Annotated in this window: 116 protein-coding genes, 2 tRNA genes and 1 pseudogene (1 of these 119 running past the window's edge); 31 read left to right on the top strand and 88 right to left on the bottom strand. The window is 36.8% G+C overall.

Features of this window, described 5'->3' with window-relative positions:
• From ACFOWA_RS10260 to ACFOWA_RS10380, 25 genes and pseudogenes are all read right to left on the bottom strand, one after another.
• Positions 1–2,904: pseudogene (locus ACFOWA_RS10260) on the bottom strand (hypothetical protein); the annotation flags it as partial.
• A gap of 583 nt (positions 2,905–3,487) precedes the next feature.
• On the bottom strand, positions 3,488–4,858 hold the full coding sequence (locus ACFOWA_RS10265; RefSeq protein WP_378984795.1) for an NADH-quinone oxidoreductase subunit N: 1,371 nt from the start codon (positions 4,856–4,858) through the stop codon (positions 3,488–3,490).
• Between the two features lie 3 nt (positions 4,859–4,861).
• Entirely contained in the window at positions 4,862–6,343 is a 1,482-nt protein-coding gene (locus ACFOWA_RS10270; protein WP_378984796.1) for a complex I subunit 4 family protein, read from the bottom strand.
• A 20-nt stretch (positions 6,344–6,363) separates the two neighbouring features.
• On the bottom strand, positions 6,364–8,265 hold the full coding sequence (gene nuoL, locus ACFOWA_RS10275) for an NADH-quinone oxidoreductase subunit L (RefSeq protein ID WP_378984797.1): 1,902 nt from the start codon (positions 8,263–8,265) through the stop codon (positions 6,364–6,366).
• A 13-nt stretch (positions 8,266–8,278) separates the two neighbouring features.
• Positions 8,279–8,608, bottom strand: a complete 330-nt coding sequence (nuoK, locus tag ACFOWA_RS10280; protein ID WP_010601897.1) for an NADH-quinone oxidoreductase subunit NuoK — start codon at positions 8,606–8,608, stop codon at positions 8,279–8,281.
• On the bottom strand, positions 8,608–9,111 hold the full coding sequence (locus ACFOWA_RS10285; RefSeq protein ID WP_378984799.1) for an NADH-quinone oxidoreductase subunit J family protein: 504 nt from the start codon (positions 9,109–9,111) through the stop codon (positions 8,608–8,610). The genes nuoK and ACFOWA_RS10285 overlap by 1 nt, the downstream gene beginning before the upstream one ends.
• Positions 9,112–9,222: 111 nt before the next feature.
• Positions 9,223–9,726 carry a NuoI/complex I 23 kDa subunit family protein gene (locus ACFOWA_RS10290; protein WP_378961179.1) on the bottom strand — a complete coding sequence of 168 codons (504 nt, stop codon included), beginning with the start codon at positions 9,724–9,726 and terminating at the stop codon, positions 9,223–9,225.
• A gap of 2 nt (positions 9,727–9,728) precedes the next feature.
• Positions 9,729–10,766 (bottom strand): NADH-quinone oxidoreductase subunit NuoH, encoded by a 1,038-nt coding sequence (gene nuoH, locus ACFOWA_RS10295; protein WP_378984801.1) that lies wholly within the window; start codon positions 10,764–10,766, stop codon positions 9,729–9,731.
• Positions 10,766–11,776, bottom strand: a complete 1,011-nt coding sequence (locus ACFOWA_RS10300; protein ID WP_378984803.1) for a 2Fe-2S iron-sulfur cluster-binding protein — start codon at positions 11,774–11,776, stop codon at positions 10,766–10,768. Before ACFOWA_RS10300 ends, nuoH begins: the two co-directional genes overlap by 1 nt.
• 68 nt (positions 11,777–11,844) lie before the next feature.
• Positions 11,845–12,384: an ORF6N domain-containing protein gene (locus ACFOWA_RS10305; RefSeq protein ID WP_378984805.1), complete on the bottom strand. Its 540-nt coding sequence runs from the start codon at positions 12,382–12,384 to the stop codon at positions 11,845–11,847.
• A gap of 108 nt (positions 12,385–12,492) precedes the next feature.
• Positions 12,493–13,863: an NADH-quinone oxidoreductase subunit NuoF gene (nuoF, locus tag ACFOWA_RS10310; protein ID WP_378984807.1), complete on the bottom strand. Its 1,371-nt coding sequence runs from the start codon at positions 13,861–13,863 to the stop codon at positions 12,493–12,495.
• 75 nt (positions 13,864–13,938) lie between these two features.
• Positions 13,939–14,454, bottom strand: a complete 516-nt coding sequence (locus ACFOWA_RS10315) for an NADH-quinone oxidoreductase subunit NuoE family protein (protein WP_378984809.1) — start codon at positions 14,452–14,454, stop codon at positions 13,939–13,941.
• Positions 14,447–15,661, bottom strand: a complete 1,215-nt coding sequence (locus ACFOWA_RS10320; protein ID WP_378984811.1) for an NADH-quinone oxidoreductase subunit D — start codon at positions 15,659–15,661, stop codon at positions 14,447–14,449. The genes ACFOWA_RS10315 and ACFOWA_RS10320 overlap by 8 nt, the downstream gene beginning before the upstream one ends.
• A gap of 3 nt (positions 15,662–15,664) precedes the next feature.
• The gene (locus ACFOWA_RS10325; RefSeq protein ID WP_378984813.1) at positions 15,665–16,165 is read right to left on the bottom strand and encodes an NADH-quinone oxidoreductase subunit C; all 501 of its coding nucleotides are present in this window, start codon (positions 16,163–16,165) and stop codon (positions 15,665–15,667) included.
• Positions 16,165–16,707: an NADH-quinone oxidoreductase subunit B gene (locus ACFOWA_RS10330; protein WP_029282020.1), complete on the bottom strand. Its 543-nt coding sequence runs from the start codon at positions 16,705–16,707 to the stop codon at positions 16,165–16,167. Before ACFOWA_RS10330 ends, ACFOWA_RS10325 begins: the two co-directional genes overlap by 1 nt.
• 176 nt (positions 16,708–16,883) lie before the next feature.
• Positions 16,884–17,255: an NADH-quinone oxidoreductase subunit A gene (locus ACFOWA_RS10335; RefSeq protein ID WP_378984815.1), complete on the bottom strand. Its 372-nt coding sequence runs from the start codon at positions 17,253–17,255 to the stop codon at positions 16,884–16,886.
• Positions 17,256–17,338: 83 nt separating this feature from the next.
• Positions 17,339–19,060, bottom strand: coding sequence for a tetratricopeptide repeat protein (locus ACFOWA_RS10340; protein ID WP_378984817.1), 1,722 nt, complete (start codon positions 19,058–19,060; stop codon positions 17,339–17,341).
• A 105-nt stretch (positions 19,061–19,165) separates the two neighbouring features.
• Positions 19,166–20,056, bottom strand: a complete 891-nt coding sequence (locus ACFOWA_RS10345) for a PstS family phosphate ABC transporter substrate-binding protein (RefSeq protein WP_378984819.1) — start codon at positions 20,054–20,056, stop codon at positions 19,166–19,168.
• Positions 20,057–20,281: 225 nt separating this feature from the next.
• Positions 20,282–21,097 carry an energy transducer TonB gene (locus ACFOWA_RS10350; protein ID WP_378984821.1) on the bottom strand — a complete coding sequence of 272 codons (816 nt, stop codon included), beginning with the start codon at positions 21,095–21,097 and terminating at the stop codon, positions 20,282–20,284.
• A gap of 18 nt (positions 21,098–21,115) precedes the next feature.
• On the bottom strand, positions 21,116–21,622 hold the full coding sequence (locus ACFOWA_RS10355) for an ExbD/TolR family protein (protein ID WP_378984823.1): 507 nt from the start codon (positions 21,620–21,622) through the stop codon (positions 21,116–21,118).
• A gap of 3 nt (positions 21,623–21,625) precedes the next feature.
• Positions 21,626–22,243: a biopolymer transporter ExbD gene (locus ACFOWA_RS10360; protein WP_378984825.1), complete on the bottom strand. Its 618-nt coding sequence runs from the start codon at positions 22,241–22,243 to the stop codon at positions 21,626–21,628.
• 76 nt (positions 22,244–22,319) lie between these two features.
• Complete coding sequence (locus ACFOWA_RS10365) at positions 22,320–23,150, bottom strand: MotA/TolQ/ExbB proton channel family protein (protein WP_378984827.1); 831 nt, start codon at positions 23,148–23,150, stop codon at positions 22,320–22,322.
• A 295-nt stretch (positions 23,151–23,445) separates the two neighbouring features.
• On the bottom strand, positions 23,446–25,041 hold the full coding sequence (pckA, locus tag ACFOWA_RS10370) for a phosphoenolpyruvate carboxykinase (ATP) (protein WP_378984829.1): 1,596 nt from the start codon (positions 25,039–25,041) through the stop codon (positions 23,446–23,448).
• A gap of 178 nt (positions 25,042–25,219) precedes the next feature.
• Entirely contained in the window at positions 25,220–25,570 is a 351-nt protein-coding gene (locus tag ACFOWA_RS10375; RefSeq protein ID WP_378984831.1) for a translation initiation factor, read from the bottom strand.
• 27 nt (positions 25,571–25,597) lie between these two features.
• Positions 25,598–26,482 carry a diacylglycerol/lipid kinase family protein gene (locus tag ACFOWA_RS10380; RefSeq protein ID WP_378984833.1) on the bottom strand — a complete coding sequence of 295 codons (885 nt, stop codon included), beginning with the start codon at positions 26,480–26,482 and terminating at the stop codon, positions 25,598–25,600.
• Positions 26,483–26,706: 224 nt separating this feature from the next.
• On the opposite strand from ACFOWA_RS10380, the gene metK reads away from it, so the two are divergent.
• Complete coding sequence (gene metK / locus ACFOWA_RS10385) at positions 26,707–27,993, top strand: methionine adenosyltransferase (RefSeq protein ID WP_378984835.1); 1,287 nt, start codon at positions 26,707–26,709, stop codon at positions 27,991–27,993.
• A 124-nt stretch (positions 27,994–28,117) separates the two neighbouring features.
• Here the strand turns inward: metK and ACFOWA_RS10390 are convergent, their stop codons facing one another.
• Positions 28,118–28,648, bottom strand: coding sequence for a superoxide dismutase family protein (locus tag ACFOWA_RS10390; protein WP_378984837.1), 531 nt, complete (start codon positions 28,646–28,648; stop codon positions 28,118–28,120).
• A gap of 114 nt (positions 28,649–28,762) precedes the next feature.
• On the opposite strand from ACFOWA_RS10390, the gene ACFOWA_RS10395 reads away from it, so the two are divergent.
• Positions 28,763–29,107, top strand: coding sequence for a hypothetical protein (locus tag ACFOWA_RS10395; RefSeq protein ID WP_378984839.1), 345 nt, complete (start codon positions 28,763–28,765; stop codon positions 29,105–29,107).
• A gap of 232 nt (positions 29,108–29,339) precedes the next feature.
• Positions 29,340–29,723 (top strand): transmembrane 220 family protein, encoded by a 384-nt coding sequence (locus ACFOWA_RS10400; RefSeq protein ID WP_378984841.1) that lies wholly within the window; start codon positions 29,340–29,342, stop codon positions 29,721–29,723.
• A 2-nt stretch (positions 29,724–29,725) separates the two neighbouring features.
• Here the strand turns inward: ACFOWA_RS10400 and ACFOWA_RS10405 are convergent, their stop codons facing one another.
• Positions 29,726–29,890 (bottom strand): hypothetical protein, encoded by a 165-nt coding sequence (locus ACFOWA_RS10405; RefSeq protein ID WP_378984843.1) that lies wholly within the window; start codon positions 29,888–29,890, stop codon positions 29,726–29,728.
• Positions 29,891–30,178: 288 nt separating this feature from the next.
• Here ACFOWA_RS10405 and ACFOWA_RS10410 point away from each other — a divergent pair, with 288 nt between their 5' ends.
• Both ACFOWA_RS10410 and ACFOWA_RS10415 read left to right on the top strand, forming a co-directional pair.
• Positions 30,179–31,897, top strand: a complete 1,719-nt coding sequence (locus tag ACFOWA_RS10410; RefSeq protein WP_378984845.1) for an FAD/NAD(P)-binding protein — start codon at positions 30,179–30,181, stop codon at positions 31,895–31,897.
• 42 nt (positions 31,898–31,939) lie between these two features.
• The gene (locus tag ACFOWA_RS10415) at positions 31,940–32,515 is read left to right on the top strand and encodes a DUF1543 domain-containing protein (RefSeq protein ID WP_378984847.1); all 576 of its coding nucleotides are present in this window, start codon (positions 31,940–31,942) and stop codon (positions 32,513–32,515) included.
• A gap of 80 nt (positions 32,516–32,595) precedes the next feature.
• Here the strand turns inward: ACFOWA_RS10415 and ACFOWA_RS10420 are convergent, their stop codons facing one another.
• The 3 genes from ACFOWA_RS10420 to ACFOWA_RS10430 form a co-directional block, all read right to left on the bottom strand.
• Complete coding sequence (locus ACFOWA_RS10420; RefSeq protein WP_378984849.1) at positions 32,596–32,982, bottom strand: hypothetical protein; 387 nt, start codon at positions 32,980–32,982, stop codon at positions 32,596–32,598.
• Positions 32,983–33,701: 719 nt separating this feature from the next.
• Positions 33,702–34,085, bottom strand: a complete 384-nt coding sequence (locus ACFOWA_RS10425; protein WP_378984851.1) for a response regulator — start codon at positions 34,083–34,085, stop codon at positions 33,702–33,704.
• A gap of 5 nt (positions 34,086–34,090) precedes the next feature.
• Positions 34,091–37,315, bottom strand: coding sequence for a chemotaxis protein CheB (locus ACFOWA_RS10430; protein ID WP_378984853.1), 3,225 nt, complete (start codon positions 37,313–37,315; stop codon positions 34,091–34,093).
• A gap of 399 nt (positions 37,316–37,714) precedes the next feature.
• Here ACFOWA_RS10430 and ACFOWA_RS10435 point away from each other — a divergent pair, with 399 nt between their 5' ends.
• The 10 genes from ACFOWA_RS10435 (at position 37,715) to ACFOWA_RS10480 (ending at position 47,205) form a co-directional block, all read left to right on the top strand.
• Positions 37,715–38,104, top strand: coding sequence for a LytR/AlgR family response regulator transcription factor (locus ACFOWA_RS10435; protein ID WP_378984855.1), 390 nt, complete (start codon positions 37,715–37,717; stop codon positions 38,102–38,104).
• 534 nt (positions 38,105–38,638) lie between these two features.
• Positions 38,639–39,169 carry a hypothetical protein gene (locus tag ACFOWA_RS10440; protein WP_378984857.1) on the top strand — a complete coding sequence of 177 codons (531 nt, stop codon included), beginning with the start codon at positions 38,639–38,641 and terminating at the stop codon, positions 39,167–39,169.
• A gap of 1,603 nt (positions 39,170–40,772) precedes the next feature.
• A complete protein-coding gene (locus ACFOWA_RS10445) occupies positions 40,773–41,783 on the top strand; it encodes a hypothetical protein (RefSeq protein ID WP_378984859.1) in 1,011 nt (336 codons plus the stop codon).
• Between the two features lie 89 nt (positions 41,784–41,872).
• The gene (locus tag ACFOWA_RS10450; RefSeq protein ID WP_378984861.1) at positions 41,873–42,202 is read left to right on the top strand and encodes a helix-turn-helix domain-containing protein; all 330 of its coding nucleotides are present in this window, start codon (positions 41,873–41,875) and stop codon (positions 42,200–42,202) included.
• 411 nt (positions 42,203–42,613) lie between these two features.
• Positions 42,614–42,868, top strand: coding sequence for a helix-turn-helix domain-containing protein (locus tag ACFOWA_RS10455; protein ID WP_378984863.1), 255 nt, complete (start codon positions 42,614–42,616; stop codon positions 42,866–42,868).
• 330 nt (positions 42,869–43,198) lie between these two features.
• Positions 43,199–43,747, top strand: a complete 549-nt coding sequence (locus ACFOWA_RS10460) for a BfmA/BtgA family mobilization protein (RefSeq protein ID WP_378984865.1) — start codon at positions 43,199–43,201, stop codon at positions 43,745–43,747.
• A 3-nt stretch (positions 43,748–43,750) separates the two neighbouring features.
• Positions 43,751–44,728: a DUF5712 family protein gene (locus ACFOWA_RS10465; protein WP_378984867.1), complete on the top strand. Its 978-nt coding sequence runs from the start codon at positions 43,751–43,753 to the stop codon at positions 44,726–44,728.
• Between the two features lie 521 nt (positions 44,729–45,249).
• The gene (locus tag ACFOWA_RS10470; protein WP_378984869.1) at positions 45,250–45,813 is read left to right on the top strand and encodes a TetR/AcrR family transcriptional regulator; all 564 of its coding nucleotides are present in this window, start codon (positions 45,250–45,252) and stop codon (positions 45,811–45,813) included.
• Between the two features lie 6 nt (positions 45,814–45,819).
• Positions 45,820–46,410 (top strand): pentapeptide repeat-containing protein, encoded by a 591-nt coding sequence (locus tag ACFOWA_RS10475; protein ID WP_378984871.1) that lies wholly within the window; start codon positions 45,820–45,822, stop codon positions 46,408–46,410.
• 237 nt (positions 46,411–46,647) lie between these two features.
• On the top strand, positions 46,648–47,205 hold the full coding sequence (locus ACFOWA_RS10480; protein ID WP_378984873.1) for a recombinase family protein: 558 nt from the start codon (positions 46,648–46,650) through the stop codon (positions 47,203–47,205).
• A gap of 195 nt (positions 47,206–47,400) precedes the next feature.
• Here ACFOWA_RS10480 and ACFOWA_RS10485 read toward each other — a convergent pair whose 3' ends face one another.
• The 22 genes from ACFOWA_RS10485 to ACFOWA_RS10590 all read right to left on the bottom strand — a co-directional run bounded on the left by ACFOWA_RS10485 (position 47,401) and on the right by ACFOWA_RS10590 (position 65,179).
• Positions 47,401–47,577 carry a hypothetical protein gene (locus ACFOWA_RS10485; RefSeq protein ID WP_378984875.1) on the bottom strand — a complete coding sequence of 59 codons (177 nt, stop codon included), beginning with the start codon at positions 47,575–47,577 and terminating at the stop codon, positions 47,401–47,403.
• A 119-nt stretch (positions 47,578–47,696) separates the two neighbouring features.
• Positions 47,697–48,014, bottom strand: coding sequence for a hypothetical protein (locus ACFOWA_RS10490; protein WP_378984877.1), 318 nt, complete (start codon positions 48,012–48,014; stop codon positions 47,697–47,699).
• Between the two features lie 33 nt (positions 48,015–48,047).
• Positions 48,048–48,548 (bottom strand): ankyrin repeat domain-containing protein, encoded by a 501-nt coding sequence (locus ACFOWA_RS10495; protein WP_378984879.1) that lies wholly within the window; start codon positions 48,546–48,548, stop codon positions 48,048–48,050.
• A gap of 80 nt (positions 48,549–48,628) precedes the next feature.
• A complete protein-coding gene (locus ACFOWA_RS10500; protein ID WP_378984881.1) occupies positions 48,629–49,174 on the bottom strand; it encodes a hypothetical protein in 546 nt (181 codons plus the stop codon).
• 151 nt (positions 49,175–49,325) lie between these two features.
• Positions 49,326–49,679: an Imm70 family immunity protein gene (locus ACFOWA_RS10505; RefSeq protein WP_378984883.1), complete on the bottom strand. Its 354-nt coding sequence runs from the start codon at positions 49,677–49,679 to the stop codon at positions 49,326–49,328.
• Between the two features lie 670 nt (positions 49,680–50,349).
• Complete coding sequence (locus tag ACFOWA_RS10510; RefSeq protein ID WP_378984885.1) at positions 50,350–51,219, bottom strand: alpha/beta fold hydrolase; 870 nt, start codon at positions 51,217–51,219, stop codon at positions 50,350–50,352.
• Positions 51,220–51,380: 161 nt separating this feature from the next.
• Positions 51,381–51,791, bottom strand: coding sequence for a DUF1348 family protein (locus ACFOWA_RS10515; protein WP_378984887.1), 411 nt, complete (start codon positions 51,789–51,791; stop codon positions 51,381–51,383).
• A 40-nt stretch (positions 51,792–51,831) separates the two neighbouring features.
• A complete protein-coding gene (locus tag ACFOWA_RS10520) occupies positions 51,832–52,755 on the bottom strand; it encodes an alpha/beta fold hydrolase (protein WP_378984889.1) in 924 nt (307 codons plus the stop codon).
• 26 nt (positions 52,756–52,781) lie between these two features.
• Positions 52,782–53,630 (bottom strand): alpha/beta fold hydrolase, encoded by an 849-nt coding sequence (locus tag ACFOWA_RS10525; RefSeq protein ID WP_378984891.1) that lies wholly within the window; start codon positions 53,628–53,630, stop codon positions 52,782–52,784.
• Positions 53,631–53,655: 25 nt separating this feature from the next.
• Positions 53,656–54,174, bottom strand: coding sequence for a nuclear transport factor 2 family protein (locus ACFOWA_RS10530; protein WP_378984893.1), 519 nt, complete (start codon positions 54,172–54,174; stop codon positions 53,656–53,658).
• Positions 54,175–54,200: 26 nt separating this feature from the next.
• Positions 54,201–55,544, bottom strand: a complete 1,344-nt coding sequence (locus ACFOWA_RS10535) for an amidohydrolase family protein (RefSeq protein ID WP_378984895.1) — start codon at positions 55,542–55,544, stop codon at positions 54,201–54,203.
• A gap of 123 nt (positions 55,545–55,667) precedes the next feature.
• A complete protein-coding gene (locus ACFOWA_RS10540) occupies positions 55,668–56,606 on the bottom strand; it encodes a helix-turn-helix domain-containing protein (RefSeq protein WP_378984897.1) in 939 nt (312 codons plus the stop codon).
• Positions 56,607–56,692: 86 nt separating this feature from the next.
• Positions 56,693–58,111 (bottom strand): aldehyde dehydrogenase family protein, encoded by a 1,419-nt coding sequence (locus ACFOWA_RS10545; protein ID WP_378984899.1) that lies wholly within the window; start codon positions 58,109–58,111, stop codon positions 56,693–56,695.
• A gap of 31 nt (positions 58,112–58,142) precedes the next feature.
• Entirely contained in the window at positions 58,143–58,766 is a 624-nt protein-coding gene (locus tag ACFOWA_RS10550; RefSeq protein ID WP_378984901.1) for a hypothetical protein, read from the bottom strand.
• A 134-nt stretch (positions 58,767–58,900) separates the two neighbouring features.
• Complete coding sequence (locus ACFOWA_RS10555) at positions 58,901–59,707, bottom strand: helix-turn-helix domain-containing protein (RefSeq protein ID WP_378984903.1); 807 nt, start codon at positions 59,705–59,707, stop codon at positions 58,901–58,903.
• Positions 59,708–59,725: 18 nt separating this feature from the next.
• Positions 59,726–60,538, bottom strand: coding sequence for an oxidoreductase (locus ACFOWA_RS10560; RefSeq protein ID WP_378984905.1), 813 nt, complete (start codon positions 60,536–60,538; stop codon positions 59,726–59,728).
• A gap of 140 nt (positions 60,539–60,678) precedes the next feature.
• On the bottom strand, positions 60,679–61,221 hold the full coding sequence (locus tag ACFOWA_RS10565; RefSeq protein ID WP_378984907.1) for a carboxymuconolactone decarboxylase family protein: 543 nt from the start codon (positions 61,219–61,221) through the stop codon (positions 60,679–60,681).
• A 16-nt stretch (positions 61,222–61,237) separates the two neighbouring features.
• Positions 61,238–61,810 carry a DUF417 family protein gene (locus ACFOWA_RS10570; RefSeq protein WP_378984909.1) on the bottom strand — a complete coding sequence of 191 codons (573 nt, stop codon included), beginning with the start codon at positions 61,808–61,810 and terminating at the stop codon, positions 61,238–61,240.
• A gap of 139 nt (positions 61,811–61,949) precedes the next feature.
• A complete protein-coding gene (locus ACFOWA_RS10575) occupies positions 61,950–62,786 on the bottom strand; it encodes a helix-turn-helix domain-containing protein (RefSeq protein ID WP_378984911.1) in 837 nt (278 codons plus the stop codon).
• A gap of 65 nt (positions 62,787–62,851) precedes the next feature.
• A complete protein-coding gene (locus ACFOWA_RS10580; RefSeq protein ID WP_378984913.1) occupies positions 62,852–63,502 on the bottom strand; it encodes an HD domain-containing protein in 651 nt (216 codons plus the stop codon).
• Positions 63,503–63,599: 97 nt separating this feature from the next.
• Positions 63,600–64,448, bottom strand: a complete 849-nt coding sequence (locus ACFOWA_RS10585; protein WP_378984915.1) for an AraC family transcriptional regulator — start codon at positions 64,446–64,448, stop codon at positions 63,600–63,602.
• A gap of 350 nt (positions 64,449–64,798) precedes the next feature.
• Entirely contained in the window at positions 64,799–65,179 is a 381-nt protein-coding gene (locus ACFOWA_RS10590; RefSeq protein WP_378984917.1) for a helix-turn-helix domain-containing protein, read from the bottom strand.
• 123 nt (positions 65,180–65,302) lie between these two features.
• On the opposite strand from ACFOWA_RS10590, the gene ACFOWA_RS10595 reads away from it, so the two are divergent.
• The 3 genes from ACFOWA_RS10595 to ACFOWA_RS10605 are packed head-to-tail and all read left to right on the top strand — an operon-like array spanning position 65,303 to position 67,758.
• Positions 65,303–66,190, top strand: a complete 888-nt coding sequence (locus tag ACFOWA_RS10595) for a HEPN domain-containing protein (RefSeq protein ID WP_378984919.1) — start codon at positions 65,303–65,305, stop codon at positions 66,188–66,190.
• The gene (locus ACFOWA_RS10600) at positions 66,183–67,475 is read left to right on the top strand and encodes a hypothetical protein (protein WP_378984921.1); all 1,293 of its coding nucleotides are present in this window, start codon (positions 66,183–66,185) and stop codon (positions 67,473–67,475) included. Before ACFOWA_RS10595 ends, ACFOWA_RS10600 begins: the two co-directional genes overlap by 8 nt.
• Complete coding sequence (locus ACFOWA_RS10605) at positions 67,456–67,758, top strand: hypothetical protein (protein WP_378984923.1); 303 nt, start codon at positions 67,456–67,458, stop codon at positions 67,756–67,758. Before ACFOWA_RS10600 ends, ACFOWA_RS10605 begins: the two co-directional genes overlap by 20 nt.
• Before the next feature lie 583 nt (positions 67,759–68,341).
• Here the strand turns inward: ACFOWA_RS10605 and ACFOWA_RS10610 are convergent.
• The 7 genes from ACFOWA_RS10610 to prfA all read right to left on the bottom strand — a co-directional run bounded on the left by ACFOWA_RS10610 (position 68,342) and on the right by prfA (position 72,418).
• On the bottom strand, positions 68,342–68,569 hold the full coding sequence (locus ACFOWA_RS10610; RefSeq protein ID WP_378984925.1) for a hypothetical protein: 228 nt from the start codon (positions 68,567–68,569) through the stop codon (positions 68,342–68,344).
• 83 nt (positions 68,570–68,652) lie between these two features.
• Positions 68,653–68,991, bottom strand: coding sequence for a nucleotidyl transferase AbiEii/AbiGii toxin family protein (locus tag ACFOWA_RS10615; protein WP_378984927.1), 339 nt, complete (start codon positions 68,989–68,991; stop codon positions 68,653–68,655).
• An 11-nt stretch (positions 68,992–69,002) separates the two neighbouring features.
• Entirely contained in the window at positions 69,003–69,506 is a 504-nt protein-coding gene (locus ACFOWA_RS10620) for a DUF6922 domain-containing protein (protein WP_378984929.1), read from the bottom strand.
• Between the two features lie 70 nt (positions 69,507–69,576).
• The gene (locus ACFOWA_RS10625) at positions 69,577–70,788 is read right to left on the bottom strand and encodes a site-specific integrase (RefSeq protein WP_378984930.1); all 1,212 of its coding nucleotides are present in this window, start codon (positions 70,786–70,788) and stop codon (positions 69,577–69,579) included.
• A 245-nt stretch (positions 70,789–71,033) separates the two neighbouring features.
• Positions 71,034–71,106, bottom strand: a tRNA-Lys gene (locus tag ACFOWA_RS10630).
• 59 nt (positions 71,107–71,165) lie between these two features.
• Positions 71,166–71,239 (bottom strand) — tRNA-Asp (locus ACFOWA_RS10635).
• 105 nt (positions 71,240–71,344) lie between these two features.
• Positions 71,345–72,418, bottom strand: coding sequence for a peptide chain release factor 1 (gene prfA / locus ACFOWA_RS10640; protein WP_123207180.1), 1,074 nt, complete (start codon positions 72,416–72,418; stop codon positions 71,345–71,347).
• A 126-nt stretch (positions 72,419–72,544) separates the two neighbouring features.
• Between prfA and ACFOWA_RS10645 the strand changes: the two genes are divergently transcribed.
• On the top strand, positions 72,545–72,811 hold the full coding sequence (locus ACFOWA_RS10645) for a hypothetical protein (protein WP_378984932.1): 267 nt from the start codon (positions 72,545–72,547) through the stop codon (positions 72,809–72,811).
• A gap of 210 nt (positions 72,812–73,021) precedes the next feature.
• On the opposite strand, the gene ACFOWA_RS10650 is transcribed toward ACFOWA_RS10645, so the two are convergent.
• Complete coding sequence (locus tag ACFOWA_RS10650) at positions 73,022–73,765, bottom strand: UDP-2,3-diacylglucosamine diphosphatase (RefSeq protein ID WP_378984934.1); 744 nt, start codon at positions 73,763–73,765, stop codon at positions 73,022–73,024.
• A gap of 325 nt (positions 73,766–74,090) precedes the next feature.
• Between ACFOWA_RS10650 and ACFOWA_RS10655 the strand changes: the two genes are divergently transcribed.
• Positions 74,091–75,101, top strand: coding sequence for an NAD(P)/FAD-dependent oxidoreductase (locus ACFOWA_RS10655; RefSeq protein WP_378984936.1), 1,011 nt, complete (start codon positions 74,091–74,093; stop codon positions 75,099–75,101).
• Positions 75,102–75,162: 61 nt separating this feature from the next.
• The gene (locus ACFOWA_RS10660) at positions 75,163–75,456 is read left to right on the top strand and encodes a 2Fe-2S iron-sulfur cluster-binding protein (protein ID WP_208646879.1); all 294 of its coding nucleotides are present in this window, start codon (positions 75,163–75,165) and stop codon (positions 75,454–75,456) included.
• An 81-nt stretch (positions 75,457–75,537) separates the two neighbouring features.
• On the opposite strand, the gene ACFOWA_RS10665 is transcribed toward ACFOWA_RS10660, so the two are convergent.
• The 9 genes from ACFOWA_RS10665 to ACFOWA_RS10705 form a co-directional block, all read right to left on the bottom strand.
• Positions 75,538–75,660: a hypothetical protein gene (locus ACFOWA_RS10665; protein WP_378984938.1), complete on the bottom strand. Its 123-nt coding sequence runs from the start codon at positions 75,658–75,660 to the stop codon at positions 75,538–75,540.
• A 507-nt stretch (positions 75,661–76,167) separates the two neighbouring features.
• A complete protein-coding gene (locus ACFOWA_RS10670; protein WP_378984939.1) occupies positions 76,168–76,827 on the bottom strand; it encodes an MgtC/SapB family protein in 660 nt (219 codons plus the stop codon).
• A gap of 23 nt (positions 76,828–76,850) precedes the next feature.
• Complete coding sequence (locus ACFOWA_RS10675) at positions 76,851–77,876, bottom strand: PorP/SprF family type IX secretion system membrane protein (RefSeq protein ID WP_378984940.1); 1,026 nt, start codon at positions 77,874–77,876, stop codon at positions 76,851–76,853.
• Positions 77,873–82,141, bottom strand: a complete 4,269-nt coding sequence (locus tag ACFOWA_RS10680; RefSeq protein ID WP_378984942.1) for a PKD domain-containing protein — start codon at positions 82,139–82,141, stop codon at positions 77,873–77,875. Before ACFOWA_RS10680 ends, ACFOWA_RS10675 begins: the two co-directional genes overlap by 4 nt.
• A gap of 315 nt (positions 82,142–82,456) precedes the next feature.
• The gene (gene groL / locus ACFOWA_RS10685) at positions 82,457–84,094 is read right to left on the bottom strand and encodes a chaperonin GroEL (RefSeq protein WP_378984944.1); all 1,638 of its coding nucleotides are present in this window, start codon (positions 84,092–84,094) and stop codon (positions 82,457–82,459) included.
• Positions 84,095–84,250: 156 nt separating this feature from the next.
• Complete coding sequence (locus ACFOWA_RS10690) at positions 84,251–84,541, bottom strand: co-chaperone GroES (RefSeq protein ID WP_025141798.1); 291 nt, start codon at positions 84,539–84,541, stop codon at positions 84,251–84,253.
• 252 nt (positions 84,542–84,793) lie between these two features.
• Positions 84,794–86,437, bottom strand: coding sequence for a S41 family peptidase (locus ACFOWA_RS10695; protein ID WP_378984946.1), 1,644 nt, complete (start codon positions 86,435–86,437; stop codon positions 84,794–84,796).
• A gap of 169 nt (positions 86,438–86,606) precedes the next feature.
• On the bottom strand, positions 86,607–86,966 hold the full coding sequence (gene secG, locus ACFOWA_RS10700) for a preprotein translocase subunit SecG (RefSeq protein ID WP_123207003.1): 360 nt from the start codon (positions 86,964–86,966) through the stop codon (positions 86,607–86,609).
• 13 nt (positions 86,967–86,979) lie between these two features.
• Positions 86,980–88,020, bottom strand: coding sequence for a hypothetical protein (locus tag ACFOWA_RS10705; RefSeq protein WP_378984948.1), 1,041 nt, complete (start codon positions 88,018–88,020; stop codon positions 86,980–86,982).
• A 1,206-nt stretch (positions 88,021–89,226) separates the two neighbouring features.
• Between ACFOWA_RS10705 and ACFOWA_RS10710 the strand changes: the two genes are divergently transcribed.
• A complete protein-coding gene (locus ACFOWA_RS10710; protein WP_378984950.1) occupies positions 89,227–90,654 on the top strand; it encodes an L-serine ammonia-lyase in 1,428 nt (475 codons plus the stop codon).
• A 152-nt stretch (positions 90,655–90,806) separates the two neighbouring features.
• Here the strand turns inward: ACFOWA_RS10710 and ACFOWA_RS10715 are convergent, their stop codons facing one another.
• The 9 genes from ACFOWA_RS10715 to ACFOWA_RS10755 all read right to left on the bottom strand — a co-directional run bounded on the left by ACFOWA_RS10715 (position 90,807) and on the right by ACFOWA_RS10755 (position 97,246).
• Positions 90,807–92,036 carry a DEAD/DEAH box helicase gene (locus tag ACFOWA_RS10715; protein WP_378984952.1) on the bottom strand — a complete coding sequence of 410 codons (1,230 nt, stop codon included), beginning with the start codon at positions 92,034–92,036 and terminating at the stop codon, positions 90,807–90,809.
• 335 nt (positions 92,037–92,371) lie between these two features.
• The gene (locus ACFOWA_RS10720) at positions 92,372–92,800 is read right to left on the bottom strand and encodes an Hsp20/alpha crystallin family protein (protein ID WP_378984953.1); all 429 of its coding nucleotides are present in this window, start codon (positions 92,798–92,800) and stop codon (positions 92,372–92,374) included.
• A gap of 55 nt (positions 92,801–92,855) precedes the next feature.
• Entirely contained in the window at positions 92,856–93,245 is a 390-nt protein-coding gene (locus tag ACFOWA_RS10725; protein ID WP_378984955.1) for a hypothetical protein, read from the bottom strand.
• A 4-nt stretch (positions 93,246–93,249) separates the two neighbouring features.
• The gene (locus ACFOWA_RS10730) at positions 93,250–93,483 is read right to left on the bottom strand and encodes a hypothetical protein (RefSeq protein ID WP_378984956.1); all 234 of its coding nucleotides are present in this window, start codon (positions 93,481–93,483) and stop codon (positions 93,250–93,252) included.
• A gap of 3 nt (positions 93,484–93,486) precedes the next feature.
• Positions 93,487–93,756, bottom strand: coding sequence for a hypothetical protein (locus ACFOWA_RS10735; protein WP_378984957.1), 270 nt, complete (start codon positions 93,754–93,756; stop codon positions 93,487–93,489).
• A 278-nt stretch (positions 93,757–94,034) separates the two neighbouring features.
• Positions 94,035–94,382 (bottom strand): hypothetical protein, encoded by a 348-nt coding sequence (locus ACFOWA_RS10740; RefSeq protein WP_378984959.1) that lies wholly within the window; start codon positions 94,380–94,382, stop codon positions 94,035–94,037.
• Between the two features lie 11 nt (positions 94,383–94,393).
• On the bottom strand, positions 94,394–94,945 hold the full coding sequence (locus ACFOWA_RS10745; protein ID WP_378984961.1) for an RNA polymerase sigma factor: 552 nt from the start codon (positions 94,943–94,945) through the stop codon (positions 94,394–94,396).
• A gap of 521 nt (positions 94,946–95,466) precedes the next feature.
• Complete coding sequence (locus ACFOWA_RS10750; RefSeq protein ID WP_378984963.1) at positions 95,467–96,402, bottom strand: TolB family protein; 936 nt, start codon at positions 96,400–96,402, stop codon at positions 95,467–95,469.
• A gap of 85 nt (positions 96,403–96,487) precedes the next feature.
• Positions 96,488–97,246, bottom strand: coding sequence for a DUF4197 domain-containing protein (locus ACFOWA_RS10755; protein ID WP_378984965.1), 759 nt, complete (start codon positions 97,244–97,246; stop codon positions 96,488–96,490).
• A 354-nt stretch (positions 97,247–97,600) separates the two neighbouring features.
• Between ACFOWA_RS10755 and ACFOWA_RS10760 the strand changes: the two genes are divergently transcribed.
• A complete protein-coding gene (locus tag ACFOWA_RS10760; protein ID WP_378984967.1) occupies positions 97,601–98,179 on the top strand; it encodes an RNA polymerase sigma factor in 579 nt (192 codons plus the stop codon).
• A complete protein-coding gene (locus tag ACFOWA_RS10765) occupies positions 98,172–99,428 on the top strand; it encodes an energy transducer TonB (RefSeq protein ID WP_378984969.1) in 1,257 nt (418 codons plus the stop codon). Before ACFOWA_RS10760 ends, ACFOWA_RS10765 begins: the two co-directional genes overlap by 8 nt.
• 341 nt (positions 99,429–99,769) lie before the next feature.
• Here the strand turns inward: ACFOWA_RS10765 and ACFOWA_RS10770 are convergent, their stop codons facing one another.
• The 8 genes from ACFOWA_RS10770 to ACFOWA_RS10805 all read right to left on the bottom strand — a co-directional run bounded on the left by ACFOWA_RS10770 (position 99,770) and on the right by ACFOWA_RS10805 (position 107,862).
• Positions 99,770–100,780 carry an inorganic phosphate transporter gene (locus tag ACFOWA_RS10770; protein WP_378984971.1) on the bottom strand — a complete coding sequence of 337 codons (1,011 nt, stop codon included), beginning with the start codon at positions 100,778–100,780 and terminating at the stop codon, positions 99,770–99,772.
• A gap of 12 nt (positions 100,781–100,792) precedes the next feature.
• Entirely contained in the window at positions 100,793–101,434 is a 642-nt protein-coding gene (locus tag ACFOWA_RS10775) for a DUF47 domain-containing protein (protein WP_188414583.1), read from the bottom strand.
• Positions 101,435–102,205: 771 nt separating this feature from the next.
• Positions 102,206–103,231, bottom strand: a complete 1,026-nt coding sequence (locus ACFOWA_RS10780) for a sensor histidine kinase (RefSeq protein WP_378984973.1) — start codon at positions 103,229–103,231, stop codon at positions 102,206–102,208.
• 33 nt (positions 103,232–103,264) lie between these two features.
• The gene (locus ACFOWA_RS10785) at positions 103,265–104,029 is read right to left on the bottom strand and encodes a TIGR03915 family putative DNA repair protein (protein ID WP_378984975.1); all 765 of its coding nucleotides are present in this window, start codon (positions 104,027–104,029) and stop codon (positions 103,265–103,267) included.
• A 34-nt stretch (positions 104,030–104,063) separates the two neighbouring features.
• Complete coding sequence (locus ACFOWA_RS10790) at positions 104,064–105,323, bottom strand: putative DNA modification/repair radical SAM protein (RefSeq protein ID WP_378984977.1); 1,260 nt, start codon at positions 105,321–105,323, stop codon at positions 104,064–104,066.
• Between the two features lie 107 nt (positions 105,324–105,430).
• A complete protein-coding gene (locus ACFOWA_RS10795) occupies positions 105,431–106,075 on the bottom strand; it encodes an HD domain-containing protein (RefSeq protein WP_378986148.1) in 645 nt (214 codons plus the stop codon).
• A gap of 71 nt (positions 106,076–106,146) precedes the next feature.
• The gene (locus tag ACFOWA_RS10800; RefSeq protein WP_378984979.1) at positions 106,147–106,425 is read right to left on the bottom strand and encodes a helix-turn-helix domain-containing protein; all 279 of its coding nucleotides are present in this window, start codon (positions 106,423–106,425) and stop codon (positions 106,147–106,149) included.
• A 243-nt stretch (positions 106,426–106,668) separates the two neighbouring features.
• Positions 106,669–107,862 carry a THUMP domain-containing class I SAM-dependent RNA methyltransferase gene (locus ACFOWA_RS10805; RefSeq protein ID WP_378986150.1) on the bottom strand — a complete coding sequence of 398 codons (1,194 nt, stop codon included), beginning with the start codon at positions 107,860–107,862 and terminating at the stop codon, positions 106,669–106,671.
• Positions 107,863–107,934: 72 nt separating this feature from the next.
• On the opposite strand from ACFOWA_RS10805, the gene ACFOWA_RS10810 reads away from it, so the two are divergent.
• The 3 genes from ACFOWA_RS10810 to ACFOWA_RS10820 all read left to right on the top strand — a co-directional run bounded on the left by ACFOWA_RS10810 (position 107,935) and on the right by ACFOWA_RS10820 (position 111,210).
• Complete coding sequence (locus ACFOWA_RS10810) at positions 107,935–108,309, top strand: DUF3127 domain-containing protein (RefSeq protein ID WP_378984981.1); 375 nt, start codon at positions 107,935–107,937, stop codon at positions 108,307–108,309.
• Positions 108,310–108,517: 208 nt separating this feature from the next.
• The gene (locus ACFOWA_RS10815; protein WP_378984983.1) at positions 108,518–110,335 is read left to right on the top strand and encodes an ATP-binding protein; all 1,818 of its coding nucleotides are present in this window, start codon (positions 108,518–108,520) and stop codon (positions 110,333–110,335) included.
• Between the two features lie 179 nt (positions 110,336–110,514).
• Positions 110,515–111,210 (top strand): response regulator transcription factor, encoded by a 696-nt coding sequence (locus ACFOWA_RS10820; protein ID WP_378986152.1) that lies wholly within the window; start codon positions 110,515–110,517, stop codon positions 111,208–111,210.
• Positions 111,211–111,218: 8 nt separating this feature from the next.
• On the opposite strand, the gene ACFOWA_RS10825 is transcribed toward ACFOWA_RS10820, so the two are convergent.
• Together ACFOWA_RS10825 and mqnB are read right to left on the bottom strand one after the other, a co-directional pair.
• A complete protein-coding gene (locus tag ACFOWA_RS10825) occupies positions 111,219–112,046 on the bottom strand; it encodes a menaquinone biosynthesis family protein (protein WP_378984985.1) in 828 nt (275 codons plus the stop codon).
• Between the two features lie 40 nt (positions 112,047–112,086).
• Positions 112,087–112,713: a futalosine hydrolase gene (mqnB, locus tag ACFOWA_RS10830; protein WP_378984987.1), complete on the bottom strand. Its 627-nt coding sequence runs from the start codon at positions 112,711–112,713 to the stop codon at positions 112,087–112,089.
• An 88-nt stretch (positions 112,714–112,801) separates the two neighbouring features.
• On the opposite strand from mqnB, the gene ACFOWA_RS10835 reads away from it, so the two are divergent.
• From ACFOWA_RS10835 to ACFOWA_RS10850, 4 genes are all read left to right on the top strand, one after another.
• Positions 112,802–113,212: a 6-pyruvoyl trahydropterin synthase family protein gene (locus ACFOWA_RS10835; RefSeq protein WP_378984989.1), complete on the top strand. Its 411-nt coding sequence runs from the start codon at positions 112,802–112,804 to the stop codon at positions 113,210–113,212.
• A 5-nt stretch (positions 113,213–113,217) separates the two neighbouring features.
• Positions 113,218–113,850 (top strand): GTP cyclohydrolase I FolE, encoded by a 633-nt coding sequence (folE, locus tag ACFOWA_RS10840; RefSeq protein ID WP_378984991.1) that lies wholly within the window; start codon positions 113,218–113,220, stop codon positions 113,848–113,850.
• A gap of 82 nt (positions 113,851–113,932) precedes the next feature.
• On the top strand, positions 113,933–114,814 hold the full coding sequence (gene fabD / locus ACFOWA_RS10845) for an ACP S-malonyltransferase (protein ID WP_378984993.1): 882 nt from the start codon (positions 113,933–113,935) through the stop codon (positions 114,812–114,814).
• A 154-nt stretch (positions 114,815–114,968) separates the two neighbouring features.
• Positions 114,969–115,343 carry the beginning of a sensor histidine kinase gene (locus tag ACFOWA_RS10850; RefSeq protein ID WP_378984995.1) on the top strand. 3,354 nt of this gene lie beyond the right edge of the window, so only the first 375 of its 3,729 coding nucleotides appear in the window; the start codon lies at positions 114,969–114,971; its stop codon lies off the right edge, out of view.

Raw genomic sequence — 115,343 nt, forward strand, 5'->3', positions numbered from 1 at the left:
ATTATAAGTAAGTACATCATTTGGCTTAACCGTTGCAGGATTTCCTACAATCGTTTTCGTTGCCGTGATTTTGCATGGGGACTCTGTTAAAACAACAGGATCAGAGGGTGCAGAACAACTGCCATTACCACTAATCGCGACTGTATAACTACCTGCAGCTAATACTAAGTAATTTTGTGCAGTCGCACCGGCAATAACCACCCCATCTTTATACCATTGGTTAGCGATTGAAGCGGATGAGGTTAAAGTAGCCCCTGAAGCTGTACAAAACGTAGTTGGACCTGTTATTGTTGGCTTAGCTACATTTGGATTTACGGTTATTTGGAAAGTTTGAGGAGTTCCAGGGCATCCTATACCCGTACTTGGTATAACAGTAATGTTAGCTACTATTGGTGAATTACTAGTATTTATTGCGGTAAATGAAATATCTCCCGTACCAATAGCGGCTAAGCCAATTGCAGGATTATCATTTGTCCAATTATATATTGTAGTAACTGGAGTTGATGTTGTTGAATTTGTATATTCAAGCGATTGCGTTCCAGTAAATGGAATTGCCATAAGTTCACCATTACAAGCCGTTTGAGCAGAAACTCCATTTACAGTTGGCTTTGTAAGTACTTTTAAGGTTACCGTTTGTGCAGGCGATGTACAACTTGGCGTGGTTACTACAACTGAATATACCCCTGCCATTGCAGTAGTAACATTTGTTAAATTTTGCACTTTTCCTCTATGGGTTGATCCATCAGGATATGTCCATGTATAAAGCGTACCACCAATAGCGTTAATGTTTAATACCGCATTACCGCCCATACACACTGATTCGCTAACTGGATTATTATTTATAGTTGCTAGTATAATTTGAATAACACTTACATTTTGTGTAGTTTCTGTACCACATGCAGTCTCTCTAATTTTTATAGGATATGTACCTGTTGGCGTATTAGGGAAAATGTTCGAGGATTGCCAAGTACCTCCATTGTCGATGCTGTACTGTAACGTAGCGCCAACAATAACTGTACTAGCAGTAACGACTAAATCACCTTTTCCGCCAGGACCGCAAGCGAAACCACCACTATTTATAGCATCAAAATCTATGCTACTACTAGCCGTAAATGAAATAGTTGGTAACGTAATTAATATACAAGTTTCACCTTTAACCCTTAAACTCAAAGTATAATCGCCATAAGGCATATTGGTAAAACTTTGTGTAGTACCATTCGCATTAACATTACGTGTAGTCCCTACTGTTGAACCTGGGCCTGTTAGAACAACTAATTCAAAATCTGTAGGGTTAGTAAAAGTACCATTTACGGTAAAGTTAAATGAACCACAGGTCGCTGTTTTTGTTAGGCCCGTTATATTGGCATCATATCCATACGCGGATACATCCAGAATAAAATTATCATAACATCCTCCAGCATTATTGTTGTGTAATTTTATTTTATACTCGCCTGTTGGCCAATTTGTATTACCTGTAGTATACTCTAAAAAATAATCTTGATTATATGGGCCAGGAACTAATCTACCTGTTTTTCCTATTGGAACTGAGCTGGTTGAACCTATCACCTCGTAAGTCATACCCGTTACCTGCTGAGGAACTCCAGGCAATGTAATAAGCATTTGAGCTTGCGCACGTACGCATCTATTAGCGATACTATATTTAAATGCAGCTTTAGTATTACCTGCAGTAAGGTCTACAGTAAAATCTAAAGTTCCGCCCGGCCATATTTTTCCATCGTGATCAACAACATACCAATCTACCTTGGTGTTGGGCGTAAAATTTACATATATAGGTCCATCATTTTGATCATTTACTGTAACAACCTTAGTGTTTTCTGGATTTAAAGGGACGGTACCTCCATGATCAACAAAGTAAACCTTTGCAGCTACTGAAACTAGGCTTACCGTCATAATCCTTATTTCTGCCTGAGCCGAGCCACAAGTAGCAAATGGGATTACATCGGGCCCCTTTTGAAAGACAGGAAAAGTTTTACTTGTACCATCACAAATATTACGTACAGTGTACGTAAGTTGATCTCCTTGAGTAACTGACCCTATTGGAAGATTATAGTATCCAGCTGAATTGAATGTAGTGTAAGATTGTGCAGGAAATGTAACACCTGTTGTTACATTTTTGACCTCTACAGTATAAAATTGTCTGTCAGCAACTGGCAAAGACACATAATTGCCTGTATAGAAATCATATGCTTTAATTCTATAACCACCGGAAGCCGTACTTGTATTTTGTAGCACTAAGTAAGCATAATCTGAATTAAGACTGGCTGCAGGTGTAGTCGCATTAACGGTATAAGAACCAGTTGTGTTAATTATTGTTGCTGTAACACAATTATTATCCTTTACCCAAAACTTATAGGAACCAGCTGTAAGCCCTGAAAAAGCAGCTGAAGACTGGAAAGTAGCAGGTGCTGTATTTTGGCCTACTGGCGTAATGCCATAACTCAAATTGCCACTGCCCCCACTTGCAGCTACTGTCAGAGTCCCTGTTGTACCAGAACAATTCTTTACCGTAACCGGAGAAACGGAAGCTGTAATTGGAGTATAGGTTTCTGTGATCGTTACAGGTGCAGAAGTTATAATTGTTGCATCATCATTATTTCCCCTTGCCTTAACGGTATAAGTATCCGCCGGTAGGTCTGTAAAAACATTGCCTGAAGTCCAACCACTGCCACCAAGTGGCCTTATAACGGTTGTGCCTCGTAACAATTGATAACTAACAGGGCTGGCTAATCCACTAGTTGAAGCAGTAATACTGGCACTATTTGGACAAGTTGAATTGGTAACGTTCGTTGTAACACTCTGCGCACTCACAGAATTACATAAGATTGAGAAACAGCAGAAAGCAAAAAAAAAGGCTAGAATAGATCTGTATATGTTTTTTTTCATAAATAAGATTTAGAGGTAAATCCTATTATAAAAACATCATGCCAAGCAGATTTATCAGGCATATAACTTTTAGCCACAGCGCATTAAGAACGCGGAAAGATGCATTTAAAATTGTTAAAGCAATTTCATACCAATAGAAAAATTTTACTTTTAAAGTAGAAACGATCTGATCATAAATTATAACCTTAAGTTTCCATAGGGATTAAATTCCCCAAAAATTCACGATTTTTAAAATTTGTAGAACAAAAACTACAATTTAAGACGAAAATGAAATCAAATACAATCATTTGCATCCGCAAAAATTATAAAGTGTGGTATCTTAATAAGAAAAAGAAATTTATTTTACATGATGCACATATCCTAATAGAATTTCATAATTCAATCTTAAATTGAGATTTAAAAATCTAATTATAATTTAATTATCAAGAATTGTGATCCTTTTATGAGATATAATTTGACGTTGGTAAAATCAATTTAAGATGACCGCATACGTTTAGACATACAGTAAATTGTAACTGTTATAACTCATTGGTTATACACAATTTAAGCATGAACTGAGACTACATCAAATGAAGCTTAGTTACTATATTAGGTTTAAAATAATTGCAGGGTAAATACCTAAAATTAGCGTAATCGCTACTGAAACCAATAAAACAACCTTGTATTGCGAAGGTGTAGAAAGTTCTGTATCTGCACCATCTTTAAACCAAACGGCAACAATAACCTTAAAATAATAGTAGAAACCCACCAATGCATTTAAGATAGCAAAGCCAACCAAAATAGTGTGGTAATCGCCCATTACGTTAAGAAACATAAGGTATTTACCTATAAAACCCGCCGTTAGCGGAATACCTGCCAGTGATAACATGGCCACGGTTAGAGATAAAGCAACTAAAGGATTTTTCTTACCTAATCCATTGAAACTTTCAAAGCTATCGCTACCTGTTTTTTGTTTTACTAAAATTAATACTGCGAAAGCAATTATTGATGCAAAAGTATATGCCGCTGCATAAACCAAAACATTACTTTCAGAATTTTTTGTTAGCACAATAAGCGAAAACAACAAATAACCTGCATGTGAAATACTGGAATATGCCAACATACGTTTAAAGTTCTTTTGAAATAACGCAGTTACATTGCCAATAAATAAGGTTAAGCAAACAATAACCATTAATGGAATTACATAAAAATCATGAAGTGGTGCGAATGCTCCTGCAAATAACCTTAAAAAAGCAGCAAAACCAGCTGTTTTAACCACCGTACTCATAAAAGTAGTGATTAGTGTAGGTGAGCCTTCGTAAACATCTGGTGTCCAAAAATGGAAAGGTGCAGCACCAACTTTAAAGCATAAACCAATCATCATCAAGATTACGCCTGGATAAAATATTGGAGAAATTGCTTTACTATTATCTACCAAATAAGCTTGAATTTTATCTAAATCGAAAGAACCTGTAGCTCCATAAATTAAAGTGATACCAAACAATAAAAACCCTGTTGAGAAGGCACCCATTAAGAAATATTTTAATGAGGCTTCGTTTGATGCAAAATTCCTTTTGCGAATGCCTGCAAGTATATATAGACTGACCGACATAATTTCCAAGCCTACAAACAACATCGCCATATTTTTGTACGATACCATCATAATCATCCCTGCTAAGGCAAATAGAATTAAAGTATAGTATTCGGCTATATTATCACTTTTAACGTGGAAATAATTTTGTGTTAACAAGAAAATTAAAAGCGTTCCGATTATGCATACAGCTGAGAATGCCAAAGCAAAATTATCAGTTTGCATCATACCGAAATGAATAGCATTGCCATTCCAAGCAGTGAAAGTAAATCCTAATGCAGTAAGTAAGCCAACAACGGTAAGCGGCAATGCTTTATTTGCTTTAAACAAACCTGCATAAAGTACAATAAAAGCTGTTATACTAATGGTTATAATAATATTCATTGCTTATTTTACTGATGTTAATTTTTGATTTACCTGTTCTAATAAATGTTGTACAGATGCCTCTGTTAAGTGCAATAATGGTTTTGGGTAAACTCCCAAGATTATGATTAAAGCACAAATAATATAAAGAACTAATTTTTCAGTCCCTTGGATATCGGTGAATGTAATGGTTAATTCATTGGTTTTGCCCAGCATTACATTTTGATACATGCGCAACATGTAAACGGCTCCAAAAATGATAGTTAAGCCAGCAACTGCCGCAGCCCAAATACTGTAGTTATAAACGCCCATTAATAATAAAAACTCTCCAATAAAACCATTCGTTCCTGGTAAAGCAACTGTTCCTAAAACGATGATTAGGAATGTGATTGCCAATTGAGGCGCAACTTTAGCAATACCACCTAGTTCTTCAATTTTATTGGTTTTTAGACGAGAAAAGATAATATCTAAAACGAAAAATAAACCCACAACATTAATACCGTGACTTAACATTTGTACCATCGCTCCTTGCATACCTTGTAAACCAAGACTTCCAAGATTAAAGGATGCAAAAATGCCTGCTGCGATTAAACCAACGTGAGCGATAGAGGAATAAGCTACCAAACGTTTTGCATCTTTCTGGGTGAAAGCTATAATTGATGCATAAACAATTCCAATAATTGAAAGTACCATTGCCAAACAAGACCAATCTTGCACGCCAGTTGGTACAATTGGTAATAACCATCTAATTACACCATAAATACCCATTTTTAACATAATACCCGATAGCAACATCGTTCCTTGAGTTGGTGCAACGGTGTAAGTATCTGGCTGCCAAGTATGGAAGGGGAAAATTGGCATCTTAATCGCAAAAGCGATAAAGAAAGCCCAAAAAATCCATCCTTGTTGTGCGCTATCTAAATTTAAAGCATAAAACGCCTGAATATCAAAATTGTGAACAGGGTTTTGTAGGTACAAATAAATTATCCCCATCAACATAAACAATGAACCCGCAATCGTGTAAACGAAAAATTTCATATTGATGCGAACCCTATCTTTTCCACCCCAAAATGCGCAGATGAAATAAATTGGTATCAACGCACCCTCCCATCCGATGTAGAATAAGAAAGCGTCCATTGCTGTAAAAACCAATAATAAGCCTGTTTGCATAAATAAAATCAATGCATAAAAAGCAGCAGGATTTTTATAGTCGTGTTTGTAGCTTGAAAGAATGATAATCGGCACCAATAAGTTAGTAAGCAATACAACCAACATGCTAATTCCATCGATACCTGCATGGAAACGGATGCCTAATTCAGCTATCCAAGGCAAATTTGCCTCAAACTGAGTGCTTGCGTTTGGTATAAAGCTACAAGCAATAAACAAAGCCAAGCCTAAAGATGCAGCCGAAATTACGGTCGAAACCATTTTAGCAGACTTACCCGAAAATGCTGTAATTATAGCACCAACAAGCGGAAGAAATATAAGTAGTAAAAGTTGTTCCATTATTTAATTTTGAACCCTTTTTATATGTAATAAAATGTATATGCAAGCAAAGCGATGATACCAAATACCATCATAAATATATAGAAACCTACGTTTCCACTTTGTAACAAACGAACGCCTTTACTGGCCTCGTTTGTACTCCATCCTAATCCATTTACTATTCCATCGATAAATTTTGTATCAATAACCCTATAAAAGAATTTAGAAAAAGCATCCAATGGCTTTGTAATGATGAAATCGTAAATTTCATCTAAATAGAATTTATGGTAAGATAATTTTGCTAGTGCTGAACGTGGTGCCTCATCAGCAACCGGAACATGAGAACCTTTCACATATCTGATGTAAGCATAAAGCAAAGCGACTACAGCGGCAACAACTGAAACACCCATCAAGGTAAATTCAATTGAGTGACTTAAACCTAACTCATGCTGTGCAACACCTGCGCCAGTTAACCAATGTGCTAACCACTCGTTACCACCAAATACATGTGGTATATTAATGGCTCCTCCAATTGCAGCTAAAATAGCCAGAATTACTAAAGGTGTAGTCATTGATACTGGTGATTCGTGAACGTGACTTTCTTCGTGATGAGTACCTCTATACTTTCCTGAAAAAGTAAGGAACATCATTCTAAACATGTAAAATGCAGTTAAAAATGCAGTTAAGACACCAATGCCCCAAAGCACCGGACTATATTGAAATGCATGAGCTAAAATTTCATCTTTTGAGAAAAAACCTGAAAACGGTGGTAACCCTGCAATTGCAATAGTACCAATCATCATGGTTAAAAATGTTACCGGAAGTTTTTTTCTTAATCCACCCATGTGTCGCATATCCTGTTCATGGTGCATGGCATGAATAACCGAACCAGCGCCAAGGAATAACAAAGCTTTAAAGAATGCGTGGGTTAATACGTGGAAAAATGAGCCTGTATATGCGCCAACACCTAACCCTAAAAACATATAACCCAACTGAGATACTGTAGAATAAGCCAATACTTTTTTAATATCAGTTTGGGTTAAGGCAATAATTGCAGCTACCAAGGCTGTTGCTGCCCCTATAATTGCTATAATGTGTTGTGTTAATGGTGCAAGGTCGAACAATACGCTAGAGCGGGCAATCATATAAATACCTGCTGTAACCATTGTCGCTGCGTGAATTAAAGCAGAAACAGGTGTTGGTCCGGCCATAGCATCTGGTAACCAGGTAAATAATGGTAATTGTGCCGATTTACCACATGCACCAATAAATAATAATATGGTAATTAAAATTATTGTTTGGTTACCTGGCAACATATTAGCTGCCTGAGGAAATATTTTTGAAAACTCTAAACTTCCGAAAAAGTTGAACATTAAGAATACACCTAATAAAAAGCCCAAATCTCCAATACGATTCATTACAAAAGCTTTCTTAGCTGCTGAAGCATAAGCGCTATTGGTGTACCAAAAACCAATTAGCAAGTAAGAGCATAAACCTACACCCTCCCAGCCGATAAACATTACGATGTAGTTTGAACCCAATACCAGTAATAGCATGAAGAATACAAACAGGTTTAAATAAGAGAAAAACTTACCAAAACCTTCATCATTGTGCATGTAACCTGTAGAATAAAGGTGAATTAAAAACCCAATCCCGGTAATTATTAACAACATGATTGAACTTAATGGGTCAACCAGGAACGATAAAGGAATGTGTAATGTACCAGCACTAATCCAATCGAATAAAAATACTTCGTGAGATTTTTGTGTATCGCCTTGTAAACTAAAGAAAATAACTACGCTGATGATAAAGGAGGCAAAGATTACTCCGCTCCCGATGATACCAACAACTCCTTTAGATAAAGAATTTCTGCCCAGTCCGTTAATTACAAAACCTAAAAAAGGAAGTAACGGAACTAACCAAATCAATTGTTCTATTGTCATTCTTACTATATATTTACCACTTAAGGCGATTTAAAACATTAATATCTATCGATTTTGTATTTCTATATACCATTACGATTATTGCCAAACCAACTGCAACTTCTGCAGCTGCAAGTGCCATAATAAAGAATACAAAAACCTGTCCTGATGGGTCGTTACTATGAACCGAAAAAGCTGTTAAAAGCAAGTTTACTGCATTTAACATCAACTCAACCGACATAAAAATTACGATTGCATTTCTGCGGGTCAGTACACCAATAACACCAATTGTGAAGATAATTGCACATAAATAGATGTAGTGATTTAGCGGAACGCCTGCCATTTGTGTAGTTAAATTTTCCATTATGCCTCTACCTCATCTCTTTTAGATAATAAAACGGCTCCAACCATTGCTGCCAATAGTAATAGAGATGATAATTCGAATGGCAATAAGAACGGGCCAAAAAGCTCTTTACCTAAATTTTCTACCAAACCTAATCCCGGATTTTTCAAAATAAGGGGACTTGTAATTGTTGCTGCTTTAAAAGAACCAACTAGCGTTACTATTAAACAACAACCAGCAATTAAACCCACAATTTTTATTAATGGCGATTTAACTGGCTCAGTTTCCTTATTTAAGTTGAGGAGCATTAGCACAAATAAAAACAACACCATGATTGCACCCATGTAAACAATAAAGTTTACAACAGCTAAAAATTGAGCATTCAACAATACATAGTGCACGGTGAATGTAAAAAATGTAAGAATTAAGTACAATACGCTATGGATTGGATTTTTTGCAAAAATCACCATCAGCGAAAAGATGATACTTAATGTGGCTACGAAATAGAATACTTGTGTACTCATTAATTTATTATTTGTTTGTACACCTCGTCATTGCGAGGCACGAAGCAATCTCATTTTTATTGCCATTGCTTTAGGATTGCTTCGTTCCTCGCAATGACGTACTAGTAAAAATTATTTTTTCATTTCTAAAGGAGCCTCAACCAACTTATCCTTACCGTAAATAAAATCTTTACGTAAATAATCAGCTGGTACAATAGGTCCGTCTAAATAAATTGCCTCTTTCGGACAAGCCTCTTCACACAGTCCACAGAAAATGCAACGCAACATGTTAATTTCATAAGTTGCAGCATATTTTTCCTCACGATATAAGTGCTTTTCCTCATTTTTACGTTCTGCAGCAATCATGGTAATCGCCTCAGCTGGACAAGATAATGCACATAAACCGCAAGCAGTACAACGCTCCTTACCATTTTCATCACGTTTAAGAGAGTGCATACCTCTAAAGTTTGCAGAAAACTCACGCTCTACTTCAGGATATCTTATAGTTGCTTCTTTTTTAAATAAGTGACTGATGGTAATGCCCATCCCTTTCGCAATTGCAGGCAAATACATGCGCTCCATAAAGCTTAAAGGCTTTTGCTCCAGTACTTTTTTCTTGTTACTTAATGATTCCATAATTAAAACTTCTCAATAATTGCAATCACAACACCAGTTATAATAATATTAGCAATTGCCAAAGGTATTAAACCTTTCCAACCTAAATTCATTAATTGATCATAACGGAAACGAGGGATTGTCCAACGTACCCACATGAAGAAAAAGATGAAGAATACTATTTTTCCAAAGAAAATTGCTGTGCCAAATAATGGTGCCCAAGTTGGACCTAACCAAACTGCCATTGAATCCATCCCTGGGTAATTATAACCTCCAAAATATAATGTTGCCATTACAGCCGATGAAACAAACATGTTGATGTATTCAGCAAATAGATAGAAACCCAATTTCATGGAAGAATACTCTGTGTGATAACCACCAATTAATTCAGTTTCACATTCTGGCAAATCGAAAGGTGCACGATTGGTTTCTGCAAAAGAACAAACCATAAAGATTAAAAATCCTAATGGTTGATACCAAACATTCCAATTTAGGCCGTGTTGCTGTTCAACAATGGTTTTTAAACTTAATGTATTGGTCATTAAAAGCAAAGCGATGATGGATAACCCCATTGCAATTTCATAGCTGATGTTTTGAGATGCTGCACGAATTGCACTTAATAAAGAATATTTATTGTTTGATGCCCAACCACCAATCATTACTCCATAAACACCTAAAGATACTACTCCAAAGATATATAAAACACCAACGTTAATATCTGCAACCTGTAATGGAACCATTTTGCCGCCAATTTCCATTGGGCTACCCCAAGGTATAACAGCTGTACCTATACAAGCACAAAGTAATGCCAAACCAGGGCCAATAATGAATAACCATTTGTTTGATGAAGTCGGAATAATTTCCTCTTTCATAAACATTTTAACACCATCAGCTAAAGGCTGCAAAATACCAAAAGGACCTGCTCTATCCGGACCTAAGCGGTCTTGCAAATAGGCGGCTACTTTACGTTCTGCATAAGTAGAATACATGGCAACAACTAAACTGATACCGAAAATAACCGCTACCAGAATGAATTTTTCTATGATAAAACCTGTATCCATTAGTATTTTACTGTTTTATGTAACTCAATTTCATTTGCAGCTTGTAAAGCCTGATTTGGCTGAATTACATGCAAAGGTTTTAGTGTTTCGTAGTGGTTTGATGCAATAACCGAAGTATCATCTATGTGTGTTGGATGCTCTATAACCCAATCTGAAGTGGCTTTTTTATCGAAGCGACAAGTATTACAAATGAACTCTTCTACCTCACCAAACTGGTCTTTACGAGCGGTAACACGTAATACATCTTCTCCTTTGTACCAAAGTGTTACTTTACCATTGCACTTTTCATGGTCGCAATTGCGATGTGCATCAACCGGTTTTGTAAACCAAACACGGTTTTTAAAGCGGAAAGTTCTATCTGTTAAAGCACCAACCGGACAAACATCAATTACGTTTCCAGAGAAATCATTATCAACCGCTTGTTGTATGTATGTTGAAATTTCAGAGTGGTCGCCACGGTTTAATATACCATGAACGCGTTTATTTGTAATCTGGTCGGCTGTGAAAACACAACGATAACACAGAATACAACGATTCATGTGTAGTTGAATTTTATCACCTATATCAATACGATCGAAAGTACGGCGCTCAAACTCATAACGGGTTTTTTGCAATCCGTGTTCGTAACCTAAATTTTGTAAATCACACTCACCTGCCTGGTCACAAACAGGACAATCCAATGGGTGATTAATCAATAAAATTTCTACAACACCTGCACGAGCTTCCAAAACCTCGGGCGAAGTAATATTAAGCACTTCCATACCATCCATTACTGTTGTACGGCAAGATGCAACCAATTTTGGCATTGGGCGTGGGTCTTTTTCCGAACCTTTTGTTACCTTAACAATACAGGTACGGCATTTACCACCACTGCCTTCTAATTTAGAATAATAGCACATGGCTGGCGGAACAATATCACCTCCTATTTGCCTAGCAGCATTTAGAATAGTGGTTCCGTTGTCAACCTCTACAGTTATCCCATCTATCGTAACCTTAACTTTTTCACTCATGGTTAATGATAATCTTTATATATCTTATGCTTATTCTGTCAAATTCGAACAATTAAGCAATTATTTTATTACTTCTCTTTAGAGATTTTAAAACCAATTTCATTTCTTGGCTGAGCCTTCTGTTCCAATAGTTCATCAAAATATCTGAATATCACTTCAATATTCTTATCTTGATTATCTACTTTCTTCTTTATTTTCTCAACTTCCAATCTTATTTCCGTATTACTTAAAACCATCGTTCTAAGCTGTACAAACACATCGATAATTTTAATACTCATATCTATCGCCTGTTTACTTTTTAAAACATTTGATAGTTGCAAAATACCATGTTCGCTAAATGCGAACGGAAGATATTTTGAATATTTTCCTTGTTCTAAGATCACAAATTGTGATCTTAGAACCTCGTTTTCTTCTTTAGTTAACTCAAACATAAAGTTTTTTGGAAAACGCTCTGTATTTCGTCTAACCTGTTGTTTTAAATGTCTATTCTCAACACCAAAAAGTTCCGCCAAATCAGAATCTAACATCACCTTTACTCCCCTAAAAAGATATATTTTATTAATTATAATTTCATTGGGGATAACTGTTGGTGATATTTCTTCCTTCATTTACATAAACATCTTTACTTTAAGTTCACTTTCTAAGGTCGCAAAGTGCGACCTTAAGATTTATTTTATTTAGTCTTTTTCGTGCCTCCAACAATAAGGCCAATTTAGTTATTTCTCTTCCGTAACCGGAGGAGCTTTTTCAATCGGCACAGCATAATTTGCTATACCATAATTTTGCTGCTGGCTTTTAATTGGCTCTTTAATATGCCATTCAAACTCATCTCTAAAATGACGAATTGCACTTGCTACTGGCCAAGCTGCAGCATCACCTAACGGACAAATGGTATTCCCTTCTATTTTACGTTGAATATCCCAAAGCAAATCCACATCATCCATCGAACCATGACCGTGTTCAATTTTATGCAATACTTTTTCCATCCATCCCGTACCTTCACGGCATGGCGAACACTGTCCGCAACTTTCGTGGTGATAAAAACGAGAGAAATTCCAAGTATTGCGAACAATACATTGGTCTTCATCAAAAGCAATGAAACCACCAGAACCCATCATTGTACCGGTTGCAAATCCACCTTCTGATAAAGATTCGTAACTCATTAATCGAGCTTCGCCGTTAGCGTATTTCAAAGTTAAGTTAGCTGGCAAAATTGGTACAGATGAACCTCCTGCAACTGTTGCCTTTAAACGTTTTCCATTAGCAATACCACCGCAATATTCATCCGAATAGATAAATTCTTCAACTGGTAAGCCTAATTCAATTTCATAAACACCTGGTTTTACTAAATTACCCGATGCGGATATTAATTTTGTACCTGTACTTCTACCAATACCTATTTTTGCATATTCTTCGCCGCCATCGTTAATAATCGGTACCACGGCAGCAATTGATTCTACATTATTTACCACAGTTGGGCAACCGTACAAACCTGCAATTGCAGGAAAAGGTGGTTTAATTCTTGGGTTACCTCGCTTGCCTTCCAATGATTCTAACAAAGCGGTTTCTTCTCCACAAATGTAAGCACCACCACCTGGCTGAACGTATAACTCTAAATCGTAACCTGTGCCTAAAATGTTCTTACCTAACCATCCGGCAGCTTTGGCCTCGGCAATTGCTTTTTCCAGGATGCGAATTTGAGGCATCATCTCACCACGAACATAGATGTAGGAAACCTTAGCACCTAAAGCAAAACTCGAAACAATCATTCCTTCAATTAAAGCATGAGGAATGTGTGTCATTAAATAGCGGTCTTTAAAAGTTCCCGGCTCAGATTCATCAGCATTACACACTAAGTAACGTGCAACACCTTCTGGCTTCGCCAAAAAGCTCCACTTCATTCCGGTAGGGAAACCAGCACCGCCACGACCGCGTAAGCCCGATTTTTTTACTTCTTCAACAATCTCTTCAGGTGTTAAAGTTTTCAGGGCTTTTTCCACAGCACGATACCCACCTTTTTGGCGATAGACTTCAAGCGTGTTGATGCCTGGTACGTTTATATGCTCAAGTAATAATTTACGACTCATTTTATCAGTCAATTAGTCATTGGTCATTAGTTCATTAGTCGATAGCCGAAAGACTAAAGGTTCAAAACTTTTACCTTATGACTTCGTCTTTAAATCTTCAATCAATTTATCTACACTTTCTTCAGTGAGGTTTTCATAAAAAGTATATTCCGGGCTAATTTGTAAAACCGGACCGAAGCCACAAGCGGCTAAACACTCAACTCCTCTAAAGCTAAATAAACCATCTGCAGTAACTTCACCTTCTTTAACACCTAACTTAGTTTCTAAGTGGCTTAATATTTTTTCGGCGCCAACCAAACAACAAGGACCAGTTCTGCAAACCTCCAAAGCATACTTACCTTGTGGTTTTAAAAAGTACATAGTGTAAAATGTTGCTACCTCATATACTTCAATTGGTTGAATATTTAAATATTCAGCAACCTTATCCATTGCTGGTGTGCTTACCCAAAGATATTCTGCTTGCACCAAATGTAACAATGGCAGCAAAGCTGATTTGTGTTTACCTTCAGGGTAACGGCTTTTAACATCATCAAACTTGGCAAGCAATTCTGATGAAAACTGTACAGGTGTTTGTTCTTCTACTTTAAGCATCTAATTCTCCTGCAATAATATTCATACTACTCATGTTGATAATGGCATCGGATAATAACATACCCTCGCTCATTGGAGCAAACATTTGGTAATTTATAAAACTTGGTCTGCGGAAGTGTAAACGGTAAGGTGTACGACCTCCATCATTAATCAGATAGAAACCTAACTCACCATTTCCGCCTTCTACAGCGTGATAAACTTCTGCTTTTGGTGCATCAATTTCGCCCATCACAATTTTAAAGTGATAGATTAATGCCTCCATATTATTATAAACTTCTTGTTTTGGTGGAAGGTAAAAATCAGGAACATCAGCATGAAAAATGCCTTTTGGTTCTGTTTTTAATTTCACAACGGCTTGCTCAATAATTCGAACACTTTGCCACATTTCTTCGTTACGAACCAAGTATCTGTCGTAAATATCACCACTTGTACCTACGGGAATTTCAAAATCAAAATCCTGATAAGAAGAATATGGGTCGGCAACGCGAACATCGTAATCTACACCAGCTGCACGAAGAAGCGGGCCAGTCCAGCTGTACTCTAAAGCGGCCTCTTTGGTTACTTCTGCAACACCAGCAGTTCTATCAATAAAAATACGATTACGTGTTAAAAGGTTTTCAAACTCCTTTAAAGCAACCGGAAATTCTTTTAAAAATTTATTAATTTTTGCGAAGGCAATTTCATTGAAATCTCTTTCAAAACCACCGATACGACCAATATTTGTTGTTAAACGAGCACCACAAACCTCTTCAAAAATTTCGTAAATGTGTTCACGGAACTGGAAAAGATAAAGGAAAGTTGTGGTTGCACCAGTATCCTGACCAATAATCGTATTACAAATAATATGATCGGAAATGCGTGAAAGTTCCATAATGATTACGCGTAAATAATCTACACGTTTTGGCATTTGGATATTTAATAATTTTTCAACCGTCATGTGCCACCCCATATTGTTAATTGGCGATGAGCAATAGTTTAAACGGTCGGTTAATGGAGTAATTTGATAAAATGGACGATGCTCGGCAATCTTTTCGAAAGCACGATGAATGTACCCAATAGTAGAAACGCCGCTTACAATACGTTCGCCATCTAATTGCAAAACGTTTTGAAAAACGCCGTGGGTAGCAGGGTGTGTTGGACCTAAATTTAGGGTTACCAACTCACTTTGCGGGTCGTTATCTGTAAATACCGGATGGTTATGATTCATATTTTACCTTCCAAAAAATTCGTCTTTTTTATCAACTCTGTTTGGGTCTTCCAAAGGATATTGCTTTAACATTGGATGAACACCTAAATCATCCATATTTAAAATGCGGCGTAAATCTGGATGTCCTTCAAACCTAACTCCGAATAAATCATAGGTTTCGCGTTCCATCCAGTTTGCACCTTTCCAAACAGTTGTTGCTGTAGGGATAGTTGGATTTTGCTCTGAGATAAAAACCTTAATTCTGATTCTTACACGCTCTACCATGTTATTTAAATGGTAAACCACTGCAATACCATGGTGTTGCCCAGGATAATGTACAGCGGTAATGTCGGTTAAGAAATTGAATTTTAATTCGTCTTTAAGATACGAAAGTACATTTATGATAACATCTTTGTAAGTTACAAAAGTTAATAAACCGTAAGGCTCAGAAACCGCAGTAACTTTTTCACCAAACTTTTCAGTAAGCTTAACGTGGATGTTATTATTTAGAGTCGTTGCTTCCATTATTTAATGCCGTATTGACCTAAAAGTTCTTTATAATAATCAGAATTTCTTCTTCTTCCGGATTCGTTTCTTACCAAATCCTGAATGCGTTGGAAACCATCTAAAATAGCTTCTGGCCTTGGCGGGCAACCCGGAACGTAAACATCCACCGGAATAACTTCATCAATACCTTGCAAAACTGAATAGGTATCGAAAATACCACCACTACTTGCACATGCGCCAACAGCCATTACCCAACGTGGTTCAGCCATTTGGATATAAACCTGCTTAAGTACTGGAGCCATTTTTTTGGCAATAGTACCCATTACCATTAAAACATCGGCCTGACGAGGAGAAAAACTCAAACGTTCTGCACCAAAACGACCTAAATCGTAATGAGAACCCATGGTTGCCATAAACTCAATTCCGCAGCATGATGTTGCGAAAGGTAATGGCCATAATGAATTTGAACGAGCCAAACCAATTACTTTATCCATCGAAGTGGCAAAGAAACCAGAACCCTCTATACCGGGAGGCGCATCAACTATATTAATTTCACTCATGTTTATAAACAAAAAATGCTCATTCCTTTGCAGAATGAGCAACAAATTTACAATATTTTAAAGCCAATTAACTAGCTTAAGTCGATTTAGAACCTTTCTAAATAAATGAGGTTGGTTTTCGGTTTATAGCTACTACTAGCCAGTTTTCAAGTGAGAATTGCCTACTTGCAACTGACCTAATTCCAGTCTAAAACTTTTTTCTTCATTACATAAACAAAGCCTAATAGCAGCGTTCCCATAAAAATGAACATTTCTATCATTCCATCCATTTTTAAGGCTCTAAAATTTACTGCCCATGGATACATGAAGATCACCTCTATATCAAAAAGCACGAACAAAATAGCAACCACAAAATACTTAATTGAAAACGGTTGGCGAGCATTACCTACTGATTTAACACCAGCTTCGAACGTTTCCAACTTATCGCTCGTTTTACGCTTAGGCCCCAAAAAGTGTGTGGCAACCAAAGTGGTTACTACAAAACCTAAAGCCACAATTACTTGAAATATAATTGGTAAAAAATCTATCGAGGTGCTTGGCGCTTGCATAATATTTATTTTCTGAATGCAAAAGTAAAAGAAAAAGGCAGAGTAACAAAACTCTGCCTTTTCTAAATTATTTAACTATTTAATTATTTACCTTTTCCTTTTGGAGCTGGTGCAGCCAATTCTTTTAGTTTTGTTGCTGCAAAAGTTCCGCTTGGATATACAGCTACACTTTTATCAAAATATTCTTTCGCTTTAGTTTTATCTTTATAGAAATAGAAACCACCTAAAGTATCATAAGCTTCTGATAAACGTTTTGGGTATGTACCTGTTGTAGCGATCTCTGGCTTAGCAGTTACTTTAGTAATAAACTCCTCATAATAAGGAACCATCAATCCTTTTGGATCTTTGTCATCGTCCAATAAACTGTTAATACGAGCTCTTGTTAAATACGCATCATAAGTTTCTGGAGAAATCTGAGTTACTTTAGCAATTGCCGAATCTGCTTTAACTAAAATATCTTTAGATGGATTTTGTTTAGCACTATATTTTGCACCGTAATCAAAATAATTAGCCATTGCATTATAATAGTAATTATATAATGAGCCTTTTCCATTAGGATTAGCTTTTATAGCTTTTTCATAAACTTGAGCCGCTTTTGCATATTTCTTAGCATCGTATAAGCTTTTTGCAACTTCAGATAATGCATCAGCATTTGTAGAATCTTTCTCTACCGCTTTAGTGATATTGATTAATGCTAAACTATCCTGACCAGCTTTTAATTGCGCTTTACCTAAATATAGATAATCGAAAGTTAAAATTTTGCTTGTATCTTTTTGTTTTGCAAAATAATCAGTCATGTTAGTTAATGCTAACGGATAATTTTTGTTTTCGTAAGCAGACCAACCTTTTAATCTAGATACGATAATTGCTTTTGGATCGTTTGCCGGAACCTTAATAGATGATGCTACTTGCTCCAATGCTGGGAAATCCTTTGCATAAAACAAGAACTGCATGTAACGTAATTGAGATTCAGTAGATTTATCGGTTAAATCAAGGTATTTTTTGTAATATTCTACACCTTTAGCCGCTTTCTCTTTATCAGTACCAAAACTACTCCATTGCAAATATAATTCACCTAATTCACGGTAAGCTGGACCATAATTAGGGTCAGCTGCAATTACTTCTTGGAGTTCTTTCTCACCTTCAGCAAAAGCACGCGATTCTTTATACATTTTACCAACCTGAGTTTTTGCTCTTCTATTTGTTGGATCAATACTACTTACGGTAAAGTACGGTGTTAAAGCTTCAGAATTTTTCTTTTGCAAGGCATAAGCATCACCAATAGCGATAAATACATCTGCGTCTTTATCCTTTGAATCCAATTCATCAGCTTTAGTTAGATTCGTAATCGCATTAGCAAAATCTGGTTTTGAAACGTCATCACTTGGCTTATCTTGAGCTAAATATGCTTTACCAATAGCTAAATACGTTTTATAATCTTTTGAATTAACAGAAACTGCTTTATCAAAATTTGTTTTAGCAGAAGTTGGATTGTTTGATAACAAATCCGCCTCTCCTAAACCGGCGTAATTGGATGCATTTTTAGCATCAGCTGCTACTCCTTTATTAAAAACTACTCTAGCCGAATCAATATATCCAGTTTTAAGATATACCATTCCAAGATTGTAATAATTATCACCATTTGAAGCTTGAGAGTTCACTAAAGATTTAAGCATTGATGATGCTTTTTGGTATTGCTCAGCATCAATCGCTTTTTTCGCGTCAGTTAAACTTTGAGCAAAAACTGCAGAACCCATCAACACCAAACCTACATTTAAGGTTATTGCTTTCTTTAAAATTTTCATAGTTCTTTAATATGTTTTTAATGGTTGTAAAGCTTATGCAAGCTTAATCTGATTTTTGTTTTTAATTATTGATTGATTATTCAATCGTGGTTCAATTTACTAAAATTATTTATAATTAATCTGCCTAGGCATAAGCTTGTGAGGAGCTAATTCTGATTTAAGTACAATTAACTGACCTCGCTGGCTTCTTAACCATACTGCAAATCCTGTGCCTAAACCATCTCTACCCTCACAATCAATTATATTTATATTTCGTAAAAATGGATAAACGCCATTTATAAGATTGTCTTGAGTAGGTTTATAAAATTTATCGTCACCAATTTTACCTTTATAGTTCTTCAATCCTAAAGTCTTAATCTTATCCTTATTGGATACAAACACTGCATTCTTTTCTGATAACCAATTTACACCAACTACACCAATGAAATTCTTATCGTTAGCAATTAATTGGATAACTTCGTTAGCGTTGTTTTTAGCATATACATTACTCGGTGGAAATTGCTTAACGCCTGCCAATTCTTTCAGGTATTTAAATGTACTCGAATAAGCATTGTCAAACATTAATTTTTTTGAAGAGCTCTTTCCTTGAAGTACATCTATAACATCTTTAACGTTAACAACGCTATCAATATTATCGTTGTTTGTGATTAGGGCTATGCCATCAACTGCAAAACGGGATGTATTTATCTTAATGTTTCTTTGTGTATAGTACTTCTCTTCTTGCTTTGTTAATAATCTTGGTAATATAATTACTCTAACGCTATCATTTAAAAATGCAGGAATAATTTTCTCTTCGGGTTTGAACGTTGCTAGAAAATTTGCATCAGGATAATCGATTTTAAAAATATCCATTTCTCGCTGAACTAAAGGGCCAACAGTTTCATCAACCAGAATCTTCATTGTGCCGCTTGTGCGAGTTTCTTTTAATTCATCTTTTTTCTTTTGTTTACAAGAAAATAATGATAGTAAAGCAAGTAATATAAAAACGTTTTTCATCAATTAATCTCGTTTCCCAAGGCTTAGTAAACGTACAAAAGCGTAGATAATTAAAAACACACCAATTGCTATTTTATATGGCTGACCAATATTTAGCGGCAAGTTTTTCCAGAAGATGCATGCGAGGCCAATGCAACAGTAGAACACAAACATGACAAGGCCTAAAATGAGCAAAAACCGCTGTTTAGGCGATTTTTGCTTAAAAATATCAAAATTTAACATTTACTAGTTTAGAGTAAAATTAATGTTGATGTTGTATTTTACACGTACTGGTTTACCGTTTTGAATTCCAGGAACCCAACGAATACTATTTTTTAATACACGTTTTGCTTCCTCATCGGTTCCGCTACCTAAACCACGAGTAACCTGAATATCTGTAAGTTCACCATTACGCTCTACAACGAATGATAACCAAACTTTACCTTGTACGTTGTTTTCTTGAGCCATTGGAGGATATTTAATTGCTTTACCTAAATACTCGTAAAACTTTTTCATACCTCCTGGAAACTCTGGTTGTTTTTCGATACTAACAAAGTCATAAACTTTATTATCATCTACAGCAACAGCTTCGGTACGTTTTGGTCCTTCACCAACAGGTTCAGCGATAACAATATCAGCTGTAGGATCACCTTTTATATCTTTTTGACCAGGGTCTGCCTCTTTCAATTTTTCAACTGTAGGTGGCTCCTCGTTTACTTCAATATCCGGTTTTACAATCGGAGGTGGCATCTTTACCTGATCCACTTTTGGTGGTGGTGGTTCAACCGGTGGTGGTGGCGGTGTTTCCGGATTAACTGGAGGTGGTTGAGCTAGAACAACTTCTTGAGCTTTCTCCTGCTTGTCCTCAGGAATGGCACCTTTAATAAGGCTGTAAATTTTTGGTGAAAAAAACAATACTAAAAATACTGCAGAACCCCAAATTAGGGCTTTAGTAGTATTACCAGCGTTACCTTTACGCAATTGATACGCTCCGTAAGCTTTGTTTTTATCAGCAAAAACGACTTCCAGCCATTCCTTTCTAAAAATATCTAATTTCGACATAATTACTGATTTTATTAATTATAAAATACCTTGTTCTCTCATAAAATCTTTCTCACTATCAAGGATGTTGTCATCATCAATTTGACGAGATTTTACTTTCATAATTTCTAGTTCATCCATCATATCAACAAAATCTTTGAATGTTGAACCAGAAGTAGGTTTTACAAGAACGGTAAACTCTCCTGGTACTCCAGAAGCATTTGCTTTCTTTCTATTTTCCTCTATAGAAGCTTCAATTTGATTGAAAGATTCAATAGTAGGAGCACTTTTACCAGCCTCACCCATGTACCAAGCTATTTTATTATTTTTACCTAATAAAACAGTCATTGTTTTGGTAGCCTTTAGCGCCAATCTGTTTTCTGGCATTTTCTCATTTTTATCTGGCTTGGTGATATCCATTGCTTGCGGCGTAGATATCGACGTAGTTAAGATAAAAAATGTAACCAAAAGAAACATCAAATCCACCATTGGGGTCATATCGATCCGTGGTGTGGCTTTCTTCCCGCCTGTGTTTAATTCTGCCATTTCTTAATTCTTCTTTTTAGCTTCTGAGTTGGTAACTAACAAAAACTTGTTAACGTTCTGTTTCTGCAAAATATCAACAACCTTTTTAACTGTTGGATATTCCTCTTTAGCATCACCTTTAATGCTGATTCTCATATCAACATTGTTAAGTTCTTTTGTTGCCTTACGAGCATTTAACACCCATGCATTTAATTGATTGTCGGTAGAATCAGTTGGGATACCAGTTTGTACGCCCGGATTCATACGGTCGCCACCTGGCATATTAATAAACTGCTTCAAGCTACCAACAGGAACTCCGAATGTACCGATTACAGAAAATCTATTTTTTTCCTCTGGGGTGAAAGATATTTTATACTGCTCTCCCATTAATTCTAAAGTTCTTGCCCTTACTTTTTGTCCTGCTACTTCAAAGAAAACCTTTTTTTGCCCTATTGTTAAAATGGCATTATTTTCTACCGGTACCTTAAATTCATACGTAGATGAAGGTGTTGATACGGCTAGTGGTTCTGGTTGCCTTGCTGTAGCAGTTAAAATAAAGAAGGTAAGCAACAGCGCAGCAACATCGCACATGGCGGTCATGTCTGTTACGGTACTTGTTCTTTTAACTTTTATTCTAGGCATAATATTTACTAGTTTTTAATAATGATGATCTTTTTTCCGGTTTTCCATAAAGCCGGTAAAAATTATTTCAAAATTCTTATTTATGTGAACTAGCGTATGTTTGAACGATGCTAAATCCTGCTTCGTCAATTGCATAAGTTAATTTATCAATTTTAGAAGTTAAAATGTTGTACATGATAATTGCTAAAGTTGAAACTGCGATACCAGTCATTGTATTGATTAACGCCTCAGAAATACCTACTGCTAATGCTGATTGATCTGGAGCACCTGAATTTGCCAAACCGGCGAATGCACGAATCATACCTGTTACTGTACCTAATAAACCAATTAAAGTACCGATAGATACTAACGTTGCAATAATTGTTAAATTTTGCTCTAACATTGGCATTTCTAAAGCTGTTGCTTCTTCAACCTCTTTTTGGATAGCTACGATTGATTGCTCAACATCCATGTTTGGATCTGCCTCAACTTCGCTGTATTTTTTTAAGCCTGATTTTATAACCGCAGCTACAGAACCTTCTTGTTTATCGCATTCTGCTTTTGCAGCTTCGATATTACCAGAGTTTAATAATCCTTTTACTTTAATGATAAAAGTATCTAAACTAGTTTTACCGCTTGCTTTACCAATTACGATTAAACGCTCGATAGAGAATACAATTGTAGTTAATAACAATCCGATTAGAACAGCTACGATTGGACCACCTTTATATGCAGTACCTGGATAGTTGTTTGGTAATGGTAAATTGTTGCTATCTCCTCCGATAAAGTTGTCAGAAGCTCCTAACACGAATTTCCAGATAATAAATCCAATTACAATACAAATTGGAATAACGAATGTTGCAAATACATTTGAAGCACTTGAAGAGCTCTCTTTTTTAATAGTTGTTGGTTTTGGTGCGTTTGCCATTTTTTTTAATTTTTAGTTTTAGTTCTTGTTTTAAATTTTAGCTGTTTTTCTTTTGTACTACACACAACGTAAGTTTATTCGTTTTTGTTGCGAAAACAAATTTATAAATTGATTTTAAATTACAAATTAATAAATCAATAAACAATTAAATCGTTACTTAACTTTTTAGTTTACGGTATATACTTGGTAATATAACAAAAAAATTGCCTCAGCCCGAGGCAATTCTTTCACAATAAAAACTAAAAAAAAATCGAATTGCAAATTTTTTGGCTAAAAAATGCATTTTAAAGTGCATTTAACTCATTTTAACCTCTTCCAGAACAAAGTTTGGTTCATTTACTTGCTCAAACTGTTTAAAATTGTTTGCAAAAGCATCAGCCAGTTCGTAGGCTTTTAAAAAGTATTCTTCAGGGTTGCCCCATGTTTTTGAAGGGTCTAAAATTTCGTCAGGAACGTTAACACAATGTAAAGGCATCATTAATTTAAATACATGGTGCATTTTATAGTTATTATGGTCAAGATTTCCGTTTAGAGCTGCTGTAATCATTGCCCGGGTATAGCTCAATTTCATTCGTTTGCCAATACCGTATGGACCGCCGCTCCAACCTGTATTTACAAGCCATACATTAACATTCTGTTCTTTAATTTTTTTTCCAAGCAATTCTGCATATTTTGTAGGATGCAATGGTAAAAATGCCTTGCCAAAGCAGGCAGAAAATGTAAGTTGCGGTTCTGTAACACCAGCTTCAGTGCCTGCAACCTTTGCAGTGTAGCCGCTCAAAAAGTGAAACATTGCTTGCTCTGCATTTAATTTAGAGATAGGTGGCAATACGCCAAAAGCATCGGCGGTTAAGAAAAATATATTTTTCGGTGTTTTTGCAATCGATGGTATTACTGCATTATCAATATATTCTATTGGATAAGCAACCCTCGTATTTTCGGTTTTATCAACGTTAGAGAAATCGACATCACAGCTGTTTGGATAGAAATTAATATTCTCCAGCAATGAGCCAAATTTTATTGCTTTGTAAATTTGAGGTTCTTTCTCTAAAGTAAGATCTACACATTTTGCATAGCAACCTCCTTCAAAATTAAAAACAGAATTAGCACCCCATCCATGTTCGTCATCACCAATTAAAGTCCTTTCTGGGTCTGCTGATAAGGTGGTTTTTCCAGTTCCTGATAGGCCGAAGAAAATTGCAGTATCACCATCTTTACCAACATTTGCAGAGCAATGCATAGAAAGTGTGTTTTTAAATGCCGGCAACAAAAAATTTAATACCGAAAAGATGCCTTTCTTAATCTCTCCAGTATATCCTGTGCCACCCACTAAAATCATTTTCCGGGTAAAATTAATTATCGAAAAATTTTCTTGCCTGGTTCCATCTATTTCTGGATTGGCAAAAAACCCTGGTGCAGCTATAACTGTCCATTCGGGTGTTAACACCGAATCTTCTACATTCGGGCGAATAAATAGGTTATTGGCAAAAAGGTTTTGGTATGCCGTTTCTGTAACTACTCTAATCGAGATGGCATATTCTGGATCTGCACATGCAGTTGCATCTCTAACATAAACAGTTCTTTTGCTTAAATATTCGGTCATTTTTACGAGAAGAGTATCGAATTTATCTGCATTAAATTTAATATTTACATCTCCCCACCAAACTAAATCTTCAGTAATGTTATCAAAAACTATAAATCTATCCTTTGGAGATCTACCCGTAAATTTTCCGGTATCAACGGCTAAAGCTCCGGATGAAGCTAGAATACCTTCTTTATTTTGCAATGCCTCTTTTACCAGTTCGGCTGCAGTTAATTGATATTTTATACCCAAAGCAGCCTGAAGATTTAAATAGCTTAAATCTGGCGTTTGCAGTTCCATTTTGCTCATAACAATAAGTTAGTTAGTGCAGCAAATGTAAAGAGATATTTTATAGAAAATAGAATTTTTAAAGTGCTTTTTTTACATATTGTAGCTTTTACACTATGATTTAAATCTCTTATAATCAGTATTTTGAATCAAAATAAAAGCATCAAAAAAAATTAAAAAAATACACTAAGCAGGTAAACTATCCACCTGCCTTTTTTACTTTATAGCCATCCTTTTGAAGGATTAGAAGCACCTTGTCTCTAACATCACCTTGAATAAGGATTTCACCATCTTTTACTGAACCGCCAACACCACATTTATTTTTAAGCATTTTGCCCAAAATCTCCAAATCATCAGTTTGTCCTTTAAAGCCAGTGATTAGTGTTACAGCTTTGCCACCTCGATTTTTTTTATCAAGCATTATCCTTAAATCCTGCTGTTGGTTAGGTGCGGTTACTGTATCGTCTATTTCCTCTTGATATTCGAATTCAGGATTGGTAGAATACATGATTCCGCCTAAATCGCTCAAGCTATTTTTTTTTTGTTTCATTATTAAAATAAATTATTTGCTTAAAAGCTATGGAACTATGACTTCTAATGATAAAGGATTAATATTTATTTCAATTTCGCTACCCATGAGCAGAGGCTCCCCATCTACATGAACGGGACCATCCTTTACACGGGATATTTTGATATTTTTTCCTTTTATAATTTCAATCATATCCGAATTTTCGGCTTTACCTTTTAGCATTACGTAACTTAATACAGGTAATTGAAATAAAGAGAATGGTTTAATAATACAGACATCAAGTAAGCCATCTTTTACGGATGCGCCTGGCGCAATGTAAACATCATTACCATATTGCGATGAATTTGCTACGGTAACAGCAAATGCTTTTCTGGTATAATCGATGCCATCAATATTTAAATTGTAAGTTTCATTCTTATAGCTAAACACTTCCATTAAACTTAGTTTTACATAGCCTGCCAAGCCACGTTTCTTATCTTTTGAAAATGCAGAACTTAAATGAGCGTCAAAACCCATACCGGCTAGATTAAAAAAACATTTATTATTAAAAGTTGCCGAGTCAATTTTATCAGTCTTTAGATTATTAATAACCCGAATAGCCTCTTTTATATTTCTTTGAGGGATATGTAAAAAACGAGCCAAACCATTTCCCGAGCCTAAAGGAATGATGCCCATAATTTTTTTGTATTCCAAAACTTTAGAGGCAACTTCATTTATCGTTCCATCGCCGCCGGCTGCCACAATAATGTCAAAATTTTTATTTAAAGCTTCATCAACAATTTCTCTTGCATGCCCCACATATTCGGTAATGCGAAAGTTTGCATTGAACTTTTCTTTATCCAAATACTTATCTATAAGTGTTGGAATAGTAGATTTGGCCTTTCCGCCAGAGATGGGATTAAGGACGAATAAAATATTTAATTTGATTTGCAAAGCTTTAGTATCAGAGTACAAAATAATCTATAATTTTTGAAATAAAGAAAATATGCTAATTTTGCAACGTTAAAGTGGACTGATTTGCGATGTTTCGATATAAGAAACGGGATTGCTACCACTCAAAAAAAAGTGCTAATATCTTCCTACATACAAGCAAACCTGTTTACAGGGAACATTAGCGCTTAAAAATTGTTTATTTTCATTTTAAATTTATTTAATAAATGTCGTATTTATTTACATCAGAATCTGTTTCTGAAGGCCATCCCGATAAAATTGCCGACCAAATTTCGGACGCTTTAATTGATAATTTTTTAGCTTTCGATGCAGAATCGAAGGTTGCATGTGAAACTTTAGTAACAACCGGACAAGTTATTTTGGCTGGCGAAGTAAAATCTAAAACTTATTTAGATGTGCAACAAATTGCTCGTGATGTAATTAAAAAAATTGGTTACACCAAAAGCGAATACATGTTCGAAGCCAATTCTTGCGGTATTTTATCAGCGATACATGAGCAATCTCAAGATATTAATCAAGGTGTAGATAGGACAAATAAAGAAGAACAAGGTGCGGGCGATCAAGGTATGATGTTTGGTTATGCAACTAATGAAACTGAAAATTATATGCCTTTAGCGCTTGATTTATCTCATGCACTTTTAAGAGAGTTGGCCAACTTAAGAAGAGAAAACTCAGAAGTTACTTATTTACGCCCAGATGCAAAATCGCAGGTTACATTAGAATATTCTGATGATAATAAGCCGCAACGCATTGATGCTATTGTAATCTCTACACAACATGATGATTTTGTTAAGCCGAATTCTGATTCGAAACAAGATAAAGATGCAGCTAATGAAGAAATGTTGGTTAAAATTAAAAGCGATTTAATATCGATTTTAATTCCAAGAATTAAAGCCAAATATCCTCAGTATGCACACTTATTTAATGATGACATTACATATCACATTAATCCAACAGGTGTATTCGTAATCGGCGGGCCACATGGTGATACTGGTTTGACTGGTAGAAAAATCATTGTTGATACTTATGGCGGAAAAGGCGCACATGGTGGTGGTGCGTTTTCGGGTAAAGACCCTAGTAAAGTAGATAGAAGTGCAGCTTACGCAACACGTCATATCGCTAAAAATTTAGTTGCTGCCGGTTTAGCTGATGAAATTTTAGTTCAGGTGAGTTATGCAATCGGTGTTGCAAAGCCAACCTCAATTAATGTTGTTACTTATGGCACTTCTAAAGTTGCTTTAACCGATGGCGAAATTAGTAAGAAGGTTGAAGCGATTTTTGATATGCGTCCGTATTTTATAGAACAACGCTTAAAATTAAGAAATCCTATTTATAGCGAAACTGCTGCTTATGGCCACATGGGCAGAACACCGGAAACAGTTACCAAAACATTTAGAACACCGAATGGTGAAGAAAAAACGGTAACAGTTGAACTATTTACATGGGAAAAATTAGATTTCGTAGATAAAGTTAAAGCTGCGTTTAGCATTTAATAAAAGACACATTTACATAAAAGCCCCGAATAAGCTCGGGGCTTTTTTTGATTATAAGCCATTTGTTTCCATAAAAAAAGGTGATTAAATTTCTTCAATCACCCACATACTCTTATTAAAACACTTACTTTACAGACTCAATAACTCCACAGCCGATTCTTGGACCTGAGTTACCGGTGGGTTGTGTGGTGTAATCATCAGTTCCGCCGTGTAGAATAATGCCACGACCAATAATACTTTTTAGATCGCCATCTTTCACATTCCATCTATCAGTAGTTACAGATACGCTACCGTGACCCTTATCATCTAATTTTATATTTCCAATATCACCAGAATGATAAGCTGCCGAACCCCATTTACCATGATTTTCTTTAGTAGGATTCCAATGTCCATGCGTGTTCATGCCCATATCACCACAATCTCCATGCTCATGGAAATGAACGGCAACGTTACTATCAGCTTTAGATGCAAAATTAATTTCTAAATCCATTTTAATTTCTCCATTGCTTAATTCGTAAAATTTAGCCGTACCAATAGTTTTAGTGTTATCTGCAGTTTCTGATAATGTTGCAGATGCAATTTCTTTTTCAGTTTTGTTGCAAGCGCTAAAAATTGCCAAACCTGCAACGGCCAAGGTTAGAAGATATCTTTTCATAATTTTAAATTTAATAATTAACAGATTGACAGTCATTTGGTTTTCGATATAATATTAAAACTCCAAACCATTTATAAAAGCTAGTGTTTAATAGGTACTAAAAATCAATATATTATGGAACAGCCAATCGAAATGAATACTTTAAGTCAAATTTTAGAAAAATTAAGGCTGAAAGGAAAAGATAACGAATTGAAAATGACAGACCATGGCAAAATGCAAAGCCAGGCTGGCAAAATTTACAAACCAGAGGATTTAACAATTGTAAAAACGTATAGATTTGAGGGACCTTCAGACCCTGCTGATAATTCAGTACTATATCTATTAATTGATAAGGATATGCAAATAGGATATATTATTGATGCTTATGGCATCTATTCGGATAACGATGGACCAGGTTTTGATGATTTCCTTAAAAAAATCCCAACTGAAAACAGGGATGAGCAAGAACTCTTTAATTAATTAAAACCAACATATAGTTTTGAGGGCGCAAATAACTTTGCGCCCTTTTTTGTTTATAATTTTGCTATTAAATGTCAGGTATTGAAAAGAGTTTGTTAGATATATGAGTTAATAAATTTTACCATTTACCATTATCAAAATAAAGTATAACCCATATGCTTTGTAAAATAAATACTTCGCTTTCTAAAAATTTTACACAGAATATTAACTTTACTACCTTATTTATACATCCTTGAAAATCTTTAACCTTGTTTTCTGTATTCTATTTATAGTTTCAGCAGCTCTACAATACAACGATCCAGATCCATACATTTGGGTTCCAATTTACTTGTCCGGTGCATGGCTATGTTACCAAACCGTTGTAGGAAAATATCATTTAAAAGCTTACCTAATAGGTATAGTTGTATATTTACTTTTTGCAATGTATCTTTTATTTGATAAAACGGGAGTGGTAAATTGGTATCAGCAACACAACGCAGAAAATATTGTTCAAAGTATGAAAGCTACTAAACCCTGGATAGAAGAAACCCGCGAATTTGGTGGACTATTGATTCTAATTACTGTATTGGCAATTAACTATTTCGTTTACCGTAAAAATTCTATTATTAGAAAATAAGTTTACTTTGCATTTAAGCGGTGTTCGATTGATTGAAGCCATGTACTTTTGCTTTCTACAGTATAATATACGTAAGTACATAAAACAAAAATACCCAATGCAATAAGAAATGTAACCATCATTTTATTGCTGGCTTTAAGTTGCCCAGGCGTTCTACCTTGATCCATTATGTAAATTATTTAGAGGGATGAAATGAAAACATTAGAATGCTATCAATTCTGCTCTATAAACGCCAATTATATTTTATTGTTTTTTTTAGACTCCACCATCAGGATATAAGTCGATAAGCTACCACTATTAGTAGATTAACTATATAATTTTTGATGCTTAGGTTTACGAATATGGGCTGTTAAGCTTAAGTATTTTATTATGCTGAAGGTTATAAATACTTAATAAATTACTGAACAAAACATTTTTTCTTTATTAAGGTTAATCAGAAACTAATTTTAAAATCCTTGAAAAATTTCAAAACCATAGCCATATTAGGAGGCGGTCCGAGTGGCCTCTTTATGTTAAAAAGAATTGTAGAATCTGGCGACACTGCCATTAGTGTAGATATTTTTGAGAAACACAATCAACTTGGTGCCGGAATGCCTTATAGCAAAATGGGTGCGAATGATGAGCATATTACCAATGTATCTGGCAATGAAATACCAGAGTTGGTAACATCAGTTTCAGAATGGATTACTACGTTACCTCAAGATACTTTAAACCGTTTCAACATCAACCCTGAAAAATTTAACGATTACAAAGTAATGCCCCGATTGCTTTTCGGTCAATACCTCTCGGCACAATTTGATTTATTGCAGCAAAAAGGAAAAGATTTAGGTATTGTTATTGATATTCAACTTAATACAGAAGTTACTGATATAATTGATAATCCTAAAGAAAATAAAGTATCAGTTGAGTTTAACGGTAAGGCAACAAAAGAATATGATAACATAATTATCTGCACCGGACACAACTGGCCTAAAAAGAACGAAGGCAAAGTATCGAATTATTATGATTCACCTTATCCACCAGCAAAATTAAAGTTTAAAGCAAATCATCCTGTTGCTATAAAAGGCTCGTCGCTCACAGCGATTGATGCCATTAGAACATTAGCCAGGCATAATGGAAACTTTTCGCTAAACACTTCCGGTAAATTAAAATACAGCGTTGCTGAAGATAGTAAAGATTTTAGATTAATTATGCACTCCCGCAGCGGTATGTTGCCGGCAATAAGATTTCATCTTGAGGATTCTCACCTTTTAAAAGATTCTGTATTATCAAAAGAAGAAATTTTGGCAAACCAAGCTGAAAATGAAGGTTTTTTATCATTGGATTACGTTTTTGATAAAAATTTTAAACAAATGTTTATAGAAAAAGAACCAGAGTTTTATGCAAAAATAAAGGACATGAGTATAGAGGAGTTTGTAGCTTCTATGATGGCTTTAAGAGAGCACTTGGATCCATTTCAATTATTAAAGGCAGAATATGTTGAAGCAGAGAAATCAATAAAACGTAAGGAATCTGTTTACTGGAAAGAAATGTTAGCGGTATTAAGTTTTGCTATGAATTATCCAGCCAAACACTTTTCAGCTGAAGATATGTTAAGGCTTCAAAAAACATTAATGCCGTTGATATCTATTGTAATTGCTTTTGTGCCTCAAAGTTCGGTTGAAGAAATGATAGCCTTACATGATGCGGGAGTTTTAGAACTAATATCGGTTGGTGATGATAGTGAAGAGGAGCCAAACCAAGAAGAAGGCGGAGCAATTTATCACTATACAGATGGTGAAAATCAAAAGCAATCGGTTCATTTCAAAACGTTTGTAGATTGCGTTGGTCAACCTCACCTTCCTTTTAAAGATTTTCCATATAAAAATTTACTAAATAATGGAACGATTAGTACGGCAAAACTCAAATTCAAACATCCAGAGAAAGGAAAAAAAGCTTTGAGCGAACAGCAGCAGAACGTTAAAAAATACAATGAAGATGATTATTATTTAGTTGTTCCTGGGATTACCATTAATGATAATTTTCAAGTAATGGACCAATATGATGCTTTAAATGAGCGGATTTACATTATGGCGGTTCCTTACATCGGTGGTTATAACCCCGATTATTCCGGATTAGATTTTTGTGAAGCTGCATCTGCAACAATTGTTAAAAGTTTGCTAAAACCTGAATAGCTGTTAAGTGTTACCTTTATTCCCTTATCAAACTTAATTAAAATGAATACTGAGCAATTTTCTGTACCCAAATTGTATATGCTATTGTTAGGCTCAAAAGCACCAAAAAGAAATGTAGAACAGCACGATTACTTTTTTGGTATTGCTACATCTTTAAAAGAACTTGTACCGCAGATAAAAGCATTTTGGCCAGAGGCAGGCTCAAGCATTCACGTAGATGGTTGGCGAGAAGTAAACCATGTTGATGGCTATGCCATAAAGATAGTTGCCAGAACAGATGCAATGATGCCATCAGAAAACAAATTATTTTTTATTAATCTTGGTGGCTACCAATCGAATAAGTTAGAAGAACAGCATTATATTGTATTAAGCGTAAATTCCGATAGGGCGCACGCTGTTAAAGAAGCTAAAAAAACTGTTTTTTTTAAAACCAATACCATCAAAGGCGCAAATTCTCACATTGATGAAAAATATGGAATTGATGTTGATGATATTTATAGAATTGAAGATATTTTAGATGTAAAACAGAAGGAAGAATACCACATTCAGATTGAACCGGAAATTAACTTACCAGAAGATGAGATACATTTAGGATATTTTAAATTGGATAAGCTATAATGGAAGTAATATTGCAGAAGTAATGTATCTCGCTTATAAAACTACATTGCGATAATAATTAATGAGTTTATCTAATTTTTTTAATTCCCACGATTTGATTCATTGTAAGAAGGGTAAATTAATTGTGTCTTTTGGTCTGTATCTCTCAAAAGCAAGTCTCTTTTTTGAATAGTAGTCATCAAAGTTTTTTTAAATTTAGTCGTCTTTAAGTTATCCATAACAATATTGCCATCTAATTTAGGAGCAACATAATTCTGTGTATTTTCTGACGTATCTCTGAAAAGAAGGTCTGTATTTATAATTTGTTTTTGCTTGGTATCTTGAAATTTTGTGATAGAAAAACTTCGAATTAGCAAGCTATCTTTTAAAGGTAAACTATTGTTACTATCCAATCGAGAGGAGGTTTTTTGCGCATAGCCTGCTATAGAGCTAATGGTAAAAAGCACAATAAGTAATATTCTATGCATTGCTTACAATTTTATTATCAAATATAATATTAATAATAACCGCAGCAAAACCATTGATATTTATATATTCTCTTAGAATTTAGAGAAAGGCTTTTCAAAAGAAATAGAATTTTAACTAATCTCTATTTAAATAGATAAAAGTTATGAATTGAATAAACATAAATTTTATAATTATTTATTTAAAAGACTAGACTTCCCTAAACTTTTACAAACAAAAAAGCCCTACATTTCTGTAAGGCTTTCTGTGATCCCGCTGGGATTTGCACCTAGTGCAAAAATAAGGGTTAAATAGTATTTTGTGCGGCTTTCGATTTCGACTCACCTAATCGCTCACCATTTTTTTTGATACGTTTTAGCTGCAATTGCTATATCTAAATATACGATTTTTAACAATTAAATCAAGAAAAGTAATCCATTTTTTAAGATACTAAAAATATAAATAAAACTTAAAAATGGAATTTATGAAATGAGGAATTTAAAAATTATATGAGACATTACATGAGAATGTGCTTTGTACTTAGACTGGATATGAGCCCAATCTTATATACTCTTGATAATAAATAATTTAAAAATAGAAAAAAGCAAATGCTTACCAATTTTATGCAACTATTTGACTGTAAATGATTTATTTAAACATGAAGATTAATTTTCTAAGAATCAGATAATTTCTTTTGAAAGTTCAGAATATCTTTTCATTAAATTGAAAAACCAAGCTAAAATTAGATACCTTTTCTGTTTTGGAGACTTAAAGACTCTATCAACTCATCGAGTCGATCCAGGTCAAAGGGCTTGGAAAGGTAGGCATCAGCACCAGCCTCTTCTGAAAGGATCTTAATGTTGTAATGGCCAGAAAAGTAAATGATAGGAATATAGCTAAGGTCAATCTGCTGTTTAATATTCTTGACTGCAAAAACCCCACCATAGTCCGGTATGTTATTGTCCATCATAATGATTTTTGGCTGATAAGCCCTAATTTGAAAAACCGCGTCATTGCATTGACTAAGACTTAGAACCTCCCAACCCTTTTCCTCCATCACGAGTTTCATGATGTCTGATATGCTCTGGTCATCATCAAAAATTAGTATCCGTTTCACTTTATCCATCTGTTTTAAGCTTTAAAATATATCTTAAAGGTGCTTCCCTTACCTACCTCGCTTTCAACCTCTATCTTGCCGCCTGATGCGTTTATGATTTTTTGTAACAAAAACAGGCCAATGCCCTGACCCTCTATATCTTCATTTATTCTATGGTACATTTTAAAAACAAAGTTTAGCCGCTCTCGTTTGATGCCAATTCCATTATCTGTTACTGTCAACAAAATAAAACCGTCAACTTTTTTTGTTTCAATATGTATAATTGGCTTTCGGTTCGGGAAGCTAAATTTTATGGCATTAGTAATCAGGTTAAGCAATATACTTCGCAAATTCTTTTTTGGAAACCGGATACTATCTTCCTGAAAATCCGTTGTAATGGTCGCCTCGGCTTTTTTGATCCGCTCAGAGATTGCATCCTCAATACCCTTAAATGTACTGATAAAATCTTCTTTACCAGTCTCATCCATCAACTCAGATTCAAGCGTACCTACCTTACCTAATTCTTTGATGACTTCCTTAAAATTGTTTAGCGAATGGTTCATCATTCCCGAAAGCTTGACCACTTCAGGGTTGTCCATGCCAATTTTCTTATTCAGCATCCCCATTAGCGTTTCAATATTCAATATGGGCGCATTGAGGTCATGTGAAGCACCATATACGAAATTGTTTAGGTCTTCGTTTATCCTTCGGAAACTCTGATTGCTCTTGTCCAGTTCATCGACTAGTATCTTTAATGCGGTTATATCGTAAAAACTCACGATTGCGCCATTGGCCTTCTTGCTGTTTCTTTTAAGATAGGGCATCGTCATCACCTGATAAATTTTTCCATCTCTGGATTCCACTTCCCTGGTAACTGGCTTTTCATCATTTATAACATCCTTGATATCTTGGATCAATGTCTCAAGCTTTATGTTCGTGGTTATATTGCTCAACGGGCGTCCGATATCGCCCTCGCGGATATTGATATGCTTTACCGCGCCTGGAGAATATCTTTTGAGCAACAGGTCCTGGTCAACGAATAACTGGCCATTAGTATTACTTCGAAAATAGTTGTTTAAATCATCATTCAGATCCGTTAGCTCATCAATGGTCATATGATGATCTTTATTGATCGTTTGGAGCTCCTCGTTTACAGATTGAAGCTCTTCGTTCGTACTCTGCATTTCTTCATTCGCAGACTGCATTTCTTCATTCGCAGACTGCAACTCTTCATTGTATGACTGCATATTTTCGTTTGAAGAAGCTATGCTTTCATGTGCGACAGAGAGATTTTGTTTTAATTCCGCATTCTCATGTTCCAGACTGATCACATGTTCCTTTGTTACCTCATTGATATCATCTACATTGATGATATTTTTTTCTTCCGTTTTTGATATCTTTTCGCTAAACTCAACTATAAGTAATCTTCCCTCAGATTTTTCAATAAAAAATGGAGTTATAAAAATATTGACAGTTTTGGCTTTAAACCTGCCCTTGCTTGGGATAATAATTTTGTTCAATACCACTTTTTCATCCATCTTTAAAGCCTTGTGGGCAGCGGCTCTAAATGCAATAGAAATCGTTTCGGGCAACAGCTGGTTAAGATTGTGGTTAAAATTTATGCTCTTGAGGTAGGGTGTTGTATCTCCAAATGATTGAATGACCATTAGATCTTCATCCGTGCAAACACCGTTAAAACCTGATGCCTTAAATACAGCGTTGTTTATCTGATCAGCAATTGCTGATTTGGAAATTGGAACAACACTTTTTTTACTTACCTCAATTGTTGTTGTTTTCGCGCCCTCAATAACATGAGATGAAAAGGTATCGAACTTAACCGCCCGCCCGGCCTTATTGCTTTGCAGAACATTCCATTTTGCACTAATCTCATCAAAGTCTTCTCTTAGGATTGCTGCATTTTCACTCGGCCCTAGAAATAAGTATCCACCTTTTTTTAATCCGAAGTGCATCATGCCTAATACCTTTTTTTGTAGGGTGACATTTAAATAAATGAGCAGGTTCCGGCAGCTGATCAGATCTATATTGCAATATGGGGGGTTTTTAACAAGATCGTGCTGCGCAAAGATTAGCATTTTTCTGATATCCGATTTTATCCTGTAGTTCTTACCATCCCATGTGAAAAATCGTTCTAGTCTTTCCTTTGAAACAGTCTGCTCTATGGTGATATCATAAATGCCCTTAGATGCGGTATCCAGAGCAGCTTTATTAATATCCGTTGCGAATATCTTAATTTCAATATCTTTGGAGTGCTTAACCGAGTATTCTTTTGCCAACATTGCAAGGGTATATGCCTCTTCCCCGGTAGCGCATCCAGCCACCCATATTTTTAGCACATTTGTATTGTTTCTGTTTATAATATCGGGAATGATCTTTTCCTCAATCATCTTAAATGCTTCCGGATCCCGGAAAAAGGCGGTTACGCTAATTAGAAAATCATTGGCTAGTATCTTTACCTCATTAGCGTGGCTTTTTAGAAAATCGAGGTATAGATCAATCTTGCCAATGTTATGCTCGACCATCCTCCTTTTGATTCTTCTGATAATAGTGGGCCTTTTGTAGTCTGAAAAATCAAGTGGCAAATTTCCTTTGATCAAATCAAATATCTTTGAGAGCTCAGCCTCACTGATAACATCTGGCCTTCCATCAATAAGCAACTCGAGCGTTCCGTCTTTCACGTAATCTTCTATCACCTGTGGCATAGCCTGTGGAGATAGAACCAGATCTGAGCAACCCGTAGCTAGCGCAGCCATTGGCATTCCATTAAAGCTCGCCGTATCTGGATCTTGAACGAGGACCATACCTCCAGCTTCCTTAATATTTAAAATACCTTTTGAGCCATCATTGCCGGTTCCGGAGAGAATTATGCCTATCGCCTTATCCCCGCGCTCCTTAGCTAGGGAGGCAAAAAAATAATCAATGGTCATATAAGGCCGGGACTGATCTGCTTTATCCGATAATGATAGTCGTCCATCTTTCACGGTCATAAACTTAGAACTTGGAATAAGATAAACTGTATTGGGTTTTATCGTCACATTTTCGACGGCCTCTATTACCCGCAACTTACTATGGGGCGCTAATATGTTGGCCATGTGGCTTTTGAAATCTGACGAAAGATGCTGTATGATGATGTAAGATACCGCATCAAGCGGCGTATAATCAAAAAAAGCTGAAATTGCTTCCAACCCACCGGCAGACGCACCAATGGCTATAATGTACTGTTTTTCATTAATTTTAGCCATGACCCGTATTTGAAAACCTAATGGATTTCTATCAAATGTAATCTTATTAAGCGATTAATTCCCTTTTACTGATTAATACATGGCAGATTCAATTTAGTAAATATTCGCTTTTGATGCATTTATTTCTTTGCTGATATCCTATCGTGACACAGTTTCTGCAAAGAATTATCAAGTCAATCCCAAAGTATTGATTTAAGCTTTTCTGATATAACATCGAAGACGTGCTGGGATATCCATCATTGTTTTCTGGTCAATTTGCCCGTTAAGTTTCCAAGGAGGAGATAAAATAGAAACGATTTATTTAGTAAATTCATTTCTATCTTATCTCGATTCATTGGCTTTAAGACACTCCTAGATGTTTTAACTCAAACTATTGTTATTGTTGTGTTGTTGTAAAAGATGAAATTGTCAGAAAAAAAATATAGGTGTGCAATTGTAGATAATGATCCCATTTCAATTGAGATATTGAGTGATTACATCGCAATGATACCAAAGTTGAAACTCACTGAAAGTTACCTGAACCCATTGGTTGCTGTTAATGAGATTAAAAAGCAAGAAAAAATAGATTTTCTTTTTCTTGACATCAAAATGGAAATCTCTGGATTGGACGTAGCGGTTATTCTTAGAGAACATGTAAATTTTATATTCTTCGTAACCGGATATTCTGAACATGCACTAGCTGCTTTTAGTGTTGAAGGTGATAGTTTTTTACTGAAGCCATTAGATTTTTCAAAATTTCTCTTTACTGTCAACAGAGCGATAGGATCACCGTTAAATTCAGAAATTTGATTTAAAATAATCTCTCGATGGATTTAATGTTAATTCAAGCAAAGATTTCGCACATTAATAATATAAGAAGAACAGGCAGAATACAGCATTTTGTTATACTATTTTTCACTTAGGGTTTCAGAGTATGACAGTTCATTTTCCGATTCTTTGGGTGGCTTAGGAAAGCATGATTCGCGGCCTAAATATTCCGTAAATACTGTTGTAACCCAGTGGATCTACTCTATTCCCATTGACGTGCGGAATCATTATACCAGCATCAATGATTTTATCAAAGAGCCCATAAATTTAAAATACGTACAAGAATTAGCTTGATTTTTCCAGTGTGCTGCTTTTGATGTTTGGAGATATCTACTGATTTCCCCCTTAAGTAATTTGAGCGGTATCTAAAATTAAATTTTGCGCGTAACGATTTTTGCAGGGGGAATTCATCTCAAACTATAATCTTCTTTAAATTCGAATGCTTTAAAAATTAATTGAATTGATTCTGTTTAAGCAGTTTTTTTAAGGTATATTACTGGATAATTTCATATGCTTATGAAAACATTTATAAATTCCAGAAATCTTTCGGGCGTGCAGCTCTGTGAAATTATTAAAAATGCTTTCCCCGAACTATACTGCTCGATCGATAACGAAATATTTATTCATAGAGAAGAGCAAGATCCAGCGATAATTATCATATCCATGAAGGGCAATTATGGTAAGGTTAAAGTGAATATCGATTCTATATACACAGAAAAAATTTTTGAGGTAATTGGTCATTCACTCACAGAGAACTATGATTCTACTAAATCATTAGTCACTTTTGCTGAACGTTTCGATGGCATTACCAACCTAAGAATTGAACTAATTAATGACAACAACTTGGCCATCTTTATAAATGATGAAATAGCCTTGAGGTTAAAGTTATGGCTGACAAGGGATGGAAAAGTGATAGAAATGCAACCTTTTGAAAATGAAGGTGGACGCATATTACGAAATTTTATTGAAAGTGATGAATCGTTTTCAGCGAAATTACAGACAATGCGCAGTGGCAATCTTATTAAATACATTTCGGAAGTGGAATAATGTACCTGATTAACGAAATAAATCAAATTTATTTTTACTGAGTGCATTAGGCCGAAAAAAAATTGCTCACGATTCTTTCTAAAGAAACTCTGAGAAGGCAGTAATAAATCTACCCCGTAATGCTTAGTTCTAAAATTATGATAAATAATCCCCTAAATTATATTTCATAAAAATTAAATTTGATCTCATCCATTTGACTCAGCTGAATAAAGTCTCGACAACTGTGCCTATTTAATAAATTTTACTATATAGAAAAACGAAGTTCAATACAACTAAAACAAATAGTACAAATAGATGGAATAGCAGATCTTCCCCAGAACAAGATTAAAAAGATTTCTTTCTTCAAAACATAAGGCAGACGAGATTGAGTAATGCAAAAATCCATATCTTTCTTAAGATACCTCTTGAAAAATGTGGTGCAGGAAAGCAGTTGCTTCGGCTTAGAATTTACTGACATATTTGGTTTATATGTGATTATAAGTTTTATAAGTCAGACCTTCTGGTCCAACTGTTAAGTTTGACAAATGTTATGTTTATCTTTTTTTGGTAAATATTATACAGCAAGGTAAAACAAATGATAAATCAGTTAAAAGAAAGTAGAGGCGACTGTATTGCCCTGAAAAACTAAGTACCCTGCTTTAAGCCTATGTTTTACTTTTCATTTTTGGAAATTCAAATATAAGAAAAGGCTAAATTGATATGTTTTTTTTCCAAAAGTAAAACGATATTGGCTCTTTGATGTTACTAGCTTAACATGAGAGAAGGTATAATTGTGAGCATCGCTAGGATTGATGAATTCGGTTGTATAAGAGATGAAAATTTTCAGGAAATACAATTCAAGATCGAATTATATAACGAGGAATTAAAGGTAGGAAGCCATGTTGGATTTGAAATTGAGATGACGAGCCATGGCCTGATGGCGGTTGAAATAACCTCGCGATATAGTTGATTAGTGAATAAGACTTAGAACCAAAAAAAAATATGCGATAGTAATAAAGGTTTTTGATAGTGATGAGAAAATCTTAGTTGAAATACTTTGCTTATCAAATCCAGAACCTCTTAATAGTCCAGCTGAGCTATTTTTGGCATACCTGCTTATTTTCAAAATAGCTCTCACTTTATTTAAATAAGAAAGGTCAAAATTTATATCATGACACGAATGGCTCAAAGGTTCATCGAGCAGGCTTATATCGTTTTTTACAGGAGCAGCTTATCAGAGAAGATCTTGAGTAGTGACTATGCAGATTGAGCGATTTAAATTCAATATCACAAAATTCTCGCTGAATGAACTTGCCAAAAACATGAATAACCAGGAAATGAGTTATCAAATCCTGCAGCTCAAGTAGCCATGAGCATTATAACCGTCATTAAGTCGGCTAGTGGAATCCGATCATTATTTTGATAACATAATTAAATAGGGAGGCGTTTGCCTTTGTATTCTTGTAAATCGGCAATCTATAATAATAATTTGACTAAATTAGGTATTTAAATTAGTGCTTATAATCTATGGTATAATTTTCGTATAGCCTAGCTGTTTCAAATTACACAGGCCAGGTTTGTATTATACACTATTAGAAAGGACTTTTAATTGTAATGATTACACATGAATATACTAACTAGTTTTTTAACCAAAATACAGACTTTTAATCTCCTTACCGTTACCAAAGCTGAATTAAAGAGCCCCATAAAAGAAGATGGAACTAAGCCAGCTTATAGCCTCGCCCACGAAACGCATTATTATGATTCGTTTACCTATAAGAGTGAAATCAGGGTATTAAAAGACATGGCATTAATTGATCTGCTGTCGCTTAACGACGTCAGCTTAAAAAGAGAACTTGAACAGCTGAAAAAATTAAAGGAAAGGTTTAAACTCATATGGACAAATTTCCATGAGCACTATAATGAGTTTAGAGATGAATATCCCCGAAACTTCATATTTTCGATTCAACTCGATTATTTGTTTATCGTTAATAACCTGCAATCAGACTACAAGGATATTTATATAGGTGATGAGTTTGTGGAAAGTCTGCATGATACTTTGAAGATCAGGGATAAGTTTTTAAGTGTGCTGATCAGCGAAGTAGATGAAATTCTAAATCCCCGTGAAACGTTCGAGGAATGGATAGCCAAACAAAAAAGCCCAGAACAAGTTGAAGATGCTACGGCAGAGCTATCCCCAAAAATCCCGTATAATCCAGATGCGGGTCGGCCAAAATTCAATAATCAGTATATAGATGATTTTTTGCAGATCATAAGGACTTATTTTTCAGAGGAACATTTCAACCAACTTGCTGCACTGATAAAATCGGACGAACAACCTGCAAGCCAGTTGATCTTCAACGGAAACAGCAATAAACTAGCAGATGCTTTTAAGCAGCTATATGAAGCTAACCTGATTGTAGGATGCAATAAAGCAGAACTTGAAAAATGGATTCTAAAAAACTTCTTATATAGCAATGGAGATGAAGTAAACGAATACTCGGAGGGCTGGCTAAGTGCAATTATATCCTCTGATACCAAAGTCTGCAAATCACCGATTTTAGAGGTAAGGATAAAAGACAAAGTTCCTTTTCTGGTTCCAACAGTCCGAAACAAAAAAAACAGTAAATATTAGTAGGGAAACGGTAAGGATGCAGTTTAACGTGTTGTAACCCTACAAAACAAGCCACTAACATTGCGGTATCAAAACAAAAGATACCGCTTATGAAGTACACATTTGAAGAACTACCGCAGGCCATTAGTACACTGCACGAAAAGGTAGACCATATTAAAGACCTGCTGCTGGAAAACAGGTCACAAAATCCCCAACGTCCCCGAGACGATTTATTGACCATTAGGCAGGCTGCCGAATTTCTCTGCCTGTCCGTACCCACGCTTTACACCAAAGTGAGCCGGAAGGAAATCCCCGTGAACAAGCGGGGTAAAAGGCTTTATTTCTCCATAGTGGAACTATCAGAGTGGGTAAGATCAGGAAGGAAGAAAACCACGGAAGAAATCCATTTACCTACGAACGGTATCATACCACCCACATAATTATATATCCATATAGCCAAGTAGATACATCTGCATATAGCAACATACAAATATATCTACATAACAATGGTTTATGTATAACAGAAACCGCTTGCACGACATGATAATTCGGGACAGCCCAAAAGGTTGTGGCGCTTTCAGGGGTGCGGTAATTGGCGGTAGAAAGGCGGTTCAGGTAGTCAGTCCCCTTTTCAGGGGCTGAGCAAGCGGAAGTTGGGCAGTGGCCCTACTTGCTTGCCCTGAGCTATCGCTACAGGGGTTTCAAGTATCCTCCGGGGATACTTGTTGGCCTTTCAGGCCGATAAAAAACAGTAAACGGTATACTTTGAGGTATACCGAATATTTAAATGTAAAAATATATGTATATGTGCATTCATGCATATATCATAATGAAAGGAGCAAATTATGAAAATGGATATCATAACAATGGATGACTTGCAGCAGTTCAAGACAGAAATGCTGAATGAAATGAAAAATATTCTAAAAACTAATAGTGCTACCTCAACTAAATCATGGTTGAGGAGTGCTGAGGTAAGGAAAATGCTTAATATTTCACCCGGAACATTACAAAACCTGCGTATCAATGGCAATTTGCCATTTCGTAAGGTCGGGGGAACTATGTTTTACAGTAGGGAAAAAATTGAAAAGATGATGGAGGGGAAATGAAATGACGAAAGATGAAAACTTGTACCACAAAGGATTGCGAAGATACTTTGCGCATGCGTCCGAGCAGCCACATTTTTTCCCAACGCATTTAAGCATATTAATTGCATTGGTTCAATGTTGTAATCATCAGGATGTGACACTCCCATTTAATGTGAGCAGAAAAACGCTTATGCGATTTTCAAGGATAAAGTCCGTTTCTACATACCACAAAAATATACGGGAGTTGAAGGAAAGTGGCTTTATTAAATATAAGCCCTCATGGCATCCAAAGCTGGGAAGTGAAGTGAAGCTTAATATAGAATTGGAGAAGAACTTTTAAGGAGATAGGTAATGGAAGATATCAATGTTAAGTCTGTGCGATATCCAAAAGCAACTGATGAAAAACTGGAAAAAATCTCGTTGAAACTGGGGAGACCGAAAAAACTGGTGGTTATACAGATGGTGAATTATTTTTATGGTACAAAAAAAGACCCGATCGATTTCAACGACGAGCTACTTAAGAAAGAGCTGGTAAACGGAGTAAGCAGGATAATATCATTTTTCAAAAAGCAGGAAAAGGATTTTCTGTTACCAATGTTTACCGATAGTAATGGACTCATCATTATAGCAAAAGAGCATACGGAATATTTCAGAATAATCTGGCAGCATCTACAGAAAGAGGAAAAGAAAAGTGACGGACTTTCTAATCGTATGGGGCAACTGGAAAAAGAAGTTGCCAGAACACATCAGTACCACAATGAAAAAAGTAAGCTGAAGTCCAGTTTTAGAGAGATACTAAATTATTATATCAATCAGAGGGAATCTTTGGGATGGCCGGTATCAGCGGCCAAAAAAGAGGAATTGCAAAGTCATGTCAGAAAATCCCTTGAAAATATTTAGCCTATGTACATCAACATCACAGCATCTGAGACGGGAAATAACAAAGGCAGTAGCGGAGCTTTGGTCAATTATCTGGAAAAGGAGAATAATTTAAAAACTGGAAAAAACTTAGATCAGCACTATGAAAACTGGTTTAATGGTGTTAGAAACAACGTTAAGAGACAGGAAGTCCGTGTAAAAATCGATAATAATATTGCAAAGCTTGGCCGTGATGACAGTAAGTTTTTCCTGATTAACATCAGCCCAAGCCAAAAGGAGCTGGAGCATCTTTTTAATCGATATGGCGAGAGTGGCGCAAAGGAGAAACTCAAGGAATTGGCCGTAAAAATTATGGACGAATATGCTAAGAATTTCAAAAGGCCAGGTATTATTACCAACAACCATCTTTTATGGTTTGGCAAGGTTGAAAACTACCGTTACTACAAGCACACAGATAAAGAAGTAAAAAACGGAACAAAACAAAATGGAGATCGAAAAGAAGGACAACAAATGCACGTTCAAGTGATTGTGAGTCGGAAAGATTTGAGCAATAAAGTTAAGCTTAGTCCTCAAAATACTTCGAAAGGAAGAAATGAACAACATTCTGCAAAATTAGGGCAATTTAACCGCAGTGCATTTAAACAGTCTGGTGAGGAAGTATTTGATAATTTATTCAAATTCGATAGAGGGCTCAAGGATAAGTTTATATATGCAAATGTTATGAAAAACGGAACTCCTGAACAGAAAACCCAGATGCAAATGATCTCCGAACTTTCGACTGACATTTCAAGAGATATCCGTATCGATAGTTTGTCGAAAGGAATTTCAGATGGACTTTTTAGCAATGTTAGCGATATGATGACTATTGCAAAAGATGCTGGCATTGGGCTATTGGAAATCTTGATGGAACCGGTTTATGAATCCCCACAAGTAAATTCGGCTGATGAAGCTGAGAAAAAGAGGCGTAAGAAGTTACAACGGTCACAAGGATTTACTAGGTAGATTGGACAAAACAGTAAAAATTTTTATTTTAACGATAATCATTCTCACTATTCCACCGTTTTATGAGAATTCTAGCGTGCCGTGAAATTGTCGTTTCCAGCATTTGGTGTCATTACAGGAACCATTAGATAGAGTTACTTCGTTTTTTTTAATTTATCAATGATTCTCGTGCTAAACCTATGCGGCATGCTCCTTGAAAAGGATTACCTAATTTTGCATCAGCAAAGAGTCGAATATTTCAAGCACGGCAGAATTCAACCCAAGCTCATTAAGTTTTTCTACCAGTTGATCACCAATTCGAGTAGTAGTCTCAACTCTTAATATCCGATCACAATCCTCCAAATCGATTGACCATTTTGTTATTTCAGCAAAGTCGAACATCACCTTCGAAACTATTTCCAGTTCCTCTGAATTTTGGACAGCCGTGCGGAGTATCATAATAAATCTTGTCATTATAAAACGTTAGTGGCGCAAATGTAATAATAATTTGCAAACAAACCATTTGTTCGGTATCTTTGGAAATGGAAAATCCATATAAACGAAGAAAAGATCCTGAGTTGGTAAGACAGACGATTCTTAATGCTGCTGTTGAAATTGGGGCAACCGACTGGCATCATGTAACGTTCCAATCGATCGCAGAAAAAACTGGCATAAGCAAGGGAGGAATCATTCACCATTTTAAAAATAAGGAAGAGCTATTGGACTGCATTATGAAGCAGAGCCTGATAGAACTTACCCATTGGATTATTGAGGAAAAAAAATTAGCTGGTATTGAAAACGGAAGCATGGCATATCTGCAAGTTATCCTTAAGAGAAATAGTGATGCGCATTACAAGAGTACTATGCGGGTAATTATGCAAGCAATTTTGGTAAACGAAAAATACGTATTGCTATGGGAAGAGTGGTTTGCTGAGCACATCATTCATGGCTCCAGGATTGAACAGAGCGTAAACAGTTTAATCCTTAACTTGGTTACAGATGGACTATGGTATGCTGACAATCTTGGTCGAAATCAAATCAATACACATCAAAGGGAACAAATTGCAGAAACACTCACTATTTTCGCAAAAACCGCTAAAAATTAGCTAAAAATGGAAGAAGAAAACCAGGCGCTGGTTCATGAGGATAAGAAATTCTCTAAGATTGATTACTCAGAAAAAAAATTGAGGAATAGAGAGTTTATAAGGTGCGAGTTCCTGAACTGTAATTTCTCAAAGGCTGATCTAAGCGATAATGATTTTGTGGACTGTAATTTTGTGGACTGTAATTTTTCACTAAGTCTGTTCAGGGGGGCCGGATTAAGTGGCATTACCTTTACAGGATGCAAGTTGTTGGGGATTGATTTTTCCAACTGCAACAAGATGCTCTTCTCCTTCATTTTTCAGAAGAGCTACGTTGAGTATTGTACCTTTGCGGGTACGAAGCTCCGCAAAACCATTTTTACAGACTGCTCTTTGAAAGAGACCGATTTTCAGTACACCGATCTTAGCGATAGTGTTTTTAAAAATTGCGATCTAACAGCGGCAACCTTTGTAAACACTATATTGGAGAGAACAGATTTCCGAACGGCAGTAAACTTCAGCATAGATCCCTCATTAAATAAGATAAAGAAAGCTAGATTTTCTGTTAACGGGTTATCTGGCCTGCTTCATAAATATAACCTAGATATCGACTATTCTTAATAAAATGTTAATCAAATAGCTAGAGGAATATTTCCATGTATCTGACAAAGGAATTTCATTAAACCCTCGTTTTTTAATAATCTATTTGGATCAAAAAGCCAGGCTATCAAACAAATTGAAACCATCCTAATTAACCTTAAAATATCTTTTCTCTTTTTGCCGATTCTCATAAACCCATTCCATTAATCAAAATGATTTTTATATTTTTGATAATGAGTTTTTGATAATAAAAATAACATGAAAATTGGCTACGCAAGAGTAAGTACTGCAGATCAAAATTTAGATATGCAATTTAATGCACTGACTGAATATGGATGCAAAACAATCTTCCAGGAAAAGATTTCTGGAAAGAATACAGATAGACCAGAACTAAAGAAACTTTTGGAAAGTCTTCGTAAAGGTGATGAGGTCGTCGTCTGGAAACTAGATCGTCTTGGGCGTTCTCTTCGAGATCTGGTGGACCTGGTCGCTATGTTCGATAAACAAGGAGTTAACTTCATCAGCCTTCAGGATCACATTAACACTACAACAGCTACAGGTAGATTTACCTTTAATATTTTTGCTTCACTGGCTGAGTTTGAAAGAGAAATTATTCGTGAACGAACGAAGGCTGGCCTTGTCGCAGCCAGAGCAAGAGGTAAAAAGGGAGGCCGCCCTTCAGGCTTATCTCCAGAAAAGCTTCAGTTGGCAATCACTGCTTTGGATCTTCATGATACGGGAAAATATTCCATTTTGGAAATATCCAAAAGCTACATATACCCATCGCCACCTGCTATCGATACATTAAAATGGTAAAAGAGAGCAGGGTTTAAACACACCTTCAAAAAACCAGGGATTAATGAGAATAAGTTATCATTCCATTAGGGCAACCTTAATCTTGTCGCTTAAAACTGATATGTCTTCTTGACTAAGATTATCATTAATTAGTATCATGATCCCCACTTTATCTTCGGGATAGGCGACACAAAGTGTGCTGAATCTAAAACCTGTTCAGCCACTATGGTAAAGAAAGCGTTTTCCATCATTATTGCCAATCATCCAACTTAATCCTACACTCGTACTGTCTGTTTGGCGATAAGTTTCTTGGTGTGATAATTTTTTAGCAGGGTCGGTTTCTTCAACATTTGCTATTACATATTTATGCACATCTGCCATGGTTGAATTCATACTTGGCCCCCCAGGGTAAAAAAGGTTAGTATTAATCTCATTTGCTTTATTATTTGTGAGATCATATTAGAAAAGTAAGGTATATATGAAGGATCGATTTCCTTACAGCCGGATCTGTCTCATCCTTCGTTCATCATTGGATAATAGCGAATGCCCCAATAGATATCAAACAAGTGGCTTTGATAGTCACCTGCATCCTCATAATTTCTTGCTGCGATTACTCCTATAGAATATCGTTTGCTGGCTTGTTCGTAGGTATATGCACGCTTTTTTTCAACAACATTTTTTTTAATGTCCAGGAGCTGATTATACACCGACACATACATTGGAACCTGTTCGCCACAACCGTCTTTTTCTGCTTTTGCCTGTTTAATTGCAGCTTCTAGTATTTCCTGATAATATTTTCTAGTCATATTATCTTCTAACCGAGTATACATATTTATTGTCTGTTAGTGTTGTGCCTATACAATTCACCATGTGGTTATATAATCAGGACAAATGTCAATCAGATCCTGGACGCCAATCTTTTGCGCGATATCGAGTGGCTTTTTCCCTACACTGTTTAGGTGTTCCCGGTCGGCACCTCTCTCTAACAAGAGTTTAACTAATGGTAATTTACTTTTATCTCCATCAGCGGCACTAAAGGTTGCCGTCCATAACGGTTGGTTTCCTGAAGTGTTCTGTAAGGAAAGGTCAGCGCCATGATTCAGCAGCAGTCTGGCTAATTCAAGATCATTGTTTTCGCTTACATAATGTAATGGAGTATTCCCTTTAGCATCCTGGGTATTTGCCGATGCGCCGTAGTCCAGCAACACTTTTACGGCCTCTTTATGTCCTCTTGCAACTGCTATGGCTAAAGCGGAATAACCCAGGTCGTCGTTTTTGTTCACATCAGCGTTATTTAGCCGAAGTTCCTGTGCCATAGCCTCCGTTTTACCGTCCATAGCTAAAGAAAAAATCTTATTCTTCATATTTAACTGGAATAATATTCAAAAATCTTTGTTACTTACTCAACAAATATATTGCTGCTTCGTTTGTATTATAGCTGGTATCATTTAACGGGCCATTTGGCATAGGTAGCAAGCACTTTATATTTGCCCTTAGTTTGTCCGAAAACAAAGGCACAATAGCTTTCTCCTTGTGTGCCGCTCTCAGGGTACTGGACATACACCTCGAACATTTTACTTTCAGCATCTGTTAACTGTCTAAGTAACTTATAATATGCGTCATTCGTTTTGGGATCGATTTCTAGGATGTTATCCTCTGTGGCCTGAGGCAGAATGCGCACTACATCTGCATTAAAGATTGCCGATTTATATTCTTTAAATTCGGGCGCGGTAATTGGATCCGTTGGCGAGTCCGCTGCATCACCATTATCTACCCCACTGGTGTAAAAAGGAAAATTCATCAAGGTTTCTAGATGATTTAGGTCATTGCGCTTGAGTAATTCGGTAATTGCTTTAAACAATACTCTGAATTCCTGGACGTCAGTTACAGCATTCGTTTTTTTCTGCTCATTTCCTTGCGGACGAGTGCAGGAAGTCAGCGGAAACAAGACGGCTAAACTAAATATAAGATGAATCTTGTTTATCTTCACTTGCCTGTTTATTAGAGCTATTTTGTCCAACAGAAAAACTGCTTTAATGTAATAATTCTTTTTGAAAAGCCTGCACGAGATCAGCACTTGTTAATGATGTTATGCGATAGTATATCATTGTAAAGCCATGGTGAAGCAATACTATGCCGCATTAAATACTCTGAACAGCGACATTCTTTTTTACCTTTAGCGCAGTTTCTAGCGTTGTTTGAATAACGTCAAAGAGATCCCTAGCATCGCTGGTATAAAAATAGTTCGACAGATCGGTTATCCTCTGCGCTGTATCTCCTGCAAATGGTGACTTCCTAGCTGGATATTCTATTTCCCAAATTGCTTGATCAGGCATCACTAATTTAAATTGTGCTTTAATTTTTTGGAGCTCATTTATTGCATTTTCCACATTGGCAACTGGCAATTCCCCTTTATAGAGTTTATTCATTAACATAGGATAAACGTTACCCCATTTGCCATCTTCTAAGTGATAAGCTACATTCGAAAGAAACAATGTACAAAGCCACCTGTACCGATTCCATAAAACATCGGACCCACTTTTAATCCAACCATAAATATCTTTTTATTGTCTAAATATAACTTTAAATTCTTTTCTGCTGCTGTCGGTAATATGTTACAATATCAAATTGTTTACTATAGAATTGTTCCTCTATTTTATCTGTGTTCTTGTTAATTAGTAGATATACAGGCAGGACTTCCTCGAGATAATCAGTGTATTATCAGTAATTTCTTGCATAGATAATCCTCTACTTCTTAAAGTCCTAGGAATGAAGATTTTTTCATTTTGCCATTTTAAATGTTGCCTCCAAGTGCACGTGCTACGTCAAATCAAATAAGTGTCTCAGAAAACAAAGGTATATTTAACTCCCGTAAGCTCAATTTAAGCACTAGTATCTATATTATCATAAAACCGTGGAATAACGATAATAGGATCACGCATACCTTCGTTTTATGTAACGTAAAGCAAAACTGAAGAAGTACTTATCATCAATTATCTATCAAAACGCATATTAACAAAAAATTTAGTCTTTTTAGAATGTGTTTTGGTCATCCTTTATATCAATATACTTTTTTAAGTGTTTACAAAATTTTAGCGCTTTTATCTTTTTTTAGTTTCCAGGATTTATAAACATACACATGAGAGTCCGTATGTTTTACACTTCCTAACGGGGAAGTTTTGCCAGGAATGTTAAGATGTCCTTCGCTATCTCATCACAATCAGTTTCAAGTGCAAAATGGCCTGTATTATAAAATTTTACGGTAGCCGTAGGAACATCCTTCTTATACCCGTTAGCACCCGCCGGTAAAAAGTAAGGATCCCTATTTCCCCATACGGCAAGAATTGGCGGCTGGTATTTTCGGAAATAAGCCTGCCATGCAGGGTAAAGGTTTACGTTATTCGCATAATCTTTTAACAGATCAAGTTGTATCTCTACATTGCCTTGCCTGTCCAAAAAGTGCTGGTCCATTAGTATCGTTTCAGGGGCAATCAAGGATTGATCTGTAACACCTTCACGGTATTGAAATGTAGTGCCTTTTAAAGTTAAGAACTGCTTCAAAAAGTTTCGATTTTCCTGTGTAGGATATTGCCAGTACTTTTGTACAGGGTTCCATCCGGTACTCAATCCTGCCTCGTAGGCATTCCCATTTTGCGATATTATACCGGTTATTTTCTCCGGATTTGCGGTAACCAGCCTAAACCCCACAGGTGCGCCATAATCAAATACATAAATGGCGAAACGTTTTAACCCTAATTGATCGATAAAGGCTTGCATGGTATGAGCCAGGTTATCGAACGTGTAATCGTACTCCTCACGGGTTGGCGCATCCGAAAATCCAAATCCGGGCATATCTGGTGCAATAACATGGTGATTTTTACTGAGTAGAGGGATAAGATTCCTGAACATAAAGGATGATGTGGGATACCCATGCATCAATAGAATCACAGGCGCATCTTTTGGCCCTGCCTCGCGGTAAAAAATGTTCAATCCTTTGACTTTAATATTCTCGTAATGGATAGGGTTCGTTTTCATAATAATGTTGTTTTTAATAAATGATGTCTGTGATTTAGCGGTATAGCCAAAAGCCAGCAGCATAAGCATGACTATAGATTTGAATGATCTCATATGTTCTTTGATAATTGTATTATTTGAAAGATGTCACCTCTTTGATTCCTTGGTTTGCCGGTTGAATATTAAAGTTTTCTGTTGGATTCAGTTATCGGTAAGTCATTGATACTTGCAAATCTCTTTCGCATAAGCCCATTCTCGTCAAACTCCCAGTTTTCGTTGCCGTAAGCACGAAACCAATGGCCATCCTGGTTATGATATTCATACTCAAACCTCACAGCGATTTTGTTATTCCAAAATGCCCAGAGCTCCTTTTTAAGTTTATAGTCCAACTCATTCTCCCACTTGTCCGTCAGGAACTTTACAATTTCACTACGGCCGTTAATAAATGTCGATCTGTTGCGCCATTCTGAATTCAGCGTGTAAGCAAGCGCAATCTTTCCAGGGTCACGGGTGTTCCATGCATCTTCTGCCAATTGTACTTTTTGCAGGGCTGATTCCAGCGTAAATGGTGGAACCGGGAGCTTTTCTTCCATAATTAACAAGTTTTAAAAGTTAAGGGTATCGATATATATATTATTGCGCAATAAACGCAGTCGCCTCATTGACAAATAAGTCGGGGTACTGGAAAATAGAACCATGACCTGCGTCCGGATATAAACTTAAGCGCGCGTTGGGAATGTTTTGAAACATGATATAGGAGTTAATGGTCGGCACCATCGTGTCGTTGCTGCCGTTAACGATAAGAACTGGTTGTCCAATTTTATTTATCCTGCTTAAAGAATCAGGATCAGGTTGCGCCCAGGCTAAAATAGCCTGCAATTGTAACATGATAGCCGGGGTTGCTGTATTGGGATCGCGATCAATTGTCCGTTGGTAAATTCGGGACATTGCAGCTTTTCCAAGATCTCGGCTATGTTCTGTAGCGGTGTAAAACAGAAAAAGTTTTTGGTCCTCATCACTCATACTTGCGATACGTGCCAACGGCTTTACAATTTCTGCTATATCTACAGCACCTTTTTGTCCGGTCCCGGCCAATATGAGTTTGTTTACCAAGCCAGGCTCATCTAAGGCAATCTGCTGGGCAATAAAACCGCCCATTGAAAATCCGAGCAAATTCACTTTAGTATAACCCAGTGCCTTTATAAATCCAATGGCGTCTTTTGCCATTTGAGCAATGTTGTCTGCGCTTTCACCACCTGTTGCACCAACACCCTTATTGTCAAATAGGACAACTTTAGAACCTGCAGCCAGCTCGTTGGTAACTTTAGGATCCCAGTTATCCATCGAACCTGTAAAGTGTTGTAACAAAACTAACGGAATGCCGGTGCACTTCCCTAGAATACGGTAGGCGTAACGGGTTCCATTCGATTCTATATATTGCGTGGTCGCGGTTTGATGATAATTTATTGTTTCCATTTTATTTTTTGACTGAGCCTTGACGGCTGTGTTGAATAGTAAGCTTCCTATTACGGCAAGCAATACGAAAGAAGTTTTCATGAAAATTAATTAATGATTTGAATAGCTCATAAAGCTTGATTAAGAAACTCCCTGACATCTGAAACGAATTCCGATGGGTACTGAAAGAGGAAGCCATGCCCCGAATCAGGATAAAGAATAAGTTTGCTGCTGGGAATATGGCGGAACATGAGATACGAGTTACTTGTTGGTACCATGATATCGTTGTTTCCGTTGGTGATGAGCACAGGCTGGTTGATCTTGTTTAATTGCGAATAGCTGCTGCCGGGAACTCCCCACGCAGCGATGGCCTTGCCCTGCGCACCCATGGTCTCCATACTGCTGGCAGGTTCAACGTCACTTATCCGGAGGTGACGGCGCTCCCAAAAATCCCGGCCAGCCTGCTGGCTTTTTTCACTTTGCGAAAAGAAAAGCAATAGAAAATCCTCAAGGACTGGTATTTCATTAATAGCGGCTTTTGTTACATGGTCGGGATAGGCTGCCATATCCTCACCACCTTCCGGTCCGGTTCCCGCTAAAACCAATCGTCTGACCGGATCCGGTCTGATGATCGTGATCTGCTGGGCGATAAAACCGCCCAATGAAAAGCCCAAAAGATCAAGTTGTTTCAAGCCGAGGGCTTCAATAAACATAATTGCATCTTTTGCCATTTGTAAAACGGTATCCGGTGTTTTACCAGAAGTAGCGCCGACACCAGTATTTGAAAATAGAATAACCGACCGGTCCTGGCCCAATCCCTCAGTTATAGTAGGGTCCCAATTTTCCATAGTTGCTCGAAAATGACCTAATAATAAAATTGGGATCCCGCTTGGCTTGCCTATTTTCCGGTAAGCGAAACGTATGCTGCCGGCTTCGATAAACTGAGTAGGTGCGTTGATATGTGTATTAGCTGACATGTTAGTATTAGATTTAATAGTTAGTTTATTGTCCGGGAAATATGAAAGGTAAATCATGCAAAATGCGATGGGTTGCGATTTTCCATATACCCTCAACTTTTTCTAATGTTGGACGGTAATAACCTGCTTCAGTAGCGGTGACAGTCCCTTTTAGTCCAACAGTACCTTCGGGCCAACCGTTTTCAGGACGTGCATCACCTAAAGTGTCAAAACGAATAAACTGGGCATCAAGGGTTGCGGTATCACCGTTAACCGATATGATATGGTCATGGGTCGTATGGTGCGACCAGCCCCTGGCAGGATGAGGAGCCATAAGGTTGGAAATTGCATTAGCAATTTCATCTGGATTTGAAAGAACGAATAAAGGTTCTTCAACACCGGCATTTAAATAATATACTTCCACTTTTCCGGCTTTTGTGAACAGTGCTTTCATGGCGTCGCCATTTAACTGGTCGGCAGCCCGAACATATTTAGCTAAAACCTGCTGTACCTGGCGCTCATCGCTTCCGGTACCTGTAATTATTTTTTCTGAATTTTCTTCCATTATGTTATAATTTTGATTTCAATATGTTATAGTGTTATCCCGGGGAACTCCTCCTCGAAAATATTGGCCTTGTAGCCGCTTTTATTAAAAAGGTAGGTAAGTGACTCATTGACCTGCTGTTTGATTTTTAAAAGGTCGAACCCAACCATTTTACCGTCAGACTTCAATATCCGGCCTGCGACCATCACCAGGTCTACATTACCCCGGTCTGCGGCATGCACGATGGTGCCAATTGCATTATTAGCCGGGAAAAGATTGAGCGAATCCGTATTGATCAGAATCAGATCAGCTGACTTTCCTGGTGTGATACTCCCGGATACTTTGCCAAAGCCGGCAATTTCAGCGCCGTTGACAGTTGCGGCTTCTAGTATAGCCCTTGAGCTTACCGGTAACGGAGGATTTTCATCACCCCTGTAACGGCGGTTCTGTGCGGATGCCCGTTGTAAAGCGAATGCGACACTCATTTCAGTAAACATATCACCGCCATAAGAGGTCTCGAGATCTGTTCCGATGCCAGGTTTAATGCCATGATCTATCGCCTGTTGGTAAGGAAATATTCCTTCCTCTAAGCCATATTGAGCGTCTGATCGCGGATCAAGCGTTACTTTAACACCAGTATCACTCATGATCTTCCAGGCTTCGGCCGTCAGCCCTGTACAATGATTAAAAATATTATCGGGGCCAAGCATATTTCGCGCTTTCAGATCCGGCAGCAGTGCTGACAAGTCTTTACCTAAAAATTCGGTGACCATAGGTAACTCAAGGTCACGTGCGTTTTCCCAGCCATCTACACCCATATGGGTAAATACACCAAGGTTAATCAGGCTATGCGCACTTAGACGGCCAGTCTTGAGCCTTTCTAAACCTGACGGCCAGGATTCCTTCTCCCATTCACCCCCCAACGGAAAACCGGGGGCGTATAAGGCGCGAATGCCCGTTTCCTCCAGCGCGTCTATGGCTGCATTCGCATGTTCGTAACTGCGCGTGTTATGGGATGCATCTATTATTGTTGTTATGCCACCGTCAATGGCACTTAGCGCGGTCAGTAAATTCCCAAGATAGATATCCTGCGGCCTGTAAAACGTCGCAATTCCAAAGTGAATATCACCAACATAGGACATCAGATTATTCACGTTGGGCATCAGCCTGCGGAGGGTCCCTTGCCAGCCATGGCGGTGAGCATCGGTTAAACCTGGCATTAAGATCTTGCCGGTTGCATCGATGATTTTCGCGTCTTCCGAATCAATGACATCTGCGACCTGTCTAATAAGGCCGTCTTCGATCAGTACATCGCCAGTTTGGTAATCGCCCACCGTTTTATCCATCGAAATGATGGTGGCATTCTTAAATAATATTTTTTGCGTTTTCATTTTAAGTGATTTAAAGGCAATAAAGTCCCTGATAAGCAGTAGCTTACAGGTCTTAATTTCAATACAAAAATATGGGGTGTCGTCTTTGCCGGTCAGCAGTATCTACGGGTTGTCAGGTACTATTTACTGGTTTTGGACCCTGATGCCCGACGGGCTTAATCCCTTTTGTTTTTTATAGGACCGGGCAAAGTAGGACGGGTCCTGGTAGCCTAATGCGTGGGATATTTCACTGATCGACCAGGAAGTTTGTCTTAAGAGTATAGTGGCCTGGTCAGTCAGCATTTGCTGAAGGTGACGGCCTGCCGCCTTTCCGGTCACCGCTTTTATTACATCATTCATATGATTGGTCGACACATTTAACCGATCAGCGTAAGACGCCAGTACCGGCATTGATGTCAATTTACCCTGCATTAACTTTTCAACGTCTTCTTTGCCGTTTTTTAGAAATGACCGGGTAAGAGACATATTATGGCTGATCGCAGCCGGAATTTTGTTTTCTCCGGCCGGAATCCTTGCGTCTGCCTTTTTCAAGAACAAGCGTATCATCGTTCTCAAAATTTCCGGGTCACCTCCGTTCCCTGTTTCAAACTCATGTACCATTTCTTCAAGCAGTCCCGCAAAATAGCGTGTGTCCTCCTTAGAAAGCTGCAGTACCAGGTTGCCCTTGCCATCAAAAAAGGGTAGCTTAGTTAACCATTGTTTATCCTCCAGTCCCTCGTAAAAAAAGCTTTCATCAAAAGTGCAGCAATAGCCTTGCTGATAGGCCGTTTGGGAACGCCAAGAGGTTACCAGCAACGGATTCACAAAGCAAAGTGTACTCCCTTTTATATAATATTCATCAGGCCCAAAGTTATATTCACCTTCTCCGTCTATGATCAAACAGATCATAAAAAAATTAAGCCGGTGAGCAACGGCAGTATTTCTGCAGGTACTGAAATGATCGTCGGTACGAATAATTTCTATTCCAGCATTATTACCGATTGACATTGGCACCCGTTCGCTTCCGGAAAAATAAGTTTTCCGAAAGTTGTCCATGTTTAGACTGGGAATTAGCTGTTTCATAATTATCGTTCTTTTATTACTTCAAAAATGTCCTTGTTCGTGAAGTTGATCTTAAAATATGTAAGCGACATAGTGATCAACTACGATCAGGCAGTAATTATTGCCTTGGGTTCCAAGTACTCTTCCAAACCCAAAATCCCGCCTTCCCTTCCAATGCCAGACTGCTTAAATCCACCAAATGGAGTTAGTGGGTCATGGCCGATTGTATTGATCAATACCCTGCCTGCCTGAATCTTTCTTGCTACGGCAAGCGCACGGTCGTGGTCACTAGAACTGACGTAAGCGATCAGGCCGAATTCGGTATCGTTAGCGATACTGATTGCTTCTTCTTCTGTTTGGTAAGTTAGAATAGCCAACACCGGCCCAAAAACTTCTTCACGGGCGATTGTCATATCATTGGTGACACCGGCGAAAATAGTCGGCTTAACAAAATTCCCGCTCTCAAGGCCTGCCGGATGTCCGGGCCCACCGGTTACCAGTTCAGCTTTTTCTTCCAGCGCAATCTGAATGTATTGTTGAACGCGGTCATATTGTTTAAGGCTGGCAAGCGGGCCAAGAATAACCTCTGGATCTCTAGGGTCGCCAACTTTCATTGATTCGGCAGTTGCTTTTGCCAGTTTTATCACTTCCTGCAAACGATCCTTTGGCACTAACAACCTAGATGCTGCGATACAGGCCTGGCCGTTGTTCAAGAAACAAGCACGAACGGCCATGGGAATTGCAATTTCAAAATCGGCATCGTCCAAAATTATGTTTGGCGATTTACCGCCTAATTCCAATGTAAACCGTTTCATAGTATTCAGCGCGTCTTTTGCAATTATCTTTCCAATTTGGGTAGAGCCGGTAAATGCGATCTTTTGAATGTCGGCGCTTAATGACAATGTTTTTCCAACCACTTCTCCTAAACCGCATATAACGTTGATCACACCTGGTGGAAGACCTGCCGAGTGATAAACTTTCATTAAAACATCGGTTTGCATAGCGCTCATTTCACTCGGCTTAATCACCACGGTACAACCTGCCGCCAAGGCAGGCGCCAGCTTGATATGCATAGAGCCAGCGCTTGAATTCCAGGGGGTGAAAATTGCGACAACTCCTACCGGTTCAAAAAACACCTGTGACTGACCTATCGTCTGAACCAATTGATAGTCGTTTAAAGTTGCTTTAACATGCTGGAAAATATTTGCGGATAGGGCGTTAGAGCCTATGGCCCGCTCTTGCGGGGCCCCATACTCTGTAATTGTCGCTTCTACCAGTTCTTCCATAACCAGCATTTCCGCATCATACAATTTTTGCAGATAATTCAGCCGTTCCTCTTTTGTGGTTTGCGACCAGCTTACAAATGCCTTTTTTGCTGCTGCAATGGCATTTCGGGTATCTGTTTCATCCGCCATCGTCACTTTGCCGATCACTTCGTTGTTTGACGGGTTGATCAGGTCAATAACCTGTGTGCCATGTAAGGTGACGAGTTCGCCATTGATAAGGCCTGTATTATAAGTCTTCATATTATCTTTTTTAATAATAATTTATGTTTGTTTACTGCCTCGCGTCTGAGTCTTGTTGCTTTTGATAAAATGCCATAGTTGAACCGATATTCGGTTTAATAGCTGCTGTTTCAGTGCTCAATAAAGCAGACTTTTGTTTGATATATCTACCAGCATAATTTCCGGCCTCTTTCAGAATAAGGTTTCTGTATTGCTCATTGATCCGGTAAGACCAGGCTTCAATAATAACGCCTGCTATTCCTATGAAAATCGCACCTGCTCCCACGCCCAGCCAAAATTTATTATCGGTTGTGAAAAGAAGGATGCAGCCGCCTATAGCGATCAGAATCCAGAAAATCCGGTACACAAACCAATTGTCGTGCACGCTTTCAACTTTTGCTTTTTCGGTTCTAAGAAACGTTGAGCGGTGTTGGGGAAAAACATCTATATTTCTATGAAGCTCTTTACTTGTTTTATAACCGGAAAGTGTTCCGCCTAATGCCAGTATTAGTCCTCCGGACATGATTGCGGTAGCAGCTCCTTTAGCCGCTGTTGCTGCATTTAAATTCCATAATAGGCAAGCAATCAGGATGAACATTAGTCCCAATGCGCCTATGATATAACTAAACCTTGACCCGGCCTGTGAAAGATGTTCTAATTGGAAGATAAAATTCATGGTGTTCGCGTTGTTGAAAAATGGAATATTGGTCAAGACAAAAAAGCCTCAAATGCTACAATCGATCGAATTGATCATCTCATTTAAAGTGTCTTCTAGACGACAGCAGGCAAACTACTGCGTTGCTACGATGGTCATGATGTCAATGGGATAGCCGACGGATTATATCCAAAAAACAATTTAAACGCTTGAGAAAAGTGTGAAAGATTTTCAAAACCTACGTCAAGATATACCGAGGAAGGGTTTTGATTTTTCACCGAGATAAGAAAGTGTGCCTGTTCTAATCTTCTTTGCCGTATCCAAGTTTCGGGTGTTTGATCAAACGTCTTTTTAAAATCTCTTTTAAAAGTGGCCAGGCTTCTTCCTGTGAGCCTTGCAAATTCTTTGATCGCTACATTGAACATATAATTTTTGTTCATAAACGTATCCAAATCGATTTTAAAAGGCTCGCTAAAATCAAACAGGAACTTTTTCAAATTCGGGTCTCTCAAAAGTAATTCTATGGCTTCTTTCGTCTTGATGTCCGACAGTGCTTTAGTTAGCTGTTCGGGATGATCAAAGTATGGGACAAGCGGAAGGAAAAAACCCTTCAAAAACGGATCATCGGGCAAAAGGATCAGCGGTTCGCCGGTATAATGGGTCTCTGTCCCTACGTTGTTCTTTGCGCTATAGCTACGCAAAGATTCCTGATCCAAGAATATATTGATCGCACGAAACGCAACGCCATCCGGGCCATGCACCTTAATAGCTTTGATCAACTGGTTCCTCCTGACAAGGCCGATCGTTCCCTTACCGAACACCTCTTTTCCGCGACTGGTGTATAAATGGCTTTCCCCCGAAATGATCAGGCTTAGCGCATGCTCCGAAACCAATTGCGCGCTACTTTGTCGATGTTCCGCTTCACATGAGTACAATAGATTATAATAATGCTGATCTGCCATTTAGTTTAAATATAAGAGTTATTTAATGGTGCTCATTGTGACCCTGTCCAAAAGCTTGTCAGATAGTATTTTGCGCATGAATAGCGCCGGGGCAGCCATATAGCCTGCGTGATAACGTGTTTTTGGTTTGTCCGCTTTTAGCGCTTTTAAAATTAACTCAGCTATAACTATCGGGCCCGGGTTTTTTTTCTCCATTCCCGTATAGGCTTTAACAAACTTTTGCACCATGGAACCATATACTCCGTCGCCTGATGATTTAAGCATACTGTCAAAAGCGATTCCCGACCATTCTGATTTGATGCCGCCTGGTTCAATAACAATGACATCAATGCCGAACTGCCTTAGTTCGTTACGTAAACTATCGCTCAGGCCCTCAATTGCAAATTTACTGGCATGATACCAGGCACCGAACGGGCCTGCCAGTTTGCCGCCGATGGAAGATATATTGACAATCTTTCCCCAGTTTTCCGCCCGCATATGCGGAATACATAATTGCATTAAACGAGTGGCACCGAACAGGTTAACCTCCATCTGGTATTTTGCGGTTTCCATAGAAACATCTTCTACCGCGCCATACGAACCGAAACCAGCATTGTTGATCAAGATATCTATCCGTCCTTCAGCCGCAATGATATTATTAACGCAGCTTACCATCGAGGCTTCGTTTGTTACATCCAGTTCAATGCACTTTATTCCCAGTGGAGTAAGGTCACGCATCTTATCTAACCTTCTTGCGGCACCATATACGGTATAACCATTTGCTGCCAAATGCTTTGCTGTTTCTTTTCCAATACCTGCCGAAGCCCCGGTAACCAATACTATTTTTTTCATGCTGATTGTTTTTAAACCGTTAATCCTTTGATAACGAAACAAAGGTAAGTTAAGGTAAGGGATGCCGTTTTGGTCACAGGCTCAAATTACTTTGCTTACAAGCTCATCTGAAATGATAGTTGGTTAAAGGTGATCGAAATTTAGTTACCTAATTTCGCAGCAGGAGGAAAATCAATAGGTATTTTTGTAACTGCGTAAACGTAATTGGTAAAAACCCTAACCGTTATAAAGCCAATCAATTCCATTAACGCCGCTTCATTATATCCCCCAGAAAAGAAGTTATCAACCAGTTGTAGATCGGCCCTCCCTTGGTTTTGGGTGAAGGATTGCGCAAGCTGGATTAATATGGTAATTTTTGGGTCTTGCGTAAGACCCCGTCGTATATCCAGTGTATCTTCCAGTGTAAATCCATAACGTATAGCCGATTGGGTGTGCCCGGCCAGGCAATAATCGCATTGATTTATTTCGGAAACCGCCAACGCAACGGCTTCTCTCTCTTTGGCACTAAAGATGCCACCGCTTAATTGTTCCTCCAGCCCTAAAAAGGCTTTAAGCGCATGTTCGGAATAGCCCATTGTAGCATACAGGTTAGGCACTTTTCCCATACGTTTTTTCATTTTTTCAAAGATCAATCTGGTTTCAGGGCTTACCTGTTCATCAGTTGGAACGGAAATCGTTTTCATATTTTTGATTGTTATTTTACTGATTAGACTGACGGCGGCTCAAGTACAGCCTTGCCGACTCACTCATGTTAAGTAGAGCTCCCCCAAGGATGACCAGATCCTTAATTACCAGCCTGCCCCGACCTGACAGGTATGGAAATCCCCATTGCTGATCGCCAAGGTGAGGCACCCAGCTTTCAGGCGTAGTGATCAAAAAGGATAGCGTACCCAAGGTCATTATAAAAACAAGGATACTTGCGATCATGCTTTGCATCGGAAAAATTTTATGCAGGCCCACAAATACACCAACCGCTATAAGAAAGATACCTAAGCCTTTTGCAAAGCCATAGGTATTGTTTTGTTCGTGCCATTGATGGTTAGCAGCTATCAGTGCGCCTTCCGGATTCATGTGTTTCTTATATTGATCCGGATGATTATAAAAGAATGACATTAATGGGCTGTTGGCTACAAAAGGAACAATGCCATCTGCTTCATAAGTGAAGAATTTAAGGCCCCCGATCCAAAGAAACACAATGACGATGCTGTAACGAATGGCTACTCGTCCGGCCTTGTCAAGTCCTGCTATCAAATTCAATATGGAAGTTTTCATTATTGGGTGATTTTGATTTGTTTATTATTTACAATCAAATGTCGCCATTACAACTATCCTCCAAAATGGACAAAGAGGTGAAATCCTTGGACAAACGTGACCGATAGTTCAATCCTGAAAAGAAATAAAGAGCTTCTGCTTACTGATCGGCGACTTTAGATATTCCGGTCAACTGCCGGAATGACTGCGGGGATACTTTGGTGAATTTTTTAAAAAACCGACTGAAGTAATACTCATCCGTAAAATTCAGCTGGTAGGCTATCTCTTTTATACTGAGCCGGGTAAGATGAAGCTTCTTTTTGGCCTCCATAACGATGCGTTCCTGGATGAGTGCCGACGGGGACTTTTTGAAATATCTGGCGGTTCGTTTACTGAAATTATTGGTCGTCATTGCTAGCAAAGCAGCATAATCACCTGGTGTATGCAGGGTGAGGTAATTGGCTTCTAATAAAGTAATGAACCGTTCCATTTGTTCGTCTTTTGCTTCGTATTGCAATTGGCTATCCATTAACCGAATCTTGATGCTGCTTGATTTGGCAAGGAATAGCTGCAAATAGGCTCGCAAGACGGTATCGCTTGTTTCATCTGCATTAAATTCTGCCTCAATATCTGTTAAGATTCCGGCAAATAGAAATGCCTCCGCCTGGGTAAGGCCGACCGCGGGTTCGAGATAAATATTATTAAACAACAATCCGTTACAAGATACCTCGGCCCTGTGGAACTCAATGCAGTAAAAGTCGCCGTGAAATTGAAGTATAGTAAATTTGCAATCGGAAGTCTCTTCAAGGAAGATCTGCTGAAGTGGAGTAGAAAACAGTAGAATTGGGCCTTTAAAAGGAAAGGCGCCAAAGTCCGCATGATAAACGCCTTCGCCTTCTGTCACCAAAAGAACAGTATAATTAGAAAATTGTACCGGGTTGCTCATGCTGCAATCCCCGCTTTTCTTTATGCCAATTAACAATGCGCTGTTTTCCAAAAACTACTTCTTTCAATAATCTGTTCTATTGCATTACTAATGTAAGTAATACGATGCTTACTTTATTATTCAGACCACGGAGAATGCAATATACAGTCGCAAAAGTTTTTGCGGTGAAAGTTTGGGATCATAAAGGCGCATACATCCGCTTTTATATTTCCAAATGTGGTATCGGTCTTATGTTCAAATCCAGAAAAAAACGTCGGTATGATCCTATTTTTAAAATCATTTCTAGGGAAAGCACTTATTATTTCTTCTCTGTTTTCGTTGCTTAAGAGGTCGTAACCCTCACCCATTACATCCAGCCCTACCCCACTATACATCAGCGCTACCTCAGCCTCCTTATGTTCAGCTATACCAATTGTCGTATGCAGCGCGATAGTATCCCAAACCAGTTGCAATGATTCTTTAGGCAAGCCATGACTTTCGCAAAAATCGCGAGCGGCGTTAGCGCCATCCACCTCAAAGCGGAGATCCGGGCTGCTATAATGGGGGACAAGACCTAGATCATGAAAAACGGAGGCCACGTATAATAACTCGGGATCGTAGGCCAATTGTTTACGTTTACCGTTCAGCGAAGAGAAAAGGAATACCCGCAAGGAGTGATTATAGATAAACTCGGTACCGTGCTCGCGCAACAGTTCAGTAGCCTGTGTGGCTATGCTGCTATCAGGGATATTGATCCCTGCAATTGTTTTAAATGTGTTTATCGACATATAGATCGTATTTTTTAACAAAGTTAGCGTTATGGACGTCGCGAGGGAATGTCAATAACGTTGTTTAGCCTGTCAAAATTTACGGTTCAGTTTGGAATTAATTACCTATCGAAAGAAAGTAGTTGCGATAATCCAACGGGGAGTAATCCGTATTTTTTTTAAAGAAATGACTGAATTGTTCAGGGGTCGAAAAACTAAGGTCATAGGCAATTTCCTTAACCGAGTTGGCGCTGAACTGTAATGAGCGCTTTCCTTCTGCTACTAATTGACCGTTAATTAGATCCTTCGCATTTTTACCGCTGCATCGCTTCGTAAGGTCGCTCAACCTACGGCTTGTCATTCCTAACATTTCTGCATAATCAGATACCTCGTGCCGGCTTTTATAAAAAGAACTAAGCAATTCTAGAAATTTGCGATAAGTCAGGTAATCCTGGCTGCCAACATCACTGCGTTGTGGTGTATAAATATTTGCTGTTTTGATAATTATGATCTTCAAATAAGCCGCTAAGGCATCAATCTTATTTATATAATCTTTACGTTTGAATTCTTTGATTAGCTGTCCAAACAAATAATTTAACTCTGCTGCATCTTCTGCATTAAGCTTAAGTAGCTGATTTGCCTGTGCGTTATTAAAAAGCACCGCTTTACAATTACTAGCACTGGCCGGCGTTTTCTCCCAAAAGCAATCGCCAAAGCTTAACACATAGCCATCAACATCGGACGATGGATCAAATGAGTAAAACTGACCCTTGGAAAGCAAAAACAAATTGTGGTTATTGATTTGATACTTGTGTCCGTCAATCTGTATATGGCCGGTCCCTTCATTTACCAAAATCATCCGGTGGTAAGAAAGGCGGTTATAACCAGGTTGAATGTTGTTAACCCCTGCAATAAAAAAAGAATCCTTTATATTCTCTTCAATGAAAACAAGATGTGACTTTACCATTAAAACTGTTTTATGTAATACACCAATGTACTTATTTATTACCGTAACTATCCCCTGTTAATATATATCATAGCTGTCTTTTGATGATACTTTTAAGTTTGCTCGCAAGATAATGGCAAGAAACCGCTAAAGAAAAAAGGCAAATATCAATAAAGTTCACAGTCCTCCGGGTTAGTTTGAAAGTACACAAAGTATTTTATCAAAAAACGGTCGTTTTTTAATAATCAGAATGTTATAGTGAAACGTCGCCTAGAAACTTTAAAAATCGATTATGGGACTTCATTTATAATCCAGCCAACAAAATTAAAAAGCAACATTGAATAATTAATAACACAAGAATTGCTTTATAACTATAGCTTTTTCAAAAGATCATTTTTTTCTTTCTCACTTGCTAGCAACCTTTCGTATAGTTCAATTATTTTCTCAAGTGGATTGATTGTACATAAATAATTATTATTATTTGAACTGCTATCAGTGAATGTATTACCAATGATGTTAAAAACCGCTTCCTCATTAAAATTTTTGATAGCGTCCGTGGGTAAACCCAAAGCGGCAGCAATCTTTTCTAATGTTGAATCTTCAATTTCCTCACTTTGTTCCAGTTTACTAATCGCCTGTTGACTGATCCCAAGTTCAACAGCAAGCGCTTCCTGTTTCATTCCACGCAGTTCACGGATACGGCTTATTTTTCTACCAAGATGCATTCTGTTCGTTTTTTCTGAGGTTTCCATGGCCAAATATATTTAAAAATTTCCGACAGTTAAAAACAACCTCACGCTTGTATTTAACAACCTACAATGGTTCGGTACGTGCTTTTTCTAACCGAAATTGGTTCTCGTAATAATCATGAAGATATGAAAAAGAAATCATTAAAGCCAGTAGAGGGCCGGCAAGGGCCGTTCTCTAATTTTGTTAAAGAACTTGCAGAGCGGTTCACGCCCTTGCATATTCTGAAATTCGGTGAAATAAGTTCCATAACGAATTCTTATACTTCCTTTTCACCACAACAGACGAGTAGCAATTTTCACTATTACTTATTGATGGTTATCGAGGGCACGACCAGAATCGAGCATGGCGTTCAGGATTATGTAAATACACATTTCAACCATGGCAAAATCACGATTCTGGTTCATAGCAAGGAGAGCGTGGACACAGCGATTGCAGGTAACAACAGATTTTTTATAACATTGTTTAATACCGGCATTCAGCTATACAGCCACGATGGTACGCTGAACCTATTTCCTGAATATGCTCTTGATAAAAAGATATCTCTTGAAAAAGCCAGGAAGCATCTATACCATAGGATTCCAATGGCGCAGGGTTTTTTGGACGGGGCAGGGGAATGCTACAGTAATGAAAAATTCAATGTGTGCGTTTTTATGCTTCACCAGGTTGTTGAGCAGTCCTGCATTGCAATAATCAGGGTTTTTATGGCTTACAGGTCGGATATTCATCATTTGGGCAGGCTACTGGATATCTGTGCATGTTTCTCGGAGCAGCCAAGAGCGCTTTTGCTTGGAACGCCAGAAAACAGAAGGCTTTTTGAGAAGCTTATGAACAGTTACAGCCATGCCCGGTATAAGGACAATTTCAATGTCGAGATGGGCGATGCTGATAAACTATGTAGCCTCGTTCATAATTTTTTAATTCTCGCCAAAGATCTTTGTGATAAAAAGATCGATCTTCTAACTGCCGAATGTGAAGAGGCGGAAGCATCGAAAGGAAAAACTGAAAATGGGTGATGAAATGATGCTTGCCGGAAAACCTAAATCTCAGTTCTATAAACTTCCGTTTGAAAAGAGTACCCGCATATTGAGGTTAAATGTTTTGGAGTCACACACAGAACTTCGAGCTGGGAACCGACCATACTACATGGTTGAGAGAAAGTCGCTCTCATTCAAGAAGGGCGTCTTGACAATGAGGGTTAAGCTCGAAAATGAGCCGCCGGTAAAAGTTTACCTAAAGGTCGAATATGATCATTTATTGGTAAGCTGCAATATTGATACGGATGAAAATTATCTAGGGAGATATGCCTACCGTACATTAAGGGCAATGTTATGGAATGAATTTCATGACTTTCAGCAATATTATTGGCCGGAATGTTTTAACGATGCGACCCGAAGACCCAGATATCTTGAAGTTATCTATGATAGGTATGGAGTGGATATCAGGCTTAAAAAAGAATTTAAGGGTTTTTTCAGGCCAGATGATTATTTCGTGCACATATCCCAGCGGAAGGTCTTCGATAGAAAGTATGTGAACGATGGATTAGCTACTTTAAACCAAGAGTACCTTATTGGTTATTGCCTTGCAAATACCGATGCTGTCAGGTTCCATTCCAACCATTATTCATTTCTGATACCGTATAGCTTTACCTTAAATGCGGATAATAAGACTGTAAAATCTTTCACGGGCTTTATTCTCGAAGAAGATGATAGTTTTGAGCAATCTGAATTGTCCGTAAATCAAACTGAGCTGAACAGCATCTGCTACGAAATGAAGAAAATTGCAAGGATTCAGTTTAGGGAATACGGAGACAGTGATGAACGTTCCGACGAAATAGATGATATCAATTTCAGCAATAAGAGGAAGGTTTTTGAACTATTTAATAAAGCACTACCAATGCTATCGAGGGAGCCGTTTACACACTACCTGTTTACCTATGGGATGAGAAATATTCAGAAGAGACCAATGAAAAAGGATATGCAGGTTGCCAGATTCTCAGGTGATGTACCCCGTTTAAATTTTTTACTTAGTGATAAGGGTGATTATTACGAACTTAAATTGAGGTTCAAGGTGGGAGGAAAAGTTCAGCTTTTTTGCGAGGATAGGATTGCAATGTTTTTCATCTGTTCGTCTTCGAACCCCACTGTTTTGTATCTATTGGAATGCGAAACGGATTCTAGGGTAGTTCTGTTTTTTAGTCGTAAAAATTTTAAGATTCAAATCCCTAAGGGTTATTATAAGGAGCATTTCGAACCGTATGTAGATGAAATCAAAAAACAATATGAGCTTGAAATCAAATAGAAATAGTGACATGGAAGAAATTAAAAAACTACTCGATTATCAACCTTCAGGGCTTTCTGATGAAGAAATTGAGAATGCGGATTCTGAAATGGAATACTTCTTCGTCAATTTTCCATTGCACGAGGCGAGGGCAAATTTATGGGAACTTTACAAGGGCTGGGTGCATTTGGAAGCTGAATCGCCAGAAGGGGAGGAAATAAAGCATATGCTTTTCTTTTGTAATCAAATGATAAGCTTCCTGAACTTTTCTTTTATAGTAACCAGACAGAAACCAAATACATGAATAAATAACAGAAAGCGAAATCTTCAGGGTATTGCTTTCTGTTATTATTAAGTTTTTTTAATCTACTATGGCAAAAGCCGGCCCTCCCGCATTTTCGGCCTGTGAAAGCCCAATCACTACTCCCGGCATTTTCACTGTGGTATATACGGAAATGCAATTCCGCCTCTAGGTACTACAGTTCATCTGTTTTGAACCCAATCCTATTTCGTTTGGGGGCAGGTGCCTCCTTTATCGCTAACAGTTCATCCAGATATTGAAAAACAATTTCCATGTTCTTGTCCTGGTTTTTCAGCTTGTTCTTTATCTTTTCTATCTCCAGACGAATTTGGGTATTATTAGCTACCATATTCCTAAGTCGTGCAAATATGCGAATGAATTAAATGCTCACATTGATGGCAGGTTATCACAAATTGTGATAACCTTTGAACAATCCCTTTGTGCAAGAGCTTAGGATTTGCTAGAAAAACATCTTCTTCGCTAGTGAAGCTGTCAAAGTATTTTTTTTCGCAAAGCCTTGTCATGAAAATGGATTATTTTTAGGAGCGTTGTTTGCCGAAATGATTGGAGAGGTACATTCGCTAACTTAGCGACCCATTCCTCTGCCTTGATCATTTTTATTGTCATTTTTTTTCTCTTTAAGCTTGCGGTAAAGTTCCCTGCTTTCCTGTAGATTAGTATAATCCCTCACTGCTTTTGAAATACTTCCATGCACATCCTTCCATTTTAGCTTACCATCCATCAGTTTTACAGGGACGTTAAAGTCAATATCATTGTGGTACATTAGGGACGACTTAGCGGTGTTAGGATCCACATTAGGATATTTTTGGCAGTAGAAACTAATAATTTCCTCTAAGGATAATTCCTTTAGTAGATAATGTATATCGATAAAATCCTTTATCCGTTGTCGCTATTGACAATAGCATTGATCTTCATGGCCGATATATCCTCATTTGACATCATCCTAATTTCCTCTATGTTTTCGATCGGTTTGATAGATGGATATTTATGCGAAATAAAATCAAAGTCCACCTCTCCAATGCTTCCGCTGGCGTAGTTGAACTTGTGACGTTTTACATCCGCACCATAATTGTTTCGCAGATATTCGGCAAGTTCATTGCCATCGAAATCCGAAGAACTGAACAAGTCAATGTCTATGGATTCCCTATGCCCAATCCTCAGCGACAGTGCGGTGCCGCCTACAAGGTAAAATGATTTGAGCTGATAGTCTTTCATCAGCTTATGGATCAGATCCAGTGTCCCTGGTTTAACTGTTTCTTTGTGTAACATCTGAGTTTTTCTTTGCTCAACTGAAAATATTCGCAAACGGCATCCAGAGTTATATCTGAAAGATAGGTAATATCATTTTTAAGGGCATTTATAACTTTTTCCCTTCCATAAAACCTCATCATTTCCTCCCAATCCTTGGGACTGCCTTTATCAAGCACCCGTTCCATAATGGTTCTATAATTTCTGTTCCAGTCCAGTTTATCAAAATCAAGATCCCAGAACAATACCCTGGGAAGATCAGGCCTTTTTACCTTTTGTATAAGAGATTGTCTTTCAATCTTGATTTCATCGTTCTCGAATGGAATCTTCTTTTTGGAAAGATAGTTGTTCAGCGTATGGTAGTTATATGCAGGATAGCTGTCACAGAATCCCTTCAGACTTGAAAATACGTCGATGTCCGTACTGGAAAATCTTTTCCAGTGCACAACGATCACTCTTTTGTTCAATTCCTTTAACATCATACAAACTTAACCAAAAATAAGAACGAATGCCTAATATTTATAAATATTTGTCAGTTTAGTGGTTGTTGATTTAATTATATTTATTATTTAACAGTGCCATATCTGCACTTACCTTGATATCCAAGACCTTCGCATATATTTGGGTAGTCCTGATATTTGTATGCCCAAGCATTTTGGATACACTTTCCATAGGAACACCATTTAACAGGGTTATCGTTGTTGCGAAGGTATGCCTTGCAATGTGAGAACTTAAAGGTTTATCAATCCCACAAACTGCGGCAATTTCCTTGAGGTACTCATTTAGCTTTTGATTGCTCGAAACTGGCAATGCCCTGTCTTTGGTGATGCAATATGGATGGTCATTGTATTTTGCCAATATTGCGATTGCTGGTGGAAGTAGTGGGACAGCAGACCGGGTTCCTGTTTTGGTTCTGTTTGTGTAAACCCATTTTTTGCCGTCTACCCCTAATTTAATATTAGATAGGCTCAATTTTTCAATGTCAGAATAGGCAAGTCCGGTAAAACAGCAGAAGATAAAAACGTCTCGTACCTGACTTAATCGCTCTGTCAAGAACTGCTTTTCTGAAATTTTAGTTAATTCATCCTCTGTAAGAAATGAACGCTCTACATTTTTGCTCTTTAGTTTGTATCCAAACATTGGATCACTGGCAATCCACTTTAAGCTTAATGAAATGCGAAGGATCTTTCCAAAACTTTTAAGATACCTTACCGTAGTGTTGTTTGCACAACCGTTTACCGTTCTCAAGAAAAAATCAAAATCCCTTATAAACGCATGGTTAATATTTTTGATGTTGATATCTGTTATCTGGTATTTCTCGTTCATGAAGGCGGTAAGATGTCTTTCCAAGACCTGAAAGCGCTTCAAGGTACCAATGGCGTATTCCTTTCCTACCAAAGTCTCCATTTTTTCGTTATGAACTTTGATGCCTTCCATCAAGGTATGCTTCCGGACTTCCCGCCCGATAAATCTGCACTTAATGCCTTCGGCTGTAATAACTTCGTCTGCATCAAAAAGATCCCTGTAAACCTGGTTTATCATTGACTGGAGATTGTCAAGATGAGCATTAAAGCTTCTGACATCTTCCTTTTTTCCATCCTGTCTGCCTGATTTGGTATTCCACTTTTCTGGATCGCACTCAAGTCCGCTGGTCATTTCTGACCTTTTTCCGCCAACGGTTATTCTAAGATAAACTGGAACATGGCCGCCACGATAGTTTTTCTGCTTTTTAAGATAAAAAAGTAAGCTAAAATTAGTTTTCATATAACTGAATTAAGGTTAACAAAATTAGCCTTGCAGTCTGAAAACGTCAAGATGTTCGATAATCGAACGTCTTGTTAAACAGGTAGTTAGATTTATTCGGTGAGTTCTTTTAGTTCCAGAAATACTCACCGAATCACACACTTTTAATATGAGAATCGGTGAGTATTTTAGTTTTTCCAGTAAAACAAAAAAGCTTGCAATCATTTGATTTGCAAGCTTTTACGTAGTTTTGATACTATCTTCTGTGATCCCGCTGGGATTCGAACCCAGGACCACTACATTAAAAGTGTAATGCTCTACCAGCTGAGCTACGGAATCATTCCTCTTCTTAAGAGGGGCAAAAAAAGCCTCAACTTTTTCAAGTCAAGGCTTTTTTGCGGAATGGACGGGACTCGAACCCGCGACCTCCTGCGTGACAGGCAGGCATTCTAACCAGCTGAACTACCACTCCGTTTGTTTGCTTTTTAAAAGTTTAAACCTCTTTCCCCTTTCGAGGATGCAAATATAGAGACATTATCCTTATTCGCAAACTTTTTTTTCAAATAATTATAAGTCGTTAATTAACAGCACCTTCTTGCATCTTTTCTGCATTTTCTGCAAACTGAAGTGCACTAATAATCTCCTGAATGTCGCCATCCATTATCGCTGGCAGGTTATACATCGTTAAACCGATGCGGTGTTCGGTAACTCTACCTTGTGGATAATTGTATGTTCTTATCTTCGCCGAACGGTCTCCGGTAGAAACCATTGTTTTACGCTTTGCAGCAATATCACCATTTTTCTTCTGCAATTCTATATCGTAAAGTTTGCTTCTGAGCATTTCCATTGCAATAACACGGTTACCCAATTGTGATCGCTCTTGCTGGCAAACCACAACCAAACCCGAAGGTTTATGCGTTAGCTGCACTTTGGTTTCAACCTTGTTTACATTTTGTCCACCTGCCCCACCCGAACGCGATGTTTGTAACTCAATATCTGCAGGGTTGATGTATAAATCAATTTCCTCAGCTTCGGGCAAAACAGCAACCGAAGCTGCAGATGTATGTACACGACCCTGAGTTTCTGTATCTGGTACACGTTGTACGCGATGTACGCCACTTTCGTATTTTAACTGACCATAAACATCATCGCCGTTAACTTTTAAAATTACCTCTTTATAACCACCTGCAGTTCCTTCGGTAACGTCAACCGTTTCAACTCGCCAACCTTTAGTTTCAAAATAACGAGTGTACATTCGGTATAAATCACCTGCAAATAGAGCAGCTTCATCTCCTCCAGTACCACCACGAATCTCAAAAACAGCATTTTTAGCATCTTCAGGATCCTTCGGAATCAACATTAAACGAATGTTACTTTCCATTTCTTCTTGTTGCTTCAAAAGCATATCCAACTCTTCCTTAGCCATATCACGCATTTCTGCATCCTTTTCAAGCGTCAAAATCTCCTTGTTGGCATCAATATTACTCATCACATTTTTGTAAATTTTATATTCATCTACAATCTTGCCCAAATCCTTATATTCTTTGTTTAAAGCCGCAAAACGTTTCATATCCTGAATCACATCAGGATTGCTTAATTGCTCTTCTACATCCTCCCAACGTTGCTTTATTGCTTCTAATTTATCTAACATATCATTACTAAAATTGAATTCCCAGCCATTTGTTTTTGCAAAAGACTAAAGAATCGCAAAAATAAGGAAAAAAGCTGAATTAGTTCGAGAGAAGCAAAGTAGATAAAAATTAAAGAAATATTGAAGATGAAGGGTTACTTAGATATGTATGCTATTCCAGATATAGCTTCAATTGGGATGAACGGCAGTATAAATTTCAAAAGATTTTTTGGAAATGATTGGTTCTTCAATAATGGCTGCCGAAAGCCCCGCTATCGCTGCAAGTCCTCGCCCGATGAAGAATCGGGCTTCAGGCTTTTCGCTTTATCGGGTTTAATGTGTATGGTAAATCGCCAGGAAAACTTGGATTATAAGGAACAGCAATATAAATTTCAGAAGATTTTTTGGAAATGAACGGTTCTGTAGTAATGGCGGCCGATAGCCCCGCTATCGCTGCAAGTCCTCAACCTATGAAAAATCGGCCTACGGGCTTTTCGCTTTATCGGGTTTAAAGTGTCTGGTAAATCGCCATTGAAAACTTGGATGATAATGAACTAGCAGCTTTTTCTCATTTTCAATCTCAACCTCAACCTTAATCTCGACCTAACCCCTCAACCTCACTTCTCAACCCTTAAAATACTCCAGCTTCAAATTATTTCCATCGAAAACGGCATAAGAATTATATCTAAGCCATTCGCCGGTATTTACATAACGACTTCCATTTCCCAAATCCAAATCCATCGGTAAATGCCTGTGTCCGTAAATAAAATAATCAAAATGGTTTTTTTGCAATATCTCTTTAGAGTGAATTGCCAGCCATTCATGCTCAACACCAAAAAAAACTTCTTCGGTATTGCTTGCAGCTCTGCTGCTATTGCTCCATCCAGTTGCAATGCCAATACCTAAATTTGGATGCAAACGTGCAAACAACCATTGGCAAAGCGGACTTCTAAAAATTTTACGAAGAAATTTATATTTCTTATCTCCTGGCCCTAAGCCATCGCCGTGATGAAGGTAAAACTTTTTGCCTCCACGTTCGATTGTCATTTCATCGCTAATGATTTCCAAACCCATTTCTTCGGTAAAATAACTGCGAACCCACATATCATGGTTGCCTTTAAAAAAGTAAATTTTTATGCCCGAATCGGTCATTTGAGCCAGTTTTCCTTGTAAACGAATAAATCCTTTCGGAATTACTTTTTCATATTCAAACCAGAAATCAAAAATATCGCCCATTAAAAACAATTCAGCGCAATTTGGTTCAATAAAGTTTAGCCAATTAACAATCCGCTTTTCGCGTTTACGACTTTCGGCATAGCTGGGAGAACCTAAATGAAAATCAGATGCAAAATAAATATTCTTACTCATGTACATCTCAAAGGTAAGGAAAAAGCAGAAAGCTTGAAGGATTAAAGAGCAAAGAACAAGGAGCAAAGAATAAAGACCAGAATTAAAACAAAGAATTTTATTTAAAGTCAATTCTTACAGAAAAAGCATAACAAAATAATTCCTAGCAGTTCTATAGAGCAATTATAATTTGTTTTAATTATGGAAATACATTAAACTTTTGTTTTTTGTTTATGTTTAGCATACAAAATATTGAATTATACTGCTTTACAAAATTATCTGGAATATATCTAAATAAGAATATTGATAAAGGTTTATTTTGTAACTTTGCATTAAATTTTTTTGAATGATCTCTACTGATATAGCCGTAATAGGCGCTGGTCCGGTTGGTTTATTTGCCATTTTTGAAGCCGGTTTATTAAAAATGCGTTGCCATTTAATTGATTATCTTCCTCAGGTTGGTGGTCAGCTTTCCGAAATTTACCCTAAAAAACCGATATACGATATTCCGGGTTATCCATCAGTATTGGCTCAGGAATTGGTAGATAATTTGATGGAACAGGCAAAACCTTTTCATCCATCGTTTACTTTAGGCGAGCGTATTGAAGGTTTAGAAAAACGTGGTGAAGCAGATTTTGTACTAACAACAAACATGGGAACCATTATTGAAGCTAAAGTTGTTGTAATCGCTGGTGGCTTGGGTTGTTTTGAACCTCGTAAACCGGCAGTAGAAAACTTGGAGCAGTTTGAAAATGGTAAAGGTGTAAATTACATGATTCTGGACCCTGAAAAATATCGTGACCAGAAAATGGTTATTGCAGGAGGTGGTGATTCTGCTTTAGATTGGACCATCTATCTTGCCGAGGTTTGCTCAGAACTAACATTGGTGCATAGAAGTGAAAGTTTCCGTGGTGCTCCTGATTCTGTTGCAAAGGTTATGGCGCTAGCTGAAAGTGGAAAAATTAATTTAGTATTGAACAGCAATCTACACGCTGTGCATGGTAGTGATAAATTGGAACATGTAGAAATAGTTCAAAATCGTACCATGGAGAAATCGATGGTAGAGGCCGCCCATTTAATTCCACTATTTGGTTTAAGTCCGAAGCTTGGCCCAATTGAAGATTGGAATTTAAATATAAGCAAAAGTGCTATCGAAGTTAATACTGATGATTATTCTACCAACATACCTGGTATTTACGCAATTGGCGACATCAATACTTATACAAATAAGCTAAAATTAATACTATGTGGCTTTCATGAGGCGGCATTGATGAGTCATAGTGCTTATTCTTATATGAATCCGGGCATTAAATATACCATGAAATATACAACTGTTAACGGCGTATCAGAATTTTAAGCAGTTTATTTATCTTCGCACCTGATATTACGAGCAAATGGAAAACAATATTACGATACACATGCAAGAACCGGATGGTTCGATTACTTCTCATGAAGCCCCGACAGATATGGGCTTGAGTTTAATGGAGTTTTTAAAAGCATCAGAATATGATATTTTAGCTACTTGTGGTGGGATGGCTTTGTGTGCAACTTGCTGTGTAGACGTTTTGGAAGGCGAAGAAAAATTAAATGAGATGACGGACGATGAATATGCAATGTTAGATACCTTGCCCGATTTATTGCCAAATTCTCGCTTGGCCTGCCAATTGCAGTTAAACAATAATATGGATGGCTTGAAGGTTAAATTACATTAAAGTTAAAACCCATAAAATAAAATCTAAAATCCTTGCAGATGTAGAATTTGCGAGGATTTTTTTTTGAAATGAACAGTTTGGTTATTTATAGGAACAGGTTGGCCCAGCTTTTTGTTCCTGCCGATAGAAAAAATCCGCATCCACGTCAATCGGCTTTATTAAATATGGTTTGTTTTTTAAACCGCGGGCTTCTTTTAATTTCATTGAATAAGCGTATGGCTTAAAAGTAGTATTATTTCTTTCCCTCTTTTCAAGGAGAAGGATGTAGTAACATTTGAAAAAAGTACTAACACTACTAGGGTGAGGTTTATGTATGTCACTCAAAAATATTTCATTTCAGTTTACTACTAAAAAATTTGGAAATTAATGTCAGTAGTTTTTCGCTTAGAGCAGCCCAGCTTTCCCTCCTGCCATGAAAATGGCATCCGTACAATCGGATTTATTAACCATGGTTTGTTTTTCAACTCGCGGGTTCTTTTAATTTCTTTAAATAAGCATTAGGCTTAAAAGCAGTATCCTTTCTTTCCCGCTCTTCAAGGAGAGGGATGTAATACCAGTTAAGGAAGTACTAACATTAATAGGGTGAGGTTGTGATGCAGTATTATTCATTTTGATTTGTAATAGGATTGAGGAATTAAAGTTAAACCACAGATAATGCACAATCAAAACCTTTAAAAAAACAGGAAAAGAAACTTAATCTATTTTCTACCTTTAAAAATCAAACTCTATAATCTCATCATCCTTTAACATTCGTTCTACAAATTTTTGATGATTTTTTGGCGTTCCGGTTGCAATCCAATTTCCGGTAATGATATTGTTTGCCAATGAATGCTTACTGCGTTGTGGCTTTAATCTGCTTTCTTTAAACACTTCTTCATAGCTCTCCAAATCACCATGGGTGTGCTGTTTTTTTACAATGCGATAAATGCGTTTTGTAAAGCGGCGATCGCCAATTTCTTCTAAAAACGGGAAAATAATTAGCGCTAAAAGCACTACAATGGTTACGCCAATGGCCTGTTCATAATATCCTGAACCTACTGCCATTCCAATAGCAGCAACTATCCATATAATACAGGCTGTGGTTAAACCTTTAACTCTATTTTCTTCCTTAAAAATAACTCCCGCTCCTAAAAAACCAATGCCGGTTACAATATTCGATGCAATTCTATCCTGACTTGAAGCGCCGATTTTGATGGATAAAATGGTAAAAAGGGCTGCACCTAAACCAATCATCATCATGGTTTTTAATCCGGCAGATTTACTTCTGTATTCTCTTTCTGCACCAATTAAGCCACATAGCAGTGTTGCTAAAAGAAATTTATTTACTTCACTCTGGGTTATAAAATGACTGTTTTCTAAAATATTATTCATTGCCTCTATTTAACCAAGGCAAATTAATAAAAATCATAGCATCTTAAACCATTGGCCCGACCATAATTTGTGCTATTTGACCAATACTTCTCATAACCTAGCCCAATTTCAGATGTACCACCTGTGTTCGTATAATTTATTTTTGAAGTGGTTGCATCATGACTAATCCCAATTCGAAACTTTTCTCCATTTGTTCTTCTGTTAAAAATGTCGAATATCACCGAAAGAACAATTGCGTCATTCCCTCCCGAAAGTCCATCATTTCGATACCAAACGCCTGCATTTACACCGGCATATTTAAATTGAGTGCCAAAACTAAACGACATTACATTTTGCTGCTTATAAGCTACTATCGATGGGATTAGATAGGTACCGTCCCTATCATACTGATCGGGAATTAGTGCCAATTTATAACTTAAGTTTCCTGAAATTCTCATAGGCAATTTAGCCTGAAAGCCTGCTAAAGACTCATCTGGGCGGTTTAAATGATGCAAACCCAGGCCAACCATAAAATTCTTGTAAACCATATTTCCACCAGCGGCTGCATCAAAGTAAAAGCGGCTATCAACACTTGGCCGTTCAGCACCCGATATTATGCCAGGAATAATTCCTGCTGTTACGTCAATCTGATCGCCAAAAACTAATCTGTCCCAGTTTAATTTTTGATTGGTTATTCCGCCTTGCAGACCGAAAGAAAGTGTAAAATCATCGCCCCCAATAATGTACGAATAACTTAAAGCAATATTATTCTTTTGCAAATACGCCGTTCCCTCGCTACTTCGGTTAAAAATCAAACCTACACCACTATTTATCCTTTCGAGATTTAAATCTGCGGATGCACTCATATACGAAAAATCTCCCGATAAGCCTGTCCATTGGTTTCGATACAAAGCGTTGAATCTGATATCACCTTCAAACTGACCAGTTAATGCAGGGTTTAAATAGATTGGTGAGTTGTAAAACTGAGAATAAATATGATCCTGACTTTTAGCTAGCAAGGGCAATGCTATCATCAACATAAATAAATTAATCCACCTGCTCTTTATCATCTTATTAAATATATGTTACCGGTCTTTTTTGGTGCCGAAGAATCGTAAGTCATTCCTTTCCATTCGCCTCCGTTAATAAATTTCAAATCAATTTTCCAAAAATATACGCCTTGCGGTTGTTCCATTCCATTATATCTTCCGTCCCATCCTTCTAGTGGCGCACCATCGCTAAGTTTCGTGGTTTCCCATAAAACCTGTCCCCATTTGTTAAAAATGGTCATTGTCCAGTTATCAATGCCTCTTCCTTTAGCCTTAAATGTTTGCAGCTCTGTTTTTTGACTTGCTGGCATAAACGAATTTGGAACATAAAGAAAGCCAGGAACACCAATTATCCTAACTATCTGTGTTGATGTTCCGGGGCAGCCTTCTTTATTTAAAACTTTTAGTGTTACGGTATAATCACCTACGTTAGCGTAAGTATGTGTAGGATTTTGAAGTGTTGATTTCGAACCATCGCCAAAGCTCCACTCCCAGCTACCTGCTCCATTTACGCTGGCATCTCTGAAACTAAAGGTGAAGTTTGGAATGGATAGCTCATTTCCTGGTAGAACTGTAAAAATAGATTGTGGCGGGGCAACAAGATTTATGTAATTTGGTATAACAGAGGTATTACTGCAGCCCTGAAGGTTTGTAGCCTTTAAACTTACAGTGTAATTTGTAGCAGTACCCGTAAAAGTATGTTGGGGCTCAAAAGCTGTAGATGTTGTTCCATCACCAAAATCCCACAAATAACTTACAGCATTTTTACTATTATTCTTAAAGTTGATAACCGTACCGCTACAACCTATTGTCCTATCAGAAGTAAATTCTACTGTTGGTTGGTCGAGTACAACAATGGTTTCTGTGGTGTAAGCGTTCGAACAATTGTTAGAGGCATATAATGTTACCAAATATGAGCCTGGCTTTGTAAATGTATGCGCAATCATTTCAGGTGCTGTGCTTGTAAGCGCTGAGCTTCCGTCTCCAAAATCGTAATAAAAAGTGCTAGCTCCTTTTGTATTATTAAAGAAATTAACTGTTAAGGGCGCACAGCCTCTTAATTCAGTTGCATTAACAACCAATTCTGGTACAATAATATTAGGCGAAACCCTCACAGTATATTGAGATTCATTAATACCACAATCATTTCTAGCCGTCATTTTAACAATATAATCCTTAACTACAGTAGTAATAAAAGTATGTGTTACGCTATTTTTATCAGATGTAGTTAATGTTGTTCCATCGCCAAAGTCGTATGTAAAACTTGTATAATTACCGGGAGAAGTATTACTAAATGTTGCAGTAAACGGAGAGCAACCAATCGTTTTATCAGGAGAGAAAACAGAAATTGGTTGAGCTTTTACCAAAACAGTTGAAGTTTTTGTTAGTGTTCCACAAGATGTAGTGGTTTCGAGTTTTATGGTATAGGTAATGTCTCGCCCAGCCGGATCTGGTTGATAAATTACCGTTGGCGGTGTTGCCAGATTTGATGTTGTACCATTTCCAAAATCCCACCTAAATATTGCAGCGCTTAGTGAACTTGAAGTGTTTACAAAGGTAACACTAAGTGGTCCGCATCCATCGGTAACATTTTGTGTAAAATTTGGCGTCACGGTTTGATATGTAGAAAAGGTTTGCCTTATTTCATCACTTCCGCAATTTGCACCACTGGTAACAACCAACTTAATAATTACGTTTGAGTTATCAGTAGCAAGGATATACCCAGGAAAAGTTTCTCCAGTTCCAATTTGAACATTATCTGCAAACCAAGTAAACGTACTGTTTCTTCCAGGATAAAGCCCTGCTGTAATATTTGAAGCGGTTAATGCAAAAGGTGCACAACCTTTATTATTTATGAAATTAATTTCTGCCTTTGCAGGCTGATTTACCGTAATTATAACTGGGTCACTGCTATTTTGTGAAGCACCTGAACATGCCCCATTCGCAACCAAACGCCGATAATATGTAGTTGCAGCAGGTTGTGGCGGAGCATAGTCGATAAGCGTAGCGCCAGGAATATTAACCCATATTGTTCCGTTTGTACTTGATTGCCATTGATACGTGAAATTTATACCATCTCCGCCAGTTGGCTGTGTTCCTACTAAAGGATTAAACGAAGCACCAATGCAAATGGATTGATTTTCTGAGATAATGTTATTATCTATGGCAGGTAAAACATTAATTTGTATTGCGTTGCTGCTAGATGAGCAGCCTCCGCTAGTCACTTGTCGTCTGTAATAGAGAGAGTTAACGATTGCTATTGTTAAATCTTTAGTGGTTCGTCCGGCTATATTTACCCAAACAATTCCATTCGTACTATTTTGCCATTGATAAGTAAAAGTCCCGTTTCCACCAGTCGGGATGTCTCCAGTAATTGTAATGCTTTGTCCGGCACAAACTGTTGCAGATGCCAATGTAATTGTATTTGTAACGGATGGTGGATAAGTAATGGTTACTTCATCATAACTCGAAGGACAAGTTGTGGAGCCTGTAATCGTCCATCTGAAAGTATATAATTGCCCAGGAACTAATCCGGTAGCTTTTGTATTGTAAATATTGTCATCATCAAAACTTACACCTTTTTGCCCTGAAACTAATAACCATTTACCCGCATAAGGTGCCGGGTCATTTCCACTCAAGATGATTTCATTTCCACTACATAAGCTCTGGTCTATACCTGCATTGGCTCCAGAAATAATTATCGTTTGAGGTGCCGAAGTAACTATCCCGCAAGATGGTGTAGAAATGCTCAACGTAATGGTATAGGTTCCTGCTGTAGTAAAATTAAAATCAGGTGCTTTGCTTGAAGCTGATGTTCCGTTTGCAAAACCAACAGATGGAAAAACCGTCCAGGTGTAATTATTATCTGTGTTACAAAAGAAATCAAGGATAGAGGCGTCAATAGGTGTTACAATTGCAGGTGCACAGAAAGTGTTGCCTGCTAAAGTAAATATAGGCTTAGGAGGATCTTGAATACAAATTTCCTGTATAACAGGGTCTGCATCGCAAACAATTGAACCTGTTGATGTTAATCGAATTACGTGCTTACCATGCGTTGAAAATTTTTGCACGAAATTAAAAGAACGAGGTTTATTTGCTTCAATTAAGACTCCATCTACAAACCAATTATAAGCTACATTATTTGGCGTACAACCAGCTGTACTTGTGTTAGGATTTTCACCGACAATTGAAGTATTGATGAATGTAATATCTGCATTAGTACAACCAGGATTATTGAAAGTGAACGAGTTTACAGGCTTTACAACAACTTTAGCTGTTGTAGAAACCGCTGTGCCAATATTGCCGCAAAAGGCATTTGTTACATTAATTGTAATATCGAAAACGTTAAAAATTGAACCGCTACTTCCTGTAGATGTTAAGCCACATGAAGACTTCGTATAAAGGTGACGAACTAGATTGGAATTCTGTAAAATTTCACATAGGGTATAAGTTTCTGTAATACCATCACCCCAGTTAATTCTATAAACATCACCAGGAAAATTATTTTGAATTCCACCTACACCTGAGGTTACAACCGTAAATGTGAGGTAACCGAGCGGTAAACAAACAACATTATTACCTGCTGTTGAGAATGCTGTTACCGCAGAGTTATTTACAATCATATATGCCTTGGTAGCAACCCTTCCATCTGGCATTACTGCTTTAACAAATAGCGTGTAATGTGCTAATGAAGCTGTAAAAATTTTATTTTGAGTGTCGAAGGCTAAGCTTGTAGATGTCGAAGTTAATTCGTTTGTAATTGCTGCTGTAACAGCAGCACTTGCAGTAGATTGGTTGGAAAGCGCAATGTCGTTGTTATCCTTTGTTGTACAGGTTCCGAATGTTTCTGTATTCGTAGACGTTAATAGTGGAGCATTTAATTTTGCTTCAACAACTGTACCCGCTTTAATTTCAAATGCCGCAGAAACATTACTTATAAATATTGGGGTTGTAGACTTTACCCGCACTTGGTAGCCTGTACCTGCGGGTGTACTAGCGGGAATAATTCCGTTAACATATGTACTGTAAAACCCATTATATGTACCGATTAACTTTTCGTTTGTAAAATCTCCATTTGCATCAGAAAGATATAACTGAAAAATATTTCCTTGAGTGATACAAGAATTTGAAACAATCTTAAATGGAACAGCTATTGTACTTCCTGGCGTATAAGGACCGAGATCTACATTGCCAACAGTCAGTTGTGCAAACACCGAAGATGCAAAAAATAAAAAGGCCGATATTAAAGCAATAACTTGTAAAATCTTTCTAAACCAGGTCTTCATAAATTTTTAACAATAGAAATTGTTTCAAAAGAAGAAATTGCAAAGAAATATACCTGCCAATTACGACAAAGCCACAGGGCTAAAAAAACATTAATTTGTTTGGTAAATATTTAATCGATAACTCTTCTTCAATTGTACTATTACTAAACTAAAGAAATGTTGCGTTGGTAATTAAAATTTTACACGAAAGGAAATGAATAGAATATTAAAATATTCCTAAAAGGTCTTTTAAGTCCAAATGACAATAAAAAATCCCTCAAAAATTTAATTTTGAGGGATTTAATTTTACACGTAGTATTTATATCGTGGGTAGGATTACATCATTCCACCCATGCCACCGCCACCCATTGGAGGATGCGCTGAAGCACCAGCTTCTTCAGGCTCATCTGCTAAAACCACTTCTGTAGTTAATAACATTGCTGCAATCGAAGCTGCGTTTTCTAATGCTACACGACTTACCTTAGTTGGGTCGATAACACCGGCACCAATTAAGTTTTCGTAAACATCAGTACGAGCATTGTAACCGAAATCTGCAGTTCCTTCTTTTACTTTTTGAACTACGATAGAACCTTCAATACCTGCGTTTTCGCAAATTTGACGTAATGGCTCTTCAATAGCACGACGAATAATCTGGATACCAGTATTTTCATCTTCGTTTGCACCTTTTAAGTTAGCTAAAGCTTCAACCGCACGGATGAAAGCAACACCACCACCAGCAACAATACCTTCTTCTACAGCTGCACGAGTTGCATGTAAAGCATCATCAACACGGTCTTTTTTCTCTTTCATTTCAACTTCAGAAGCTGCACCAACGTAAAGAACTGCAACACCGCCAGCTAATTTAGCCAAACGCTCTTGTAATTTTTCTTTATCGTAATCAGATGTAGTAGTTTCAATTTGAGATTTAATTTGGCTAACACGAGATTTGATATCTTCTGAGTTACCAGCACCGTTAATTACAGTAGTATTGTCTTTATCAACAACAACTTTCTCAGCAGAACCTAAATAAGTTAAATCAGCATTTTCTAATTTATAACCTCTTTCTTCTGATACTACAATACCACCAGTTAAGATAGCGATATCTTCTAACATTGCTTTTCTTCTATCGCCAAAACCTGGTGCTTTAACCGCAACAACTTTTAACGAACCGCGAATTTTATTAACCACTAAAGTAGCTAAAGCTTCGCCATCTAAATCTTCAGAGATAATAACTAAAGGTTTACCTGTTTGAACGGTTTTTTCTAAAACTGGCAACAATTCTTTCATGTTGCTAATTTTTTTATCGTAGATTAAAATGTAAGGATTTTCTAATTCTGCTTCCATTTTATCTGCATTGGTAACAAAATACGGAGATAAATAACCTCTGTCGAATTGCATACCTTCTACTGTTTTAACTTCAGTTTCAGTACCTTTTGCTTCTTCAACAGTAATTACACCATCTTTACCAACTTTGCTCATCGCTTCTGCGATTAACGAACCGATAACCTCATCATTGTTTGCTGAGATAGATGCAACTTGTTTAATTTTGTTATTGTCTTCACCAACAGTTTGCGATTGTGCTTTTAAGTTTTCTACAACAGCCAAAACTGCTTTATCAATACCACGTTTCAAATCCATTGGATTTGCACCAGCAGCAACGTTTTTAATACCTGTAGTAATAATTGCCTGAGCCAAAACTGTTGCAGTTGTTGTACCATCACCAGCAATATCAGCTGTTTTAGATGCAACTTCTTTAACCATTTGCGCACCCATGTTTTCAACTGCATCTTTCAATTCGATTTCTTTTGCAACTGTTACACCATCTTTAGTGATTGCTGGAGAACCGAATTTTTTATCGATAATTACGTTACGGCCCTTCGGACCTAATGTTACTTTTACTGCATTTGCAAGAATATCAACACCTCTTTTCAGGGCATCGCGTGCTTCTACGTTATATTTTACTTGTTTTGACATTTTTTTTTAAATTTTGAATGATTGTATGATAGAATGATTGAATTTGAATTTCGATACATTCTATCATTCAAAAATCACTCATTCTATAATTTCTATTTATTTTTTCTGACTTTATGCTGAATTCACTCATTCGAAACTCAGTCATTTAATCATTATTTATCCTACAACAGCGTAAATATCAGTTTCACGCATAATTAGGTAATCTTTACCTTCGTAAGGAAATTCGGTACCGCCGTATTTACCATAAATTACAACATCACCAACTTTAACGCTGGCTTTTTTACCTTCAGAATCTTCTTCAGAAACAGAAACTACAGTTCCTTTAGATGGTTTTTCTTTTGCAGTATCAGGGATATACAAACCCGATGCAGTTTTTTCTTCTGCCGCAGCCGGTTCAACGATTACTCTGTTCGAACTGCCAGCAATTGGTTTAAGGTTTAACGCCATAACTTTTATTATTTTTTATTTTGATTTAAGTTTTTAACTAAGCATGCAATTACACTTTTTATGCCAATAGCTTCGCAGGGACAAATTTTCACCTGTACTGTCAATTTACAAACGACAGAAGAATATAAAGTGTCAGCTTGGCAGTAGAAATAAACTTAAACTTTCGCAATTTGGGTTTGGAAATCGCAAAATTACTTTAGTAATGTTGAATTAATTGTTATACAGCTTGAACAATTGTGAAGCATTATTAAATTACAGTAAGCTTAAAGCTTTTTCTAAAACCTCATCCTTACCAGCTTTTATGCCCTTAATCGTGGGCATAACAATAACATCTGGGACTATACCAATTCTTTGAGTTTCTGTTCCGTCAGGATAATAAACACCAATACCTGTAATACCAGTTTGTAAATTTCCGGGGAGCGTAATTGCCGAGAAATTTCCATCTGCACCTGAGGTTTGACTTCCAACTACAATAACATCAGGTGCCGTTTTAAGCGCCATCAATGTAAATTCAGCATGGCTTTGGGTGTTTTCGTTGCAGAGTAGAATAACTTTTCCTTTATAATAATCACGGTTTTTCTTTCCGCAATACAACACATTTGTAAAGACATAATTGCCAGGATTATCTATTTGCGGTGTAGTAAACTTTACAAATGGCTTTGATTCTTTATTGAGAAACTCTGCAATTTGATATAATGTTCCATTTGGATAATTCCTTAAATCAAATATAATCGCTTTGGTATTTTTTAAATTCTTTAAAACTAAATCTACCTGGTTTTTTTGCAGGTTGCCCATGTTTACATAGCCAATATTTCCATTCAGAATTTTACTGGTATCGATTCCGTTATAAGCATTCCATTTATAGTTTATCTCATTATAGCCATACCTTGTTAGTATCTTCTTTTCAATTTTTCCATCTCTCTCAAATTCTGTTGTAACTCTATCAGTATCTCCGTTAAATAAAATATAATACGCACCTCGCAACTTAACAGCCTCATTCGAAGCGCCTATGAATTTCGATTTTTGCTTTAAAATTTCACTTACTGATAATCCTCCTATATTGGTAAAAACATCTCCAACTCTCACATCATCCTTCTTAGCTAAAACTTCATTACAAAACCCAGTTACGACCGCTTTATTATCAATTATTTTAAAATAAAAGGGAACCCATTTGAAACCAAAATACATATTGGTATTTCTTGTAGAGAACTGCGCATGACTATCATCTACTTTAGCAGTTAATTCTTTTATTGCTAAATGATAAGCTGTTGTATCCTTCGCGTAGGTAAACTTTGGAATCATTTCTTGTAGCACTGAATTCCATGACTGGTCTGTTTTATACTTGTATGGAAAAAAATAATTGACAATATTCCAGTATCTAGACAATGTTAAAAGTCTCATTTCTGTAGATGGAAAAACAGAATCTGGATATTTCTTTTCGTTATCATAATTTGTATTACCAACACCCTTTATCTTACTTACATAAAAATTCGAATTTTGATTTCTATTGTTTTTTATGTGTTCTAACTCATCTATCAGTTCTTGGCTAAAAGCAACAGAATCTTTAAGCCATAGCACGTCATAATTCAATTTAAAAGTTTGTTTCCTTTCTGCTTCACAGTTTTTACAATCTTGCGTTTTACTAAGGTTTTTAATCCAGGCAGTATAATACTGATTAATTTCTTGTTTAGAATCGAGCTTCTTTAAATCCTTGATTCGTGTTGTAAATTCTCTATCCCAGTCAGTTTTACCTGTTGCAACAACAGTATGATGATATTTAAGAAAACCCCAAATTTTAACAAACGTTTCAATTTTTGTGGTTTCAGAAATATTCTGGCGGGCAAACGATTCAAGATAAAGGATTGAAAACAATAAAATGATGATGAGTTTTTTCATTTTGTTAAGGTTGGTTTGTTAAATATATAAACTAACCTACGTTCAATCTATCTTGCCTTATGTATTCATTTGATTTTTAACAAAGTTTAACAGGATTAGATAAAAAGTCGATTATACAAAAAAAGCTTTCCCTTTTGAGGAAAGCTTTTAAATATTTTGTTAGCCTTAACTATTTTTTAGTCGTATCTGCTGGTGCAGGTTGTACAGGAGTAGCGTTGTTAGTTGCACCGCCACCAAGTGGAGATGGAGAAGGCATTTTATTTAAACGGTCTTGAATTTCTGTATTTCCGGTTGCTGCTGCACCGTTGTTTGTTTTAGCAATAGTAGTAATCGATAAAGTTAAAACCACAATTAGTGCTAACAATACCCACGATCCTTTTTCTAAAACATCGCCAGTACGTTGTACACCAAACATGTTACTAGTACCACCACCTGTTGCCAAACCACCGCCTTTAGGATTTTGTACTAAAACGAATAAGCCTAAAGCTACACAAGCAACAATTAATAAAATGATTAAAAAGGTTATCATGATAAAATATATTTTAAAATTTCTTTTCTATAGATTGGATAAGGTCGGCAAAGTAACCACTTTTTTCTGGATATTTCAAACTTAATTTTTTATAAGTATCTATGGCTTTGTGGTAAAGCATTTGCTCAATGTAAATTTTGGCTAAAGTTTCCGAAACCAAGTCATAACGGTCTTCAGCACTCTTTTTGGCTTTATTCTCGTTATCAATTTGCTCTGGCTTTGGTGGTTTAATAGTTGGGTCTTCTTTTAGAAACTTTTCTATTATTTCAGCACCCTTTGCATCTTTAGCTTCAGCTGCAGGGTATTCTGCTAAATGATCTGCAACTTCGAACGGTGTTTGAATGTGAAAAATATGCTCTACATACTGCTGCTGAAACTCAGCTCTATCCTGATTTTTTACTGGCGATTGCTTTACCAACTGCGGTTTAGGTTGCGCATAAGGCTGAAAAATCTGTTCGTGTTCTTTACGGGTTTTAGCCAGCCACCATAAAAAGGTGTAAGGCAGTTGGTCATCATCGTATTTAGAAACGAAATTATGTTCGGGCTCATCAGGTACAACTGTTTCTATCTCCGGAACGTTTACCACATCAGTGCTTAATTTTTTTTCAAATGCAAAAAAATCTGTAGCAGCAACGGTTTCAATAAAGTTGTCGTCATTTACCGGCAAATCCATTAAATGGCTATCAATACCAGGTAAATTATACGGTGTTTCTATATTTACAGGCTGAGTAATTTTAGGTTCTGATTGTACCGTAATTTCTCCTATCTCATCAAAAATTTCCTGCTCGTCTGCCGTGCTTTCAGCATCAACCAAAGCAAAATCATCTTGTTCAATTTCCGCAACTGGCTCTTCCTGCAATATTTTATACAACACATTTCCGTTGCTATATAAAGCTGCTTTAGGTATAAATTCCGAATCAGTTTTGGCTAAAAGCAAGTGAAGGGCTTGTGCGTACGGATATTCTTTTAACATTTCCTGTAATATTGGGATATGCTCTTGCCCAACCATTCCGGGTTGTGCTAATAATTTTGCAAGTAGCTTTTTGTTATCCATTACTCAGGTTTGCTGCTAAGATAAATAATGCTGACGATTTTTAAAACTATAAAGGTCTTTTTCCCTTCTTTAAATATATTATAGGCTTCTTGTTATTAAAATTTTATAGGCTCAAGGCTTGCATTAAAAAACGCAAAATAGTTTACCAATTTAAACATCTAAGAGCATCAAGCTTAGGTTTTCTACGATGACTAAGGTGGTAAATAATTAAAAAATATAGCTAGAACACAATAAAACTTGTCTATGAATACGTGGATCAGTTTTATATTCTTTAGCAGCGCAAGGCTTATGCAAGAAATTAAATTTGTTCCCGTTTTACGCTTTACTACGCGAACAGCCGAAATGGCTGTTGCTACGTGCTCGCTTCAACCGGGGCTAATTTGCAAAAGCAGTGTTCCATTTTAAAGGTTTGCTTGGTGCACAATCCTTCGTTTATAAACCTGATTGTAATGAAAAGCCCCAATTTTTCATTGGGCTTGAAATGTAAAGCAGGGCTGCAGACCGCCAAAAGCAATGAATGTTCATTTCCAAAATAATTTAAACCCAGTTTATAAATATGTCGATCGGTTTGTATTTTTTGGAAGCGCGAGGCTTATACAAGTAATTAAATTGTTCCCGTTTTACGCATTACTATGCGAACAGCCGAAATGGCTGTTGCTACGTGCTCGCTGCAACCGGGGCTAATTTGCAAAAGCTGTGTTCCATTTTAAAGGTTTGCTTGGTACACAATCCTTCATTTATAAACCTGATTGTAATGAAAAGCCCCAATTTTTCATTGGGCTTGAAATGTAAAGCAGGGCTGCAAACCGCCAAAAGCAATGAATGTTCGTTTCCAAAATAATTTAAACCCAGTTTATAAATATGTCGATCGGTTTGTATTCTTTAGCAGCGCAAGGCTTATGCAAGAAACTAAATTTGTGCCCATTTTTCGCTTTACTATGCGAACAGCCGAAATGGCTGTTGCTGTGTGCTCGCTGCAACCGGGGCTAATTTGCAAAAGATGTGTTCTATTTTAAAGGTTTTCATGGTTTACAAACCTTCGTTTATAAACCTGATTGTAATGAAAACCAGGGCTGCTTAAGCGAAAAACTACACACTTCCATTTCCAAATTTTTTTAAACAGTTTCTTCTTCAGTTATTGTTATACTTCGAAATTTCACCCGAAGTTCTAAAACAAATCATAGTTTTGTATTACAACATACCTCAATGATTAAAGAACAAATCTCAGTTTTTGATATTTTTAAAATTGGCATTGGCCCATCCAGTTCGCATACGCTTGGCCCATGGCGTGCTGCCCAACAATTTACAGCTTCATTAAAAGAAAACAATCTTTTAGCTGATGTTGAAATGGTAAAAATATTACTTTACGGCTCACTTGCAAAAACGGGTAAAGGACATGGAACTGATGTTGCAATTCTTTTGGGTTTAACCGGCGCAGACCCAGTTACTTTTAATGTTGATGCTGTTACGCCAACTTTTGAAGCAATAAAGCAAGATAAAAAGCTAAATCTGGCTGGCGCCTCCAACATAAATTTCGATTACGATAATGACTTACTTTTTCTTTTCGCTGAGAGTTTACCATTTCATCCAAATGCGGTTACCTTTCAAGCATTTTTAAATAGCGGGAAGGCTTTCTCCGAAACATATTATTCTATTGGTGGCGGTTTTGTGGTAAAAGAAGGCGAAGATAATAGCCAGAAAGTGCAGGTAGATTTACCATTTCCTGTAGAAAAAGCTAAGGAGCTTTTACACTGGTGTTTATCTACGGGTTTGAAGGTTAGCGAAATTGTTATGGAAAATGAAACTGCATGGCGACCAGAATCTGTTACCAAAGCAGGTATTTTGCAGCATTTTGCTGTTATGCGAGATTGTATTTATCGAGGCTGCCACACTACAGGTTTTCTGCCGGGAGGATTAGATGTTGCCCGAAGAGCTTTTCCGTTGAATAAGCGCTTAATGGGAACTAGTGAATATCATGATTATTACACTTGGGTTGATGCGATTAAGAAGGGTGGAAACGGCTTCAATTATATTTTAGATTGGGTAAGTTGTTTTGCTTTAGCTGTTAACGAAGAAAATGCATCGTTTGGGCGGGTTGTAACGGCGCCAACCAACGGTGCAGCAGGCGTAATCCCTGCGGTGTTACAATATTATATTACTTTTTGCGATGGTTATGCGGAAGATAAGATAATTCAATTTATTGCCTGTGCCTCTGAAGTTGGTAGTATTTTTAAAAAAGGAGCAACCATTTCGGCTGCCATGGGTGGTTGCCAGGCTGAAATTGGCGTTTCATCGGCAATGGCAGCTGCGGCACTTACAGAGTGCTTAGGTGGTTCTCAAAGGCAGGTTCTAATGGCTGCAGAAATTGCAATGGAGCATCATTTAGGCTTAACTTGCGACCCAATAGGCGGCTTAGTTCAAATCCCATGCATCGAACGCAATACCATGGGTGCTATTAAGGCAATAACGGCAAGTCAGTTGGCTTTGCAGAGTAACCCTGATAAAGCAAAAGTAAGCTTAGATGCTGTTGTAAATACCATGTGGGAGACTGCTTTAGACATGAATGCCAAATACAAAGAAACATCAGATGGTGGCTTAGCGACTAATATTCCGATTAGTTTACCTGAGTGTTAAAAGTGGTTAAACTTCTAAAAATGATGGTATCTCCTTAAATATATCCACTTAATTTATTACACACCATGTCAAACTGAGCTTGTCGAAGGACTTGTAAAAACATTGAAAGACGTTTCTACAAGGTCAACGCGACAAATTACAAAAACTGCAAACTAACTACTTGGGCTGCTTGGTTTTGGCTTTTTCTTGTGCCAAACCTTTTTCTTGCCGTTATTTTGGTGAGGTCTTTTTTCTTCAACATGCGTTATTTCCATGGCAGAAATATGCTCAGGTAAAGTCATTCTCGGAACTTCTTTTTCAATCAGTTTCTCTATGTTATCAAATTTACGTTTGTCTCTTCCATTAACTAAGGTAATGGCTGTTCCTTTTGTAGAAGCCCTCGCCGTTCTGCCAATTCTATGAACGTAATCTGCCGGGTCGCCAGGAACATCATAGTTAATTACCAAATCAATTCCCTCAACATCAATCCCTCGCGATAAAACATCTGTTCCAATCAAAATGGGCAATCTTCTGTTTTTAAAAGCAAGCAAAATATCTTCTCTTTCTTTCTGACCTAAATCCGAATGGAAAGCCTCGGCTTTAATACCTAAACTTCTAAAAGCTTTGTAAAGCGCCTTAACTTTATCTTTGGTAGAAACAAAAATAATACTGCTTTTGTATGTTTCGTCTTTAAAAATATCTGTTAATAAAGCCTGTTTCTGTTGATCGTGAATTAGGTATGCTTGCTGGTTAATACCTTCTGCCGGCTTGGCTATTGAAATGGTAATCTGCTGAGGCTCATGCAAAATTTTACCTGCCATGGTTCTAATTTTAGGCGCCATTGTAGCAGAGAAAAGCAAAGTTTGGCGTTTTTTGGGCAAGTAACTGATAATGCGAATTATATCATCATAAAAACCCATATCTAGCATTCTATCGGCCTCATCTAAAATTAAATGTTGCAAATGCTCTAGTTTTAAAACTCCAGAAGACAAATGCGCCATTAACCTTCCTGGAGTTGCGATGATAACATCAACACCATCACGCATCGAGCGTTTTTGTTGCTCATAAGCTATGCCATCGCCGCCGCCATAAACCGCTAACGAACTAATATTGGTAAAGTAAGCAAGTGCTTCAACCTGTAAATCAATTTGTTGCGCAAGCTCGCGGGTTGGTGCTAAAATTAAAGTGTTGTTGTGCCTATCCTTTGCCTTCATTATTTTATCCATTACTGGCAATAAATAGCTGGCTGTTTTTCCGGTACCTGTTTGTGCACAAGCAATAAGATCGTGGTTATTTAAAATTACCGGTATGGCTTGTTCTTGTATAGGAGTAGCGCTTTTATACCCCATGGCCATCAGGCCTTCGTATAAATCGGGGTTAAAATTAAAGTCGTTAAAATTCAATCTGTTATGTTTTTGTATTTTAGCAAAAGTACCTTAAAATACGACGAATAGCAAACTGAGTTTAAAACTGGATAAGTAAAATGATTTGAAAAGCAATGTTTGGTGTAAATCGGTTGCTGTAGCCCCGCTCTCAATCTGCCGAAGAAAAATCGGCATTCGTTAAATCGGGTTTAGATAACTCAAGTCCAGCCTAATAAACTGGGGTTGCATAGCGCAATATTCTTGCAGCCTTTCTAAAAATTCTTTCACCGCGTATTCTGTATTTCTGCAACAAAAAAATAAAAAAAGCCCCGACTGATAACAATCGAAGCTTTGGAAATTATAATAGACGAAACTTAGTTTACTGCAATATCTTTTGCAGGTATATTCGTTTCAGGGTTTTTAGGAAGGGTTATTTTTAAAATTCCATCAGCGTAACTTGCAGATATGTTTTCGCTAAGCACTTTGCCGTTCAAGGCAAAAGCTCTTTCAAAGGCTCCATTGCCATATTCTCTTCTACTAAACTTTGCTGAAGTTTCTGCGTCTTCTTTTGGTGCATAAGAAATTGTTAAAACATCATCTTTAGTTATCACTTTTAAGTTATCCTTATTTAAGGCAGGAGCAAAAAGATGAAGGATAAAACTTTCATCGGTTTCTTCAATATTTGCCGGAACGCGTCTAAACATTCCTTCAAACAAATGTTTCTTATGTTGAGCAAATCTGTTACCTCTTGGTCCGCAACCCCTATTCATTTCGCCAATATGGCATCTATTTTTATTGTACATGTTTTTAATTTTAATTGTTGTTAATCTGTTTATTCGCCGCAATACTTATACAGTTTTAAGAGTTGCTGTATTCTGATTTTGGAATGCCTAATAATGATGATATAATATTCGCATACGGATAATTTGGTGAGAAAATGGCATAATCGAATTTCAATCCTTTTATCTGCATTACGATATCATCAATAAACTTCATCGGTTCTAGCAACGCACTAATTAAACCCGATTTTGGTTTTTCATTTAAGCTGATACTTTCTTCTTGTTGAAATACATTCGCATCTCTTTTGTAGGCTTTAAAATCTGCTCCAATTTCTTCTATAGAAATTTTAAATTCATCAGAACTGAAGAAAGTAACTTGCTCGCCACGAGTTATTAACTCACTTGCTAAACTCAAGTTGGGTTTAACATCACCTTGTGATGGAACGCTTAAGAAAAGTATCTGCGACATAACCTTAGCGATTTATAGTTTTTGCACTGTCAACAGGCGTTATTTGACTATTAACTGCTTTCTGGCTATGGTGATGGTTATGTGCTTTACCATGCTCGTGATTGCAATCATGCTCATGGTAATACCTATTTTTAAAATCCAGCCTATCGCCATAACCATGTTGGATTGCTAAAACGTTAAGGCTATAAAATGTAGCTCCTGCAACAGCAAATGCTAATAATATTCTAAATGCTTTCATAAATTAATAGTTTACATTGATGTTTTGAACAAACCCATTTCCTTGCACCGCAGGTTTGTACCATTGATTATCTATTGGTACAACTGGCGAATAGTAATTGCTGTAGCTTTCAAACCTACTAGTGAAATGTTTACGCTTTTTGCCTCTTGAAATCATTTTGAATACAAATCCAATTACCATTACGGCAAAAATAAACTTGAATATAAAGGGTATGAAGAATGCGGTTGCACCAAGCACAATCCCGAATCCTATTGTTTTTAATATTTGTTTCATGTTTTTATCTGTTTATATAATTGGGAAGACGGAGACTTGAAGATTTTACTTTAAAATATTTTAAAAATGTATTTTAACTACTTTGGAAATGGATAGTTTCTATTCATTGCAGATTTGATTGAAGTTTTAGACCCACCGGCTTAAATGAATCTTAAATTTCTTACACGGTAAAACTTGCACCACCTATGGCACCTAAGAAAACCTAAGTAAAGAGTGTAAAACATTCATTTGTTCTAAAAATAAATTCACAAAAAAACCAGCATTTAGCTGGTTTGTAATTATTCTTTATTCTTATGTCGCCAAGGGCCACACCTTTGTTTAAACTCTTCCTTAAATTTTATACGTTCTTCATCGTTCATGCTTTGCCATTTAGAACGCATATTCATCGCTTTTTCGCGAAAGCGATTGTTACCACCACCACCTTTGTTAAAGTTACCAAAAAGCAATCGACATAAAACCAATAAGCCTAGTGCCTGCCAGAAATTTAATGTGCCAGTGTGGGCAACTTCCGGTAAAATCCAGTTCCATAAATACATTACGGTATAGCCTAAAGCGGTAGAAATTAATGCTATAACGGGGATAAAGAAAAAGAATTTCTTGCCTTTACTAAACTTTCTGTTTCTCATTTCCTTCTAAATTAATAATTAATAAATTCTTGATATAAATTTTGTAAACGGCTACGCAAATGTTTTACTGCATAGCCTTTTCTCGATATTAAAGTTTTAATATTTTCTCCGGTTTCATCTGCCAATTCTTGAAACGTTCTATCTTCCAATTCGTTTTGAACAAAAACATAGCGCTGGTTTTCTGGCAATTCTTCCAAAGCTAAAAACAGCTGATCCCAAAAAAGTTTCTTCAAGCTTTCTTCCTCAGGCGAAAAAGATTCAGCTAATAAAATCTCCCTGAAATTGATTTCGCCATCCTCACCCTCAAAACTCAAATCTTCAATAAGCACATCTTTTTGTTTGCGATATTTGTCGGTAATTTTATTTCTTGCCACCCGATAAAGCCATCCGCTCATTTGTTCTATCGCACCTGCTTCGGGTTGATTGCTCAATTGGTACCAAACATCCTGTAAAATATCTTCCGCATCTTCGTCAGTGTTCACCCGCCCACGAATGAAACTAAATAAGCGCTTACCATAATTGGCAACCGTAGAAATTATATTTTGAGATTCGTTTGCTGGCAAAATTTTTTGATTGATAAACCTGTAGACGGATGAAAACCAATATTACTTTAAATTATTTTATTTTTTTTGACTAGGCATGTTAAGATACATGGTTTATAAAAATAACTATGTATGATGCTTGATTTTTTTGAAAATGTAAGGAAGTATTTAATGGCGGTCTTAAGCCCCGCCATTCGCTGTAGCCCTCATGAAAATATTCGGGGCTGTCGCTGCTGTCGGGTTTAAGAACAGTGGCTGTTGCAAACCGTTAAAATTATTACTGCTTTAGCCACCTAGCCCTGGGTGTAGCGGTACCCTGCAGCGAGGAGGCACGACGACGCAAAGTGTACAAACGTAACACAGGAAGAAATTAATTGATATGCAGAGGCATTGCGCTTCAAAAAAAAATTGTTATTCAACTCTTTGGATTTCCATCTTGCTGATTGTCTGTACGTTGGTGTGGTTCTTATCAGCATTACATTTTCAGAATTTAATGGATACCAACAAAAGGAAAAACCTGATTGGCCAAGACAAACGAAGCCTTATTTCAAAGTTCCTGTTGGGTTTGTTCCTTTATCTACAACCAATTTGGCGTTACCTTTTAAATCAGAAACATAAATTTTGCTCTCTTTAAAAGGTTTTTCTGCTCCGCTGTAAAAAATTCTGTCGTCGGCAGTAACAAAAATATAAGCTACATGCATGCCTTTTGGTGAAATTCTTTCTACTTTTTTATTAGCCAAATCAACACTATAAACAGCTTCACTCGGACCAGTTAAGCCATCTAAAACATCAGTATTGCCGGCATTAAAAATTAACTTTTTACCATCTTTCGAATAAAAAAAGCGATTGCTACTGGCAATGGAAAAATCTTTACCAATAAAACTGATGATGGGTTTAGTGTCAATTAATTTCCCTGAAATATTAAAGGTGTAAATATTAGTTAAATCATGGCCAATTAACTCTATTTCGTTTTTCCAGGTTGGCGCATAAATATTATTAGGCGATTTACTATCAAGTACTACGAAGCCAGTATTATCTGTTTTAATAACCCCTATTTTCCAAAGTTTTGCCTCACTAAAAATATTAAAAGCTATTATATTTCCGCTAGGCGACCATACCGCTTGGTAATAATTATCGTTGTTAACGCGAAGCTGCAACTGGCTTTTATTTTCCATATCTGCAACCCAAATCGTTCTATGACCGGCGGTATCATTAACGGTGTAGGCAAGTTTATTTCCATCAGGAGAAATGGCTGGATCTGAAGCGCCACCAAAAGAGATTTGTTTCATGGTATCAATGCTTGTGGCTACAATTTTACCTCCATCCTGATAGGCCAAAGCGAAATTTTTATTACTTAAAGAAACGGTATCTAAAATAGCTTTAGATGTGTTCTCGCCAGGTTTTTCATTGCTGCAAGCAGAAAGCAATCCGCAAATAAAAATTGTAATCGAAGCTATTTTGATGTTGCATTTCCTCATGTACAATTTTACAAATAGTTTTAAACAAAAAAGATTCAGGCGCTTTCGAAACCTGAATCTTTTTCTTTTATGATGTTAACAAGACTTAACTTTTTTTTCTATCGGCATAGCCAAAAACTTTTTGCAATAAAGTTGTGCTTCTAGAGCTTAGGTTTCCTCTAATTTTAAGCTCTTCTTTTGCAACTTCTAAAAACAAACCATCAATAGCTTTTTGTGTAACGTACTCGGTTAAATTTGTGTTCACAGGCTTAACCAATGGCAGTCTGTTATATTGTGAGGTTAAATCGCTGTAATATTTTGTTGCATTTACCTTATTTAAACTTGTGGTAACAATAGGACTAAATTTCTGCATCAATTGCGATGTGGTAACTCTTTTAAAGTAGTCTGTAGCTGCGTTATTATTTCCTAAAAGGATATTTGTAGCATCTGCAATGGTCATTTGTTTAATCGCTGAAATGAAAATAGGTTTAGCCTCAGTAGCGGCATCTTCGGCAGCACGATTTAAGCTGAGCACAACATTATCACAAAGTTTATTTAAGCCAATGCTTCTTAAGGTTTTCTCCACTTTCTGTGCTTCAGGAGGCATTAAAATTTTAACAGCCAGGTTACCTAAAAAACCATCTTTTGCCGATAACCTATCTGCACCAGCAGAAACGCCAATTTGCAATGCTTCTTTTATTCCTTGTCCGATTTCTAAGGTTGTAGGTGTACCTGTTGCACTTGTTGTTGAGGTTCTTTCAGTAACTTTTTTAAAAATGTCGCTTAGCTTAATTTGTGCCTGAACCTTTAAATTTGTAAATAATATTAATGCTAGGGATGCAATTAAAATATTAGTTCTTTTCATTGTGTGTGTTTAACGGATAGTAAGCAAAACAACTGCCATAATCTCTATAAAGAAGTTATTTAACCAAAGATAACCCTAATTAAGTTTGTTTACTCTGCAACCCTGGTTTTTAGAACAAACCGCTGTTTGTAAACCCAATTGCCGCAGAAACACTTTTGATTAAACAAAAAAGGGTTTTAAAACCTTTTTGGTTTGAGAAAGATTGTAGCAAAAAGCGGGACTGTCGTAGCCGAAATTCCCAAACATAGCCTTCCAAATAATCAATTGGCTCTATATCCTAAATGATTGTTTTATACCCCATCACTCAAAAATATTTTTTATACTTGAAAGATATTTCGACTTAGCGCCCAATTTTTGAAGTTTATAAAAAATACAGCTGGAAATAACCAGAAAGAAGATGCAGATTTAATTGCCGAGTATAAAAATACTGGTGATTTAAATGCTTTGGGTACGCTTTACAATAAATACATGCATTTGGTTTTTGGTGTTTGCTTAAACTATTTTAAAGATGAAGAGCAAAGCAAAGATGCTGTAATGCAGATTTTTGAGGAGTTAGTTAAAAAACTCAAAATGCATGAAGTGCAAAATTTTAAAAGTTGGTTGCATGTGCTCACCCGAAACCATTGTTTAATGGCTCTTAGGAAATCTGCTAAGCAAAATATAGTTTCTATAGATGATACTTTTGTGGAAAACAGCGAGTTTGTGCATCTTGATATTGACAACACAAAAGAAACGCAGCTTACCATTATGGAAAAGTGCATGGAAACTTTAAGTGAAGAACAGCGAAAAAGCGTAGATTTATTTTATCTACAAGAAAAATGTTATAAAGAAGTGGCCAATATTACTGGTTACGACATGCTTAAGGTAAAAAGCTATATTCAAAATGGTAAGCGGAATTTAAAGATTTGTATAGAGAAAAATAGTAGTGAATAACGATTGGTTAGATATTGATGTGCTTGAAGATTACCTTGATGGTAAGCTTGATGCTAAAGGTATGCACTTTGTAGAACGCCAAGCACTTGATGATCCTTTTGTCGCGGAAGCGCTGGAAGGCTTGCGTCAATCGCCAAAACGTAAGCAAACACTTTCTATTTTACAAAAACAACTTTACGATAGGGTTTCTCAAAAACCGATTAAGCGTAAAATGTGGGGCATCACTACGCAACGTTTAAGTATTGCTGCAACGGCAACAGTTGCTTTTATTGCTGTAAGTATTCTATTTTTTATGCGGGAAACGAACCGTAAAAATGCCGAAGTTGCTGCAAGAAAATCGAAAGGTGTTGTTGTTAATTTAGATTCTGCAAATGCAATTGCATCTGTTAAAACTAATGCTGACAGCACTTCTACTAAGGTTAGTTCACCATCACAATCGGCATTAATTGATAAAGCTATTGTTGAAGCCAAAACGGGTGACTTAGCCAGAAATACAAAATCAGTATCAGAGGCTAAAAGTAATGAAGTTAGTGCTAATTTAGGTTTAAAGCAGTCTCCAAGTGTTGCCTTAAAACAGGCAGATGTTAGTACTTTAAATGAGATAACTGTAGCCCCAGCACCAGCCTTATCTGGAAGTGGAATGGTTTATAGTGGAAACGTAATATCTCAAAATGGACAGCCTGTAGCAGGCGCTGTAGTTAAATTAGAAAATTCAAAAGCAGTAACCGCTACAAATTCTGTAGGTTATTTCTCATTACCTGTAGATAGTGTTGATAAAAATAAAGATGTTGTAATTAAGGCTCAAGGGTTTAACGACAGAGCCATTACAACCGATGAGAACGCAATTCGTATGGCTTTAACGGGTGACAAATCTATAAATGAAATTGCATTAATTACAGGCTCGAATGGGCGTAAAAAAGAATCGGTTGCCCCTCGAAAAATTGTTTTAAGAGCTACCGAAAATTTAGATAAATCGAGTGGCGATATAACGAAACCTGTTCCTGTATCTACTGTAAACTATGAACAATATCTCGAAAGCAATAATAAATTATACAATGCTAAAGGTGCACAGCAGTTTGTTATCGTAAGTTTTAAAGTTAAAGCTAACGGGAGACCAACAAATGTAACTGTTATAAAATCGCTAAATAAAAAGGCTGATGCTGAAGCGAAGCGACTAATTCAAAGCGGCCCAGACTGGGTTCTACCTAAAAATGGTAATGATTTAGTTGAGATGAGTATTAAATTTTAGTGCGCCTTTAAAGCTTGTAAGTAAATCGAACTATATAAAATATTTCAGTATTCCATCAAATGGAATTTCTTCAACATTTTCTTCGGTGAACTTAGTTGTCTTAGGTGGTGAATTAAAAATCAGGAAAGTTGCTTTTTCCACCTTAGACATTGAAGAAAATTTAAGTTGGACGCATAAATCAAGTCAATAATTAAGGATGTCTTGAGTGAACTTAGGCGTCTTAGGTGGTGAAAATATTAACCACTTATCCAATTTTTTAAAATTAAAAAAACCGTAAATAGCAAAAAAAGACTAAAGCAATTTGCCTTAGTCTTTCCGAGTATTATTAAAAGGATTTTGTTTTATTTGAAATAGTAAATGGCCGCATAAATAATAGCAGCTAATGTTGCCGAAACCGGGATAGTTAAAATCCATGCCCAAATAAGGTTAATGGTTACACCCCATCGCACTGCTGATACACTTTTAACCACACCTACACCCACAATCGAACCTGTAATGGTATGTGTTGTAGAAACAGGAATACCGAAATGCTCTGTAATACCTAATGTAATTGCACCTGCACCTTCTGCTGCAACGCCTTCTAGAGCGGTAACTTTCGTTATTTTAGAACCCATTGTTTTCACGATTTTCCAGCCACCACTCATGGTACCTAAAGATATTGCAGAATAACAAGATACAGGAACCCACCAAGGCATTGCCTCAAAATTCGGAATCACTTTTGCCGCAATTAATGCTGTAGCAATAATACCCATTACTTTTTGCGCATCATTACCACCATGGAAAAAACTTAATGCTGCTGAAGAAATCAGCTGTAAGCGTTTAAACCATTTTTCTGCAGTTGCTGGTTTAGCATTCTTGCAAATATTGATAATGATTAATGTCAAAACCACCGATATTACCAAACCAATTATTGGTGCCAATACTATAAAGGAAATAATTTTAACTACATAACCCATGTTTACAGCATCAAGCGGACTTGCACCTGTAATTAATGCATAGGTCATACCAGCACCAGCAAAACCACCAATTAAAGTGTGAGATGAACTAGACGGAATGCCATACCACCAGGTTAATAAATTCCACATGATGGCCGCAATTAAGCCTGCGAGAATAACCTCTAAAGTGATGTAATTTTCGATTACGGTTTTAGCAACGGTATTGGCCACTTTGTGGTCTGTAAAATAAAAATAAGCTGCGAAATTAAAAAGCGCAGCCCATAAAACCGCCTGAAATGGCGTAAGAACTTTTGTAGAAACAACTGTTGCAATCGAATTAGCGGCATCGTGGAAGCCGTTAATGTAATCGAAAGCAATAGCCAGAATTACAACAACAACCAATAAGGTAGTTACCATGTTTATATTTTATTAAGCGTTTTTAACCAGGATAGTTTCAAGCACATTTGCTACATCCTCACATTTATCCGTCGCTTTTTCTATCGTTTGTAAAACCTCTTTTTGTTTAATTAATTCAATTGCGTTGGTTTCGTATTCAAATAAACGGGCAACGGCTAAAGTAAAAACGTAATCAGCTTGGTTTTCACCACTATTTATACGAATACAAGCATCAGCAATAACACGTATATTTTTAAAACTGCGTAATTCTTTAATTGCTTTATCAATATCTGTACACATTTCCACTAAAAGCTCTGCAATTTTTACAATTGGTTCGCTAATGGCATTCATATTGTACATTTGCATGCGGTTTGCAGTGCCATAAATATAATCTGCAACATCATCAACTGCGGTAGCCAGTTGGTGTATATCTTCTCTATCAAAAGGTGTGATAAAGTTTCTGCTTAGTTCAAGGAAAATTGAATGAGTAATATCATCACCCACATGTTCCAGGCGCTCAATTTCTTTAAAAATTGTCTTTCTGCTTTCAGCATCAGCTGTGCTAACCATTTCTAAAAGCGATTCAGCAATTTTCAATGCATTGCTACCAGCTTGCTCAAATAAAGGGTGAAACTTTTTATCCTGAGGCGTAAAGAACTTAAAAATATTGTTCATGTTAATTTTTAATATGCTGCAAAGCTACAAGCTCAATGTTAAGTTAATGTTAAGTTCCAAATTATATTAACGGTAATTAGCTGCCTAATAGGTTAATTGTTTACTCAGCGTCAATAAATTTATAGTGGCAATCACTTATCCTGCCTTAAATAATCTCATAATGTAACAATCCGCGTTAAGCTTTGCGTGCTCTGCGCAGTCCTTAGCTACCACTGCGGTAAAATACATTTAAGAAGATTGAACTATTATAATTTTGGAAAAACAATGGTAATAAGCTTTTCGGAAACTGCAGTCCCGCTAACCGCTGTAGCCCTCATTGAAAAAATTCGGGGCTGCCGCTTTTATCGGGTTTAAAAACAGAGTTAAGATTTTCTTCGGTTGGTTTTTAAGGGAAAGATTAAATGTCTTATATGGTAAAGAATTATGTGCCTAGCTTTGCTTTCTCTGTGCATTCCTTTGCGATCTCTGCGGTAAAATACATTTAAGGAGATTGAACTATTATAGTATTTGGAAAACAATGGTAATAAGCTTTTCGGAAACTGCAGTCCCGCTAACCGCTGTAGCCCTCATTGAAAAAATTCGGGGCTGCCGCTTTTATCGGGTTTAAAAACAGAGGCAAGATTTTCTTCGGTTAGTTTTTAGGGGAAAGCTTACATGTTCTTAAATGTCTTACATGGTAAAGAATTATGTGTATAGCTTTGTGTTCTCTGTGCATTCCTTGGCGAGCTTTGTTGTAAAACCTTTTAATGCTCGTTGCTGTTTAAAAAAAACCTAACTTACTTTTTGCAAAGTAAATGCAAAGGTCGTACCGATTCCTGGCGTACTTCTCACTGAAATGGTTTGTTCATGAGCTTCTAAAATGTGTTTCACAATGGCTAAACCTAATCCCGTTCCGCCAACTTCCCTTGCTCTATGAGTATCAATGCGGTAAAAACGTTCAAATAATCTTGATAAATGTTTTTCTTCAATGCCAATTCCATTATCTGTAACCTCAATTAAAAACTGGTCATGCAATTCAAAAATCTTAATTGCCGTTTCACCATTTTCAACACCGTATTTAATGCTATTTACCATCAGGTTAATTAAAACCTGACGGATTTTCTCTCTATCGGCATTAACCATCGTTACAGCGGTATATTTATCCTTAAAAAATAGGTTTACGTTTTTTCTCTTGGCTTTATCTTCCAAGTTTTCCATCACATCTTTTGCAAGCTGTACAAAGTCAAACTTTTGGTAGTTAATTGGTGATTCTCCGGTTTCAAGTTTAGCGATGGCATCTAAGTCATTAATTAGGTAACTTAAACGCTCCACATTATTTTCGGCTTTTTTTAAAAATTTCGTTGCCATTTCCGGGTCATCTATCAGGCAATCTTGTAAAGTTTCAATATAACCTTGAATGGCAAAAAGTGGTGTTTTAAATTCATGCGAAACATTAGACAGAAATTCGCGGCGAAATTGTTCCTGTTTTTTAAGCAAATCAATTTCCTTTTTTTTGGCTCCGGCCCATTCTTTAACTTCGTTTTCTACATCGTTTATCGGGTCTGAACTTACATATTCACCAAGTGCATCTTTTAAATCTTTGCCTAATTTTAAATTATGAATTAGTTTATAAATTAGTTTAATTTTAGTGTAGATGTATTTCTCTAAAAGGTAGTAAAACACCAAAAAACTACTTAAAAAGGAAACACCAAATGAGATGGCAAGGTAGTACCAACTATGTTGAAAATAGAAGTTTACCATGCCGATGGATAAGCCTACGGCAGCAGCAGTAAATAAAACCAGCACACTTAATTTCATGCTGCAATTTAGTTTTTTTATGTTAATCGAATGTTAACTCAATTGCTTTTCAGTTAAATATTTCCAATACCTTTTTGGTACATGTTGTATATGAAGCTTAGTATTTTTACGTGCAACGATATTTGCACTTTTAAAATAATCCTTCCATAGAACTGAATACAATTCTTCTTTCTCGTCTAATAAAATTGCAGAGGGATTTTTACTATTAACGCCGTTAGTGAAATCTATCGTAATTTCTTCCACGGAGTTTAGATTATAATGAAGGCCGTATTTGCGTTTCAAATCATAAATTATCCATTGCTGATCGGCATAGCGGGTTTTAAAATGATTGGAGATTAAAGGAAGTACATTAAAATCCGGATCTACACCTGTGTAAAAAATTCCATCGGCTGTATGTTGAAAGCGGATAAAAGCCTCCATTCTGTGTTTTTCTCTCTCTACGCTTTTAGCATATTTTGCTAGTGCAATTACGTGTTCGTTACCGTAATTATTCTGAGCACCCAAATCATTTTGGAAGATATAGATTGTAAACTGAAACAGATGGTTGTAAGCCTCGGAAATTTCTGATAGATAGGAGCAATAAAGTATTCTAAGCCAATCTTTTTTAAGTTTTTTCTGTAATCCTTTCCAAACCCTGTATGCTTTATCAGAATTTGATTCTACGACAAAGCATCCTGAAAATGCCTCCGGTTGAAAAATTTTGGCCGATTTTAGCACAACTTTCCCCGGTTTCCGTTCAAACCATTCGAATACGGCAGTTAAAAGTCCTGGTAAAGAATCATCAAAAATGTATATCATAAATATTTGAGGTCAGTTCGGATTTAAAAACCATTTAAAACAAAAGCATCTGATTGTTATCGGTTTTCAAATATTTACTCTGACTATCTGCCATGATAAAGGCTTTAATTTGTGTGCCCTGATAATCCTTTATCTGGTAGGGAGTATCTGCACAAGTAATAAAATGTTTTGCTCTATTATAAGCTACTCCAATTTTTTTTAACTGGTCTATCCGCAACTTTCCAAATTTTCTGGCTTGGACAATTTTATTGGCAGACATTACCCCGATTCCTGGAATACGCAAAATCATTCTATAATCGGCTTTATTTATATCAACAGGGAAATGCTGCATGTTGCGAATGGCCCAACTCAATTTCGGATCAATGTCTACATCGAGGTTTGGATTGGCATCATTTAAAATCTCCTGAACCTTAAATCCATAAAAGCGCATCAGCCAATCGGTTTGATAAAGCCTATTTTCTCTTAATAATGGTGGCTGTGTACCAAGAACAGGCATTCTGGAGTCGTTACTTATGGGAACATAGCCCGAATAATAAACCCGTTTTAATGCAAAATTTTTATAAAATGCATTTGCTGTGTACATGATGTCTTTATCGCTTTCTGGAGTTGCGCCAATTACCATTTGTGTACTTTGCCCCGCGGGTACAAATTTTGGAATGTGTTTTATCAACTTTTTATCGGCCGCAAATTGCGTAATATTCTGTTGAACAAATGCCAATGGTTTTATCACATCAGCATGGCTTTTCTCAGGTGCTAGAAGTTTCAATCCGGCTTCAGTTGGCATTTCCAAATTTATGCTCATTCTATCCGCATATAAACCAGCTTCTTTTATCAATTCATCACTAGCGCCAGGTATAGTTTTTAAATGAATATAGCCATTATAGTTTTGCTCCAAACGAAGTTTCTTACAAACCAAAAGCAATCTTTCCATTGTAAAATCGGCATTCTTAAAAATTCCTGAACTTAAAAATAAGCCTTCAATGTAATTTCGGCGATAAAAATTCATGGTTAATTCAACCACTTCATCAACGGTAAACGCAGCTCGTTTAACATCATTACTTTTTCTAGATACACAGAACAAGCAATCGTAAATGCAATAGTTTGTAAGCAAGATTTTTAATAGTGATACACAACGCCCATCTTCTGTGTAGGTGTGGCAAATACCCGAACTATGGCTATCTCCTAAACCTTTATTATCATTTTTTCTCGTACCACCGCTAGATGAACAAGACACATCGTACTTAGCAGCATCAGCCAGAATATTTAATTTTTCACGAATCCGATCAAACGACATAGAATTTTATTTACTAACAAATATAGCTTTATTAACTAAAAATATTAGTATTTAAATTTTACAATCCTATTCGTTTTTGGAATACTTTCTGAATAAAGGCAAGTGGTTTATCTGCCTTCCCACTCTGCATAAAAATGATCTAAATATAAAAGCATAAAATTATGGCGTTCTAAAGCGATTCTTTTACCTTCGGTGGTGTTCATCATATCCTTTAATAAAAGCAATTTTTCGTAAAAATGATTTATTGTTGGAGCAGATGTGTTTTTGTAACTTTCTTTATTTTGATGCTGTTCAGGAGGAATTGATGGGTCGTATAAAACACGATTTTTAAAACCTCCGTAGGTGAATGCTCGTGCAATGCCGATGGCGCCAATAGCGTCTAACCGGTCTGCATCTTGAACAATTTCCATCTCCTTTGATGTAAAGCTCTGTTTATCAAAGCTATTTTTGAAGGACATGTTTTGAATAATCAATTTTACCTGTTTAATTATATCTTCGGATACATAAATTGATTTAAGAAAGTCTTCTGCAACTTGAGGACCCAGTTCTTCATTTCCGTTATTAAATTTAGGGTCTGCAATATCATGTAAAAGCGCTGCCAAAGCAACAATCAATTCATCGCCTTTTTCGGCGTGATTAATTGTTAAAGCAGTTTTGTAAACGCGTTCAATGTGAAACCAATCGTGTCCGGCTTCTGCATTTTCTAACGTTTTCTTTACAAAATCAATGGTGGTTTTTATTACATCCTGCATACGATAATCTTTTTTCAAAGTTATCGTAATAAATGCAGGATGAAAATGTGATTTAAATTTTTTTGCGCTGACTATTTATGTGCGGCTACAAGTTCTTCTTCTGAGATTGTTTTTAACAATGCTGCAGGTTCTAAGGTAATTAGATGAGTTACGTCAATTTCTAAGATGGATGCAATTTGAAACATGCGTTCAATCGTTAATTTACTATAACCCAGTTCAATTTTACTGTACGCATTTTGGGAGATTTTCAACTTAGCAGCTAAATAATCTTGAGTATAATCTCTGAATTCTCTAACTTTTCTAATATTCCCGGCTACATTCTTCGTCTTCAAAGCCAATAGATCTTCCATAGGTAAGGATGTTTTTTTTATATACTAATACCATAATAAACGAAAATTGTTCCAATTAGGATTTATAAAAGGCCAATTTTTGAATCAAAAGTGTTATCTAAGCCTCTGAGGGCAATATTTGTAAGAAAAAAATTGCTATGAAATTCTGAATCAATGCGTTAATAGGGTGATAACTATTGCTTTAAGGATGATTTAAAACTACGTTTTTGAGTAAAATTCATTAAAATTGTCTAGTATTTCCGACTACAAATCATTTTGCTGCACATCATTCACAGGCAGTCTGCGGCTTCCATCATACAACTCATATTCTAATAAACGGCAATCGAGTTTACCATTATAAAATTCTACTTTTTTTGATGCCTTTAAACCTATTTTTTTCGCTAAATCTGGGTTTCCAGTAAAAATATAGCCCGAATATCCTTTACACTCTTTTTTCATAAAATCACCCATGCGTTTGTAGGTTAATTCCAGCTGACTATGAACACCTAAGCGTTCACCATATTCTGGATTAAAAACCACAACACCTTTGCCATCTTCAGGAACTGGTGTAGCTTCAAAATCGCAAACCTGAAAATCAATAAGCGTATCAACACCGGCAGTTTTGGCATTTCGTCTGGTAACTTCAACAGCATCCTCAGAAATATCAGAAGCAACAATTTTTAAATCGATATTTTTGATTACCTGATCTTTCAATATTCTTCTTTCTGCAAAAAATTCTTCTTCGTTATAACCCATTATATGCATAAAACCATAATTCATGCGGTAAAGTCCGGGTGCACGATTTGTGGCAATTAAAGCCGCTTCTATGGCTAAAGTTCCAGAACCACACATCGGATTAACGAATGGTGATTTCTTATCCCATTGGGTAGCATAAACTACGCCTGCCGCCAAAGCTTCTAACATTGGTGCTTTTCCTGGTATTTTGCGGTATCCGTGTTTTGCCAGAGTTTCGCCAGAAGTATCCATAAAAACATCTGCTTCAGCATCTTTCCAATATAAATGAACAACAGTTTTATTGCCATCAGAGCCAGAATTTGGGCGGATGCCCTTCTTTTCTTTTAGCCTATCTACTATTGCATCTTTAACTTTTAAATTGGCAAAAAGAGGTGTGGTAATATTAGGGTTATCTACATTGGATGTAACGGAAAAATAGCCTGTAAAATCTATCAAATCTTCCCATTCTATTGCCGAAATTTCATTGTATAAATCATCGGGCGTAATGGCCTTAAAGCTTTTTATCGAATAAAGAATCTGACTTGCGCAACGCAGGTTCAAATTTAGCTTTATACACTCTGTAAGGGTTATATTAAGCTCAACGCCTGTAGCAAAAGCTCTTTCTATGGTGTAACCTAAGGCCGTAACTTCATCTTGTAAATAGGGAGAAAGGCGCTTGTTGCAGGTAATAATTACCTTACTTTTATTGTGGAAAACTTGCATCATATTATATGCGAAGTTATCAATAAAATTATAGAGATTTGATCTTTATAGTACAATTAAGTAGTATTTGATATGGAAATTAAAGGAAAAGTACACGAAGTAGGTGCCACACAACAAGTAAGTGAAACGTTTAAAAAACGCGATTTAATAGTAGAGTTTGCAGAAAATCCAACATATCCGGAATACATCCGTTTTGAGGCTTTACAAGATAAAACAGCATTATTAGATAGTTTTAAAGCAGGCGATGAGGTTGAAGTTTTCTTTAATTTACGTGGCCGCCCTTGGACAGATAAAACAGGAAAAACATCATATTTTAACAGTTTAGTTATTTGGCGCATTAATGCAATTGCGGGTGGTGCACCAGCAGCTACGCCTAATACACCTGCATACGAAGCACCTGCTGACGTAAGTAATACAGCCGGTGAAGATGATGACTTGCCCTTCTAATAAAGATTCTTTTTAAGTAAACAATTTGACAAATGCCGGATATAATCTGGCATTTTTCGTTTATAAATAATTTTAAGGAACTGGCTTTGCTTGTTAAAATATGTTAAATACATGCGCTTCAGGCACTTATTAAGTATTTTTACAAGCGTTAAGTTTTTAAATGGCTGCGTTTTTACATGGCCTCGCTTAATATATCGACTAATAGTTAATGAAGAAAAGGAGTTTTTGGTTAATTACCGTTTTAATGACGGTAGCTTTACTTGGTGTTTTTGTGATGCAATTGTATTACATCAGGGAAGCGTATAACCTAAAATCGCAACTGTTCGACCAACAAGTAAACCAAACCCTTACCTCGGTAGTAAATAAACTTCAACGATTAAATGCGGCAGATAGAATTAATAAGAAAGATGCTGAAAATAAAATAAGAAGAGGGCAAGACCTTAGGCAGCGAGTATTAGATATAAAAGATTTAAAACAACAGTTTGCACAAGCATCAGAAATAAGACAGGCTGAAAGAGAAAGCGAAATTGAAAATTATCTTAACCAACAAGATAGCTTAATACGCGAAAGGTTTGTGGCGCCAAAAGTAATTACCGAGCAAGAATATGTTTCGCTTTCACCAGGTGGCAATGCAAAGTTAGATTTGCAAATGGAAGCTTACGTCGATTTAAATAGTTATACGATAAAAGGCTACAGCATGCGTTCAAAGCCAATATCAAATGCTGCAAAAACTTTTAATTTTAGAACACCGCAAAACCTGCCCGATACGATTAGATATCAAGTTTTTGATAATCGCGGTTACCCAAAGTTTGTTTATTTGCCAAAAATATCTGATGATTTAGAGAAAAAATTTAAGCGTGAAGATGCTATAGCAAAACGGAAACTGGAGGTGCAAATAGCGGCTTTAGGTAAAGTGCCTGCAGAGTATTCTTATTATAAGCTTTTAGATGATGTGGCCAAAGAGATGAAGGAGAAAGATGTACCGCTTTATAAACGAATAAACTTTAATAGTTTGGAGCTGCTTTTACGCAAAGAATTGCTCAACCATAACATCAATCAGCCATATAACGTTCAGGTAAAACTTGCACAAAAAGATTCTGTATTATATCTGCAAGCTTCACATCAAAATGCAGTTTTTCAGCCTGATAATACCTATAGAACAGAACTTTTTAATAATGATTTGTTTAGAGACCCTGGTGTTTTAGAAGTTAGTTTTCCGAATAAAAACTCTGCAATTGTAGGTAATTTGAGCGCTACATTGGCATCATCGGTTGGTTTATTGCTTGTATTGGTTTTTATTTTTAGTTACACCCTGTATGCCATATTAAAACAGAAGAAAATTTCTGAGATGAAAACGGATTTCATCAACAATATGACCCATGAATTTAAAACGCCGGTTGCAACCATAATGATAGCTAGCGAAGCGCTTAAAGACCCTGAAATAACAGAAGATAAAGCTCGGCTGAAGCGACTTGCTGGTATTATTTATGATGAAAATGTTCGTTTAGGTAGCCATATTGAAAGGGTTTTAAGTATTGCCCGTTTAGAAAAAGGCGAATTAAAATTGGAACATGAGGAGGTTGATATGAACGATTTAATTATGATTGTTCTGGATAGTATGAGCCTGCAATTGCAGAAAAAAAATGCAATTCTAAATGTAAATACCGATGCCGAAAATGCTATAGTTTTTGGTGATGAACTTCACTTATCAAATGTATTGTACAATTTAATAGATAATGCAAATAAGTACAGTAAAGACACGCCTGAAATAACTATAACTACTAGAAACGCTGGTAAAAACTTAATTATCGAGGTTACTGATAAAGGCATTGGCATGAGTAAAGAAAATGCTAAAAGAATATTCGATCAGTTTTATAGAGTACCAACAGGCAACCTGCACGATGTTAAAGGCTTTGGCCTTGGTTTAAACTATGTACAGGATATTATTAAGAAATTAAACGGAAGCATAAAAGTTAGTAGCGAAAAAGATAAGGGCACCACTTTCGAAATATCTTTACCTTTATAAATCAAGCAAAAACTATCGGTACAAAATGGCGCTTTACCGATACATAAATAGAACTATAACATTATTTATCTAAAATAGCTGGCAATAATTTAATATCAATTTTAGATTAAACCGTAATGCAAAATCACACTCAAACCCTAAGCGTAAGCCATAGTGCTTACACCAATAATTATAAGAAAATGAAAAAAATACTTTTGGTAGAAGACGACCCAAACTTGGGCTTATTGCTGCAAGATTACCTGCAATTAAAAGGCAAGTTTGATGTTGTTTTATGTACCGATGGCGAAGAAGGCCTAAGGACATTTAATAAACAAAATTTCGACCTTTGTATTTTAGATGTAATGATGCCTAAAAAGGATGGTTTTACATTAGGGAAAGATATTAGAAAGATAAATGCCCATGTACCAATGATTTTCGCAACGGCAAAAACAATGCTAGAAGATAAATCTGCAGCTTATGATTTGGGTGGCGACGATTACATTACTAAGCCGTTTCGTATTGAAGAACTTTTGCTTCGTATTAATGCAATGTTTAAGCGTGTTGCAAATAAAACAGCCAGTGGAGAAGAAGTAGAAGAAAGTCAGTTTTCCATTGGCAAATACAATTTCGATTATACTACACAATTAATTACTGCTGGAGAGCACATACAAAAACTATCTACCAAAGAAGCCGAGTTGTTGCGCTTATTGTGTTTGAAGAAAAACACTGTTTTAACCCGTGAAGAAGCACTTTTGACTATTTGGCATGATGATAATTACTTTAATGGTCGTAGTATGGATGTATTTTTAAGTAAACTCCGAAAATATTTGAGAGATGATTCTACTGTAGAAATTATTAATGTACACGGCAAAGGTTATAAGCTTTTAGTAAATTAGACTTAAAATTAAATATATAAATTCTGTGGTACTGATGGTATAAGGTTTCTTTCTTGAGCCATATTAAATAGGGTATCAATCGCCTTTCTACCTTCGTTACCCAAATTTATGCTGTATTTATTTACATAAAGCTCAATGTGTTTATACATCACGGCTTCATCCATTTCTTGTGCATGTTGACGGATAAATTCTATACATGATTTTGGATGTGCAAAAGCATATTCCACCGATTGGCGAACCAGTCGGTTTACTTTTAACTGAATTTCTCTATCTAAATTTCTATTTATAACAATACCGCCCAATGGAATTGCACAACCCGTTAATTGTTCCCAATAATCACCTAAATCAACAATTTTATTTAGGCCTTTATCTTGGTAAGTAAAGCGGTTTTCGTGAATAATTAAACCCAAATCTATTTTATCTTCCAGTAAAGCCGGCTCAATTTCTGAGAAAACCATTATTTCTTTATTCTGTAATTGAGGATAGGCAATGCTCAGAAGAAAATTAGCAGTGGTATATTTTCCAGGTATGCCTACTTTTAAATCAGCACTTAAATCGCCTTCAAATTTATTTTTGCTGATAAGTAAGGGGCCCACACCAAAACCTAGTGCGCTACCAGAATCTAATAAAGCATACTGGTTTGCCACATAAGCAAAAGCATGGAAACTAAGTTTTGTAATGTCTAACGCTCCATTTAATGCCTTTTGATTTAAGGTTTCTACATCATCAAATACTACATCGAATGTTAAACCTTCTGTATCAATTTTATTATGAATAAGGGCATCAAAAATAAATGTATCGTTAGGGCAGGGAGAAAAACCAAGTGTAAGTTTCATAGTTCAAAATTAGCTTATGCCTCAAATTTGTTAGTCATAATCAATTCATATCTTCCAAAAACGCAATCGCCCAATCATTTAAGTTTTTTATAGCCAGCCCAATTTGCCATTTATCCCTGTTGCGAGGTTCTACATAATTAGAAATGCTGCGGATTTGTAAACAATCTACATGTTCTTTTTGGCAAGCATACAAAACAGCTGCTCCTTCCATACTTTCTGTTTGTGGGTTTAATCGGTCTATTAAATTCCTGATGTTCTTATCATTGCCGCTTACCCGATTTACAGTAACACCTGTAACCTTCAAAAGATTGGTTTTTATGCTATTTTTAGCTTTGTAGGTGTTTTCTCCAAAACCTAAATCGGTTATGGTTAGAAAATTTTCTCCATCTTCTGCACCAAGTTCGGCAAAGGTATCTTCGGTAATATTTACCAGACTGCCAAGCTCTATAGTTCTATCAAAACTACCGGCAATCCCTAAGTTTAAAACCAATTTATATTTCGATGTTAAATGCTTACCTAATGCAAATGCTGTTGCTACCATACCAACCCCGGAAATTAAAATATCAAAGTTTTTGGCTTCAACAAAATCACCATCATCTAAATTAAAATGTTGGTAAAGAAATGTAAGTTCGGCTTTGGTAGCGGCAACAACTAATGTTTTCATCATGTAAATTTAGCAGATTGTTTCTATTAAAATTTAACCTTTCTTTAGTGTTTAACCATTAAACGTATATTTGCGGTCTATTTCTATAATAATGATTTACATAACAAGAAAAGCATCATTTAACGCAGCACATAAACTAGCCCGACCAGATTGGGACGATGATAAAAATACTGCTGTTTACGGCAAGTGCGCAAACCCAAATTGGCATGGCCATAATTATTGGTTGTATGTAACCGTAAAAGGCGAAGTTAACCCCGAAACAGGTTTTTTGGTTGATTTAAAATGGTTAAAAGACGTAATGAATACTTACGTTGTAGATAAAGTAGATCACAAAAATTTAAATCTTGATGTTGATTTTATGAAAGGTAAGCTAGCATCAACAGAGAACCTTGCAATTGCAGTTTGGGAGCAATTATATACACCAATTGCCGAAAGTGGTGCCATTTTGCATAGCGTTAAAATTTACGAAACAGAAAATAATTTTGTTGAATACTTAGGCTAAACTAAATGGGAAAAGACATTTTAAAAGGCGAATCGAGAGATGGCTATGTAAAAATAGATCGTTATAACGAATCCAAAATTGAAGCTGTAGCAACACATTATAAAGATATTCTTAGTCAGTTAGGCGAAGACCCCGAACGCGAAGGCTTATTAAAAACGCCCGAACGTGTTGCAAAAGCTTTGCAATACCTAACTCATGGCTACGATTTAAAGCCCGATGAAATCTTAAAATCGGCTATGTTTGAAGAAGATTATAGCCAAATGGTTGTGGTTAAAGATATCGAAGTATATTCGATGTGCGAACACCACATGTTGCCTTTCTTCGGTAAAGCCCATATTGCATATATTCCAAATGGCCACATTGTTGGTTTGAGTAAAATTCCTCGTGTGGTTGATGCTTTTGCCCGCCGTTTACAAGTTCAGGAAAGATTAACCAATGAGATTAGAGACTGCATTCAAAACACGTTACAACCAAAAGGTGTTGCCGTAGTTATGGAGTGCAGGCATTTATGTATGGCTATGCGTGGTGTACAAAAGCAAAACTCAGTTACCACAACTTCGGCATTTACAGGTAGCTTTTTAAGCAACGATAAAACCCGAGCAGAGTTTTTAAGGCTGATTACAGCAAGTTTAGATTAACCCCCCAATCCCTCAGGGGGAGTACGGATATTACTATTAATAAATTTAACTAAATATTTCCCCATTTAGGGGATTAAGAGGTATGAAAGCATATATTTTTCCTGGTCAGGGAGCACAATTTGTTGGAATGGGTAAAGATCTATATGAGAACCCAAAAGCTGCAGAACTATTTGAAAAGGCTAATGAAATTATCGGTTTCAGAATAAGTGATATTATGTTTGGCGGCACAGATGAAGAGCTTAAGCAAACAAATGTAACTCAGCCCGCAATATTTTTGCATTCAGTTATTTTAGCGAAGGTTTTAAGTGATAATTTTAAACCTGATATGGTTGCTGGCCATTCTTTAGGCGAATTTTCTGCGTTGGTATCAGCCAATGCTTTAAGTTTTGAAGATGGATTTAAATTGGTTATTGCACGTGCTAACGCGATGCAAAAAGCCTGCGAAGCACAACCTTCTACAATGGCTGCAATTTTAGGTTTGGCTGATGATGTAGTTGAAAAAATATGTGCAGAAATTGATGCAGTTGTGGTTCCTGCAAATTACAACTGTCCGGGACAGCTGGTTATTTCTGGCAGTATCGAAGGAATCGATTTAGCTTGCGCAAAGCTTACTGAAGCTGGTGCAAAAAGAGCACTAAAATTAAATGTAGGTGGTGCTTTTCACTCACCATTAATGGAGCCTGCTAAAATAGAATTACAGGCTGCAATTGAGGCTACAAACATTACTACCCCAATTTGTCCAGTTTATCAAAACGTAGATGCTAAGCCATATACAAACCCTGCTCAAATTAAAGAAAACCTGATTAAGCAACTAACTGGCGCTGTAAGGTGGACACAAACTGTAGAACATATGCTGACAGATGGTGCAACAGATTTTATAGAAGTTGGTCCGGGTAATGTTTTGCAAGGATTGGTAAAAAAAGTTAGCAGAGAAGTTGTAACCAGTAGCGCAACATTAGCATAATTTAAATACTTGCCACACATATGTTGCTGTAATGTATTGTAGTTTTGAGCTTATTGAATGAATATCGATTCGCTCAAAATTAAAAAGATACAAGTAATTTGATTTGTGATGCAGCAATTATCTTTCGCCATTATTTAATATCTTTATCAAACTGATGAAATTGAGCTTTGGTGTAAAAATAAGATTTCTGTTATTCGTTTTAGGTTGCTGCCTTATTGCAACCTCTATTTCGTTAAGCAGATTTACAACTAAAGAAGAACTTTTAGAGCGTGATGCGAAAAAGGTTCAGGAAAATCTTTTAGCCAAAGAAAAAATTGTGGATGATTTTCTATCCAACAAAAAAGAAATTGCTACAGCCAAAAGGTTTCATTTAGATGCACAACCAGCACTCGATTTCTTAAAAAAGTATCGTCCGATAGGAATAAATTTACAAACTTTTCAAAACAATAAACTTAAATATTGGAGCACGATAAAGGTTTCTGATATTAACCCCGCATCGATTAAAGAAGGTAAATCTGTTATCTACCTA

The sequence above is a fragment of the Pedobacter lithocola genome (genome assembly GCF_042650845.1).
Lineage (GTDB): Bacteria > Bacteroidota > Bacteroidia > Sphingobacteriales > Sphingobacteriaceae > Pedobacter > Pedobacter lithocola.

Coding starts and splice junctions, on each gene's coding strand:
- ACFOWA_RS10420 (WP_378984849.1), bottom strand. CDS start 32,982: ATGCATAGAATATTACTTATTGTGCTTTTTACCATTAGCTCTATAGCA.
- ACFOWA_RS10555 (WP_378984903.1), bottom strand. CDS start 59,707: ATGGCAGATCAGCATTATTATAATCTATTGTACTCATGTGAAGCGGAA.
- ACFOWA_RS10415 (WP_378984847.1), top strand. CDS start 31,940: ATGAATACTGAGCAATTTTCTGTACCCAAATTGTATATGCTATTGTTA.
- ACFOWA_RS10695 (WP_378984946.1), bottom strand. CDS start 86,437: ATGAAAAAACTCATCATCATTTTATTGTTTTCAATCCTTTATCTTGAA.
- ACFOWA_RS10305 (WP_378984805.1), bottom strand. CDS start 12,384: ATGAAGGAAGAAATATCACCAACAGTTATCCCCAATGAAATTATAATT.
- ACFOWA_RS10800 (WP_378984979.1), bottom strand. CDS start 106,425: ATGGAAGATCTATTGGCTTTGAAGACGAAGAATGTAGCCGGGAATATT.
- ACFOWA_RS10470 (WP_378984869.1), top strand. CDS start 45,250: ATGGAAAATCCATATAAACGAAGAAAAGATCCTGAGTTGGTAAGACAG.
- ACFOWA_RS10565 (WP_378984907.1), bottom strand. CDS start 61,221: ATGAAAACGATTTCCGTTCCAACTGATGAACAGGTAAGCCCTGAAACC.
- ACFOWA_RS10390 (WP_378984837.1), bottom strand. CDS start 28,648: ATGAAAAGATATCTTCTAACCTTGGCCGTTGCAGGTTTGGCAATTTTT.
- ACFOWA_RS10590 (WP_378984917.1), bottom strand. CDS start 65,179: ATGGAAACCTCAGAAAAAACGAACAGAATGCATCTTGGTAGAAAAATA.
- nuoK (WP_010601897.1), bottom strand. CDS start 8,608: ATGGAAAATTTAACTACACAAATGGCAGGCGTTCCGCTAAATCACTAC.
- prfA (WP_123207180.1), bottom strand. CDS start 72,418: ATGTTAGATAAATTAGAAGCAATAAAGCAACGTTGGGAGGATGTAGAA.
- ACFOWA_RS10670 (WP_378984939.1), bottom strand. CDS start 76,827: ATGAATAATATTTTAGAAAACAGTCATTTTATAACCCAGAGTGAAGTA.
- secG (WP_123207003.1), bottom strand. CDS start 86,966: ATGATAACCTTTTTAATCATTTTATTAATTGTTGCTTGTGTAGCTTTA.
- nuoH (WP_378984801.1), bottom strand. CDS start 10,766: ATGGATACAGGTTTTATCATAGAAAAATTCATTCTGGTAGCGGTTATT.
- nuoF (WP_378984807.1), bottom strand. CDS start 13,863: ATGAGTCGTAAATTATTACTTGAGCATATAAACGTACCAGGCATCAAC.
- pckA (WP_378984829.1), bottom strand. CDS start 25,041: ATGAGCAAAATGGAACTGCAAACGCCAGATTTAAGCTATTTAAATCTT.
- ACFOWA_RS10525 (WP_378984891.1), bottom strand. CDS start 53,630: ATGTCAGCTAATACACATATCAACGCACCTACTCAGTTTATCGAAGCC.
- ACFOWA_RS10785 (WP_378984975.1), bottom strand. CDS start 104,029: ATGATATACATTTTTGATGATTCTTTACCAGGACTTTTAACTGCCGTA.
- ACFOWA_RS10375 (WP_378984831.1), bottom strand. CDS start 25,570: ATGAAACAAAAAAAAAATAGCTTGAGCGATTTAGGCGGAATCATGTAT.
- ACFOWA_RS10755 (WP_378984965.1), bottom strand. CDS start 97,246: ATGAAAAGAACTAATATTTTAATTGCATCCCTAGCATTAATATTATTT.
- ACFOWA_RS10440 (WP_378984857.1), top strand. CDS start 38,639: ATGAAAACATTTATAAATTCCAGAAATCTTTCGGGCGTGCAGCTCTGT.
- ACFOWA_RS10515 (WP_378984887.1), bottom strand. CDS start 51,791: ATGGAAGAAAAGCTCCCGGTTCCACCATTTACGCTGGAATCAGCCCTG.
- ACFOWA_RS10770 (WP_378984971.1), bottom strand. CDS start 100,780: ATGGTAACTACCTTATTGGTTGTTGTTGTAATTCTGGCTATTGCTTTC.
- ACFOWA_RS10445 (WP_378984859.1), top strand. CDS start 40,773: ATGAATATACTAACTAGTTTTTTAACCAAAATACAGACTTTTAATCTC.
- ACFOWA_RS10780 (WP_378984973.1), bottom strand. CDS start 103,231: ATGAAATTAAGTGTGCTGGTTTTATTTACTGCTGCTGCCGTAGGCTTA.
- ACFOWA_RS10620 (WP_378984929.1), bottom strand. CDS start 69,506: ATGATGTTAAAGGAATTGAACAAAAGAGTGATCGTTGTGCACTGGAAA.
- ACFOWA_RS10775 (WP_188414583.1), bottom strand. CDS start 101,434: ATGAACAATATTTTTAAGTTCTTTACGCCTCAGGATAAAAAGTTTCAC.
- ACFOWA_RS10825 (WP_378984985.1), bottom strand. CDS start 112,046: ATGAAACTTACACTTGGTTTTTCTCCCTGCCCTAACGATACATTTATT.
- ACFOWA_RS10730 (WP_378984956.1), bottom strand. CDS start 93,483: ATGAAAGCATTTAGAATATTATTAGCATTTGCTGTTGCAGGAGCTACA.
- ACFOWA_RS10790 (WP_378984977.1), bottom strand. CDS start 105,323: ATGTCGTTTGATCGGATTCGTGAAAAATTAAATATTCTGGCTGATGCT.
- ACFOWA_RS10595 (WP_378984919.1), top strand. CDS start 65,303: ATGAAAAAGAAATCATTAAAGCCAGTAGAGGGCCGGCAAGGGCCGTTC.
- ACFOWA_RS10540 (WP_378984897.1), bottom strand. CDS start 56,606: ATGAAACAGCTAATTCCCAGTCTAAACATGGACAACTTTCGGAAAACT.
- ACFOWA_RS10270 (WP_378984796.1), bottom strand. CDS start 6,343: ATGGAACAACTTTTACTACTTATATTTCTTCCGCTTGTTGGTGCTATA.
- ACFOWA_RS10820 (WP_378986152.1), top strand. CDS start 110,515: ATGAAAAAAATACTTTTGGTAGAAGACGACCCAAACTTGGGCTTATTG.
- ACFOWA_RS10550 (WP_378984901.1), bottom strand. CDS start 58,766: ATGAATTTTATCTTCCAATTAGAACATCTTTCACAGGCCGGGTCAAGG.
- ACFOWA_RS10560 (WP_378984905.1), bottom strand. CDS start 60,538: ATGAAAAAAATAGTATTGGTTACCGGGGCTTCGGCAGGTATTGGAAAA.
- ACFOWA_RS10495 (WP_378984879.1), bottom strand. CDS start 48,548: ATGAAGAATAAGATTTTTTCTTTAGCTATGGACGGTAAAACGGAGGCT.
- ACFOWA_RS10395 (WP_378984839.1), top strand. CDS start 28,763: ATGGAACAGCCAATCGAAATGAATACTTTAAGTCAAATTTTAGAAAAA.
- ACFOWA_RS10460 (WP_378984865.1), top strand. CDS start 43,199: ATGGAAGATATCAATGTTAAGTCTGTGCGATATCCAAAAGCAACTGAT.
- ACFOWA_RS10605 (WP_378984923.1), top strand. CDS start 67,456: ATGAGCTTGAAATCAAATAGAAATAGTGACATGGAAGAAATTAAAAAA.
- ACFOWA_RS10810 (WP_378984981.1), top strand. CDS start 107,935: ATGGAAATTAAAGGAAAAGTACACGAAGTAGGTGCCACACAACAAGTA.
- ACFOWA_RS10480 (WP_378984873.1), top strand. CDS start 46,648: ATGAAAATTGGCTACGCAAGAGTAAGTACTGCAGATCAAAATTTAGAT.
- ACFOWA_RS10710 (WP_378984950.1), top strand. CDS start 89,227: ATGATTAAAGAACAAATCTCAGTTTTTGATATTTTTAAAATTGGCATT.
- ACFOWA_RS10350 (WP_378984821.1), bottom strand. CDS start 21,097: ATGTCGAAATTAGATATTTTTAGAAAGGAATGGCTGGAAGTCGTTTTT.
- ACFOWA_RS10285 (WP_378984799.1), bottom strand. CDS start 9,111: ATGAGTACACAAGTATTCTATTTCGTAGCCACATTAAGTATCATCTTT.
- ACFOWA_RS10660 (WP_208646879.1), top strand. CDS start 75,163: ATGCAAGAACCGGATGGTTCGATTACTTCTCATGAAGCCCCGACAGAT.
- ACFOWA_RS10600 (WP_378984921.1), top strand. CDS start 66,183: ATGGGTGATGAAATGATGCTTGCCGGAAAACCTAAATCTCAGTTCTAT.
- ACFOWA_RS10435 (WP_378984855.1), top strand. CDS start 37,715: ATGAAATTGTCAGAAAAAAAATATAGGTGTGCAATTGTAGATAATGAT.
- ACFOWA_RS10300 (WP_378984803.1), bottom strand. CDS start 11,776: ATGAGTGAAAAAGTTAAGGTTACGATAGATGGGATAACTGTAGAGGTT.
- ACFOWA_RS10625 (WP_378984930.1), bottom strand. CDS start 70,788: ATGAAAACTAATTTTAGCTTACTTTTTTATCTTAAAAAGCAGAAAAAC.
- ACFOWA_RS10430 (WP_378984853.1), bottom strand. CDS start 37,315: ATGGCTAAAATTAATGAAAAACAGTACATTATAGCCATTGGTGCGTCT.
- ACFOWA_RS10650 (WP_378984934.1), bottom strand. CDS start 73,765: ATGAGTAAGAATATTTATTTTGCATCTGATTTTCATTTAGGTTCTCCC.
- ACFOWA_RS10345 (WP_378984819.1), bottom strand. CDS start 20,056: ATGAAAAACGTTTTTATATTACTTGCTTTACTATCATTATTTTCTTGT.
- fabD (WP_378984993.1), top strand. CDS start 113,933: ATGAAAGCATATATTTTTCCTGGTCAGGGAGCACAATTTGTTGGAATG.
- ACFOWA_RS10360 (WP_378984825.1), bottom strand. CDS start 22,243: ATGCCTAGAATAAAAGTTAAAAGAACAAGTACCGTAACAGACATGACC.
- ACFOWA_RS10835 (WP_378984989.1), top strand. CDS start 112,802: ATGATTTACATAACAAGAAAAGCATCATTTAACGCAGCACATAAACTA.
- ACFOWA_RS10490 (WP_378984877.1), bottom strand. CDS start 48,014: ATGTATACTCGGTTAGAAGATAATATGACTAGAAAATATTATCAGGAA.
- mqnB (WP_378984987.1), bottom strand. CDS start 112,713: ATGATGAAAACATTAGTTGTTGCCGCTACCAAAGCCGAACTTACATTT.
- ACFOWA_RS10485 (WP_378984875.1), bottom strand. CDS start 47,577: ATGAATTCAACCATGGCAGATGTGCATAAATATGTAATAGCAAATGTT.
- ACFOWA_RS10735 (WP_378984957.1), bottom strand. CDS start 93,756: ATGAAACAAATATTAAAAACAATAGGATTCGGGATTGTGCTTGGTGCA.
- ACFOWA_RS10465 (WP_378984867.1), top strand. CDS start 43,751: ATGTACATCAACATCACAGCATCTGAGACGGGAAATAACAAAGGCAGT.
- ACFOWA_RS10265 (WP_378984795.1), bottom strand. CDS start 4,858: ATGAATATTATTATAACCATTAGTATAACAGCTTTTATTGTACTTTAT.
- ACFOWA_RS10795 (WP_378986148.1), bottom strand. CDS start 106,075: ATGCAGGATGTAATAAAAACCACCATTGATTTTGTAAAGAAAACGTTA.
- ACFOWA_RS10330 (WP_029282020.1), bottom strand. CDS start 16,707: ATGAGTGAAATTAATATAGTTGATGCGCCTCCCGGTATAGAGGGTTCT.
- ACFOWA_RS10690 (WP_025141798.1), bottom strand. CDS start 84,541: ATGGCGTTAAACCTTAAACCAATTGCTGGCAGTTCGAACAGAGTAATC.
- ACFOWA_RS10645 (WP_378984932.1), top strand. CDS start 72,545: ATGAAGGGTTACTTAGATATGTATGCTATTCCAGATATAGCTTCAATT.
- ACFOWA_RS10520 (WP_378984889.1), bottom strand. CDS start 52,755: ATGAAAACTTCTTTCGTATTGCTTGCCGTAATAGGAAGCTTACTATTC.
- ACFOWA_RS10585 (WP_378984915.1), bottom strand. CDS start 64,448: ATGGTAAAGTCACATCTTGTTTTCATTGAAGAGAATATAAAGGATTCT.
- ACFOWA_RS10805 (WP_378986150.1), bottom strand. CDS start 107,862: ATGCAAGTTTTCCACAATAAAAGTAAGGTAATTATTACCTGCAACAAG.
- ACFOWA_RS10740 (WP_378984959.1), bottom strand. CDS start 94,382: ATGAGAAACAGAAAGTTTAGTAAAGGCAAGAAATTCTTTTTCTTTATC.
- ACFOWA_RS10335 (WP_378984815.1), bottom strand. CDS start 17,255: ATGCAAGCGCCAAGCACCTCGATAGATTTTTTACCAATTATATTTCAA.
- nuoL (WP_378984797.1), bottom strand. CDS start 8,265: ATGACAATAGAACAATTGATTTGGTTAGTTCCGTTACTTCCTTTTTTA.
- ACFOWA_RS10680 (WP_378984942.1), bottom strand. CDS start 82,141: ATGAAGACCTGGTTTAGAAAGATTTTACAAGTTATTGCTTTAATATCG.
- ACFOWA_RS10545 (WP_378984899.1), bottom strand. CDS start 58,111: ATGAAGACTTATAATACAGGCCTTATCAATGGCGAACTCGTCACCTTA.
- ACFOWA_RS10530 (WP_378984893.1), bottom strand. CDS start 54,174: ATGGAAGAAAATTCAGAAAAAATAATTACAGGTACCGGAAGCGATGAG.
- ACFOWA_RS10340 (WP_378984817.1), bottom strand. CDS start 19,060: ATGAAAATTTTAAAGAAAGCAATAACCTTAAATGTAGGTTTGGTGTTG.
- ACFOWA_RS10510 (WP_378984885.1), bottom strand. CDS start 51,219: ATGAAAACGAACCCTATCCATTACGAGAATATTAAAGTCAAAGGATTG.
- ACFOWA_RS10325 (WP_378984813.1), bottom strand. CDS start 16,165: ATGGAAGCAACGACTCTAAATAATAACATCCACGTTAAGCTTACTGAA.
- ACFOWA_RS10675 (WP_378984940.1), bottom strand. CDS start 77,876: ATGATAAAGAGCAGGTGGATTAATTTATTTATGTTGATGATAGCATTG.
- ACFOWA_RS10580 (WP_378984913.1), bottom strand. CDS start 63,502: ATGTCGATAAACACATTTAAAACAATTGCAGGGATCAATATCCCTGAT.
- ACFOWA_RS10355 (WP_378984823.1), bottom strand. CDS start 21,622: ATGGCAGAATTAAACACAGGCGGGAAGAAAGCCACACCACGGATCGAT.
- ACFOWA_RS10725 (WP_378984955.1), bottom strand. CDS start 93,245: ATGTCGCAGATACTTTTCTTAAGCGTTCCATCACAAGGTGATGTTAAA.
- ACFOWA_RS10425 (WP_378984851.1), bottom strand. CDS start 34,085: ATGGATAAAGTGAAACGGATACTAATTTTTGATGATGACCAGAGCATA.
- ACFOWA_RS10405 (WP_378984843.1), bottom strand. CDS start 29,890: ATGGATCAAGGTAGAACGCCTGGGCAACTTAAAGCCAGCAATAAAATG.
- ACFOWA_RS10450 (WP_378984861.1), top strand. CDS start 41,873: ATGAAGTACACATTTGAAGAACTACCGCAGGCCATTAGTACACTGCAC.
- ACFOWA_RS10475 (WP_378984871.1), top strand. CDS start 45,820: ATGGAAGAAGAAAACCAGGCGCTGGTTCATGAGGATAAGAAATTCTCT.
- folE (WP_378984991.1), top strand. CDS start 113,218: ATGGGAAAAGACATTTTAAAAGGCGAATCGAGAGATGGCTATGTAAAA.
- groL (WP_378984944.1), bottom strand. CDS start 84,094: ATGTCAAAACAAGTAAAATATAACGTAGAAGCACGCGATGCCCTGAAA.
- metK (WP_378984835.1), top strand. CDS start 26,707: ATGTCGTATTTATTTACATCAGAATCTGTTTCTGAAGGCCATCCCGAT.
- ACFOWA_RS10665 (WP_378984938.1), bottom strand. CDS start 75,660: ATGAAATTAAAAGAAGCCCGCGGTTTAAAAAACAAACCATATTTAATA.
- ACFOWA_RS10750 (WP_378984963.1), bottom strand. CDS start 96,402: ATGAGGAAATGCAACATCAAAATAGCTTCGATTACAATTTTTATTTGC.
- ACFOWA_RS10655 (WP_378984936.1), top strand. CDS start 74,091: ATGATCTCTACTGATATAGCCGTAATAGGCGCTGGTCCGGTTGGTTTA.
- ACFOWA_RS10720 (WP_378984953.1), bottom strand. CDS start 92,800: ATGTACAATAAAAATAGATGCCATATTGGCGAAATGAATAGGGGTTGC.
- ACFOWA_RS10570 (WP_378984909.1), bottom strand. CDS start 61,810: ATGAAAACTTCCATATTGAATTTGATAGCAGGACTTGACAAGGCCGGA.
- ACFOWA_RS10705 (WP_378984948.1), bottom strand. CDS start 88,020: ATGGATAACAAAAAGCTACTTGCAAAATTATTAGCACAACCCGGAATG.
- ACFOWA_RS10290 (WP_378961179.1), bottom strand. CDS start 9,726: ATGGAATCATTAAGTAACAAGAAAAAAGTACTGGAGCAAAAGCCTTTA.
- ACFOWA_RS10815 (WP_378984983.1), top strand. CDS start 108,518: ATGAAGAAAAGGAGTTTTTGGTTAATTACCGTTTTAATGACGGTAGCT.
- ACFOWA_RS10365 (WP_378984827.1), bottom strand. CDS start 23,150: ATGGCAAACGCACCAAAACCAACAACTATTAAAAAAGAGAGCTCTTCA.
- ACFOWA_RS10535 (WP_378984895.1), bottom strand. CDS start 55,544: ATGAAAACGCAAAAAATATTATTTAAGAATGCCACCATCATTTCGATG.
- ACFOWA_RS10455 (WP_378984863.1), top strand. CDS start 42,614: ATGGATATCATAACAATGGATGACTTGCAGCAGTTCAAGACAGAAATG.
- ACFOWA_RS10615 (WP_378984927.1), bottom strand. CDS start 68,991: ATGAAAGACTATCAGCTCAAATCATTTTACCTTGTAGGCGGCACCGCA.
- ACFOWA_RS10315 (WP_378984809.1), bottom strand. CDS start 14,454: ATGCTTAAAGTAGAAGAACAAACACCTGTACAGTTTTCATCAGAATTG.
- ACFOWA_RS10320 (WP_378984811.1), bottom strand. CDS start 15,661: ATGAATCATAACCATCCGGTATTTACAGATAACGACCCGCAAAGTGAG.